The organism is Glycomyces sp. NRRL B-16210 (genome assembly GCF_000719515.1).
GTDB lineage: Bacteria > Actinomycetota > Actinomycetes > Mycobacteriales > Micromonosporaceae > Glycomyces.
In genome coordinates, this window is sequence record NZ_JOGR01000002.1 from 230,687 (window position 1) to 343,430 (window position 112,744).

The 112,744-nt window shown below is 70.3% G+C and carries 106 protein-coding genes and 3 pseudogenes (1 of these 109 only partly in view); 58 read left to right on the forward strand and 51 right to left on the reverse strand.

Going from position 1 to position 112,744, the window contains the following annotated elements; translation table 11 throughout:
- On the forward strand, positions 1-151 hold the end of the coding sequence (locus IF12_RS0103715) for an FAD-dependent monooxygenase (RefSeq protein WP_030154688.1). The gene continues 971 nt to the left of window position 1, outside the view; 151 of the gene's 1,122 nt are visible here — the last part of the coding sequence; the start codon falls outside the window, past its left edge; its stop codon occupies positions 149-151.
- Positions 152-334: 183 nt separating this feature from the next.
- Here the strand turns inward: IF12_RS0103715 and IF12_RS0103720 are convergent, their stop codons facing one another.
- Positions 335-1,174 (reverse strand): SDR family NAD(P)-dependent oxidoreductase, encoded by an 840-nt coding sequence (locus IF12_RS0103720; RefSeq protein WP_030154693.1) that lies wholly within the window; start codon positions 1,172-1,174, stop codon positions 335-337.
- Positions 1,175-1,269: 95 nt separating this feature from the next.
- Between IF12_RS0103720 and IF12_RS0103725 the strand changes: the two genes are divergently transcribed.
- Positions 1,270-1,830, forward strand: a complete 561-nt coding sequence (locus IF12_RS0103725) for a TetR/AcrR family transcriptional regulator (protein ID WP_030154696.1) — start codon at positions 1,270-1,272, stop codon at positions 1,828-1,830.
- A 6-nt stretch (positions 1,831-1,836) separates the two neighbouring features.
- Here the strand turns inward: IF12_RS0103725 and IF12_RS0103730 are convergent, their stop codons facing one another.
- From IF12_RS0103730 to IF12_RS0103740, 3 genes are all read right to left on the reverse strand, one after another.
- Positions 1,837-2,685, reverse strand: coding sequence for an aminoglycoside phosphotransferase family protein (locus IF12_RS0103730; protein ID WP_030154698.1), 849 nt, complete (start codon positions 2,683-2,685; stop codon positions 1,837-1,839).
- Positions 2,686-2,780: 95 nt separating this feature from the next.
- Positions 2,781-3,914 carry a DivIVA domain-containing protein gene (locus IF12_RS26975; RefSeq protein WP_081913118.1) on the reverse strand — a complete coding sequence of 378 codons (1,134 nt, stop codon included), beginning with the start codon at positions 3,912-3,914 and terminating at the stop codon, positions 2,781-2,783.
- Positions 3,915-3,917: 3 nt separating this feature from the next.
- The gene (locus IF12_RS0103740) at positions 3,918-4,256 is read right to left on the reverse strand and encodes a hypothetical protein (RefSeq protein ID WP_030154700.1); all 339 of its coding nucleotides are present in this window, start codon (positions 4,254-4,256) and stop codon (positions 3,918-3,920) included.
- 222 nt (positions 4,257-4,478) lie between these two features.
- Between IF12_RS0103740 and IF12_RS0103745 the strand changes: the two genes are divergently transcribed.
- From IF12_RS0103745 to IF12_RS0103755, 3 genes are all read left to right on the forward strand, one after another.
- Positions 4,479-4,913, forward strand: coding sequence for an SRPBCC domain-containing protein (locus IF12_RS0103745; protein ID WP_030154707.1), 435 nt, complete (start codon positions 4,479-4,481; stop codon positions 4,911-4,913).
- 775 nt (positions 4,914-5,688) lie between these two features.
- Entirely contained in the window at positions 5,689-6,825 is a 1,137-nt protein-coding gene (locus tag IF12_RS0103750; RefSeq protein WP_030154709.1) for a winged helix DNA-binding domain-containing protein, read from the forward strand.
- Between the two features lie 45 nt (positions 6,826-6,870).
- Entirely contained in the window at positions 6,871-7,344 is a 474-nt protein-coding gene (locus IF12_RS0103755; protein WP_030154711.1) for an OsmC family protein, read from the forward strand.
- Between the two features lie 121 nt (positions 7,345-7,465).
- On the opposite strand, the gene IF12_RS0103760 is transcribed toward IF12_RS0103755, so the two are convergent.
- Complete coding sequence (locus IF12_RS0103760; RefSeq protein WP_030154714.1) at positions 7,466-8,221, reverse strand: AraC family transcriptional regulator; 756 nt, start codon at positions 8,219-8,221, stop codon at positions 7,466-7,468.
- A 146-nt stretch (positions 8,222-8,367) separates the two neighbouring features.
- On the opposite strand from IF12_RS0103760, the gene IF12_RS0103765 reads away from it, so the two are divergent.
- From IF12_RS0103765 to IF12_RS0103780, 4 genes are all read left to right on the forward strand, one after another.
- Positions 8,368-9,354, forward strand: a complete 987-nt coding sequence (locus IF12_RS0103765) for an ABC transporter substrate-binding protein (protein ID WP_030154716.1) — start codon at positions 8,368-8,370, stop codon at positions 9,352-9,354.
- Between the two features lie 11 nt (positions 9,355-9,365).
- On the forward strand, positions 9,366-11,111 hold the full coding sequence (locus IF12_RS0103770; protein WP_051703932.1) for a siderophore-interacting protein: 1,746 nt from the start codon (positions 9,366-9,368) through the stop codon (positions 11,109-11,111).
- 1,451 nt (positions 11,112-12,562) lie between these two features.
- On the forward strand, positions 12,563-13,642 hold the full coding sequence (locus IF12_RS26470; RefSeq protein ID WP_030154721.1) for an iron chelate uptake ABC transporter family permease subunit: 1,080 nt from the start codon (positions 12,563-12,565) through the stop codon (positions 13,640-13,642).
- Entirely contained in the window at positions 13,639-14,670 is a 1,032-nt protein-coding gene (locus IF12_RS0103780) for an iron chelate uptake ABC transporter family permease subunit (RefSeq protein WP_030154724.1), read from the forward strand. Before IF12_RS26470 ends, IF12_RS0103780 begins: the two co-directional genes overlap by 4 nt.
- On the opposite strand, the gene IF12_RS0103785 is transcribed toward IF12_RS0103780, so the two are convergent.
- Together IF12_RS0103785 and IF12_RS0103790 are read right to left on the reverse strand one after the other, a co-directional pair.
- The gene (locus IF12_RS0103785; protein WP_081913122.1) at positions 14,671-15,336 is read right to left on the reverse strand and encodes a cellulose binding domain-containing protein; all 666 of its coding nucleotides are present in this window, start codon (positions 15,334-15,336) and stop codon (positions 14,671-14,673) included.
- Positions 15,337-15,534: 198 nt separating this feature from the next.
- Entirely contained in the window at positions 15,535-16,551 is a 1,017-nt protein-coding gene (locus IF12_RS0103790) for a hypothetical protein (RefSeq protein ID WP_030154729.1), read from the reverse strand.
- A 230-nt stretch (positions 16,552-16,781) separates the two neighbouring features.
- On the opposite strand from IF12_RS0103790, the gene IF12_RS0103795 reads away from it, so the two are divergent.
- A complete protein-coding gene (locus IF12_RS0103795; RefSeq protein ID WP_030154731.1) occupies positions 16,782-17,732 on the forward strand; it encodes an NADP-dependent oxidoreductase in 951 nt (316 codons plus the stop codon).
- Positions 17,733-17,738: 6 nt separating this feature from the next.
- Here IF12_RS0103795 and IF12_RS0103800 read toward each other — a convergent pair whose 3' ends face one another.
- Positions 17,739-18,146, reverse strand: a complete 408-nt coding sequence (locus IF12_RS0103800; RefSeq protein WP_051703933.1) for a MerR family DNA-binding transcriptional regulator — start codon at positions 18,144-18,146, stop codon at positions 17,739-17,741.
- A gap of 90 nt (positions 18,147-18,236) precedes the next feature.
- Here IF12_RS0103800 and IF12_RS0103805 point away from each other — a divergent pair, with 90 nt between their 5' ends.
- Entirely contained in the window at positions 18,237-18,662 is a 426-nt protein-coding gene (locus tag IF12_RS0103805) for a hypothetical protein (RefSeq protein ID WP_030154736.1), read from the forward strand.
- A 19-nt stretch (positions 18,663-18,681) separates the two neighbouring features.
- Here IF12_RS0103805 and IF12_RS22620 read toward each other — a convergent pair whose 3' ends face one another.
- From IF12_RS22620 to IF12_RS0103820, 3 genes are read right to left on the reverse strand one after another with little or no spacing between them, the layout of a single operon-like run.
- Positions 18,682-19,575 carry a hypothetical protein gene (locus IF12_RS22620; RefSeq protein WP_035748262.1) on the reverse strand — a complete coding sequence of 298 codons (894 nt, stop codon included), beginning with the start codon at positions 19,573-19,575 and terminating at the stop codon, positions 18,682-18,684.
- 5 nt (positions 19,576-19,580) lie between these two features.
- Positions 19,581-20,123 (reverse strand): hypothetical protein, encoded by a 543-nt coding sequence (locus IF12_RS0103815; protein ID WP_133884254.1) that lies wholly within the window; start codon positions 20,121-20,123, stop codon positions 19,581-19,583.
- A 53-nt stretch (positions 20,124-20,176) separates the two neighbouring features.
- Entirely contained in the window at positions 20,177-20,560 is a 384-nt protein-coding gene (locus tag IF12_RS0103820; protein WP_231492318.1) for a VOC family protein, read from the reverse strand.
- Between the two features lie 250 nt (positions 20,561-20,810).
- Between IF12_RS0103820 and IF12_RS26015 the strand changes: the two genes are divergently transcribed.
- Positions 20,811-21,422 (forward strand): DUF4333 domain-containing protein, encoded by a 612-nt coding sequence (locus tag IF12_RS26015; protein ID WP_051703934.1) that lies wholly within the window; start codon positions 20,811-20,813, stop codon positions 21,420-21,422.
- 167 nt (positions 21,423-21,589) lie between these two features.
- Complete coding sequence (locus IF12_RS0103835) at positions 21,590-22,177, forward strand: hypothetical protein (RefSeq protein ID WP_030154744.1); 588 nt, start codon at positions 21,590-21,592, stop codon at positions 22,175-22,177.
- On the opposite strand, the gene IF12_RS26020 is transcribed toward IF12_RS0103835, so the two are convergent.
- From IF12_RS26020 to IF12_RS0103850, 3 genes are all read right to left on the reverse strand, one after another.
- Positions 22,146-22,310, reverse strand: a complete 165-nt coding sequence (locus tag IF12_RS26020; protein ID WP_035748267.1) for a hypothetical protein — start codon at positions 22,308-22,310, stop codon at positions 22,146-22,148. The genes IF12_RS0103835 and IF12_RS26020 overlap by 32 nt on opposite strands.
- Before the next feature lie 216 nt (positions 22,311-22,526).
- Positions 22,527-22,688: a hypothetical protein gene (locus tag IF12_RS26025; protein ID WP_030154747.1), complete on the reverse strand. Its 162-nt coding sequence runs from the start codon at positions 22,686-22,688 to the stop codon at positions 22,527-22,529.
- A gap of 213 nt (positions 22,689-22,901) precedes the next feature.
- Positions 22,902-23,570 (reverse strand): class I SAM-dependent methyltransferase, encoded by a 669-nt coding sequence (locus IF12_RS0103850; protein WP_030154750.1) that lies wholly within the window; start codon positions 23,568-23,570, stop codon positions 22,902-22,904.
- Positions 23,571-23,695: 125 nt separating this feature from the next.
- On the opposite strand from IF12_RS0103850, the gene IF12_RS23730 reads away from it, so the two are divergent.
- Complete coding sequence (locus tag IF12_RS23730) at positions 23,696-24,523, forward strand: DddA-like double-stranded DNA deaminase toxin (RefSeq protein WP_133884255.1); 828 nt, start codon at positions 23,696-23,698, stop codon at positions 24,521-24,523.
- A 16-nt stretch (positions 24,524-24,539) separates the two neighbouring features.
- Complete coding sequence (locus tag IF12_RS0103870) at positions 24,540-24,950, forward strand: Imm1 family immunity protein (RefSeq protein WP_030154757.1); 411 nt, start codon at positions 24,540-24,542, stop codon at positions 24,948-24,950.
- Between the two features lie 332 nt (positions 24,951-25,282).
- On the opposite strand, the gene IF12_RS0103875 is transcribed toward IF12_RS0103870, so the two are convergent.
- Positions 25,283-26,002 (reverse strand): NAD(P)-dependent oxidoreductase, encoded by a 720-nt coding sequence (locus tag IF12_RS0103875; RefSeq protein WP_030154759.1) that lies wholly within the window; start codon positions 26,000-26,002, stop codon positions 25,283-25,285.
- A gap of 101 nt (positions 26,003-26,103) precedes the next feature.
- Between IF12_RS0103875 and IF12_RS0103880 the strand changes: the two genes are divergently transcribed.
- Positions 26,104-26,781, forward strand: coding sequence for a TetR/AcrR family transcriptional regulator (locus IF12_RS0103880; protein ID WP_030154761.1), 678 nt, complete (start codon positions 26,104-26,106; stop codon positions 26,779-26,781).
- Positions 26,782-27,520: 739 nt separating this feature from the next.
- Here IF12_RS0103880 and IF12_RS0103885 read toward each other — a convergent pair.
- Together IF12_RS0103885 and IF12_RS0103890 are read right to left on the reverse strand one after the other, a co-directional pair.
- The gene (locus tag IF12_RS0103885) at positions 27,521-28,273 is read right to left on the reverse strand and encodes an N-acetyltransferase (RefSeq protein WP_030154763.1); all 753 of its coding nucleotides are present in this window, start codon (positions 28,271-28,273) and stop codon (positions 27,521-27,523) included.
- 214 nt (positions 28,274-28,487) lie between these two features.
- Positions 28,488-29,339 (reverse strand): helix-turn-helix transcriptional regulator, encoded by an 852-nt coding sequence (locus tag IF12_RS0103890; RefSeq protein ID WP_030154765.1) that lies wholly within the window; start codon positions 29,337-29,339, stop codon positions 28,488-28,490.
- A gap of 166 nt (positions 29,340-29,505) precedes the next feature.
- Between IF12_RS0103890 and IF12_RS0103895 the strand changes: the two genes are divergently transcribed.
- Complete coding sequence (locus IF12_RS0103895) at positions 29,506-30,279, forward strand: SDR family oxidoreductase (RefSeq protein WP_030154768.1); 774 nt, start codon at positions 29,506-29,508, stop codon at positions 30,277-30,279.
- 157 nt (positions 30,280-30,436) lie between these two features.
- Positions 30,437-31,381 carry an aldo/keto reductase gene (locus IF12_RS0103900; protein ID WP_030154770.1) on the forward strand — a complete coding sequence of 315 codons (945 nt, stop codon included), beginning with the start codon at positions 30,437-30,439 and terminating at the stop codon, positions 31,379-31,381.
- A 63-nt stretch (positions 31,382-31,444) separates the two neighbouring features.
- On the opposite strand, the gene IF12_RS0103905 is transcribed toward IF12_RS0103900, so the two are convergent.
- The 7 genes from IF12_RS0103905 to IF12_RS0103935 form a co-directional block, all read right to left on the reverse strand.
- Positions 31,445-31,864: a hypothetical protein gene (locus IF12_RS0103905; protein WP_197034590.1), complete on the reverse strand. Its 420-nt coding sequence runs from the start codon at positions 31,862-31,864 to the stop codon at positions 31,445-31,447.
- A gap of 73 nt (positions 31,865-31,937) precedes the next feature.
- Positions 31,938-32,534, reverse strand: coding sequence for a hypothetical protein (locus IF12_RS0103910; RefSeq protein WP_051703937.1), 597 nt, complete (start codon positions 32,532-32,534; stop codon positions 31,938-31,940).
- 791 nt (positions 32,535-33,325) lie between these two features.
- Positions 33,326-34,750: an NAD(P)/FAD-dependent oxidoreductase gene (locus IF12_RS0103915; RefSeq protein WP_030154783.1), complete on the reverse strand. Its 1,425-nt coding sequence runs from the start codon at positions 34,748-34,750 to the stop codon at positions 33,326-33,328.
- 426 nt (positions 34,751-35,176) lie between these two features.
- Positions 35,177-38,122: an RICIN domain-containing protein gene (locus IF12_RS0103920; protein WP_081913132.1), complete on the reverse strand. Its 2,946-nt coding sequence runs from the start codon at positions 38,120-38,122 to the stop codon at positions 35,177-35,179.
- A 203-nt stretch (positions 38,123-38,325) separates the two neighbouring features.
- Positions 38,326-39,108: a hypothetical protein gene (locus IF12_RS0103925; RefSeq protein WP_030154787.1), complete on the reverse strand. Its 783-nt coding sequence runs from the start codon at positions 39,106-39,108 to the stop codon at positions 38,326-38,328.
- Positions 39,109-39,165: 57 nt separating this feature from the next.
- On the reverse strand, positions 39,166-40,272 hold the full coding sequence (locus tag IF12_RS0103930; protein ID WP_030154789.1) for a PP2C family protein-serine/threonine phosphatase: 1,107 nt from the start codon (positions 40,270-40,272) through the stop codon (positions 39,166-39,168).
- A 49-nt stretch (positions 40,273-40,321) separates the two neighbouring features.
- Positions 40,322-40,729 (reverse strand): helix-turn-helix domain-containing protein, encoded by a 408-nt coding sequence (locus IF12_RS0103935; protein WP_030154792.1) that lies wholly within the window; start codon positions 40,727-40,729, stop codon positions 40,322-40,324.
- 148 nt (positions 40,730-40,877) lie between these two features.
- Here IF12_RS0103935 and IF12_RS0103940 point away from each other — a divergent pair, with 148 nt between their 5' ends.
- On the forward strand, positions 40,878-41,735 hold the full coding sequence (locus IF12_RS0103940) for an SDR family oxidoreductase (RefSeq protein WP_030154794.1): 858 nt from the start codon (positions 40,878-40,880) through the stop codon (positions 41,733-41,735).
- A gap of 71 nt (positions 41,736-41,806) precedes the next feature.
- Here IF12_RS0103940 and IF12_RS0103945 read toward each other — a convergent pair whose 3' ends face one another.
- Entirely contained in the window at positions 41,807-42,634 is an 828-nt protein-coding gene (locus IF12_RS0103945) for an NAD(P)H-binding protein (RefSeq protein WP_030154796.1), read from the reverse strand.
- A 172-nt stretch (positions 42,635-42,806) separates the two neighbouring features.
- Positions 42,807-43,343, reverse strand: a complete 537-nt coding sequence (locus IF12_RS0103950; protein ID WP_030154798.1) for a PadR family transcriptional regulator — start codon at positions 43,341-43,343, stop codon at positions 42,807-42,809.
- Between the two features lie 77 nt (positions 43,344-43,420).
- Between IF12_RS0103950 and IF12_RS0103955 the strand changes: the two genes are divergently transcribed.
- The 4 genes from IF12_RS0103955 to IF12_RS0103970 are packed head-to-tail and all read left to right on the forward strand — an operon-like array spanning position 43,421 to position 46,507.
- Positions 43,421-44,233: an ABC transporter ATP-binding protein gene (locus tag IF12_RS0103955; RefSeq protein WP_030154800.1), complete on the forward strand. Its 813-nt coding sequence runs from the start codon at positions 43,421-43,423 to the stop codon at positions 44,231-44,233.
- Positions 44,230-44,892 carry an ABC transporter permease gene (locus IF12_RS0103960; RefSeq protein WP_030154802.1) on the forward strand — a complete coding sequence of 221 codons (663 nt, stop codon included), beginning with the start codon at positions 44,230-44,232 and terminating at the stop codon, positions 44,890-44,892. The genes IF12_RS0103955 and IF12_RS0103960 overlap by 4 nt, the downstream gene beginning before the upstream one ends.
- Positions 44,889-45,608, forward strand: coding sequence for an ABC transporter permease (locus IF12_RS0103965; protein ID WP_051703938.1), 720 nt, complete (start codon positions 44,889-44,891; stop codon positions 45,606-45,608). Before IF12_RS0103960 ends, IF12_RS0103965 begins: the two co-directional genes overlap by 4 nt.
- On the forward strand, positions 45,605-46,507 hold the full coding sequence (locus IF12_RS0103970; RefSeq protein ID WP_030154807.1) for an ABC transporter substrate-binding protein: 903 nt from the start codon (positions 45,605-45,607) through the stop codon (positions 46,505-46,507). Before IF12_RS0103965 ends, IF12_RS0103970 begins: the two co-directional genes overlap by 4 nt.
- 53 nt (positions 46,508-46,560) lie before the next feature.
- Here the strand turns inward: IF12_RS0103970 and IF12_RS0103975 are convergent, their stop codons facing one another.
- Positions 46,561-47,421: an aldo/keto reductase family oxidoreductase gene (locus tag IF12_RS0103975; RefSeq protein ID WP_030154810.1), complete on the reverse strand. Its 861-nt coding sequence runs from the start codon at positions 47,419-47,421 to the stop codon at positions 46,561-46,563.
- A gap of 121 nt (positions 47,422-47,542) precedes the next feature.
- On the opposite strand from IF12_RS0103975, the gene IF12_RS0103980 reads away from it, so the two are divergent.
- Positions 47,543-47,977, forward strand: a complete 435-nt coding sequence (locus tag IF12_RS0103980; protein WP_030154812.1) for a helix-turn-helix domain-containing protein — start codon at positions 47,543-47,545, stop codon at positions 47,975-47,977.
- Positions 47,978-48,036: 59 nt separating this feature from the next.
- Here IF12_RS0103980 and IF12_RS0103985 read toward each other — a convergent pair whose 3' ends face one another.
- The 9 genes and pseudogenes from IF12_RS0103985 to IF12_RS0104050 all read right to left on the reverse strand — a co-directional run bounded on the left by IF12_RS0103985 (position 48,037) and on the right by IF12_RS0104050 (position 56,954).
- On the reverse strand, positions 48,037-49,515 hold the full coding sequence (locus IF12_RS0103985) for a family 43 glycosylhydrolase (protein WP_030154820.1): 1,479 nt from the start codon (positions 49,513-49,515) through the stop codon (positions 48,037-48,039).
- A gap of 277 nt (positions 49,516-49,792) precedes the next feature.
- Positions 49,793-51,343 (reverse strand): annotated as a pseudogene (locus IF12_RS27130) (RICIN domain-containing protein); the annotation flags it as partial.
- A 151-nt stretch (positions 51,344-51,494) separates the two neighbouring features.
- Positions 51,495-52,013: a hypothetical protein gene (locus tag IF12_RS0104020; protein WP_030154826.1), complete on the reverse strand. Its 519-nt coding sequence runs from the start codon at positions 52,011-52,013 to the stop codon at positions 51,495-51,497.
- A 31-nt stretch (positions 52,014-52,044) separates the two neighbouring features.
- Complete coding sequence (locus IF12_RS0104025) at positions 52,045-53,088, reverse strand: glycoside hydrolase family 43 protein (RefSeq protein ID WP_030154829.1); 1,044 nt, start codon at positions 53,086-53,088, stop codon at positions 52,045-52,047.
- Positions 53,089-53,233: 145 nt separating this feature from the next.
- The gene (locus tag IF12_RS0104030) at positions 53,234-54,019 is read right to left on the reverse strand and encodes a helix-turn-helix domain-containing protein (RefSeq protein WP_030154831.1); all 786 of its coding nucleotides are present in this window, start codon (positions 54,017-54,019) and stop codon (positions 53,234-53,236) included.
- Complete coding sequence (locus IF12_RS0104035; RefSeq protein ID WP_035748349.1) at positions 54,016-54,396, reverse strand: nuclear transport factor 2 family protein; 381 nt, start codon at positions 54,394-54,396, stop codon at positions 54,016-54,018. Before IF12_RS0104035 ends, IF12_RS0104030 begins: the two co-directional genes overlap by 4 nt.
- A gap of 124 nt (positions 54,397-54,520) precedes the next feature.
- The gene (locus IF12_RS0104040) at positions 54,521-55,351 is read right to left on the reverse strand and encodes a class I SAM-dependent methyltransferase (protein ID WP_030154835.1); all 831 of its coding nucleotides are present in this window, start codon (positions 55,349-55,351) and stop codon (positions 54,521-54,523) included.
- Between the two features lie 31 nt (positions 55,352-55,382).
- Positions 55,383-56,087 carry a hypothetical protein gene (locus tag IF12_RS0104045; protein WP_030154837.1) on the reverse strand — a complete coding sequence of 235 codons (705 nt, stop codon included), beginning with the start codon at positions 56,085-56,087 and terminating at the stop codon, positions 55,383-55,385.
- A 51-nt stretch (positions 56,088-56,138) separates the two neighbouring features.
- Positions 56,139-56,954: an SDR family oxidoreductase gene (locus IF12_RS0104050; protein WP_030154840.1), complete on the reverse strand. Its 816-nt coding sequence runs from the start codon at positions 56,952-56,954 to the stop codon at positions 56,139-56,141.
- A 105-nt stretch (positions 56,955-57,059) separates the two neighbouring features.
- Here IF12_RS0104050 and IF12_RS22635 point away from each other — a divergent pair, with 105 nt between their 5' ends.
- Positions 57,060-57,452 carry a helix-turn-helix domain-containing protein gene (locus IF12_RS22635; RefSeq protein WP_231492322.1) on the forward strand — a complete coding sequence of 131 codons (393 nt, stop codon included), beginning with the start codon at positions 57,060-57,062 and terminating at the stop codon, positions 57,450-57,452.
- Here the strand turns inward: IF12_RS22635 and IF12_RS0104060 are convergent.
- A complete protein-coding gene (locus IF12_RS0104060) occupies positions 57,449-58,183 on the reverse strand; it encodes a carbon-nitrogen hydrolase family protein (RefSeq protein WP_030154845.1) in 735 nt (244 codons plus the stop codon). The genes IF12_RS22635 and IF12_RS0104060 overlap by 4 nt on opposite strands.
- A gap of 640 nt (positions 58,184-58,823) precedes the next feature.
- Between IF12_RS0104060 and IF12_RS0104065 the strand changes: the two genes are divergently transcribed.
- The 4 genes from IF12_RS0104065 to IF12_RS0104080 are packed head-to-tail and all read left to right on the forward strand — an operon-like array spanning position 58,824 to position 62,342.
- The gene (locus IF12_RS0104065; RefSeq protein WP_030154847.1) at positions 58,824-59,561 is read left to right on the forward strand and encodes an SDR family NAD(P)-dependent oxidoreductase; all 738 of its coding nucleotides are present in this window, start codon (positions 58,824-58,826) and stop codon (positions 59,559-59,561) included.
- Positions 59,562-59,564: 3 nt separating this feature from the next.
- Positions 59,565-60,791 carry a metallophosphoesterase gene (locus tag IF12_RS0104070; RefSeq protein ID WP_030154848.1) on the forward strand — a complete coding sequence of 409 codons (1,227 nt, stop codon included), beginning with the start codon at positions 59,565-59,567 and terminating at the stop codon, positions 60,789-60,791.
- Between the two features lie 44 nt (positions 60,792-60,835).
- Positions 60,836-61,594 (forward strand): hypothetical protein, encoded by a 759-nt coding sequence (locus IF12_RS0104075; RefSeq protein ID WP_030154851.1) that lies wholly within the window; start codon positions 60,836-60,838, stop codon positions 61,592-61,594.
- A gap of 46 nt (positions 61,595-61,640) precedes the next feature.
- Complete coding sequence (locus tag IF12_RS0104080; protein WP_030154853.1) at positions 61,641-62,342, forward strand: alpha/beta fold hydrolase; 702 nt, start codon at positions 61,641-61,643, stop codon at positions 62,340-62,342.
- Between the two features lie 120 nt (positions 62,343-62,462).
- Here the strand turns inward: IF12_RS0104080 and IF12_RS25460 are convergent, their stop codons facing one another.
- Positions 62,463-62,621 (reverse strand): hypothetical protein, encoded by a 159-nt coding sequence (locus IF12_RS25460; RefSeq protein WP_156036804.1) that lies wholly within the window; start codon positions 62,619-62,621, stop codon positions 62,463-62,465.
- 195 nt (positions 62,622-62,816) lie between these two features.
- Between IF12_RS25460 and IF12_RS0104090 the strand changes: the two genes are divergently transcribed.
- The gene (locus IF12_RS0104090; protein WP_081913134.1) at positions 62,817-63,653 is read left to right on the forward strand and encodes an alpha/beta fold hydrolase; all 837 of its coding nucleotides are present in this window, start codon (positions 62,817-62,819) and stop codon (positions 63,651-63,653) included.
- A gap of 174 nt (positions 63,654-63,827) precedes the next feature.
- Here IF12_RS0104090 and IF12_RS0104095 read toward each other — a convergent pair whose 3' ends face one another.
- Entirely contained in the window at positions 63,828-64,841 is a 1,014-nt protein-coding gene (locus tag IF12_RS0104095) for a LacI family DNA-binding transcriptional regulator (RefSeq protein WP_030154857.1), read from the reverse strand.
- Between the two features lie 81 nt (positions 64,842-64,922).
- On the opposite strand from IF12_RS0104095, the gene IF12_RS0104100 reads away from it, so the two are divergent.
- From IF12_RS0104100 to IF12_RS22640, 5 genes and pseudogenes are all read left to right on the forward strand, one after another.
- Positions 64,923-66,284 carry an ABC transporter substrate-binding protein gene (locus tag IF12_RS0104100; RefSeq protein WP_030154860.1) on the forward strand — a complete coding sequence of 454 codons (1,362 nt, stop codon included), beginning with the start codon at positions 64,923-64,925 and terminating at the stop codon, positions 66,282-66,284.
- Positions 66,285-66,343: 59 nt separating this feature from the next.
- Complete coding sequence (locus IF12_RS0104105) at positions 66,344-67,198, forward strand: carbohydrate ABC transporter permease (protein WP_081913170.1); 855 nt, start codon at positions 66,344-66,346, stop codon at positions 67,196-67,198.
- Between the two features lie 2 nt (positions 67,199-67,200).
- Entirely contained in the window at positions 67,201-68,061 is an 861-nt protein-coding gene (locus IF12_RS0104110; protein ID WP_030154864.1) for a carbohydrate ABC transporter permease, read from the forward strand.
- A gap of 3 nt (positions 68,062-68,064) precedes the next feature.
- On the forward strand, positions 68,065-70,155 hold the full coding sequence (locus IF12_RS0104115; protein WP_051703940.1) for a glycoside hydrolase family 2 protein: 2,091 nt from the start codon (positions 68,065-68,067) through the stop codon (positions 70,153-70,155).
- Positions 70,156-70,291: 136 nt separating this feature from the next.
- Positions 70,292-71,104 (forward strand): annotated as a pseudogene (locus tag IF12_RS22640) (isocitrate lyase/phosphoenolpyruvate mutase family protein).
- 586 nt (positions 71,105-71,690) lie between these two features.
- Here IF12_RS22640 and IF12_RS0104125 read toward each other — a convergent pair.
- From IF12_RS0104125 to IF12_RS0104135, 3 genes are all read right to left on the reverse strand, one after another.
- A complete protein-coding gene (locus IF12_RS0104125) occupies positions 71,691-72,137 on the reverse strand; it encodes a PaaI family thioesterase (protein ID WP_030154868.1) in 447 nt (148 codons plus the stop codon).
- Between the two features lie 825 nt (positions 72,138-72,962).
- On the reverse strand, positions 72,963-74,327 hold the full coding sequence (locus IF12_RS0104130; RefSeq protein WP_030154870.1) for a PHB depolymerase family esterase: 1,365 nt from the start codon (positions 74,325-74,327) through the stop codon (positions 72,963-72,965).
- Positions 74,328-74,679: 352 nt separating this feature from the next.
- Positions 74,680-75,315, reverse strand: coding sequence for a LysE family translocator (locus tag IF12_RS0104135; RefSeq protein ID WP_030154872.1), 636 nt, complete (start codon positions 75,313-75,315; stop codon positions 74,680-74,682).
- Between the two features lie 869 nt (positions 75,316-76,184).
- Here IF12_RS0104135 and IF12_RS0104140 point away from each other — a divergent pair.
- On the forward strand, positions 76,185-77,849 hold the full coding sequence (locus IF12_RS0104140) for a hypothetical protein (RefSeq protein WP_030154874.1): 1,665 nt from the start codon (positions 76,185-76,187) through the stop codon (positions 77,847-77,849).
- A gap of 37 nt (positions 77,850-77,886) precedes the next feature.
- On the opposite strand, the gene IF12_RS0104145 is transcribed toward IF12_RS0104140, so the two are convergent.
- On the reverse strand, positions 77,887-78,423 hold the full coding sequence (locus IF12_RS0104145) for a hypothetical protein (RefSeq protein WP_030154876.1): 537 nt from the start codon (positions 78,421-78,423) through the stop codon (positions 77,887-77,889).
- Positions 78,424-78,633: 210 nt separating this feature from the next.
- Positions 78,634-79,461 (reverse strand): SAM-dependent methyltransferase, encoded by an 828-nt coding sequence (locus IF12_RS0104150; RefSeq protein WP_133884257.1) that lies wholly within the window; start codon positions 79,459-79,461, stop codon positions 78,634-78,636.
- Between the two features lie 300 nt (positions 79,462-79,761).
- Between IF12_RS0104150 and IF12_RS0104155 the strand changes: the two genes are divergently transcribed.
- The gene (locus IF12_RS0104155; RefSeq protein WP_030154881.1) at positions 79,762-80,244 is read left to right on the forward strand and encodes a MarR family winged helix-turn-helix transcriptional regulator; all 483 of its coding nucleotides are present in this window, start codon (positions 79,762-79,764) and stop codon (positions 80,242-80,244) included.
- A 51-nt stretch (positions 80,245-80,295) separates the two neighbouring features.
- On the opposite strand, the gene IF12_RS0104160 is transcribed toward IF12_RS0104155, so the two are convergent.
- The gene (locus tag IF12_RS0104160; RefSeq protein ID WP_030154883.1) at positions 80,296-81,408 is read right to left on the reverse strand and encodes an NAD(P)/FAD-dependent oxidoreductase; all 1,113 of its coding nucleotides are present in this window, start codon (positions 81,406-81,408) and stop codon (positions 80,296-80,298) included.
- A gap of 162 nt (positions 81,409-81,570) precedes the next feature.
- Between IF12_RS0104160 and IF12_RS0104165 the strand changes: the two genes are divergently transcribed.
- Genes IF12_RS0104165 through IF12_RS0104180 form a run of 4 tightly spaced genes read left to right on the forward strand, consistent with a single transcriptional unit; the run spans position 81,571 to position 84,318 of the window.
- Entirely contained in the window at positions 81,571-82,752 is a 1,182-nt protein-coding gene (locus IF12_RS0104165; protein ID WP_035748274.1) for a MalY/PatB family protein, read from the forward strand.
- 31 nt (positions 82,753-82,783) lie between these two features.
- On the forward strand, positions 82,784-83,233 hold the full coding sequence (locus IF12_RS0104170) for a MarR family winged helix-turn-helix transcriptional regulator (protein ID WP_030154888.1): 450 nt from the start codon (positions 82,784-82,786) through the stop codon (positions 83,231-83,233).
- Positions 83,230-83,955 carry a hypothetical protein gene (locus IF12_RS0104175; RefSeq protein ID WP_030154891.1) on the forward strand — a complete coding sequence of 242 codons (726 nt, stop codon included), beginning with the start codon at positions 83,230-83,232 and terminating at the stop codon, positions 83,953-83,955. The genes IF12_RS0104170 and IF12_RS0104175 overlap by 4 nt, the downstream gene beginning before the upstream one ends.
- 24 nt (positions 83,956-83,979) lie before the next feature.
- Positions 83,980-84,318, forward strand: coding sequence for a hypothetical protein (locus IF12_RS0104180; protein WP_030154895.1), 339 nt, complete (start codon positions 83,980-83,982; stop codon positions 84,316-84,318).
- A gap of 10 nt (positions 84,319-84,328) precedes the next feature.
- Here the strand turns inward: IF12_RS0104180 and IF12_RS25465 are convergent, their stop codons facing one another.
- The 3 genes from IF12_RS25465 to IF12_RS0104195 form a co-directional block, all read right to left on the reverse strand.
- The gene (locus IF12_RS25465) at positions 84,329-85,180 is read right to left on the reverse strand and encodes a phosphotransferase family protein (RefSeq protein WP_030154898.1); all 852 of its coding nucleotides are present in this window, start codon (positions 85,178-85,180) and stop codon (positions 84,329-84,331) included.
- 10 nt (positions 85,181-85,190) lie between these two features.
- Positions 85,191-85,658, reverse strand: coding sequence for a DUF4132 domain-containing protein (locus IF12_RS24695; protein WP_081913140.1), 468 nt, complete (start codon positions 85,656-85,658; stop codon positions 85,191-85,193).
- Between the two features lie 223 nt (positions 85,659-85,881).
- Complete coding sequence (locus tag IF12_RS0104195; RefSeq protein ID WP_030154900.1) at positions 85,882-86,757, reverse strand: NAD(P)H-binding protein; 876 nt, start codon at positions 86,755-86,757, stop codon at positions 85,882-85,884.
- Positions 86,758-86,844: 87 nt separating this feature from the next.
- Here IF12_RS0104195 and IF12_RS0104200 point away from each other — a divergent pair, with 87 nt between their 5' ends.
- Positions 86,845-87,444, forward strand: coding sequence for a TetR/AcrR family transcriptional regulator (locus IF12_RS0104200; protein WP_035748276.1), 600 nt, complete (start codon positions 86,845-86,847; stop codon positions 87,442-87,444).
- 156 nt (positions 87,445-87,600) lie between these two features.
- Entirely contained in the window at positions 87,601-89,496 is a 1,896-nt protein-coding gene (locus IF12_RS0104205) for a glycoside hydrolase family 3 protein (protein WP_081913143.1), read from the forward strand.
- A 41-nt stretch (positions 89,497-89,537) separates the two neighbouring features.
- On the opposite strand, the gene IF12_RS26870 is transcribed toward IF12_RS0104205, so the two are convergent.
- Both IF12_RS26870 and IF12_RS0104215 read right to left on the reverse strand, forming a co-directional pair.
- Positions 89,538-89,660, reverse strand: a complete 123-nt coding sequence (locus IF12_RS26870) for a hypothetical protein (RefSeq protein ID WP_255343530.1) — start codon at positions 89,658-89,660, stop codon at positions 89,538-89,540.
- Entirely contained in the window at positions 89,657-90,304 is a 648-nt protein-coding gene (locus tag IF12_RS0104215; protein WP_030154908.1) for a cellulose binding domain-containing protein, read from the reverse strand. The genes IF12_RS26870 and IF12_RS0104215 overlap by 4 nt, the downstream gene beginning before the upstream one ends.
- Before the next feature lie 262 nt (positions 90,305-90,566).
- On the opposite strand from IF12_RS0104215, the gene IF12_RS0104220 reads away from it, so the two are divergent.
- The 8 genes from IF12_RS0104220 to IF12_RS0104255 all read left to right on the forward strand — a co-directional run bounded on the left by IF12_RS0104220 (position 90,567) and on the right by IF12_RS0104255 (position 103,735).
- Positions 90,567-92,858 carry an FdhF/YdeP family oxidoreductase gene (locus IF12_RS0104220; RefSeq protein WP_030154910.1) on the forward strand — a complete coding sequence of 764 codons (2,292 nt, stop codon included), beginning with the start codon at positions 90,567-90,569 and terminating at the stop codon, positions 92,856-92,858.
- An 81-nt stretch (positions 92,859-92,939) separates the two neighbouring features.
- Positions 92,940-93,758, forward strand: a complete 819-nt coding sequence (gene fdhD, locus IF12_RS0104225) for a formate dehydrogenase accessory sulfurtransferase FdhD (protein ID WP_030154912.1) — start codon at positions 92,940-92,942, stop codon at positions 93,756-93,758.
- A gap of 79 nt (positions 93,759-93,837) precedes the next feature.
- Positions 93,838-94,386 (forward strand): hypothetical protein, encoded by a 549-nt coding sequence (locus IF12_RS25470; RefSeq protein ID WP_133884258.1) that lies wholly within the window; start codon positions 93,838-93,840, stop codon positions 94,384-94,386.
- Between the two features lie 387 nt (positions 94,387-94,773).
- Positions 94,774-95,397: a hypothetical protein gene (locus IF12_RS23735; RefSeq protein WP_051703941.1), complete on the forward strand. Its 624-nt coding sequence runs from the start codon at positions 94,774-94,776 to the stop codon at positions 95,395-95,397.
- Entirely contained in the window at positions 95,394-98,813 is a 3,420-nt protein-coding gene (locus tag IF12_RS23740) for an ATP-binding protein (protein WP_051703942.1), read from the forward strand. Before IF12_RS23735 ends, IF12_RS23740 begins: the two co-directional genes overlap by 4 nt.
- Positions 98,810-100,528, forward strand: coding sequence for an AIPR family protein (locus IF12_RS0104245; RefSeq protein ID WP_051703943.1), 1,719 nt, complete (start codon positions 98,810-98,812; stop codon positions 100,526-100,528). The genes IF12_RS23740 and IF12_RS0104245 overlap by 4 nt, the downstream gene beginning before the upstream one ends.
- 164 nt (positions 100,529-100,692) lie before the next feature.
- Positions 100,693-102,393 carry a DUF6055 domain-containing protein gene (locus tag IF12_RS0104250; protein WP_030154920.1) on the forward strand — a complete coding sequence of 567 codons (1,701 nt, stop codon included), beginning with the start codon at positions 100,693-100,695 and terminating at the stop codon, positions 102,391-102,393.
- Between the two features lie 127 nt (positions 102,394-102,520).
- Positions 102,521-103,735, forward strand: a complete 1,215-nt coding sequence (locus IF12_RS0104255) for an exonuclease domain-containing protein (RefSeq protein WP_051703944.1) — start codon at positions 102,521-102,523, stop codon at positions 103,733-103,735.
- Positions 103,736-103,872: 137 nt separating this feature from the next.
- On the opposite strand, the gene IF12_RS22650 is transcribed toward IF12_RS0104255, so the two are convergent.
- The gene (locus IF12_RS22650; protein ID WP_051703945.1) at positions 103,873-106,554 is read right to left on the reverse strand and encodes a S8 family serine peptidase; all 2,682 of its coding nucleotides are present in this window, start codon (positions 106,552-106,554) and stop codon (positions 103,873-103,875) included.
- Between the two features lie 645 nt (positions 106,555-107,199).
- Here IF12_RS22650 and IF12_RS0104265 point away from each other — a divergent pair.
- From IF12_RS0104265 to IF12_RS0104290, 7 genes and pseudogenes are all read left to right on the forward strand, one after another.
- A complete protein-coding gene (locus IF12_RS0104265) occupies positions 107,200-107,598 on the forward strand; it encodes a DUF5980 family protein (protein WP_156036806.1) in 399 nt (132 codons plus the stop codon).
- A gap of 467 nt (positions 107,599-108,065) precedes the next feature.
- The gene (locus IF12_RS0104270; protein ID WP_030154929.1) at positions 108,066-108,812 is read left to right on the forward strand and encodes a hypothetical protein; all 747 of its coding nucleotides are present in this window, start codon (positions 108,066-108,068) and stop codon (positions 108,810-108,812) included.
- On the forward strand, positions 108,809-109,252 hold the full coding sequence (locus IF12_RS0104275) for a hypothetical protein (protein WP_030154931.1): 444 nt from the start codon (positions 108,809-108,811) through the stop codon (positions 109,250-109,252). The genes IF12_RS0104270 and IF12_RS0104275 overlap by 4 nt, the downstream gene beginning before the upstream one ends.
- Before the next feature lie 434 nt (positions 109,253-109,686).
- Positions 109,687-109,845, forward strand: a complete 159-nt coding sequence (locus tag IF12_RS25475) for a hypothetical protein (RefSeq protein ID WP_156036808.1) — start codon at positions 109,687-109,689, stop codon at positions 109,843-109,845.
- 402 nt (positions 109,846-110,247) lie between these two features.
- Positions 110,248-111,711, forward strand: coding sequence for a hypothetical protein (locus IF12_RS0104280; protein ID WP_030154934.1), 1,464 nt, complete (start codon positions 110,248-110,250; stop codon positions 111,709-111,711).
- Positions 111,702-112,073 (forward strand): hypothetical protein, encoded by a 372-nt coding sequence (locus IF12_RS0104285; RefSeq protein WP_030154937.1) that lies wholly within the window; start codon positions 111,702-111,704, stop codon positions 112,071-112,073. Before IF12_RS0104280 ends, IF12_RS0104285 begins: the two co-directional genes overlap by 10 nt.
- Before the next feature lie 6 nt (positions 112,074-112,079).
- Positions 112,080-112,744, forward strand: a pseudogene (locus tag IF12_RS0104290) (hypothetical protein); the annotation flags it as partial.

The window sequence follows — 112,744 nt, forward strand, 5'->3', positions numbered from 1 at the left end:
CTTCGACCGGTACGAGCGGAGGATGCGCCCGTGGGTCGAGGCCAACCAGGAACTGGCCCTGATCGACCGCAGAAACGTGGACCCGGACGAGTCCACACGACGCGTGAACGCGGTCAAGAACGCCATAGACCTGGACGAGGTCCTGGCCTGAAAAAGAAAGGGCCGCACCCGAAAGGCGCGGCCGAGCGAATACAGCGAAAACGCCGTGAGTAGGGGCCGCACCCGAAGGGCGCGGCCCCTACTCTTCAGTGCGGCAAAGGAGTGCCCTCACATAGGTCCGGACCCGACTCGCCGTTCTGATCGCCTCCCGATCGACCACCGCAGCGAGCCGCGCTCAATGCGATGCGCGGCTGAGGATCTCCTCCGTCAGACCGTGAAGCCGGTCCGCCGCCTCGGGGTCGAAGTCCTTGCCTTCCAGTGGAAGCCGCTTCGTTCTTCTGAAGGCGCTCACGGGCTCTCGCGGCGGGTCGTCCATGAGCTTCACCATCGGCGGCACCGCCTTGGCGACCCGTTGCGCGAAGAGCGCCGCCATGACCTCGGTGACCGCCTTCTTCGGCTGCTTGAGCGGCCCGGCCATGCCGGTCTTGACGAACAGCGGGTTGTAGAGCACGTACTTGATCGCCGTCCTGCGATGGCGGCGAGGGAAGTCCACGCCGAGCAGGTCGATGCTGCGGGAGGCCTGCGTCGCGGCCTTCATCCCCTTGTACGGTTCGCGGTCGAAGCGCAGGTCGTCCCAGAAGATCCGGCCCGGAAAGCCGCCCGGGGCGCCGAGATTGAAGATCACCGGCGCGGGCGCCTCGCCGAGGACCCCCGCCAGATCGTGGCCGATCACGAAGCGGCTCAAGTACGACAGCGCGAACGTGTACTCCAGTCCGTCCCCGGTGAGCGTGCGCTCCTGCTGGAACCGCTGGGTCGCGAACACCAGGCCGTCGATCCGGTCGAGCGTCGCCTTCGCCTCGGCCGCGACCGCCTTCATGCCCGCGACGGTGCTCAGGTCCGCCCGCAGGAACCGGGCGCGGTCGCCCGCGCCGAGCCGCTCGGCCGCCTCCGTGAACGCCCGGCCCTTCGCCTCCCCGCTGGCCACCGCGACCACGCAATCGCCTCGTTCCAGGAAGTGCAGGCCGAGCCCGCGGCCCATGCCGTCGGTCCCTCCGGTGATCAGGTACGTGCGCACGTCAGTGCCGCCTCTCACGAGTAAGTCATCGATCGATGACAAACGCTAGCAGGGGTCGCGCCATAAGTCAACAAGTGATGACTTATGCTGACTTCATGAACGCGCCCAAGCGCCGCGACCGCGCCGCCACCCGCACCGCCCTCCTCGACGCCGCCCGCAGCCGCTTCGCCGAGCACGGCTTCGACGGCACGAGCGTGCGCGACATCGCCGCCGACGCCGGAGTCGACGCGACGCTCATCTTCCGCTACTTCGGGTCCAAAAAGGATCTATTCGCCGAGGCGATCCGGGCCGAGGTGCCCGAGGACATCGGGACCGATCCGGACGCGGGTCCCGCGGTCCTGGCCGACGCGCTGGTACGCGAAGTGGTGCTCGACGACGGGACCGGCCCCGGCGAGCACCCGCTGCTGGTGATGCTGCGCTCCGCCGGCCGCCCCGAAGTGCGCAAGCGCCTGCGCGAGGAGGTCTGCGACCGCTACCTCGCGGACCTGGCGACCCGTTTCGAAGGCGAGGACGCCGATCTGCGGTCGGAGATGGTCGGCGCACTGCTCATCGGCATGGGCGTCATGCGCTCGGTCGTGGTCTCGCCGGTGCTGTCAGAGGCCGATCCGGACCGTGTGCGCGCCTTGGCCTCCGCGATGGTCGAGGCCCTGGAGTGAGGCCCGTCAGCCGCTGACGTCCAGCCCTTCGCGTTCGAGCGCCGTCCGGACCAACTCGAGCCACTCGACGCCCATCCGGCGACCGTCCGGGAACTCGTCGTCCCGGTCCCAGCGCCACGCCGCGACCATTGCCGTCATGAGGATCCGGCACTCGCGCAGCAGTTTTCGGTCCACGCCCGGATAGTGATCGCCGACCTCGTCGGGGGCATGGGCGAGGTCGAACTCGATCGGCCCGCGGCAGCACGTCTCCAGGTCGATGAACAGCAGTCCGTCCTTTGTGCTCAGCAGGTTGCCGGGATGCGGTTCCCCGTGCAGCAACTGCTCGGTCCCGCGTGCGCCGATCCTCCGCCGCAGGGTGCGCAGCGTGTCGCCGAGCAGTTCCCTGTCCGCCTCGGCGAGGTCAGGGCTCTGCTCGCGGTCGGCCACGATCTGCTGCGCCTCCTCGACCCGATCCGTGAAGTGCGGCGACGGGACCTCGACCTCGCGCATACCGGCGTGCAGCCGTGCGAGCGCATCGGCGTACTCGGCAGCCGAGACCTCTTGCGCTGGAACGGATTCGTAGTAGCTCCACAGTGTGACCACGAAGCCGTCGCGTTCGTAGACGCGCGGTTCCACGCGAGGATCGAGCACCGCCACAGGGCTGCCGACCTCGGTGAGCCGCCGGGCGAGGTCGACTTCGAACTGCGCGACCTGGGCCGACTCGGGTGCGACTCTGGCCAGGACCTCGCAAGGCAGCAGCCGCAGCGAGAGTTTGTTCGAGTCCTGAAGCACGACCGCCTCATCGGCCGTCAGGCCGAGTGATTTGGCGATGGACTTGGCCGCCGCTACCGCGCGGGCTCCCTCTGACGCCTGCATCGTCGCCCCTTTCGCATTCCGCCGCACCGGTGTGCGGCCTCGGCACCATACCAAGCCGCCGGGCCCGGGTCCCGCTGCGCGCCAAAGGCCCCGGGTCAGGCCGACGAGTCGTCCTCGCCCGCGCCCCGCCGCAGGGCCCAACGCCGTTCGAGTTCGAGTTCCACCTGGTCGAGGAACGCGTCCACCTCGTCCATGTCGTAGCCCTCCCGCAATCGCGTGGTCGCGAACTGCGAGTTCCGCACCGCCTCGGGCACCATCCGCTGCGGTCCCGCCTCCGGCTCCATGAGCGCCAGGATCACGCGGTCGAGGAAGGCGTCCACCTCGCCCTCGTCGTAGCCCTCGCTGAGCCGCACCGTCTTGAACCGGACACTGTGGATCTCCTCGGGAGTGAGGATCGGTTCCGCAGGGGGCCAGTCCGATCGAGCCTTCGACCGGTGCCACGGCGACGGTTCGGGCTCTGAACGGCCCACATTTGTGACCGGCGGCGTCGGCTTCACCTGCTCGGGCCGGTGCCGATTCCGCGCGAGCGACAGGTGCTCGGCGGTGTGGGTGACGCACAGCTGCGGCTGCGGCAGGCTCCTGTCTCGCGAGATCCGCAGCAGCTCCCGGTAGATGTCGTGCAGCGCAAGGAACTCCCCGGCCCCCGGGCTGCCGTTCTCCAGCACCTCCAGCAGCGCCCCGGTGAAGGCGGTGTACCGCGCGCCCTCCGGTGCCAGCGACACCGAGTTGGCCGGCGACGAGGTGAGCGTGAACGAGCCGGTGATCTGGATCTTCCCGAGGATGTCCTCCTCGTCGGACATGCCGCCGATGGCGCGCCCGGAGTAGCAGCAGTCGAGGATGACCACCTTGATCGAGGCCCGCGCGCGCCGGATCGTCTCGTACAGCCTCGCGAACGGGATCGCGCTCCACGGCAGCAGCGGCGGCCGGGCGCTCTGCGGCTGCGCCAGGTGCAGCTCGCCGTCGGTGTCGACGAGGCCGTGGCCGCTGTAGTAGACCAGCAGGAGGTCTTCGGCCTGGTCAGCGGCGGACTGGACCGCCGAGCCGATCTTGGAGAGGTCGCGCTCGTCGGGCACCGGAACGCAGTGCTGCGGCAGCAGGCCGGTGTGCCGCACGAGCGCGCTCCGCACGGCCACGAGGTTGTTGCCGGTCGCCTTGACCGGTTCGAGGTGGTCGTAGTCGGAGGTGCCGATGAGCACGGCGCGGGATTTCGAACCGTCGGGGAGGCGCACGGTCTACTCGCCGGAGTCGAGCTTCTGGGCCACGGTCTTCGCAACGGCGCCTTGGGCACTGATCTGGAGGCCCGAGCCGTCCGGGGCGGTGACGGTCACTTCGATGGACGATCTGCGGGTCTGGAGCCAGCCCACGATGGTCCGCCCGAGCACGTCGAGGCCGCCCGCGGCGATCGCGGCGAGCAGGAGCGTCTCGAGCCCGCCGAGTTCGCCGGGCTTGATCTCCGCGGGCGCGAAGCGGACCCTCCCGCGGAATTCGTCCTCGTGGTCGAGCCAGTCCAGCAGTGCGGCCAGCTCACCGTGGGTGTCGTCCGTTCCGTGCACCGCGATCTCGGCGTCCATCGCTCCACCTCCGACCTCATTGTCCCAGATTCGCGCACTTCCCGGTTGCCGCGGATTCGTCGGAAGGCGCAGCGGCACAGCGGAACGCCGATGTCTCAGGCGTCCCAGGGAGCGTCGGACCGCGGCGCGCGAGAGAAATTCCTTCGCGGCGGCGATGATTTCGCGGGTGCGGCTCGGTCTTCACGGGTACAACCAGTTGACACCTGACCAAGGAGCACCATCATGACCACCGCATCGAACCAGGCCGGTTTCCCCTACGAGCTGTCGGCGGAGGTCGACGTCCCGAGGGCCACCGTCTGGAGGGCCTGGACCGAGAACGACCACTATGAGGCCTGGAGTTACTCCAAGCCCGGTTCGGTCGAGCTCGATCCGACGCCCGGCGGCCTCTACGCCGCCACCGTAGTCACTCCGGACGGCCAGGAGTTCCCGATCACCGGCCGGTACATCGAGGTCGACGAGCCCGAATCGATGGTCATGGGCATGGACACGCCCGACGGCGGCGAGGAGGTCATGCGACTCGACCTGGCCGACCTCGGCGGGGACCGTACCCGGATCACGATCTCGCAGACGTGCGCCACCCAGGAGGAGCACGACATGGCCAAGGAGGGCAGCCAGATGCTGATCGACTCCTGCGCGGCCTATGTCACGAAGATCTGATCCCCGCAGAGGCGTCGGGGCCGGGCAGGCAGGAGCCCGGCCCCGGCGCGTGTCCCGGGACGATTCGCGATCCAGCGCCGAAGCGCCACCGGGAGCAAGCTCGCGCGGGTATGGAGCATGTGTTTCCCGGTCCCGGCACCGGTTCGCGGGCGAGAGGCTCGCGAGCAGTACCGCCGGGCCTCCGGCCAGTCCGATCCCCGCAGAGGCGCCGGGCCGGGCAGGCAGGAGCCCGGCCCCGGCGCGTGTCCAAGGACGATTCGCAATCCAGCGCCGCAGCACCGGCGAGCGCACGCTCGAACGGCCGTGGGGCCATAGGGCCATGGGGCCGTGTGGTTGCCGGTCCCGGCACCGGTTCGCGGGTGAGAGGGTCGCGAGCAATACCGCCGGGCCTCCGGGCGGTCCGACGCGTACTCGGGAAGCCGCGCACACGACCTGGACCTCCCGGTCTCACGGTCCCGACGCGTCCCCGGGAAGCCGCCCGAAGGCATGGACCCACCCGGCTGCTTCCCGCTCGGTCAGCCCCCGCGGGCGCGATACTGCCTGGCCAGTGGCGAAGTTCCCGCTTCCGCAGTCTGCGCCTGTCCCGCCCGGGCGAAGACGCCCGTTCGGGTGCCGACCCGCATGGCGGTCTCCAGTACTGACGCTTCCCGCGGATCGCCCCGACCTGCAAGGCGTGCCCGGTACCAACCTTCTTCGAGCCCGGCCGCGAGACTGACGCCTACCTGCTCGGCTCGGCACCATCCGGCGCGTCGGGCCCGGGCGTTAGCCTCGCCCCATGCGACTCTCGGCCCTCCAGCTCAACCGCGCGACCCTCGCCCGCCAGTCCCTCCTCCACCGCGAGCGGACCGACGCCACCGCGGCCATCCGCTCGGCCGTCGCCCTTCAGTCCCAGACCCCCGTCTCGCCGTACCTCGGGCTTTGGAACCGGATCGCAGACTTCGCCCGCGAGGATCTCGACGCCGCCTACGCCGAAGGTCGCGTCGTGCGCGGCAACCCGGTCCGCATGACGCTCCACACCGTCGCCGCCGCCGACTACCGGACGTTCCGCGAGGCCACCGAGCCCTCCCTGTACGCCGCGAAGCTCGGCGCGCGCACCGCCGGCTCTGGCGTCGCCATCGCCGAGGCGGAGCGGCTCACCGCCGGCGTCCTCGACTTCGCCGCCGAGCCCCGCGCCGCGGGCGAATGCGAAACCTGGCTCGCCGAACGCCTCGGCCCCGAGGCCGCGAAGGCCGCCTGGGTCGGCATCCGCCAGTACGCCCCGCTGCTGCGCGCCGTCGGCGACGGCCCCTGGGGCTTCACCGATCGGGTCGCCGTCGTCGCCGCCCCCGACCGCCCGACCCTCGGCGACCGCGAGGCCGCCGACGCGGCGCTCCAGCAGCTCGCGCTCCGCTACCTCTCCGGCTTCGGACCGGCTTCGGCCGCCGACCTCGCGCAGTTCGCGATGGTCCAGCGTGGCCGTGCCAAGCAGGCGCTCCTCGCCCTCGGCGACCGGCTCGAACAGCACCAGGGCCCGGCCGGCGAGACCCTCTTCGACCTGCCCGGCGCCGTGATCCCCGAACCCGACACGCTCGCGCCGCCGCGCCTGATGGCCATGTGGGACAACGTGTTCCTCGCCTACTTCGACCGCAGCCGCACCATCCCGCCCGAGCTGCGCACCGACCTGATCCGCAACAACGGCGACGTGCTCCCGATGCTCCTGGTCGACGGCCTCGCCGCCGGGGTCTGGCGGGCGACCGAGCGCGGCATCGAGGCCACCGCCTTCCGGCCGATCCCCGACGAGGCCTGGGCCGGACTCGCGAAGGAGGCCGCCGGGCTCAAGGACCTGCTCGCCGACCGCGAGCCGGAACCGTACCGGCGCCACCACTACTGGTGGGCCAAGTTCCCTGAGGCGGAGACGGTCCTGCTCGAATGAGGACGGCGGTTACGCTGGCGACCCGAGAGCCGGAAGGAGCCCGCCATGAGCGGCCGCGAACACCACTACGAAGTCAACGTGCGCTGGACCGGCAACACCGGCAATGGCACCGCCCGCTATCTCGAATACGGGCGCGACCACGACATCACCGCCTCCGGCAAGCCGCTCATCCGCGGCAGCGCCGACCCGGCGTTCCTCGGCCAGAAGGAGCGCTGGAACCCCGAAGACCTCCTGATCGCCTCGCTCGCCGAGTGCCACATGCTCACCTATCTCGCCCTGTGCGCCCGCGACCGGATCGTGGTGACCGCCTACGAGGACGAGGCCACCGGGACCATGACGGAGACGGCGGGTAACAGCGGCCGCATGACCGAGGTCGTGCTCCGCCCGCGAGTGACCATCACCGACCCCGAGAAGGCCGATCGCGCGACCGAACTCCACCATGATGCCAATCGGGCCTGCTTCATCGCGAACTCCGTGAACTTCCCGGTCCTTCACGAACCGGCGATCCACATCGCATAATCTCGCTGCGTACTGCGTACTGCGTACTGCGTACTGCGTACTGCGTACTAAGTCTCACCTCTGCTCGCACCGCTCACCGACCGCCCGGCACCCGCTCCGCGAACGACCCCTCAACGCCGATTCATGCCGCCGGCCGCGCTTCTGCGAGCGCCGCGAGCGGATCGTCCGACAGCCGTTCTGCCGACAACCCCGTCTCGCGGCCGATCGCCTTGACTAGTCCGCCGCGCGTCGCGTAACCCGAGGCCCGCGCCGCCGCCGCGAGCGAACTGCCGCCCTTGAGCCGCCCGATCGCCACGTTCAACCGCGCCCTGGTCCGCCACCGCGTGAACGGCAGCCCCGTCTCCTCCTGGAACAGCCGCTGCACATGCCGGACGCTGGTGTGCCGCGCCGCCGCCAGCTCGCCGAGCGTCAAGGGCGACAACGCCTCCCGGGCGATCGCCCGCGCCACCGCGTGCGCGGGCAGCACGAGCGGGAAGTACCGGTCGTCGATGCCGCGCAGCACGTCGTCCAGGGCCTCTCGGAACGGTCGCACCTGCTCGGGGGTCACGGGACCGGCGACCAGGATCGTCGTCATCAGATCGGTGAGCGCGGGGACGATCCCCAAGCGCCGCACCCGCTCGGGCGGCACCGTCTCGGGGGAGAGGAAGGGCCCGAGTGCGACGCCGTCGTCCGAGAGCCGCACCGAGTGCGGCACATGCGGCGCCAACCACAGGTTCTCGCGCGCCCGCATCCGCATCGGGACGCCGTCGACCACGAGTTCGGCCGTGCCGATCACGATGTGGACGAGATGCGGCACGTCGTGCTCGTGCGTGTCGTGGCCGAGGAACCGGATGCTGTTCTCGGGCACGACGCCCACCAGTGAGGCCGCAGGGTGCATGCTCGCTCCAGGATTCGTGTCGCGTCGGGCACCCGCCGATGTCGCTTCGGCGAAGGCCCGGGCTGAGTTTGTAGGCTAGCCTAGCCTTACTTTCAGGCCGTCGTGCCTGGGAGACCGCCCGTCCCCCCATTCCCGATAGAGGTCCCATGCGATCCCCACGCACCGCGTTCGCCGTGCTCACCGCCGCCATCGCCGGCTCGTCCCTGGCCCTCGCCGGCTGCACCGCCGCCGAGGAGGACGCGTCCTCCGACGGACCGACGCGCACCGTCCAGACCGAGCAGGGCGCCGTCGAGATCCCGGCCGACCCGCAGCGGGTCGTGGTGCTCAACTACGCGCTCGCAGGATACCTCTACGACCTGGACGTGCCCGTGGTCGCGACCGTGCCCGAGGACGCCGACGCCGGCGGCGAGTACTCCGCGTTCTGGGCCGACGAGGCCGAGGCGGACGGCACCGAGTTCCTCCCCTGGAGCCCCGACGGCTTCGACCTCGAGGCGATCCTCGAACAGGACCCCGACCTCATCCTCGCCGGCGGCCTGGGCCTGCCCGGCGCGCAGGCGGTCGAGGCCTACGACCAGCTCTCGGACATCGCCGCGACCGTGATCGTCTCCGGCTCGCTCGCCACCTGGCAGGAGCAGTTCTCCTTCATCGCGGACGACGTGTTCGGCCAGGCCGAGGCCTACGACGCCTTCGTCGCCGACTACCAGGCCCGCGCCGAAGAGGTCGCCGCCGCGATCACCGTCCCGCCCGGGCCCTTCGCGGTGCTCACCGTGACCGCCGACGGCACCGCCTACGCGCTCCTCCACGACGCCGGCCTGCCCCTGGCCCTCGCCGAACTCGGCTTCGAGCCCGCCCCGCTCGCCGAGGAGCACGGCTTCGAGCCCTACCGCGAAGGCGGCGACATGTTCGAGCTGTCGACCGAGCAGGTCGCCCAGGTCCTGACCGTCCCGACCGTGTTCGTGACCGGCTTCAACGCCGACACCACCGACGTCGCCACCCTCGCCGAGTCGAGCGTGTACGCCGCGCTGCCCGCGTTCGCCGAAGGCCACGCCTACGACCTGCCGTACTGGGTCGTCCGCGGCGACTACGACGAAGCGCTGGCCCTGCTCGACCTCGTCGAGCAGCAGTTCTCGTAGCGGCCCCGCGAATGAGCCACCGCAACCTGGTGATCCACCCGCTCGTCCTGCGCCGCGCGCAGGTCGGGCGGGTGGCGGACCTCAACCCGCGCACCCGCCGCGTGACCCTCGTCGGCGAGCAGCTCGGCGCGTTCGAACGCGACGGGATCAGCCTGCCCGCCTTCGTGTCCGAGGCCTTCGACGACCACGTGAAGCTGATCTTCGCCGCAGACGGCGACCTCGCATCGGTCCTGCCGATCCAGTTGGAGGACGGCATCGAATGGCCGCGGGCGACCACCCGCCTGGCCCGCGACTACACGCCCACCCGCTTCGACCCGGTCGCCCGCGAACTCGACCTCGAATTCGTCCTCCACGGCGACGGCCCCGCCTCCACCTGGGCCGCCGGTGCGAAACCCGGCGACGACCTGTGGTTCGCCGGACCCAAATCCTCCACAGTGGTGCCGCCGGACACCGATTGGGTGCTCCTCGCCGGTGACGAGACCGCGCTGCCCGCCATCGAGCGCTACCTCAACGACCGCCCGCTGGACGCCCCGGTCCGCATCGTGGCCGCTGTGCCCGACGCGGCGGCCCGACGCGAACTCCCCACGGCCCCAGGCGACACCGTCACCTGGACCGAGGCGGCACCGGGCGACCCGGACGCCCTCGCGGCAGCGGTCCGCGCCATCGAGGTCCCGCCCGGCAGACCGTACGCATGGGCCGCCGCAGAGAGCCGATCGCTGCTGCCCCTGCGCCGGTACCTCGCCCGCGAACTCGAGGTCCCCAAGTCGCACACCAGCATCACCGGCTACTGGCACCGCCAGGACGCCGAGACCGCCGAAAGCTCGCTCGACCACCTGCCCGCGCCGACGACCTGGTTCGCCGTGCGCGCCGCGCTGCGCCTCGGCCTGGTCGAATCGCTCGCGGCGGGCCCGGTCCCACTGCCCGCGCTGGCCGCCCAACTCGGCATCGACGCACGGCGCCTGAGCGTCCTCCTCGACGCCCTCAAGACCGCCGCGGTCGTCGCCCCGGGTACCGGCCCGGTCGCACTCGGCCCGGCCGGCGAGGAACTCCTCGCCGACGAGCACGCCCGCGAGCGCTTCACCGGCGTCGACGCCGACCGGATCCTGGCCCTCGCTGAACTCGCGGAGGCGCTCGAACTCGACGAGCCCGCCTGGTCGCGCGTCAACGGCCGCACCATGCGCCAGTCGCTCGAACGCGACGGGCACCGCTACGAGGAGCTGGTCGAAGACGCCGACGGCCTCGCCCATCTCGTGACCGGCCTGCCTCGTCTGCCGGTGTGGGGCAGGGAGACCAGGGTCGCGGTCACCGGCCCCGGCTCGCTCGTCCTCGCCGACCTCCTGCGCGAACGGCTCGCAGCCGACACCTCGATCGTGGAATCGGCCGGGCCGCTCGCGGTCCTGAAGGAGTTGAGCGAGGGGTCCGAGCACCGGTTCACCGTGCGATGGGACCGAATCGAGGTAGCGGTGACCGCGCTGGCGCTCGGCCACCGCACCGACGCGGAGGCGGTCGCCCTGCTGGGGGAGATGCGCCGGGCGGCGGAGCGCGCGGTGCTCGTCGAAGCGCTGCAACCGGACGCGCTGAGCCCCGGTGCCGCTGATGAGGCACTGCTGCAACTGGCCGCGACGGGCAGCACACCGCGCTCGCCGAGCGACATGGCGCTGCTCGCGGCGGAGGCGGGCTGGTCGATCGACGACAGGCGCCCGCTCGGCTGGGGCGTGGAGTACTTCGCGCTCGTTCCCGACAGCACCCCGAGATGACAGTGCCGCAGGACAAGTGGCAATGGGCCGCCGCTGAGGAGCGGCGGCCCGCCGAGATGTCGCAGACGAGGACCGAGCCGCCCGAACCACGAGCAGGAGGTGCAACCGAGACGTCCGAGGCCGATCCGACCAAAAGGGCTACGGCCACCGAGCCGGGGTTCGACGCCAATGCGCCCGGCAGCGCGCCAGCGACCGAACCCGAACCACGCGCGGGCGATGCATCCGCAGTGTCTGGCACGGTTCCGATTGGAGAGGCCACGCGCGCGGCATCTGGGTTCGGCGCCGGCGCGAACGGCCGCGCTTCGGCGACCGGGCCCGAGGCGCGAGCGAACGTCGCCGCTGCGGAATCCGAGGCCGGTTCAACCAACGGGGTTGCGCCCAGTGCGCCCGGGTTCGACGCCGATGCGCCCGGCGGCGCGCCGATGGCCGGATCCGAAGCGCGAGTGAGCGGTGCGCCTGCGGTTTCCGAGGTCGGCCCGATCGAGAGGGCCGCGCTCGCCGCTCCTGGGTTCGACGCCGACGCAAATGGCAGTGATCCGGTGACCGGAATCGGGGCGCGCGCAAGCGATGCGGCCGCGGAGTCCGAGGCTGGCCGGACCAGGGAGGCCACCCGCAGTGCGCCCGGGTTGGACATCGAAGCGACCGATGTCGTTCCGGCAGCCGGAATCGAGGCGCGCGCGGTCGGTGAAGCTGCGGAGTCCGAAGCCGGCCGGGCCAACGGGGTCGCGCCGAGCGCGCCCGGGTTCGACGCCGATGCGCCCGACGGAGCACCGAAGGTCGGACCCGAGGCGCGCGCAGGAGAGGTTACGGTGGCGCCCTGGGCCGTTCCGATCGGAGAGGCCACGTGCGCGGCATCCGAGTTCGGCGCCGGTGCGAACGGCCGCGCTCTGGCGACTGGACCCGAGGCGCGTGTCAGAAACGCAGCTGCCGTGTCCGAGGCCGATCCGACCATAGTGGCTACGGCCACCGGGCCCGTGTTGGATGCCGAAGCAACCGATATCGCTCCGGCGACTGAATCCAGAGCGCGAGTGAGCGGTGCGTCTGCGGTTTCCGAGGTCGGTCCGATCGAGGTCACCACGCTCGCAGCTCCCGGGTTCGACGCTGATGCGACTGGTGGTGCGCCGGTGGCCGGGCCCGTGGCGCGCGCAGGCGGTGCGACTACGGTTTCCGAAGCTGGTCAGACCAAAGAGGCCCCGCCCAGTGCGCCCGGGTTCGACGCTGATGCGCCCGACAACGCGCCCGGCCCCGTTCCGGTGACCGGGCCCGAGGGGCGAGCGCGCGGTGCGGCTACGGAGTCCGAGGCCGGTCCGATCCAGGGGGCCGTGCCTCCGGCGTCCGGGTTCGACGCTGATGCGCCCGGCAACGCGCCCGGCCGCGTTCCGGTGACCGGGCCCGAGGGGCGAGCGCGCGGTGCGGCTACGGAGTCCGAGGCCGGTCCGATCCAGGGGGCCGTGCCCCCGGCGTCCGGGTTCGACTCCGGTGCGACCAGCGGATCGCGTGCCTCGTTTCCGGCCGTCCCCGGGCCCCTCGCTCTCGGCCGTCGCCGTCGCCTCTTCTGGCTCACCGTCGCCTTCGGGACCTTGCTCCTCGCCATCGCCGCCAGCCTCGCCGTCGGCTCCGCCCCGCTGCCTCTCACCACCGTCTGGGCCGCCCTCACCCGCCCCGACGGCAGCCTCGACCACCTCACCGTCCTCGACCTGCGCGTCCCCCGCACCGCCCTCGCCGTCCTCGTCGGCGCCGCCCTCGGCCTCTCCGGCGCGCTCATCCAGGCCCTCACCCGCAACCCCCTCGCCGATCCCGGCATCCTCGGCGTCAACGCCGGAGCCGGGTTCGCGATCGTCCTCGGCGTCGCCCTCTTCGGCGTCACCCGCATCCAGCAGTACCTCTGGCTCGGCTTCGCCGGCGCCGTCATCGCCGCCCTCGTCGTCTACGTCATCGCCGCCCGCGGCCCCGGCGGCGCCAACCCCATCCGCCTCACCCTCGTCGGCGTCGCCCTCAGCGCCGTCCTCTCCGGCGCTTCCTCCACCCTCGCCCTCATCGACCCCCAGACCTTCGACCGGATGCGCTACTGGGGCGCCGGGTCCATCGCCGACCGACCCGACGGCACGATCGCCGCGATCCTCCCGTTCATCGCCGCCGGGCTCCTCCTCGGCCTCGCCTGCGCCCGCCCGCTCAACGCCCTCGCCCTCGGCGACGACATGGCCCGCGCCGTCGGCGCCCGCATCACCTTCACCCGCGCCGCCGGCATGGTCGCCGTGACCCTCCTCTGCGGCGCCGCCACCGCCGCGGCCGGACCGATCGGCTTCATCGGCCTCATGGTCCCGCACGCCGTACGCTGGCTGACCGGCCCCGACCAGCGCTGGGTCCTCCCGTTCTCCCTGATCCTCGCGCCCGTGCTCCTCCTGGTCGCCGACGTCATCGGCCGCCTCGTGGTCTGGCCCGCCGAACTCCAGGTCGGCGTCGTCACCGCCCTCATCGGCGCCCCGGTCCTCATCGCACTGGTTCGCCGCGCCAAGGCGGCCGCCCCGTGACCGGCACCTTCACCGTCCGCATAGGACGACTCAGCCGACGCGTGCACACCCGCGCCCTCATCGTCGCCGTTCTGCTCCTGCTCGCCGCGACCGCCTGCGTCGCCGCCTCCCTCATGCTCGGCTCCCGGTCCCTGACGCTCACCGAAGTCCTCACCGCGCTCGGCCCGGACGCCCGCGGCCCCAACCGGCTCGTGGTCGTCGAATGGCGCGCGCCCCGCGCCCTCGCCGCCGGGCTCTTCGGCGCCTGCCTCGGCATCAGCGGCGCGATCTTCCAGTCCCTCACCAGGAACCCGCTCGGCAGCCCCGACATCATCGGTCTCAACACCGGCGCCTACACGGGCGTCGTCTTCGTCATCACTGTCGGCGGGACCGGCTTCCTCGCCTACGCCGCGGGTGCCATGATCGGCGGCCTCGGCGCCGCCGCCCTCGTGTACCTGCTCGCCTTCCGCGGCGGCGTCCGCGGCTTCCGGCTCATCATCGTCGGCATCGCCGTCAGCGCCATGCTCACCTCGGTGAACACCTGGTTCTCCGTCAAAGCCGACCTCGGCGAGGCCCTGCGCGCCGCCGTGTGGGGCGCCGGCTCGCTCAACGCGATCCAATGGCCCCCGGTGATTCTCGCGTCGATCGTCGCCGGTCTGCTCGCGCTCGCCCTGCCGGTGGCCGGGCGCCGGATGCGCCAGCTCGAACTCGGCGACGAGACGGCCGTGACGCACGGCGTCCCGGTGGAGCGCAGCAAGATCCTGCTCTCGGCGGTCGGCGTCGGGTTCACCGCCCTCGTGACCGCCGCGGCCGGACCGATCGCGTTCGTCGCGCTCGCGGCCCCGCAGATCGCGCGGCGGCTCAGCGGCCGTCCCGGCTCGGCCGACCTCGTCGGCTCGGCGCTGGTCGGCTCGGTGCTCCTGGGCGGGGCGGACCTGATCGCGCAGCACGCGGTCCCCGACACGCCGCTGCCGGTCGGCGCGGTCACGGTCCTCCTCGGCGGCGCCTACCTCGTGTGGCTCCTGCTGCACGAGCAGCGCCGTCGCTGATCAACCCTCAGGGGTGCAGGGCACCGTCTCGGGCAGGGCGTAGTCGCCCTGCACGTCGGCGGTGAAGCTCGGCCCGACGCTCTTGCCGGGGTCGAGCGACCCGTTGAACCAGACGTCGCCGTAGCGGTCGCCCTCCACATGGCTCAGGCCCCAGGTCGAGGCCACCGACAGGTGCTCGACGTCGATCACGACCTCCCAGCCCTGCACCGGCTCGGACCCGGTGTTGGCGACGGTCACCTTGACCGACACCGAACTCGACCACTCGTTGTCGAGCGTGAGCGTCGCCGTGCACTGCCTCGCGGCGGGCGCGGCCTCGGTGGTCGGGTCGGCTCCGCTGGACCCCGCGGCGCCGCTCGTCTCCGGCAGTCCGGTCTCCGGATCGACCTCGGGGGAGGGCGATTCGGACTCGGTCGCGCTCTCGGACCCCGCGTCGGAAGGGGAGTCCTCCGCGGTGCCCTCGGGGGAGCTCTCAGGATCGGCGCTGAAGTCGGGGACGGCGGGCCCGTCGACGCCGAGGTCGATGCGGTCGGAGTCGTCGCCGATGCGCAGCACGCTGAACTGGAGGATCGCGGCGACGCACGCGAGGGCGGCGACGGCGATGAGGACCTTGAGCAGGCGGCCGTGGAGTCGCCCGCGCATCGTCACGCGGTCCATCCAAAGGCGCATGACGACTTCCTCCAATATGGACGAATTGAACCGGGTGGACCCGTCTGCACGGTGAGACAGATGAGGGAGAATCGTGTCCACGGTGTAGCGTACAAGGCCCTCGGGCGCCGAAACAGCGCCGGAGGCCCCGTGCCGGACCGCGTCACCGCGCCTTCGGCGGCCCCGCAATCGCGCCGGTGGCCGTCGCGCCCAACGGGATCAGTTGTAGTTGCTCGGCTTCGCGTAGTGGGCCCAATCCGAGTCGAACTCGTACCCGGAGCGCTCGACGTCGGGTTCGACCAGGGTCGCCGACCGCTCGTCCACCATGATGCGCACGGGGAACCCCGGCAGCGGCACCCGGTCGAACGAGGTGATCATCGCGGCCCTGAAGGCGCGGCCGACCCCGTCGGCCTCGTACCGGATCATCACGTCGAACTGCGGCCGCTCGTCGGACCATTTGCGATGGAAGTCGGTGGACTCGACCTCGCCGTCGAAGCGCCTTCCCTTGGCGCGCAGCCGATGGATCAGCCGCTGCCTGCTCTTGACCCGCAGCAGCGCGAACACCAGCCAGAGCAGCCTGACCGCCAGCAGCAGCAGCGCGAGGACGGCGATCAGTACGAGGAGGTCCGGGACCCGCTCGCCCCGGAAGCGCTCGCCGTCGGCGAGCGTGGCCGCGTAGCCGGCGACGTGCAGGGCCGCACCGGCGGTGAACCCGAAGGTCCCGGCGGTGGCGACGACGCTCTTGGCGAACGACCGCTGCCCGAACCTCCGGCGCACCAACGCGTGGAGGCCCCACGACGACAGCCCGACCGCCTTGAGCGACAGCACGAACAGCACGATCCACCACCAGGTCGTGGGCCGTTCCCCAAGACCCGGCTGACTGGTGAGGACGCCGGGCAGCCACGCCAGGCCGAGGTAGGCCAGCGCGGTCCACGCCGCCGCAGCGGTCGCGAAGAGCGCGGCGAGTCCCGCCGTGAGCCGCCCGGGCCGCTCCCCGGGGGCGAGGACGGTGATCTTGCGGCCGCGGTCGGTCGTGGAGAACACCGGGCCGCGTTCCCACCAGTGGGCCCTCTTGCGCCGCTCCAGCTCCGGCTCCGGGGTGCTCGTGCCGTCGAACGGCCCGTAGCGTTCGGAATGGCGCTCCACCATGCGCGTCACGTACTCGACCACGCGGAGGGCGCGGTCGGACGGCGGCACCTTCCAGCGCGGGTCGTCTGCGAACGGTGTTTCACCCATGGGACCAGAGTAAAGACTCCTTGCACCCCGGCACGGGCGCGAACCCCGCCCCGATCCCGCGCCGGCCCTGCCGCGGAGTCCGGTGCCCGCGGGCGAGACGGTCGACTCGGCGCAGTGCCCCGCCGTGCGGCCTTCCCGCCGCATTCGATCGGCCTCGCCGGGGTACCCGCCGGTGTAGATTCAGGCCGGGAGCGCCGCGCACCCGGCGCGGAACGGCCGAAGGGAATCCCATGCGCGCAGTCGTCGTCACCGATTTCGACACCGAGCCCCGCATCGACGATCTGCCCGTCCCCGAGCCCGGTCCCGGCGAGGTCTTGGTCCGCATCGCGGCGGCGGGCGTCAATCCCTTCGACTGGAAGGTCGTCGAGGGCGCCATGCGCGACGCCGTGACCCACGCGTTTCCGCTCGTGCTCGGTTCGGACGGCGCCGGGACGGTCGAGCGCGTCGGTCCCGACGTGGAGGCCTTCGAGTCCGGCGACCGCGTCTTCGGCCAGTTCATGGACGTGCAGCTCGGCCGCGGTTCCTACGCCGAGTTCGCCGTCGCCAAGGCCTCCAAGCTCGCCCGGCTCCCCGACGCGCTGCCGTTCGACCTCGCGGCGGCCCTGCCGACGGCGAGCGTCGCGGCGCACGATTTCGTGGAGGGCACCGGCATCGGCCCCGGCCAGGTCCTGCTCGTCAACGGCGCCTCCGGCGGCGTCGGCCAGTCCGCGGTGCAGCTCGCGGCTGCCCAGGGCGTGCGCGTCATCGCCACGACCGACGCCGAGACCGCCGACTACCTGCGCGAGCTCGGCGCGGCCGAGACCGTGGACTTCACGGAGGGCTCCGCGGCCGATCAGGTGCGCGTCGCGCATCCTGCCGGCATCGACGCGGTCATCGACCTCATCTCTGGTGCCGAGGAGATCGAGGCGTTCGCCTCGATCCTCAGGGCCAACGGCGTGATCGTCTCCTCCAACGGCGCGGTCGATCCCGAACTGCTCGCCTACCGGGGTCTGCGCGGCGCGAACCTGTACGCGAACGCGAATCCGGCGACTCTCGCCTCGCTGGCCGAGGCGGTCGAACGCGGGCAGCTGCGGGTGCGCATCGACTACAAGGTCCCGCTCGAGGACGCCGCACTCGCCTTGGGGCGCTTGATGGAAGGCAAGGCGCGCGGCAAGACCGTGCTCGCCGTCGGCGCCCAGTAGACCCCGTCAGCGCAACGGCAGCAACGTCTTCGGCGGCGCCGTGCGACCCGACCGCCGCGTTTCGTCCGGGCGCAGCGGGCAGCCGGTTCCCGCTCGCTCCACCAGTTCGCCCCGCAGCGCCGCGAGTTCGGCCATGCGTGCGTCCACGATCGCGATCTTGTCGGCGAACAGCGCCGACAGCGCCGCCGCCGAGTCGGGCGCGTCGCGCAGTTCCCTTCCGTGGTCGGCGATCTCGGTCAGCGAGAACCCGAGCCGCTGCGCGGTCCGCACGTAGTCGAGCCACGGGAGCGCCTCGGCGGGGAAGTCCCGGTACCCGTTGGGGGAGCGGTGCGATTCGAGCAGCCCGATCCGCTCGTAGAACCGGATGGCGTCCCGGCTCAGACCCGACCGCTGCGACAACTCCCCGATTCTCACTGCCGTTCCCGCCTTCCGCGACTTGACCTTGGAGCGCACTCCACCGTTTACGGTAGCCCTCCCCGGTGTCCCGACGAACGGAGTCCCGCCATGTCCGCAACCGTTGCACCGCAGCCAAACCCGTACCTGAGGCTCGTGCGCGCCAGCGCGGTGTACGACCTCGTGGTCACCGCTGGCTTCGCGACCCCGTGGACCTTCGCGATCCTGCACGCCGCGCTCAACGGCCTCGGCGCGGCGACCGGCCTCGGCACGCTCCCCGAGCTCGACTACATGCAGGTCCTGTACGCCAACCTCATGGGCTCGGTGGTCGTGGTGTGGTCACTGCTGCGGCTCACCGCTCCGCTGCGGCTCCACGGCCTCCTCGACGGCGTCGCGCGCGCCCTGTTCTCGACCTGGATGGCGTACGCGCTCACGCAAGGGGCGCCGGACCTCTTGTGGGGCTTCCTGATCGTGGAGGTCGCCTGGGGCGCGGCGCAGCTCGCGCCGTGGCTCGGCCGCCGGTTCCGGAACCGGTGACCCGTCCCGGACCGCTTCCTCAGCCGCCGCCTCCGCCGCCGTCGCCGGACGGCTCCACGTACTGGTCGTAGTCCCGGTCGAACTCCCCGGGCCGCTCCGGATCGGGTTCGACCAGGGTCGTGCCCTGCTCTCCCACCGAGACCACGACCGGGTAACCCGGCAGCGGCACCCGGTGCGACTGCGTCGTCATCACCGCGTCGAACGTGTTCTCCGGGTTCGGCCCTTCGTATCTGATCGTGACCTTGAACTGCGGCCAGCGGTCGACCCAGCGGCGGTCGAACTCGGTCCCGGCGACCTCGCCGGCGTACCGGAACCCGCTTCGGCGCAGCTCGACGATGCTCCGCTGCCTGCGCCGGATCCTGAAGAGCAGGAACGGCGTCCGCACCGCCCCGCCCACGAACACGATCAGCGCGAGCCCGGTGAGCACCAGCAGGAACGTGGTGCCCGGCCGCTCCGAGGACGGCGCCTCCGGCGGCAGCGAATCGAGGTACCGCACGGTCAACCGCAGGTGGATCAGCCCGGCGACGACGAACCCGAGACTCGCCGCGGTGAAGCACACCGTCAGGCCCGCCGACTGCTGCCTGAAGCGCTTCCGCAGCGCCCCGTAGAGTCCGCCCGTCGTCGGGAACATGAGCACCACGCCCAAGACGGTGAGCGCGATCCACCACCAGTGTGAGGCGGGCTCGTCGAACGCGGGGGAGACCTCGTCCGCTCCGATCAGCCGCGGATACCCCATGAAGGCCAGGCCGGTCCAGCTCGCGGCGGTGAGCAGGGCCATGACGGCGATGCCGGGCGTGAACCGCCCGATCTCCTCGCCGGGCGCGATCGTCGTGATCTTGGAGGACCGGTCGGTGGTCGAGAAGATGGGGCCCGCTTCCCACCAGTGCTCGGGCTGCGCGGTCTCGTCGCTCATCGGGCTCAACCGGCGCCCTGGACGTTCGCGTACACCTCGAAGCCGAACGCCTCCAGCCCCGGCAGGTCCGGGTCCTCCGACTCGGCCCTGCTGGTGTCCTCCCAGAACACCGCCCACTCCGATTCGGAGACCCGCCCGATCGCGTAGTTCGCGAACGACTCCTCGTCGGTGCGGTCCCGGTACCCGTCCCAGTACTCGGTCGGGTCGGTCTTGTAGAAGTACAGCTCGGTGTACTTGTAGTCGTCGCCGTTATTCCGCTGGTCGCAGTGGAACCCGCCGGGCTCGCGGTCGTCGCCGCCCCGGCTGCTGTACTCGGTCGAGGACGCCTTCCAGGCGCCCGGGCACACGACCTCCATCCAGTCCTCACTGGTACCGGTCACGTACTCGCCGCCCTCGGCGGCGACGCCCTCCTCGGGGCCCTGGTTCTCGGAGGATCCGTCGGAGGCCTCGGGATCGGGCGCGTCGTCGGCGTCGGAGCAGGCGGTCAGCGCGACCGCGAGTACACCGGCCACGAGCAGGCTCCGGGCGGCACGTTGAAAACGAGTCATGTCCAGAGGCTAGATGCGGTCCGCAACCTGCTCGCCGTCGTCGCGAACGCGTCTCAACCCTCGTCCAGGCACAGGCAGAACGGGTGCCCGGCGGGGTCGAACAGGACCCTGACGTGCTCCTGCGGCTGGTGGTCGGCCACCACCGCGCCGAGCGCCACCGCCTCGGCGACGGCCTCCTCCAGGTCCCCGACCTGGAAGTCGAAGTGCATCATCGGGCGCTGCTCGCCCTCGACGGGCGGCCACACCGGCGCCCGGTAGCCCTCCGCCCGCTGGAACACGAAGAACGGACCCTGCGGCGAGGCGGCGACGATCGCCGTCCCCGGCTCCTCGTGGCCGATGTGCCAGCCGACCAGCGCCGCGTAGAACCGCGCCAGTGCCCCCGGGTCCGGCGCTTCGATCGAAGTGCCCCACCACATGCCATCGCGTCTCGATCTCATCTCAGTATTCTGCCGCACGTGCCTGACACCCGCCGGTTTCCCGCCTCGCGAATCGGGTCCAACGCGATCAAACTGAGAAGGCGACGGCATCGCCGCGCCGTCTTCCGTGGTCCCAAGGGGCGATGGCCCGCGCGCGGTACCGCCGAGCGTGGACGCCCGTGGGTATAGTCGCGACGGATCCACCGGTCCCCGGGAGCCCCAGAAGCCCCGGGGGATCGCAGGCATCACCGATCAAACGAAAGGCCAACTCGTGCCAATCCGTAAGCTAGCGGCCCTGCCTCTCGCAATCGCAGTCATCGGTCTCTCGGCGTGCACCTTCGAGGCCGGACAGACCGTCTCCGGTGAGAAACTCGCCGAGGCGGCCGAGGACGCACTGGAAGGCGAGATCGGCTCGCGCCCCGACGTCGACTGCGGCGACGACTCCATCATCGTCTCCCAGGACAAAGAGGTCGACTGCCTGCTGACCGACCCCGCCACCGGCCTGGAGTACGACACCACCGTCACGTTCACCGGCGTCGACGGCGACGAGTGGAGCATCCAGGTCGACGTGGCCTCCGAGGCCAACAACGGTGAGGCCGAGGAGTCCGAGGCGCCCGCGAACGAAGGCGCCGACGGGACCGAGCTCTCCATCGCCGGCAGCGACCTCGCCGCCGCGGCCGCCGACGCGCTGGAGGCCCAGGTCGGGTCGCGCCCCGACATCGACTGCGGCGACCTCCAGATCACCATCTACGAAGGCCGCCAGACCTATTGCACCCTCACCGACGCGGCGTCGGGCGAGGAGTACGAGGTGACCATCGACGTCACCAGCATCGAAGGCGAGCAGTTCAACTTCGACGTCCAGGTCGCGAGCACCCCCAAGTAGCCTCGCCGGCCGACCGGGGGCGTCGCCCGAAGCCTTGGGGCCGTGAGGCCCCGCGCCTCGGCGCTCGCCCCGGTCGGCCGAGTGGACCAGACGGCATGGCCGCATTTGCGGATAAGACGGCTGATTGGGGGATGCGGTATCAGCTCTACGTGGAGTAGAACTGGGGGATGCTCGAACTGAATCCGTCCCTTTGGGATGATATCGATCTGCCGATGTTGCAGCGCATCGTGGACCTGTACGACCGTACGGGCCCGTTCAAAGCCGAGTCCCTGGCGCAGCATTTCCAGATCGACCTGGAGCCTCGCGACCTCGCCTTCTCGATGAAGCGCTTGGCGGACCAGGGATACATCGAGTCGCAGAACCGGGCCGGCGGTTTCCCGCACTCGATCATGAACGTCACCGAAAAAGCCCGACAGACTCTTGTGGACCGTCGCGGGCCCGAATCCCGGGCGCCGCGGCTCGAAGACCTCGTCCCGCAGCTCGACGACCTGACCGCGAAGGTGGCGGCCGCGCTGCGGGCGAAGCCGACCCACCCGGACGCGCCGCGCTGGCGCAGGTTCCACGAGGTGGCGGTCGACCTCGGTTCCGAACTCTCCGCCAAGTTAGCGATCACCTGGGTCGAGCGGGACCCCGGTGGCGCTCATGCAAAAGGCCTCACCGGCCGGGGCGACCCGGTCGGAGAGGCCGTAACGCGATCGGGCGGACGGGCCGCCGCGGTCGGAGTCAGGCGTGGCTGTTGCCCACGCGCCTCCTGATCATGCCGAAGACGATGGTGCCCACGAAGAGCACGAGGCCGATGATCGCCAGCCAGAGCAGGCCCTTGATGGCGAAGCCGACGACGGCGAGCACCGCCCAGGCGACGATCAGAATCCATAGAACTGTCCACATACTGAAAGCCTACGCTTCATTACGCGCAGAGAATGCAAAACGAGGACAAAAGTCGAAAGCTTTTCATATGCTTCCGACCTGCGCATACGTTGCCCGATCCTCGCAAAAACCCTCGAAGAATTCAGGGCCGGCCTCTGTCCCCTTCGCGCGCTTGGAGTCTCGACACGCGAAAGGCCGCCGTGCGCTCGATTCGAGTGCACGGCGGCCGTGTCCGGGTCAGGCGCTGCCGCCGGACCGCTGCTTGATCATGCCGTAGAGGGCCGTGATGACGAAGAGCACGATGCCGATCACCGCGAGCCAGACCAGGCCCTTGATGATGAAGCCGAAGAACGTCAGCACCAGCCAGATGATGAGCAGGATTCCGAGAAATTTCCACATAGACCGAGCTTAGGTCGAATTCCGGGCGAGAGGTCGAGAATCGGCGGATTCGGATGCCGGAAGCCGTTCCCACCGGGGACCGGCGCGGTAGCCGCGCGGCCGCGCGACCACCGAAGGTCGTTCAGATACCCGCCGGCACTTTCGAGCCGCTTCGGTTCCCACCGGGGGACCGGCGGTGGCCGCTATGTCGCGCACCGCCGAGAGCCGTTCCCGCTACCCGCCGGCGCCTTCGAACCGCTTCGGTCCTTTGCGGACGAGCAGGTGGCAGTAGTGGAATCCTCGGATCGGGTCCTCGTCCGGCGCGACGACCTGACGGGCGACCTCGCTGAACCCCGCCTCCCGCAGCAAACCGGCCACACCGCCGACCGACAGTCGGTACGCGAGCGCGACCGCGTGGTCGAAGGGCTGGGCGAGTTCCGAAGCCTCGTCGTCGGCCTGGAAGCACAGCAGCAGATGCCCTCCCGTCGCGAGCATTCGATGGAACGCCGCGAACGTCTCCGGAAGGCGCTCAGGGGGAGTGTGGATGATCGAGGAACGGGAGAACAGGCCGCCGAGGCCGCCGTCCGGCACGTCGAGCGCGGTCATCTCGCCGACACTGAACTCGATCTCCGGGTGGTCGCGCCTGGCCAGGGCCACCATCTCGGGGGAGAGGTCGACGCCGCGAACCGGCAGCCCGAGCTCGCGCAGATGCTCGGTCACATACCCCGGCCCGCAACCGATGTCGATCACCGGCAGCCCCGACGCTTGGACCAGTTCGGCGAAAGCGCCGATCATCGCCCGGTCGAAGGGATGGTCGCGCAGCGAGTGCTTGAATCGCTCGGCGTACTCCTGCGCCGCCGCGTCGTAGCCTTCGCGGGTCGATCGCACATCGGTTTCACCCATGGCACGAGACCTTACACCTTGGCCACCAGCCACTCCTGTAGACAGAAGTGCAGGTCAAACGGCGAATGCAGACCGGTCGGTGTCGGCTGCGCGACTTTTCCGGCACCGCGCCGACCGCATACTCAATGGGTGCCGCATCCATGAGGGAGTCACCCATGACCTCTGTCGACGAGTTCAGCGCCGCCATCGGCAACGCCGCCTCCTCCGCGGAGTCGGCCATCACCGCCATCGGCGCGGCGAAGTCCAACGGCGAGGAGTTGGCGGGCGCCATCGACAGCATCGACGCCGAAGCGGCGGCCGCGCGCGTGCGCGCTGTTGGCGGGCGGCTCGAATCCGAGGCCGGCGTGCTGGCGCTGCGGCTCAAGGACCTGCTCGACGAACTCCAGCAGCAGGCCCAGAGCGCCGGCGAGGCCTTAAAGCGCAGTGCGGGCGGGAGCAGTCTCGTCGGCACCGGCACCGGCACCGGCACCGGCACCGGCACCGGCACCGGAACCGCCGGAGCCGCGGCGGCTCGCAACAGGCCTCCGCCGAGTTTCGATCCGGCCCCGGCCCTCGCCTCGCTGCCGGAGTTCGAGCGCAAGCGCGGCTCGACCCCGCGCACGCACGGCGTGGTGCGGTTCGCGGACGGCACCCGCATGACCTTCGTGAGCGGCGAGGACGAGACCACGCCGCGCATTCGCGAACACATGTGGCAACACACCGGGCCAGTCCGATCGCCGAAAGGATTCTGGTCCGAATCGCACGCCGAATTGAAAGCGGCCCTTGCAATGAGCGACCACAACGTCAATCGCGCCGAGATGGTGATCAACAATCCGAACGGCCCGTGCGAAGGTCCAATCGGGTGCAACGGGCTCATAGCGCGCTACCTTCAACCCGGCGCCGTTCTGACCGTCCACTGGCCCGGCGCCGATGGGACCATGCAATCGAAGCGATACACCGGGACGAAGCAATGAGACGGAGGGAGCGGCAGTGAGCGTCCGAGCCTATTACCGACCGGGGCACGCCGAGTCCCCGCTGATCGCCGCGACCGCCGAGGAACTCGGCCGGATCATCGACGACCTGCTGGAGCAGCCGTTCGAGTACAGCATGGCGAATTTCTACATCGCCGAGCGCGAGACGGAGGACCCGATCGTGGAGCTGTCGGTCGGCGTCGACCCCGACCGGGGCGTCGGGAGCCTCCAGTTCCTCAACGGTGAGGGGCGCTGGTTCTCCAAGGGACACACCAGCACCTATGACGAAGTCTCTTACTGTTATTACGGCAACGGCTGCACGTATCCGCGCGACTCGGAGCTCCCGGTCGAGGCGCTGCGCGCCGCAGCAGCCGAGTTCCTGTCGAGCGACGGCGAGCGCCCGGCCTCGGTGGCCTGGCAAGAGGCCTGAGGCCGGACCGCGTCGGGACTGGCCCTAAGCGGCCCGGCCGAGGAAGCGCCGTTCACGCTGTGCTGGTGGAAGGCGGTGTGTCGGGCCGCCTGCCGAAGGCGTTCACTCCGTGCCGGTCGAAGGCGGTGCGTCGGGCCGCGTTCCGGAGGCGCGCTCTGGGGAGCGGCCGGGCACCGCGATCCGCTGGTCGAGGGCGGGGCTCCCCGCCTGCCGGAGGCGTTCACTCCGTGCCGGTCGAAGGCGGTGCGTCGGCCGCGTTCCGGCGACACACTCTCGGGAACGGCCGGGCAACGTGCCGGTCGAAGGCGGGGCATCCCGCCGGCCGAAGACTTTCACGCCGTCTTCGACGCGTGGGCGACCGCAGACGGGGTCTTGCGTCCGACGATTGCCGGGGCCTCCCGGACAAGCGAGTCGTCCTCGGCGGCCGCGACCATGAACAGCGCGAAGTCGGTGCGGCGGGTCATGTTGCTCGCCAGGACCGGGTCGCCGACGTGGCGGCTCCACACCGGCAGGCCCTCGCTGGGGCCCTCCTCCAAGTCACTGCCGCGCACCACGGTCCAGCGGGTGTCGCTCGCGAAGATCCTGCGGCACGCCTCCACCTGGTCGTCGAGGTCCGCCGCGCGCAGGAGCCGTCCGATGACGCGGAAGAGCGCGACGACCGCCTTGAACTTCCGCGAGTAGACGTCCTCGCCGTCGCGGGTGATGTGCCAGCCGCATGAGAACACCAGGCGCGCGCCGGGCTTCGCGAAGTCGAGCACGGCCTGGGCGGTGCCCGAGGAGTAGTGCTTCATGCCCCAGGGCACGAGCACCGTGAACACGGCGTCGCAGCCGTCCACCGCCCGCTCGATCGCCTCGCGGTCGTCGGTCCGCGCGCCGATCACCGTCATCCGCCCCTCGAACTCGGCGAGCTTGGGGACGCTCTGCTCCCGGCACACGCCCACGACCTCGTAGCCGCGCTCCAGCGCGTGCCGCACCATGTACTGCCCGAGTTTCCCGGAGGCGCCGACGACGCACACCCGCTTGCCCGCTCCCGGCTTCTCTTCCGATGCCATGACCTTCTCCTAGGGTTGAAGAACTGCGTACCTTTACACTGTACGGTCGATCTTTACAGTGTACGGTACACAGGTCCCGAACGGAAGAACAGGAGCACCGCGTGACCGTCGAGCCAGGAGCCGCACCCCGCCGTACCCCGCTCACCAAGGAATCGGTGCTCCGCGCCGCCGTCGCGATGGCCGACGAGCCCGGCGCGGGGCTGCCGAGCATGCGCAACCTCGCGGACCGGCTCGGCGTCAAGGCCATGGCCCTCTACCACCACTTCAAGAACAAGGACGCGCTCATCGACGGCATGGTCGACCTCGTCTTCAGCGAGGTGGAACTACCGCGCGACGACGACGCCGACTGGAGACCGGCCATGCGGCGGCGCGCGGTCTCGATGAGGGACGCCCTGACCCGCCACCCTTGGGCGATCGGCCTGATGGACTCGCGCACGAACCCGGGCCTGGCCACTCTGCACCATCACAACGCGGTGATCGGCTGCCTGCGAGCGGGCGGCTTCACGATCGCCGGCGCGGCGCACTCCTTCTCACTGCTCGACGGCTACATCTACGGCTTCACGCTTCAGGAGCTGAGCCTGCCGTTCGAGAACCAGGCCGACATCGAGGGTCTCGCCGACACCATGTTCACCCAGTACCCCTTCGGCGACCTCCCGCACCTGACCGAGATGATGCTCAACCAGGCCCTGCAACCGGGCTACGACTACGCCGAGGAGTTCGCCATCGGCCTTGATCTCATCCTCGACGGTCTGAGCCGGAAGCGCGAGGCCTGGACCTGATCGCCGAGGCGTGGTTGGCGGCGAACCCGAGGACGGTCGTGCACGCGTCCCAGCGCATGAAGAGCGCGCCTTCGGCTTCGACCTTATTCTCGACGGCCTGAGCCGAGAGCGCGAGGCCTGGACCTGATCGCCGCATCGCGGCTGACGGCGAGTTCGAGGACGGTCGTGCGCGCGCCTGCGCATGATGCACCCAGCCGACCCGACCGCCGACCCGTGCCCGGGCCGCGGCGATCCGGCTTGCGAGCGCCGTCGTGCTCGCATCGAGCGCAGTGGCGCTGCCGACCATGATCGACGCAGCAGTGAAGCACGCGAGCGGCGATCGACGCCGAACCCGCAACGGTCGCCGTCCACTACGTCGAATACATCGATGCGATCGTCGACTACCGGCGCGTCGTACCCGCAGTTACCTTCGCGGTCGCCGCAGCGGCACTCGCCATCCTTGGCGCGGCCGGATTGACCGGCCGATCGCGCGGGCTGGCCGGCCCCCGTGGGGCGTCGCGATCGCGGGACTCCGCCTGTTCGCCTACGGCGAGCGGACCGGGTTCGCACTTCGTACCCCGTACGGCTACGAACCGGTGCAGCGCTACGCGTCGCAGAACTAAGCGTCTTCTGCGGGAGCCGCCCGGTTCTTTGGCTGTCTCGTCATTTACGCGGGCCTGCCCCTTTCGAACCTGTTGCAGTCACCCGACCGCGTTTCGGGTGCGGCGAACGCCGATTGACCCGTCCGGTCTCGACCGCATCACCACACTGCCTGGTAGTGGTAGCCCAGTGCCTCAACGAATCCCGCCCGCCCATAGAGCGCGATCGCGCCGGCGTTCGCTGCCTGCACCTGGAGGTACATGCCCGCTGTCCCTTGGGATTCGGCCCAAACCGCCAGGAGCCGCAGCAGTTCGCGTCCCGCGTCCCGGCCCCGCGCCTCGGGGAGGGTCGCCAGGCCGAACACGCCGGTCCATCCGGTGTCCGCCACGGCCCGACCGACCGCGATCGTCCTGCCCTCCACCGTGATCGACGCGAAAGCGGCGGGCAGCGCGAGGCGCCGCAACTCGGCCCGGTCGGCCTCCGAATCGCCGTGGCCGCTCACCCGGTGCCACACGTCGAACCACTCCCGCGTCATGCGGTCCTCCACCCGCGACTCCAGTGCCGCCGCCTTCATCGCCGCCACTTCTGCGGTCGCCGCAATCTGCAAGGAAGTGCGGCTGAACGCGGTATAGCCGCGGGCGTCGAGCAGCTCGTCCAGCCCCGCCGGGCAGACACCGGGGCTGATCTGGAAGCAGACCGAAGCGCCTTGGACCGCATAGGCCTCCTCGGCCCATTCGACCCGCGCAAGGAGATCGGCGGCCTCGCCGTGGGGGAGTACTGATGCCAACCACCACGAATCGCCGGCGGTACGCCGCAGCCACCAGCCGTCGACGATCGCGACGTGCTCGACCGGCTGCGCCCTCGCGGCGCGCTCCTGGAGTCCCCGGAGTTCGACGGCGGAAAGCATCGGCATCCGGTCATCCTCCAGTGCGGAAACGCGCGGCCCTTGTCGACCCCACGAAGCCCCCGAGTCCGCAGCCGTGCGAGCGTCAGTTCCGTTGCACCGCGGGGGCCGTCCACTACCTCACGAAGACACCGAGTGCACCGCAGCGCGAGCGTCAACTTCGTTGTACCGCAGGGGCCGCCCAATACCCCACGATGACACTGATTCCACCGCCGCGCGAACTTCAGTTCCGTTGCGCCGCAGGGGCCGTCCAACTGTCGAGCAGCCGCAGCGCCTCGGCGCTGGCCGATCCCGGCTCCACGTTGTACACGCACAGCGTTTGATCCGGGTCGTCCGGCAGCCCGAACGCCTCGTAGTGGAATTCGAGCCGGCCCACCACCGGGTGCGCATACGTCTTCACGCCATGGCTGCGCTGGAGCACCTCGTGGTCGTTCCACCAGGCGCTGAACTCCGGGCACCCGAGCGTCAGCTCGCCGACCAGGTCCGCCAGCAGCCGGTCCTCGGGGTGCTTCCCGGCGTCGTAGCGCAGCACCGCGACCGTGTCCCGGGCCGCCTCCTCCCAGCCCACGATCCGCTCGCGCGCCTCGGGTTCGAGCAGGTAGTACCGCGCCAGGTTGCGCTGCTTCGCGGGCCGGGCGTCGAAGTCGGCGATCACGGCCCTCGCCAGCCGGTTCGAGGCCAGCACATCGGTGCGGCGGCCGATGACGAACGCCGGGACCGACTCCAGGCTCTGGAGTGTCCACAGCAGTTCCTTGCGCACCCGCTGGGCCGCAGGAGGCATCCGCTTGCGCGGCGCGCGGCGTCCCGCCAGGTCGACCAGGTGGTCGCGCTCGGACCGGTCCAGCCGCAGCGCCCCGGCCAGCGCCTCCAGCACCTCCGGCGACGGGTTAGCGGCCCGGCCCTGTTCGAGCCGCGTGTAGTACTCGACGCTCATGTTCGCCAGGCGCGCCACCTCGTCGCGCCGCAGGCCCGGGACGCGGCGGGCGCGGCCGTCGTCGGGCAGGCCCGCGTCCTGCGGCCGCACGCGCGCCCGGCGGGTGCGAAGGAAGTCCGAGATCTCTGTGCGCCGGTCCATGCCCCAATTGTGCCCCCGCACGAGAGCGCCCGACCCGCCGAAGGTGGTACTGCCGGGGCCAGTCACCGCAGGGCGTTCTCGGCCCCGATTTTCGGCCGTTCGCGGTGCTTGACTCGATGCAGGGGACGGGAACACCGTTCCCGAGCAACGAGACCGAAGGAACCACATGTCCACTGTGAACACCGTTTTGCCGCTCGCCGGTCGCGTCGCCGTCGTCACGGGCGCCTCCAGCGGCATCGGCGAGGCCACCGCCGAACTCCTGGCCGAGCGCGGCGCGAAGGTCGCCGTACTCGCGCGCCGCGCCGACCGGCTCGACGCGCTCGCCGCCCGCATCGAGAAGGACGGCGGCACCGCGCTCGCCGTCGCGGTCGACGTCACCGACGCCGCGGCCCTCAACGCCGCCGCCGAGCGCATCGAATCCGAACTCGGCACCGTCGACCTCCTGTTCAACAACGCCGGGGTCATGCTGCCCTCGCCGGTCGAGGAGCTGCGCACCGACCTGTGGCAGCGCCAGATCGACCTCAACATCACCGGCCTGATGAACGCCATCGGCGCCTTCACGCCCCAGCTCCTCCGCGCCGCCGGCGAGAAGGGCGTGGCCGACCTGGTCAACACCTCCTCGATCGCCGCCGAAGGCGTCTTCGCGAACTTCGCGGTCTACACCGGCTCCAAGGCCTACGTCAGCCACATGTCGCGCAACCTCCGCGCCGAACTCGGCCCGCGGGGCGTGCGCGTCTCGGCCGTCCAGCCGGGCATCGTCGAGAGCGAACTGCGCGAGCACGTCACCGACGACGCGGCCAACGCCTGGCTCACCGACACCATCGCGGCGATCGACGTGCTCGAATCGGCCGACATCGCGGCCGCCGTCGCCTACCTGGCGCAGCAGCCCGCGCGCGTCAACATCCCCGAGATCACCATCATGCCGACCGCCCAGATCTGACGGCCCGAGTCGAACCGCCCACCGCAAAGGGATCATTTCAGGACGATCGCTCATAAATGAGGACCGTGTCTCTGGGACGCGTGGCAGGATTGCCGTCGGGCAACCGACCGCAGGACGCCGCGCGTCCCGGGAAGCATTCGACGACACGGAGGATCACATGGCCAAGCTCGGCGGTACCGACATCGAGATCTATCCGCTCGTCCTGGGCACCAACACCTTCGGCTGGACCACCCCCGAACCGGACGCGCACGCGGTCCTCGACGCCTTCGCCGCGGCCGGCGGCAACCTCATCGACACCGCCGACTCCTACTCGGCCTGGATCGAGGGGAACTCCGGCGGCGAGTCCGAGACCGTCATCGGCACCTGGCTCGCCAAGAACCGCGACAAGAACGTCCTGGTCGCCACCAAGGTCTCCCAGCACCCCGAGTTCAAGGGCCTCGCCGGCCCGAACGTGCGGGCCGCCGCCGACGCCTCCCTCAAACGGCTCGGCGTCGAGGCCATCGACCTCTACTACGCCCACTTCGACGACGCGGACACCCCGCTCGAAGAGACCGTCGCCGCCTTCGACCAGCTCGTCACCGAAGGCAAGGTCCGCCACATCGGCATCTCCAACTACAGCCCCGAGCGCCTGCGCGAATGGCTCGACATCACCGAGCGCACCGGCGCGGCGCGCCCGGTCGCGCTGCAACCGAAGTACAGCCTCGTCAGCCGCGCCGCCTTCGAGCCGGGCCTGCGCGACATCGCCGTCGCCGAGAACCTGAGCGGCCTCCCGTACCACGTGCTCGCCAGCGGCTTCCTCACCGGCAAGTACCGCACCGAGGACGACCTCGCCCAGAGCGTGCGCGGCGGCGCGGTCGCCAAGCACCTGAACCCGTCGGGCCTCGCGATCGTCGACAAGCTCGACCAGATCGCCCGGGCCCGCGGCGTCGCCATCGCCTCGGTCGCCCTGGCCTGGGCCCGCACCCGACCCGGCATCGCCGCGCCGATCGCGGGCGCCCGAGAGGTCGACCAGCTCGCGCCGCTGCTGGCCTCGGCCGAGCTCGAACTCACCGCGGACGAGGCCGACGAGCTGACCGCGCTCTCGGACTTCATCGGCGCTTAGCGTGAAGCACTGAGGCCCTTACCGTCGATCGGCGGTAAGGGCCTCAGTACTTCACACTGGAACTCAGGCGCGGCTCGCGCGGCCGATCGATTGCAGCATCCTGCGTACGGTCAGAGCGTGCCCGCCGGTGCGGATGACCAGGGTCTTGTACACGAAGCCCTGGGGACCGGGGAAATCGGCGAAGGTCCGCGCGATCAGCTCAGTGCCATCCTGCGCTTCCGAATCCCGTATCTCGAAGACCAGCCGGTACCGCGAGAACCGGTGCCGTCCGGTGAGGTCCAACCGCCTGCCCCTCACCTCCCGCGACACCGCGAAGCCCGCCCGCGGCTCGGTCCCCAGCAGCAGCGGCAGCGGGCCGCCGCGATCCTTCATGAGCGTCGTCTCGCAGTAGTCGCGCAGGGCCGTCCACACGCGGTCGCGCGGGGCACCGATGGTGATCCGGTGCTCGTCGATGAATCGCGGCGGCACCTGCTCGCCGGTCACGAGCTGCGTCCGGCGGGTGAGCATTGGGTTTCGCACATGTGAGCAGTCTTGCACCGTCCTGACCGGAATGTAATCATCGAGCGTGTGCGGTCACGATCCGCACGGGCGCGTCGGCCGAGGTGCGGCGCCGGGAGTAGTGCACCGTGAGGACCGCCAGCAGCGGGCCCCACGCCATCAGCGGCGCGTAGGCGATCCAGAACACGAGGTTCTGCCAGCCGTTCACCGCCAGCCTGCTGGGCTCCCCGTCGATGCCCAGGCCGAAGGCGTACATGCCCATGACGTACGTCCAGCCCATCAGGACCACCGCGCCGATCGAGGCGGGGACGACCGCGGCGGCGACCGGCACCCTGCGGCCCCGCAGCCACGGGACCCAGCGCGGCCAGACCTCGCCCCAGACCGTCACCAGCCCGATCGCGAGGAACGCCAGCGCCTCGCTGGCCACGCTGAGCGCGATGACGTACCACCACGGGCCCGCCTCCACGCCGCTCGCCTCGGCCAGGATCTGCGGGTCCTTCTCCAGCAGCGGCACGTCGCCGGCCATCGCCAGGATCCTCCAGACGGCGGACGGCAACGCGGTGAGCGCGGTCGCGTAGGCGGTCAGCACGGCCCAGCGCGGCACGCCCTCAGCGGTCCTGCCGTGCAGTCGTTCGGCGAATCCGGTCGCGGTCATGCGGCGCTCCTCGTCTCGACGGGATCGCGGTCCGCGCGTCCCAATGGCCGATCGATACGAGCGTCGCCCCGTCGCCGCGGCGCGGCCTCCCCCTCGCGCAGGCGACCGTTCCCCCACGAGGGGGAATCGGGTCCGGAGCCCAGTAGCCCGAGGCACCCGGCGAGGGCCGTTCCCGCGAACGGAGGACCGGGCCTGCGCAGCACGGCTCTGCCGCACTGCGGATACCGGTCGAGGCGGTTGAAGGTGCCGAGCACTCGGGAGTCGACCTACCGCGCGGAGGCACCGCTGTCGCGGGCCGGGATGCCGAGCGGGTCGGTACAGCGGGGTTCGTGTGCGGTCGGTCCTGGCGGCGCGCAGCGGTATTCGCGTGCGCCAGGGCTGGTACACCGCGATGATCTGCGTCGTCCGCGACGGTGCTGCGGGGTTCGCGCGTGGACGGCCTCGGCAGTGCCCGGCGGGATGGGGGCCACATCGCGATTCCCCGCGTCGCCTGAGGCGACACACCGGGGGGTGTTCGCGCTTGGGAGCCGTTTGCAGGTTCGGAAGCTCCGCTCGGCGGGCCACCGACCCTTCTCCCGCGCGGGGAAGCGGTGCCTGGGCTCGCGTCGAACCGGGCGAAGTCTCCCGGCCCTTCTCCCGCGCGGGAAAGCCGTACACGGCGCTCCCCGTTCGCATGACGAACGATCCCCGGACCGCCCGGCTCGCCGGTCGAAGCCGCACCCCCTACGGCAACGCCTTGGGGTCCTTACCGCCAATCGGCGGTAAGGACCCCAAGGCGTCAGAACCTCAGCTTAGGCCGCTGAGGGGCGTCCGTACTCCTCCAGGAGCCGCAGCCAGATCTCGCTGATCGCAGGGTAGGCGGGCACGGCGTGCCAGAGGCGGTCGATCGGGACCTCGCCGACGATCGCCGTGGTCGCCGCCTGCACGAGCTCGGCCACGTCGGGGCCGACGAAGGTCGCCCCGATCATCACCCCGCGGTCCTCGTCGACGATCATGCGAGCGGCGCCCTCGTACCCGTCCCGGTACAGGCTCGCCCCGGCCACCGAACCGAGGTCGTAGTCGACCACGCGCACCGACTTCCCCTGTTCACGAGCCTGTTCGGCCGTGGGACCGACGGCCGCGACCTCCGGTTCGGTGAACACCACCTGCGGCACCGCCGAGTGATCGGCGGTCGCCACGTGCGCGCCCCACGGCGCGTCGTCCACCGCGCGGCCCGCCGCGCGGGCGGCGATCACGTCGCCCGCCGCGCGCGCCTGGTACTTGCCCTGGTGGGTCAGCGGCGCCCTGCCGTTCACGTCACCCGCGGCGTAGAGCCAGTCGAAGCCCTCGACGCGCAGCGTGTCGTCCGTCTCCAGCTTCGCGCCGGGTTCGAGGCCGATCCGGTCCAGACCGAGATCGGCGGTCGCGGGCGAGCGCCCCGCCGCCACGAGCACCTCGGCCGCGGTCACCGGCCCGCCGCTCGTCTCGATCCGGACCCCGTCCCCGGTCCGTTCGACGCTGAGCGTCTCGGTGTCGGTGAGGACCTTCACGCCCTTGTCCCGCAACGATTTCGCGACGCGCTCGCCCGCGAACGACTCGACGCCGCCGAGCAGTCCGCCTCGCGAAACGACGGTCACCTCAGCACCGAAGGCCGCATAAGCGGTCGCCATCTCCGTGGCGACGACGCCGCCGCCGATGATCGCGAGGCTCTCGGGGATCGACTTCGCGCTGGTCGCCTCCCGGCTCGTCCACGGCCGAGCCTCCCGCAACCCGGGGATGTCGGGGATGTTCGCGACCGAACCGGTCGTCACCGCGACCGCGTGGCGGGCCCTCAGCACGGTCGTGCTCCCGTCCTCGGCGGTCACGGTGACCTCGCGTTCGCCGCTGAGGCGCCCGTGCCCGCGCACCAGGTCGATGCCCGCGCTCTCCAGCCAGCTCACCTGGCCCGAGTCCGACCACTCGCTGGTGAACGAGTCGCGCCTGCGCAGGACCGCCGCGACGTCGAGTTCGCCGGTCACGGCCTCGGCCGCGCCGGGCAGGGCGCGGGCGGCGTCGAGCGCCTGCGGCGAGCGCAGCAGCGCCTTCGACGGCATGCACGCCCAGTACGAGCACTCGCCGCCGACGAGTTCGCCTTCGACGATCACGGTCTCCAGACCGCCGCGGACGGTCCGGTCGGCGAGGTTCTCGCCCACCGGGCCCGCGCCGATCACGACCACGTCCACCTCGCGTCCGCTCACGACGCCACCTCCGCGTTCGCGCGAGGCGACCTGACTGCTTCCTCGGATCTCATGCGCCCTTGTCCCTTCCGGAGTCCGTGGGGTCCGTGGGCGCCGAGACGGGTTCGCGGCGGCCACGCGACGCGGTTCGCCGTGTCGGCGGACCCCTTCGCCATGATTCCAGGCCCGGACGGCACGGCGGCGCGAACGGCGCATTGCGAACGGCCGCGACCGCCGCAGGCGGGCGCGGCCACCGGTGCGCATCGCCCCGGATCTGAAGCGATGCGCACCGGGCCCGTCTCCCGCCTCACAGCGGTGAACGCCGAGAACCCTTCCGCGCTCGGATAAGCGACGCCGGATTCGTTCGTCGTTTCACGACGACGTCCGCCCAGACGCCTTCGGTACCGCCCGCCGGAGCGACCCGCGCCGGGCTCGCTCACCGCCGCCTCAGGCGGCGGGTGCCTTCGCGTAGACCTCGATCTCGCTCAGAATGATCCAGCCGACCGTGCCGCCGCCGCCGGCGGTCATCGCCACGCGCACCGCGGAGGTCGCGGCGTTCACGTCCACATCGATCACCGGGACGGTGTCGGTCGGCACGTCGACCGCCGCTCCCGCGTCCTGCCAGACGCCGTCCGCGTCCAGGTACTGCACCTGGAGCGTGTCGGCGTAGCTGGCCCGGCCCCCGTCGCTCCAGAAGTACGACACCACCCGGGTCACCTCCCGCTCCTGCGGCAGCGTCACCGTGATCGCGTCCTCGGTGTTGAACGGCTCGGACTTCCAGTTCGACCAGGCCTTGTCGGTGCGGACCCCGTTCAGCAGGTCCCGCGCGGCGTACCCCGGCTCGGTATAGGTCGCCTCCGCCTCGACACCGTCCCCTGTGGCCACGTTGACCTCGATCGGGTCGGTCACCTCGACGTTCACGACCGCGTCGAGCTCGGTCCCGTCCACGAGGGTCGCGGTGCCGCCCAAGGCCACCGTGCCGAACTCGTCGAAGGCGCCCTCGTCCGGCTCCTCCCACACGACCGGCACCGGAGCCTCGGTGCCGCGCGCTCCCAACGCGATCACCGTCTTCGGCAGCTCCGGTGTGAAGCCCGGGTACGTCACCGCCGATGCGGGAGCGGTCGCCTTGAACGTGTCGACGCGGACCTTCGCCTTGGTGCGGAAGGAGTTCCCGAGCGCGTCGGTCGCCGCGCCCCAGACGACCACCGTCCGCTTCTTGTCCCAAGTGGACTGCTTCGGCATCTTCCACTCGACCGGCAGCGCGCCGCGCTCCCCGTCCCGGAACTTCCCGGGCACGGTGCCCGGCAGCTCGGGCTCGAAGCCGGGCACGGTGTAGCCCTCGACGTACGCCGCGCCCAGCACCGTCTCGTCCTCCACCGACCAGAGCTGGTTGTTCGCCGAGGTCGGCGTGTACGTCTGGACCGGCGAGCCGTCGGCGGTGGCCTCGCCCCACACGTCCAGCACCAGGCCCGTGCCGACGTTCACCGGCACGTAGAGGCCGTTGCCGGTGGTCGACAGGTACCACTGCGCCGAAGCGGGCGCCTCGCCCCCGGCGTCTTCGAGCACCGCCAGGCCCTCCTCGACCGCCAGGCGGGTCCCGTTGGCGGCGTTGACGATCGCGTACCGCTCCCGGTTGGTGTGCCCGTCGGTGAGCCGCTCGATCGACCACAGCTGCGCGGGGTCGGACTCGTCGTCGGTCGCGAGCGCGATACCGGCGCCGTCCTCGGTCGGCGCGATCGACTTGTCGCTGTGCACCCCGTCGAAGCGGTACACGTGGCCGTCCTGCACCAGCGCCGCGTCCTCGGCGACGCCCGAGACCCCGGTGACCTGGAACGTCGTGACCGACTCGGCCGGGACCACGAGGGTCGCCGTGCCGCCATCGACCTTCACCGCATCGCCCTCGACCAGGGCCCCGTCGGCGCTGGTGACGATCGGCGTCACCGTGGCGCCCTTGGGGACCGAGCCGAACTTCGACAGGTCGAGCGTCACCGCCACCGTGCCGTCCGTCTCGTTGGTGTAGACCACGCTCGCGCCCTCGCCGCTCGCCTTGACCGCGGCGGTGGTCGAGGTGTCGTCGGTGGCGATGACGAAGTCGCCCGGCTCGATGTAGTGCGTGAAGTTCCGGATCGTGTCGAACTTCGTGTTCGTCTCGATCGGGCAGGACTCCAACGTGTCCTCGGCGGTGCAGTCGAACGGCACGTGGATCGAGCCCCAGCTGTGGCCCTCGTTCTTGTCCTCGACCGGCTGCCACAGCACCCACGCCGAAGGCTCCAGCTCGCGCAGGTCGTCGGTGATGCGCGCGGCGATCCCCAGGCCGCTCGCCATGGACGTGTAGTCCTGGCCCTCGGCCCAGTCCCCTTCGACCTCGCTCATCCACAGCGGCTTGTCGGCGCCCTTGGCGGTGTCGCGCGCGCTCGTGCGCCGCTCCGTGCCGTAGGTGTGGACGTTCAACTGGTCCACATTGGCCCTCGACTGCTCGGTGTAGGCGTTCCAGTTCTCGGTGAAGGTGCCCGGATTGGTCTCGTCCATCGCCGCGATCACCGCGTTCGTCTCGGACACCGCGAGCCGCTCGGCCAGCGCGTTGATCACGAGCTGCTGCGTCTCGGGGCTCGCGTGGGCGCCCTCCTGGCGGCCCCCGGTCGGCTGCACGCCGTCCTCGCCGAGGGTCGTGGACCAGTAGTTCGTGTTCGGCTCGTTGAGCGGGTCCACAGTGGCGAACTCGATCCCGTGGGCCCGTTCGAGATGCGCCATGACCTCGGTCAGGTAGACCGCGAACGCCTCCACGGCGTCGGCGCGGATCTGCTCGTCGGTGGCGCTGAAACCGCCTGAGGCGTAACTGGACACGGTCTGGAAGTACGGCGGGGAGTTCGCGAAGGCCTCCCAGTGGGTGACCTCGCCCTTGACCCGTTCGACCCACCAGCGCTGGTTCGCGTCGGCGTCCCAGTCCCAGTGCTCGGGGTTCTCGGGGTCCCACCAGTCCTTGTCCTCGTGGGTGGTCCCCTCGGGCGCGGCCCAGAACGGCGGGAGCGCCGAGGCCCCGCCGCGCAGGTAGTCGTCGTCGATGTTCGGGGCGTTGCCGCCGCCGATGTTGTACCGGGCGAGGTTGAGGTTCAGGCCCTCGGCGCCGAACACCAGCTCCGCGAGCTGCTCGCGGATCTCGTCGGGGTAGCCGCCGGTGGCGTTGGCGAACCAGACCAGGCTCGTGCCCCAGCCCTCGAACTCGGGGTGCCGGTAGGACGGGTCGAGGGTGACGGTGACGGCGCTCGCGGCCCTCTCGCCGCCGGTGGCGCCCGCGTTGAGCAGGGGGAGGGCCGCGGCGACCACGACGGTCGTGAGGCCGGCGGCGCCCGCGGCGGCGAGCACGCGCCGGCGCCCGGGACGGGAGGTTGGCATCGTCGTCTCCTTGAGGGATCGCTATCGAGTGGCATCGATGCTTCCACAGAACCCGACTGTTGTGAAGACCCTTATTCTAATGAATCGAAAAACTGCGGACGATGCCTTTCGGCGGCATGAGCGGGCGGGGCTCCGGCGATGCGGCCGAGGCGAACGGTCGGATGCGGCAGATCGGCGGCGCCCTGGAGCGCCGCCGCCCGGGTTCACTCCTCGGCCTCGACCCGTACTTGGACCTGAAGCACATCCCAGTGCCCGTACGGCGCACGGACCTCTTTCGCGTCCGGCAGGAGGATCCTCCACGGCGTCGGCGACCCGAGCAGGGGGTCGGACCGCACGAAGCCGCCCGCCGCCTCCGGGCCGAAGATCGCCTCGGTCCGCACCGTCCGGTACGAGCCGAGCCTGACGTTGAAGGCCTCCTTGGCCTTCGAGCCCTGCTCCAGGCCCGCCAGCCAGATCGAGACCGCCCGCAGCAGCCGGCCCGCCTGGAGGTCCCCGATGCGCGGTTCGAGCACCACCGAGACCGGGCTCGTCTCCTCGCTGTGGGGGATCCGGTATCCGCTCGGGTAGGCCAGCCCCATGATCCCGACGGTCCTGGCCCGCTCGTACAGGCGCCGCACCCGCCGCGCGTGCACCTTCGGGCCGTAGGCCACCGCGAACGCCCCGCCGACCAGGAAGAGCGGCATCGCGAACGCCATCGCGTTGCGGTACCAGACGTCCCCGAGGAAGAACGCCCGCAGCAGCCCGAGCTCGTCGATGCGGGAGCGGAAATCGCCGACGAAGCAGAGCATCACGGCGCCTATGCAGCCGAGCATGATGTTCATCCACCCGTTGAACCGCGTCGTCGCCTCGACTTCGACCAGTTCGGTGAACCGTTCGAACGATGAGGTCGCGTCGGGGGCCGGGGGCCGCTCCAAGGGCGGCGCGCCGATCGCCGCGGTCCAGGCCGCTCCGGGGTCGCCCGGCCACGGGCGCGTGTCGTACTTCATCGCCCCATTGTGCGACCGGCTCGCCTGCCCGCCCGGCGCGCGCCTCTGCGAGGCCCGTCATCCCGGCTCCGGTGGCGCCGGGCCGCCGACGCGCGTCACCGCCAGAATGCTCACGTCGTCGTCCATGCGCGTGGCGAACCGGACCGCGTCCTCCCACACGAACTCGACCAGGCGGCGCGGCGACGCGGGCGCGACCAGTCCGTCGAGGTGCCGCGCGAGCGGATAGTAGTTCCCGTCCTCGTCCCGCGCCTCGACCAGGCCGTCCGAGTAGGCCAGGAGCGTGTCCTCGGCGCCGAACGCCACCGGCGTCGCCTCGCCGGGCCGCACCTGCGGCGCCAGCCGCAGGCCCAGCACCGGGACCGGCTTGAGGTCGATCTCCTCGACCTTCCCGCCGCGCAGCAGCATCGGCGGCGGGTGCCCGCACGAGAGCAGCCGCACCTCGGCGGCGTCCTCGGCGAACTCCGCCAGCAGCACGGAGGCGAACAGCTCCGGCACGTAGCCCTGCTCGGCGTCGCCGATGATGCGCCGCTCCAGCCGCCACGCCACCCCGCTCAGGTCCGGCTCGTCCAGGATCGCCTCGTGGAACACCGACAGCAGCATCGAGGCCGTGCCCACCGCGTCCAGGCCGTGCCCCTGCACGTCACCGAGGATCATCCGCGTCCCGTACGGGCTGGGGCGCAGGTCGAACAGGTCGCCGCCGATCCGCGCCCCGCGCTGCGCCGAGTGGTAGACCCCCGCGCACTCCAGGCCGTCGACCCGCTCGGGCAGTTCCGGGAGCGCGGCCTTCTGCGCGGCCAGGGACACGTTGCGCATCGTGACCAGGCCCGCCTCGACGCGCCGCCTGATGTACGCGATGGCGAGGGCCGTGACCGACACGGTGATCATGACGAGCAGGTCGGAGTTGAAGGGGCGGCCGGTGAACGGCAGCGGGGTGATGAGCAGGACGATCGCGGCCACCGAGACGACGCCGGTCCACAGGGGCCCGAGCACGAACGCCGCCAGCAGCGGGATCACCGCCATGACCATGCCGCCGCGCGTCGGGTCCTTCTCGAAGACCCGCACCACGACGGCGAGGATCAGGCCCGCGAACGGCAGCAGCCGGACCCATGGCGGAATGACGGTGCCCGGCCGCAGTTCGCCCTTGCGGAGGACCTGCTCGGCCATGGCCCGAGTCTAGGCCCAAAGGCGCATCTCACCTGGTATTTCGCTCAGGTCAGGGGTGCTGAGAGGACGTTTCGGCGCGGCCGGCGTCGTACGCGGCCTGGGCCGCGAGCACGGCGGGCATCGCCGCGTAGAGGTCGGCCACGAGCTCGCGCAGGCGCGACTCGATCCCCGCGCCGGTCTCGGTGAGGCGGTACTCGACGCGGGAGGGGTAGCCGTCCGAGGCCAGGCGCGCCACGAGGCCGTCGCGCTCGAACTGGCGCAGGTTCTGGGCGAGGGCCTTCTCGTTGATGCCCTCGACCGCGCGGCGGATTTCGCTGAAGCGCTTCGGCCCCTCGTGCAGGACCAGCAGAATGAGCGTGCCCCAGCGGCCGGTGACGTGGTCCAGGACGATGCGGGACTCGCAGCCTCGGGCGGTCACCTCGAAAGGCGGTGCGGCGCCTGCGGGACGAGTGCTCATGGCGCGATGTTACCTCCGCGACGGCGGGTTCGACCCGATTGCGCTTTCGAATCGGGTGTGCTTTCATTCAGACTGTGCTTTCATTTTGAAAGTACTCAAGCATTTCGCACATGTCGCATCGCAGCGCCTCGCTCGAAGGAGTCAGTCCATGATCGTCGTCACCGGAGCCACCGGCCAACTCGGCACACTCGTGGTGGAGGGCCTGATCAACCAGGTCCCCGTCGAACAGATCGCCGTGGTCGCGCGCGACGCGGCGAAGGCCGCGCGCTTCGGCGAGCTCGGCGTCGAGGTCCGCGTGGGCGACTACGACGACCCCGCGAGCCTGGCCGACGCCTTCGGCCCGAACGAGAAGGTCCTGCTCATCTCCGGCAGCGAGGTCGGCAGGCGCGCCCCGCAGCACAAGGCCGTCATCGACGCCGCCAAGCGGGCGGGCGTCGCGCTCCTGGCCTACACCAGCATCCTCGGCGGCCCGGCCGCCGACTTCGAGCTGGCCCGCGAGCACCAGATCACCGAGCGGTACCTCATCGACTCGGGGCTGCCGTACGTGCTGCTGCGCAACGGCTGGTACCACGAGAACTACACCGGGAACCTGGCCGAGGCCGTCGCCGCCGGCGCGCTCACCACCAGCACCGGTCCCGGCGCGCGCGTCGCCAGCGCCGCCCGGTCCGACTTCGCGGCCGCGGCGGTCGCGGTGCTCACCACCGAGGGCCACGCGAACCGCGAGTACGAGCTCAGCGGCGACGAGGCCTGGACCTTCGACGAGTTCGCGGCCGAGGCCGCGCGCCAGACCGGCGGGGACTTCAAGGTCAACCGCATCTCGGGGGAGGAGCTGCGGGGCATCCTCACCGGCCAGGGCGTGCCCGACCCGATCGCGGCGATCCTGGTGGGCGTGGACGTGGCCATCACCGAGGGCCTGCTCGCGACGCGGACCGGCGATCTGGCCGCCCTCATCGGCCGCCCGACAGTGCCGGTGGCCGAGGCGATCGCCAAGGGCCTCAAGGCCTGAGACCTGTGCACATGCGTGGCCCGCGGGGAGTGCCCCCGCGGGCCGCGCACTGGTTTCCTTGCGTGTCAAGCCTATGGGCGGGAACGGAACTCGTCGGCGTGCTCGCGGGCCCACTGCGCGAAGGTCCGCGCGGGCCTGCCGGTGACGCGTTCGACGAGCCCGGACGGCTCGGCCGTCCATGCTGGAGGGTTCGCCCGCCAGCCCAGGACGTAGTCGATCGCCTCGTCGGGCATTCCCATGGCGCGCATCCGTTCCCGGCCCTGCTCCTCGCTCAAGGCCTCGAACCGCAGTTCGCGGCCGATTGCCTCGCCGATGGCGGCGACCTGGTCGGGGACGGTGAGCGCTTCGGGCCCGGTGAGCAGGTACGACTGCCCGGCGTGCTCGCCGGTGGTCAGCGCGGCCGCGCCGACGGCGGCGATGTCGGCCGGGTGCGTCGGCGCGTGGGCGATGTGCCCGAACGGTTCGCTGACCACGCCTTCGGCGCGGATCTCCTCGGCCCACGTGACGGCGTTCGACATGAACTCCCCGGGCTGGAGGTGCGTCCACTCCAGACCGCTCGCCTCCACGGCCTCCTCGACCGGCCCCCGGTAGCCGTTCCACAGTGTCGTCACCCGCCGCACCCCGGCTTTGACGGCCGCGGCGGCGATCTCGGCGCTGTTGGGCAGCGTCTCGTTGGACGAGCCGAGGGCCGTCAGCAGGTGCAGTCCGGTGACGCCTTCGAGCGCGGCCTCGATCGCGGCGAGGTCGGTGAGGTCGGCGGCGACGGTCTCGACCCCGCCGGGGAAGCGGCCCGCGCTCGGGTCCCGCGCCAGGGCCCTGACCGGATGCCCGCCGGCGGCCAACTGCCCCACCAGGTGTCGGCCCACGTTGCCCGTCGCGCCGGTGATCAGGATCGTCATCGGTGTTCCTCCTCGGATCGGCCGGGGCGCGGACGCGACCCGGCGGCCTTTCCCAGGCTAGGAACGAAAGGGCGAGCCGGCATCGGTCGTTCGCCGCAGTCGCGGCTACGTCGCTGGTCCTAAGACCGGCGGCGAATCCCAAGCACCGCTTGCGGTTTCGACCGGACGGGCATCACGGCACGACCATCTGGTTCGCGGCGTCGAGCTGCTCGCGCAGCCAGGCCCGCTCGGCGCGCCGCGTCGCCTTCGCCGTGACCAGGATGCCCCTGCGGTACGGGTCGCCGATCTCGGCCTCGCGCAACGGACGCGAACCCTCCGAGAACAGGTTCACCGGCCGGTCGAGGAACTCCAGGCGCCGCCGCAGCACCGCCCGCCGCTGCGCCTCGTCCGGCAGGTGCGACAGGAACGCGAGCACCACGGTGAACCTGCCCCCGTCGGTGATGTCGTGACCGTCCGCCTCGCTCAGGCGCTGCCGCAGCCGCCGCTGACCGGAGTCGGTGAGCCGCAAGGTCCCCCGTCCCGCGCCCGCGCGGCCCCGGCCGAACTCACGGTCGAGCGCGCCCGCCGACACCAGCCGGTCGATGGCCGGATAGACCGTGCCGTCGCTGAAGGTCCGGGCGTATCCGTGCAGTTGAGACATCTTGCGGCGCAACTCGTACCCGTGCAGCGGCCCTTCCGCGAGGAAACCCAGGATCATCAGTTCGATCACAGGGCTATTCTATACCTCGAAACGAGGTATAGAATATTGTCCGTTCGCGCTTCCATCGAATGCATCGGGATGTCTCAGTGATCGAGTTCGCGTCGGTGTCGAAGACCTATCCGGGCCCCACCACGGCCGTCTCCGATTTCTCGCTGACCGTGCCCTCACACCGCACGGTAGTCCTCGTCGGGTCCTCCGGGTCCGGAAAGTCGACATTGATGCGCATGGTCAACCGCATGGTCGAACCCACCTCCGGAGCCGTGCTCATCGACGGCGAGGACGTGCGCGACAGCGACGCGGTAGCCCTGCGCCGCTCCATCGGCTACGTCCTCCAGAACGGCGGCCTCATGCCCCATTGGACGGTCCTCGACAACGTCGCCACCGTGCCCGTCCTCACCGGCACCCCCAAGAAGCGGGCCCGCGCCGCCGCCATGGAACTGCTCGAACGCGTCGGCCTCGACCCCGCCATGGGCCGGCGCTACCCCGCCCAGCTCTCCGGCGGCCAGCAGCAGCGCGTCGGCGTCGCCCGCGCACTCGCCATGGACCCCAACATCCTGCTCATGGACGAGCCCTTCGGCGCCGTCGACCCCATCATGCGCCGCGAACTCCAAGAAGAACTCCTGCGCCTCCAGACCGACCTGCGCAAGACCATCGTCTTCGTCACCCACGACGTCGACGAGGCCTTCCTCCTCGGCGACGAGGTCGTCGTCCTGCGCGAACAAGGCCAGATCGCCCAGCAGGGCACCCCCGCCGAGATCCTCGGCTCGCCCGCCGACGACTTCGTGCGCGGCTTCATCGGCGCCGACCGCGGCGACCGCACCCTCACCACCACCGAAATCGACGGCCGCACCATCGCCGTCGACGGCACCGGCCGCCCCGTGGGGGTCCTCGCCCCGTGAACTGGCTGAACGCGAACTGGCCGCAGGTCGTCGACCTCGCCGGCGACCACCTGGCGCTGAGCGTGCCCGCGATCCTCGCGAGCGTCCTCATCGCCGTCCCGATCGGACGACTCGCCTACCGCCGCCCCAGAATCGGCGGGCCGCTCCTCGGCGCCGCCGCCCTCATGTACGCGATCCCGGCCCTGCCGCTGCTCATCATCATCCCCGCGATCCTCGGCATCCCGCTGCGCTCGGCCGCGACCATGATCGTCGCCCTCACCGTCTACGGCGTCGCCCTCCTCGTGCGCACCGCCGCCGACGCCTTCGGCTCAGTGGACGCCCGCGTGCGCGAAGCCGCCGTCGCCGTAGGCCACTCGCCCCGCAGCGTCTTCTGGCGCGTCGACCTCCCCCTGTCGATACCCGTGCTCCTGTCCGGCGTCCGCGTCGTCACCGTCAGCACCGTCAGCCTGGTGACCATCGGCGCGCTCATCGGCGTGCCGAGCCTCGGCTCCCTCCTCACCGACGGCTTCCAGAGAGGCATCGCCGCCGAAGTCGCCACCGGCGTCATCGTCACGATCCTCCTCGCGCTCCTGCTCGACGCACTGCTGCTCGCCGCGGGCCGCGCGGTCACCCCGTGGACCCGCAACCCGCGCGTCCGGATCACGGAGGGCACGGCATGAGCCTCTTCGTCGATGCCCTCGCATGGCTGACCGACCCCGCCCACTGGACCGGCGACGGCGGCGTCCCCACCCGCGTCCTCCAGCACCTCGCCATCACCGGCGCCGTCGTCGGCATCAGCGCCGCGATCGCCCTCCCCGCCGGCATCCTCATCGGACACACCAGGAAAGGCTCCGGCGCCGTCGGCGCCCTCACCGGCGCGGCCCGCGCGATCCCCACCCTCGGCCTGCTGACGATCTTCGGCCTCGCCCTCGGCATCGGCCTCCTCGCCCCGATGCTCGCCCTCGTGGTCCTCGCGATCCCGTCCGTCCTCGCCGGCGCCTACGCCGGCGTCCAAGCGGTCGACACCGCCACCACCGGCGCCGCCAAGGCCATCGGCATGAGCGCGCGCCAAGTGATCTTCCGCGTCGAACTGCCGCTCGCCTCGCCCGTGGTCATCGGCGGCCTGCGCGCGGCGACGCTCCAGGTCGTCGCCACCGCGACCCTCGCCGCCTACACCGCCGACTACGGCCTGGGCCGCTACCTGTTCGCGGGCCTCAAATCCCGCGACTACCCCGAGATGCTCGCCGGAGCGCTCCTGGTCGCCGTGCTCGCGCTCCTGCTCGAACTCGCGCTGGCCACCGCGCAGCGCCTCGCCACCACCCGACTCGCCGCACCCGGAAGAACCAGCGAAACCGCGACACGAAACGACACCACCCGAGAGAAGGAACCCGCATGAAGCGCCGTACCAAGACCCTGACGTCCGCCGCGCTGCTCGTCGGCTCGCTCGCGCTCACCGGCTGCGGCGGCGACCCGCTCTCCAGCGGGGACGGCGACGGGGACGACATCGTGATCGGCTCGCAGGACTACTACTCCAGCGAGATCATCGCCGAGATCTACGCGCAGGCGCTCGAAGCGGAGGACTTCGGCGTGGACCGCCAGTTCCGCATCGGGCAGCGCGAAGCCTACCTCCCCGAACTCGAGGAGGGCACGATCGACCTGTTCCCCGAGTACACCGGCCCGCTGCTCCAATACTGGGTCGCCGACACCGAGGCGCGCCTGAGCGAGGACGTGTACGCCGAGCTGGAGGCGTCCGTCCCCGACGGGCTCCGCGTGCTCGACCAGTCGCCCGCCACCGACCAGGACTCCTACACCGTGACCCAGGCCTTCGCCGACGAGTGGAGCCTGACCACGATCGACGACCTCGCGAACGTGACCGTGCCGATGACCATGGGCGCCAACTCGGAGGCCGAGAACCGCCCGAACGGGCCGCAGGGGCTGCTCGACGCCTACGGCGTCGAGGTCGGATTCACCCCGATCGAGGACGGCGGCGGCCCGCTCACGGTCGCGGCGCTCACCGACGACGACATCCAGCTCGCCATCATCTACACCGCCGACCCCTCGGTCGCCGCGAACGACCTGGTCTCCCTTGAGGACACCAAGGGCCTCTTCCTCGCCTCGCACGTGGTGCCGCTCGCCAGCGACAATGTGGACGAGGCCGCCGCGCGGGTCATCAACGCCGTCAGCGCTGCGATGACCGCCGAGGACCTCCTCGAACTCAACTCCCGCAGTGTGAACGAGGAGCTTCCGGCCGCCACCATCGCGACCGACTGGCTCAGCGAGAAGGGCCTCGACTAGCAACCGACCGCCTCGGGGCCGCCGCACCTCCTGGTGCGGCGGCCCCGAGCCGTTCAGCGGCCGATCGCGTCCAGCTCCGCGAGGTCCGCATCGGACAGTTCCAGTCCGGCGCCGGCGACGTTCTCGCGCAGGTGCGCGACCGAGGACGTGCCGGGGATCAGCAGGACGTTCGGCGAGCGGTGCAGTAGCCACGCCAAGGCCACCGACATCGGGGCCGCCTCCAGCCGCGCGGCGACCGCCGACAGCGCGGAGGACTGAAGCGGGCTGAAGCCTCCGAGCGGGAAGAACGGCACGTAGGCGATCTGCTCGGCGGCGAGCGCGTCGATCAGCTCGTCGTCGCCGCGGTTGGCGAGGTTGTACAGGTTCTGCACGCACACGATCGGCGCGATGCCCTGGGCCTCGGCGACCTGCTCGGCGGTGGCGTTGCTCAGACCCAGGTGGCGGATGCGGCCTTCCTGCCGCAGTTCGGCGAGCGTCGTGAACGCTTCGGCGATCGACTCGGCCCGCGGCCCCTCGGCGTCGCCGAGGCGCAGGTTCACCAGGTCCAGGACGTCGAGCCCGAGCGATTCGAGGTTCTCCTCCACCTGTCGGCGCAGCTGGTCCGGTTGCCGCGCCGTGGGCCATCCGCCCTGCTCGTCGCGCTGCGCGCCGACCTTCGTGACGACGTGCAGCGTCTCGGGGTACGGGTGCAGCGCCTCGCGGATCAATCGGTTGGTGACGCGTGGTCCGTAGGCGTCGCTGGTGTCGATGTGGGTGATCCCGAGGTCGACGGCCTCGCGCAGGACCTTGATCGCGCCGTCGTGGTCGGCGGGCGGTCCCATGACCCAGGGGCCGGCGAGTTGCATGGCGCCGTAGCCGAAGCGGGAGACGGTCAGATCGCCGAGCGTCCAGGTGCCGCCGGGAAGCGAGTGCATGCGAGTGCCTTTCGAGTGGTGGTATCTGTCAGTGCCTTCCTTCATAATGGTCGGGTAACTACCCGATGGGAAGTGGGCACTTCGAAGTGCCCTGGTGACCCGCAGGTGACTGGAGTGCGCGATGGCGACGAGGACGGCGGCCGAGAAGCGGGCCGAGGCGAAGACCGAGTACGACGCGTTCCTGGACGTCTGCCCGAGCCGCAAGCTGCTCGATCGGATCTCCGACAAGTGGGTGGCGCTGATCCTGTGCGCGCTCGGCGGCGGGGCCGACGCCGAGCGCCCCGGCGAGCCGAGGGCGATGCGCTTCTCGGAGCTGTCGCGGCAGCTCGCGGGCGTGAGCCAGAAGATGCTCACGCAGACGCTGCGCTCCCTGGAACGCGACGGGCTCCTCACCCGCACCGTGACGCCCACAGTGCCGGTGACGGTCTCCTACGAGCTGACGGCGCTCGGTCTGTCCCTGCGCGATCTGATGCGGGGCCTCAAAGTCTGGGCCGAAGGGCACATGGACGAAGTGCTCGCCAACCGCGAAGCCCACGACGCCGCCAGCCCCAAATGAACGCGGTCCCCCTGCAATGCAAGGAGACCGCGTCCAATCGACTGTCACTTATGCGGCGGTCACTCTCCTGAGGGCGCCGGGATCGCGACGCCGCTCGCCAGCGGCGTGCCGAAGTTCGGCGTGCCGTCCGCGTTCCAGGTGATCGGCTGGACCCGCGTCTGGCGGGTCGAGCCGCAGCCCTGGCTCGGCGAGGTGTTCCCGTGGTACACGAGCCATTCCTCGGTGCCGTCCGGCGAGGTGAAGAACCCGTTGTGGGCCGTGCCGTAGACCCCGTTGCCCTGCTGGAACACCGGAGTCGGCGTCTTGGTCCACGACGAGGCCGAGAGCGGGTTCGAGCCCGTGAGTTCCAGCAGCCCCAGCTTGTAGTCCGGGGTGTTGCAGGAGGAGGCGGAGAAGGTCATGAACGTGCGCCCGCCGTGCTGGAGGATCGCCGGGGCCTCGTTGACGCGCGCGCCGACGGTCTCCCAGTCGTGGGTGGGCCGGGAGATGGTGTTGTGCGAGCCGGTCACCGTCCACGGGTTCGACATGGCCGCGATCCGGACCGTCTGGTCGGGCCCGTCCCACTCCGACCACAGCAGGTACAGCTGGCCGCCGACCTCCAGATAGGACCCGTCGATGTTCCACTGGTTCGGCAGCGGCGTGCCCATGAACTCGTACGGCCCCATCGGGGTCGAGCCGGTCGAGCGGAGCACGTGGAGCTTCTGTCCGTCGAGGTTCGTCTGCGAGTTCCCCGAGGTGTACATCAGGTACCAGGTGCCGTCGATGCGATGGAACTCCGGCGCCCAGTGGCTGCAACAGCGGTTCGGCGTGCCCGCGTCGTCCCACACCACCGTGTCAGAGGCGGTCTTCAGACCCTCCAAAGTGGCCGAGCGGCGCATGATGACCGTGGACTCCCAGGTGGTCGTGGACATGTAGTAGTAGCCGTCCCAGTACTCGATCCACGGGTCGGCCCCGTTGGAGCGCAGCGGGTTCGACACCGAGTTCTGCGAGCCCGAGGGCACCTCGGCGAGCCGCCACTTCTGCACGGCCAGGCCGTTGTAGGTGTACTGGGAGATGCGGCTGCCCGCGGAGGTGGACCAGTCCCACAGGTCGAGGGCCTTGCCCGAGAAGCGGTTGATGAAGCTGTAGGTGCCGTCCGAGTGCTCGGTGGCCGACCACTGCTGGTTCGTGCCGCCCAGGTCGGTCCACTGGGCGATGGTCGCGCCGTCGTCGGCGTTCCACTCGAAGACCTCCAAGACGAGATTCGAGTGCCGGGCCTGGATCTTGAAGTAGCCGCCGCCCGCGTCGAGGAAGCGGAACTGCTGCTGGTGCTCCTGGTTCGCGGTGTACTGGGTCAGGATCGCCCCGGGGGAGGTCGAGGCGTCCCGGACGTCGAGCACGAGGCCCGAGTGCGCGCTCGTGACGGTGACCCAGGTGTCGGTGGGGACGGCCGCGTGCGCGGGCCTGTCGGCGGAGACCGACAGGCCCAGGGCTGTCAAGGCGGCGATGAGCGTGAATGCGACGAGCAGATGCCCGCGCTTGATCGTTCTTCCGAACATGTTGCGCTCCAAAAGGAGTGATTACCGTTGTGAGGGAGGAGCGGGGCGCACCGGTGGGGGTGCGCCCCTGATCGCGGCTCCGAAGAGCCGCAGTCCGAGGCGGGGACTCGACTGCCGCTGAGCCGTACGTCCGGTCTCCAGCGGCCGCCGAGGCCGAATTTCCGGTCCTTAACTGCCGTCGAGGCTGTATCTCCGGTCCTTCACTGCCGTCAAGGAGTGGCCACCCCGCCGAGTTCCATTCGATCTGCTCGATGTCGAGCGTGAAGCCGCCGTTCCTCCCGTACGCGTGGTACGAGATGAATCCCCTGTGGATCGACTGCCCGCCGGAGGCGACGTTGTTGCCGTAGGCGCCGAGGACGACCGTGCCGCCGCCGTTGCGCATGTCGACGCCGTCGGCGTCCACGAACGGTCCGGTCGGCGAGGTCGAGCGGCCCACGGTGATCTGGTACGTCGAGTTCGCCCCCGCGCAGCAGGTGCCGATGGAGGTGAACAGGTAGTAGTAGCCGTCGTGGCGCGTCATCGACGGCCCCTCGATGCCGCCGCCCTTGGTGGCCAGGCGGATCGGGGTCGCGCCGGACGCGGGCTTGCCTGAGGGCCAGTCGAGTTCGACGATGTGGATGCCCTGCCACCAGGAGCCGAAGACCATCCAGTGCCGGCCGCTCTCGTCCACGACGATGTTCGGGTCGATCGCGTTGAAGGCGCCGCCCACATAGGACTGGATCACCGCGCCCTGGTCGACCCAGTTGTAGCCCGGGGCCGAGGGGTCCAGCGTCGTGTTCGTCGCCAGGCCGATCGCCGAGCGCTGCGAACCGAACGTGGAGGCCGAGTAGTACAGGTAGTACAGGCCCTGGCCCGCGTCGAAGTGGATGTCGGGCGCCCAGAGGTTGTCGACGCCGCTGATCTGCTGCGTGACCCACGAGGGCTTGGAGTTCCAGATCGTGCCGATGCTCTGCCAGGACTGGCCGCCGTTGGTGGAGCGGCGGATCGGGATGGTGCCGTCGCCGACCCTGCCGTCGCCTGTGGCGAATACGTACCAGGGCTCGCCCGCGCAGCCGGCCCACAGGGCCGGGTCGTGCGTGGAGAGGTTGCCGCTCAGGTTGCCGGGCGGGCTCGGCGGCGAGTCGCAGTCCCCTTGCGAGGGTTCGCCGGTGGTCGGTGTGTCGGTCGGCCCGGCGTCCGCGGGTTCGAGCGCCCACTGCTGGTTCGCGGCCCCGGTCGGCTCGTACTGCGAGATCCGCGCACCCGGTGTCGTGGCGTGCTCCCAGACTTCGAGGTTCTTGTCCGAGAAGCGGTTCGTGAAGGTGTAGTGGCCGTCGGCCTCGTTCGCCCGCCACTGCTGGTTGGTGCCGCCGAGGTCGGTGTACTGGGCGATGGTCGCGCCGTTGTCGGCGTTCCACTCCCACACGTCGAGCACGAGGTTCGAGTGCCGCGCCTGGATCTTGTAGTACCCGCTTCCGGCGTCGACGAAGCGGAACTGCTGGCTCGCGGCCCCGGTGGGGGACTGCTGGACGAGTTGCGTGCCGCCGGCGGCGGCGCCGCCCTCGACGCCGAGCACGAGGCCCGAGCCCCGGTTGGCGACGGTGTACCAGGTGCCGGTCGCGATGGCGGCCTGGGCGTTCGCGGTGACGAGCATGAACGTCGCGGCGGTCGTCACCGCCGCGGCGAGGACGGCGAGCGCCGCGCGCAGCCGGCGCCGCCGGGCGGTGCGGTCGGGAGGTCTGAGGGTGGTCTCGGTTCGCATCGGTGGTCTCCTCCGGCCCCTGCCGGGGCCTCGGCCGGACGCCGAGAGCAGTGCCGGGCTCTCTCGGCGATTGAAGTATGTGCGCATATCGATGGATAGTTGCGCGAGTAGACTAACCGAGTTTTACCGATAACACAACGGCACGGACGCAACCGCCTCACCTACGCCCGCGTGGCCCGTCATTCGGCGACCTGCTCGGCATCGTCAACGCCCCGCCTACGCCCGCGCCGCCGTCGACTCAGGCCAGCATGGTCGGCTCGGGCTCCTCGCAGCCGTACCAGTTCTCCTCGCTGTACGGATGGAAACCGTCGATGTACAGCGGCGACTCGAACGTCGTCTCCGGATAGTCCGCGGTGAAGTCCCCGAACACGCTGAACCGCGAGAAGTGATCGTCGATCACGTCGCAGAGCACGACGATCGCCTCGAACCCCTTCTCGCAGGCGTCCCAGCACCACATCCCGTTGACCCGCCCCGTGGCGACGGCCGTCTCCGGGCCCCAGGTCAGCCACTCCAGCTCGTAGGCGAAGAAGTTCTCCTGCACGATCGCCGATTCGGGCCGCTGCGTGCTGTACGGCTCGGACGGCCCTTCGAGCGAGTCGATCGTACGGATGAAGACCTCGGCGGCCTCTTCGGTCGCGGCTTCACTCTCCTCGGCTTCGGTCGGCGGTTCGGTGTCCGCGGTCTCGCCGGTCGTGCAGGCGGCCAACAACAGTGCCGCGAGTGCCGCGACGGCGAGGAAGGGGCGCAAGGTGCTCATGCGCGAACACTACCGAACCCGGGCGCCGGTTTCAGTCCCCGTCGAGGTCGGTGCGCTGGCGGACGACCCGCAGATCGTCACCGTCCCAAGCCATCTCGTAGAGCTTGCCGCGCGCTCCGGTGAAGGGGCGGTGCAGGACGAGCAGCAGCTCCCCGTCGAACGAGGTGAACAGCATCCCGTGCCCCGAGTCGCCTCGCACGAGCGGTTCCCGCTGCTCCCAAGGGCCTTCGAGCCTTCCGGAGCGCGAGACCGCCCAGGTCTGCACGTAGTCGCCGTCGATCCCGCCCTCGGTCAGCCGATTCTTCTCATACGTCGACCACAGGCAGATCAGGGCTCCACTGGGCGCGCGGTGGAGCTGGGGCCCGTCGGTGACATACGGCGGGATCTGGTGCGGCACACCGGCGGGGATCTCTCGCGTGAGCCACGGCGCGTCCGAGCCCTTGAACAGCAGGACCGCCTCGCCCGCGACCGCGTCGAGCGCGTCGGTCAGCGGGAACGCCTCGATGGTCCCGTCGATGCGCTGGAGCCACTCGTTGGCGTAGACCATCCACGGGCGGCTTTCGTCGTCGGTGAACAGGGTCCCGTCGAGGGTCATCAGCTCGGGCGGCAGGATCGGCGCTTCGGGCCTGAGCATCCGGAACGGGCCGGTCAGCGAGTCGGCGACGGCGACGACTGTGGACCGCCGGTAGTTCGCGACCGGGAACGGCGTGCCGTACGCGCCCGGTTTCGGCACGGGCAGTGGAGAGTCCGTGTCGTGCAGCGTGGTGAACAGGTACCAGCGGCCGTTCCAGCGGTGGACTTCGGGAGCCCAGGCGCCGTGGACCGCCCACGGCCCGTCCTGCTCGTCGACGAGGAAGACCGGGACCGGTTCGGCCCAGTCGCGCAGGTTCGGCGAGCGGTAGACCATGGTGCCGACCCCGGCGGCCGAGACCGGGCCGGTCGCCTCGGCGGTGAAGCCCTGGTTCGCCGTGTAGAGGTGGTACAGCCCCGACTCGGGGTCGGCGACCACGAACGGGTCGTGGAGCGGCATCTCGGGCAGGCGCAGGGGAAAGTCGGCGGGCAGCGGTTCACTCATCTCGCAAACGCTATCAAGCCGGCTCCGAGTCGCGTCCGTGCAGCACCCCGCCCCGCAGCGCCTTCGCCGTCCGCCGCGAAACCCTGGGGAATCTCGGCGGGTCGGGTGGACCGCCTCGGTGTCGCGATTGCACGTGTCGAGCCGCTCAATCCTCCGCCGTGAGAGTCGGGTCGCGGAGGACGGCTGCGGACTGTTCGTCCGCCGGGTAGTACATCTCGACCGCGATGCCCTCTAGCGTGATGTCCCGCGGCGTCCCGAACGTGGTGATGGTCGAGAACAGTCGCAGGTCGAATCCGTTGTGGCGGATGATCATCGGGGTCGTGATCTCGGATTCGACTGAGACCGTCGCGTCGTCCTCGCCGAGGCCCGGCCTCAAGAACTCCTCGTACAGCGCGGCGACATCGGGGTCACGGGTGCGTTCCAACTGCCGCGACAGTCGGCCTCTGAGCACCGCGCGGACTTGACCGAGGTTGACGATCCTGGACGCCAGGCCCTCCGGGTGCAGGCCCAGCCGCACCAGGTTGACCGGCGGTTCCAGCAGTTCCGGGGCGATCCCTGCGAGGAACGGCCGGAGCGAGCGGTTGGTCATCACGATGTTCCACCGCCCGTCGATCACCACCGCCGGGTAAGGCTCGTGCGCGCGCAGCACGGCCTCCAGGGCCCCTCGAGCCGCCCCGAGGTCGGGCCCGGTGAGCGGGCGCTCGGGGTACTCGGGCGCGTGTCCCGCGGCGAGCAGCAGCCGGTTGCGTTCGCGCAGCGGCACATCGAGCGTCTCGGCGAGCCGCAGCACCATGGCGGCGCTCGGACGCGACTTGCCGGTCTCGACCAGGCTCACGTGCCTGGCCGAGACTTCGGCCGCGAGCGCCAGCTCGAACTGGCTCATCCGCCGCCGCTGCCGCCATTCGCGCAGCAGCCCGCCCACCGTCGTCACGGCATGAGGCTATGGGGCTCGGGCGCGGGGGCCGCTTCGGGGATCGGCTGGAAGACCTCCACGTGCTCGGCGATCAGGTCGCCTTCGAAGCGCCAGACGTCGGCCACGGCGATCCAGCGGCCCTCCCACGGCAGCCAGCGGCGCGAGAGCATGGACACGTGGTCGCCGTCTTCGAGCAGGAGCCGGATCTCGATCTTCATGTCGGCCGAGGGGATCCGGCGGACCGCCTCGATCCACTCGTCCCGGCTCGACGCGACGACGCCCGGTCCGCGGTCGACGAAGTCCTCCTTGAGCAGCGGCGCGATGGCGTCGGTGTCGCCTTCGCCGAACAGTGCGTCGAGGGCGGTCCTGATGCGGTGTTTCCTGTCTGTCGTCATGAGGGCCAGTATCACGGCCGAAACGGCCGCCGTCGATGAAACGGCATTTCATGAAACTCGGGACCCATTGCACCGCAACAAGTCTCAGTAAGAATTCGCTTCGGGATCGCTCGACGTGCGCCGGTCAGCGCCTCCAGATGACCGCTTCGGTCGCGTGCCGCCGCTCGCTGAAGCGGCCGTCGGGGGAGGCCTCACGCAGCAGCCGCCGCAGGTCCGCCTCGAATGCGCCGCGCTCGTCCCCGAACAGGTGCGGCGCCGCGCTCGACAGCGAGAACACCGCCGCGACGATCGCGTTCTCGTCCCGTTCCACGACCTCGCCGCCGCCGACGCGGATTCGCACCGGACCGGTGTAGCCGGCGCGCCGCATGACCGCCTCCTCGCCGCCGCGCGTCCCGTTCGGCAACCGCCCCTGTCCGGCCCGGCGGACCGGCCCGAGGTACCGCGCAACCAGCGCCTCGATGCGGTCCCACGGCGGAGCGGGCCGCGGCAGCGCCTCGCCGCCCGCTTCGCCCCGGTGCGTGGTCGCGCCGACGTGGACCCATGCGCCTCCGGGTTCGAGCATGTCGCGGACGCGCCGAGCCACCAGGTCCTGGTCCATCCAGTGGAAGGACTGGGCGAACACGGCCGCCCGGAACAGTCCCAGTCCGGCGGGGAGTGCCTCTGCCCGCAAGTGCCGCCAGGTGATGCCGCCGATCCCGGCCGCCTCGGCGTTTCGCCTCGCCGCCGCGACCATGTCGGGATCGGCGTCGACGCCCACGGTCGCCGCGAACCTCGGCGCGAGCAGCAGCGTCAGCGATCCGGGACCGCAGCCCACGTCGAGGAGCCGCCCGGTCCCGTCGAGGCCGAGTTCGGCGCCGATCGCCTCGCCGAGGGCGGCCGGGTACGGCATCCGCCCCGCCGCGTAGTGGTCGGCGCTTCCGGCGAACAGCGTCGCGTCCCATTCCCAGGTGCCCATTCGGCGAGACTATCGCCGACCGCAGGCGAGTTCAGTAGCGCTTGCGGTCCCGCTTCTGCGGCACGATGACAGGGGACTCGCCGTGGACCCGTTCGTCCACGACCTCGACCCGCGGCGCGAACCGCGCCGCCGCCTCGGCGATCGCTCTCGCGCCGTGCGGGCCGAGGCGGACGCTGCGGGAGTTGAGCATGGCCCCCAAGCGGACCGGCGAACCGTCCGGCCTGGCCTCGGCGCTCCGCCGCTGCTTCTCGCTCGGCTCCCGCTGCGTCACTCCGTACCAGTCCGTGGTCTTCTCCACGCCCACCTGCGACTGCCCCGCCGGGATGAATCCCAGCCACTTCCGTTGCAGCCGCCACAGGACCACCCGCTCGACCTCGTCCCACGGCAGGTCCACAATGGGCTCTTCGAGCCGCATGTAGAACCCGCCCAGGCCCTCGGTGTAGAGCCGGATGCCGCCGGGCCCGACGATCGCCGCGGCGGGCGCCCGGAACAGGTGGTAGGCCTTCATGGCCGGCCACGCCAGGAACGGGACCACCAGGACGAGCAGCCCGAGCCACGCGGGCATCTCGGTGTCGGTGCCCTGGGAGTCCCGGTACGACACCGGGTCCGACCCGGCGCTCAAGAGCATCCAGGGCGTGGCGACCAGGAGCGTGATCGCGACGGCGAACAGGACCAGGTCGCGCGGGCGCACCCGCTCGGTCACGGTGACCTCGCCGTCGGCGGGTGCGGATGTCATGGCCGGATCACTCCTCGGTCGGTGGGCGGACCCCCGATTCTCGCACTCCTTTCAGCGGAACGCGGCGGCGTTGCGCTCGGCCCAGGTCGCGAAGGCGACCGGAGGCCGCCCGAGGAGGCGTTCGACCTCGCCGCCGACCTCCCGCTCCGCCTCGGTCGGGTTGCCGAGGGTCTCCAACGCCCCCTCGACGACCTCGGCGGGCCAGAACCGCGTGAACCGCGCGAACGCCTCGTCGCGGGTCAGCTCCTCGAACGCGACGGGTTCGCCGATGGCCGCGCCGATCGCCGCGGCCTGCTCGCGCGGGCTCACCGGCGCGGGGCCGGTGAGCGTGTAGCGCCGCCCGGCGTGGCCGTCTTCGGTGAGGGCCTTGGCGGCCACCGCCGCGATGTCGGCGGGGTCGATGAACGGCAGGCCCACGTCGCCGAACGGGGCCGCGATGGCCCGCGCGGTGCGAACCGGCTCGGCCCAAAGGAACGCGTTCGAATGGAAGCCGCTCGGACGCAGGATCGTCCACTCCAGACCCGATTCGGTGACGGCCGCTTCGAGCGCCTGCTGCGAGCGGTCGTCGCGGGTGACGGCGCGCTGGCTCGACAGCAGGACCACCCGGACGATCCCGGCGGCCGCGGCGACCTCCAGGACCGGGGCGAGATCCAGGCCTTGGTCACGGGTGAGCAGGAACAGCCGGTCGGCCCCTTCGAAGGCGGCCTTCAAGGTCGCGGGCTCGGCGAGGTCGGCGCGGACGTGGACGGCCCCTTCGGGCAGCTCGGCCGCGCCGCGCGAAACGGCGGTGACGGGCTCCCCCGCGGCGAGCAGGGCCTCCACGAGCGGGCGGCCGACGTTGCCGGTGGCTCCGGTTACGACGATCATGTTCGGTCTCTCCTTGACTCGGTGATGCACGGTGTCGCTGGTGAGGCCAAAGCTAGGAGCCTCGTCGCGGTTCCGGAAGAACGCACCTCGAAGTAAGCTCATGTCGTGCTCGTAGGAAATCAGGTGCCCTGGCCCGGCTCGACCGGCGGCAGTGAGACGTTTCACGCCAAGTGCCCGGCCGTGCAGGTGCTCGACCACATCACCAGCCGCTGGGGCATCTGGGTCCTGATCGGCTTGCGCGAGAAGGAACTCCGGTTCTTCGAACTGCGCGAGCGCATCGAGGGCGTCAGCGAGAAGATGCTCTCGCAGACCCTCCGCAACCTCGTCGCCGACGGCCTCGTGTGGCGCCGGGTCGAGCCGACGGTGCCGCCGCAGGTGACGTACGGCCTCACCGAACTCGGCGAGGGCACCGCCGACCACCTGTCGGGCATGTTCGACTGGATCCGCGGTAACGCCGAGACCATCATGGACGCTCAGGCGAAGGCTGCCGAGGGCTAAAACCGCAACTCGGCCTTGACGATGCGTCCGGGCCGGTCGTCGGCCCGAGCCGCGACCGAACCGTCCGGCGCCCACACGGCCGAGGCGCCCACGGTCTTGGGGTAGTCGCTTCCCGGGCCCGCGAAGCAGCTCTGGACCACCCACATGCCGTACCCGGTCGCGAGCTGCGGCATCCGCTTGTCGCGCTTGGGAAGACCTGTAGGCGTGAAGAGCGAGCCGGCCACGTACGCGTCGATGCCGCCCAGGCCCGATGCGCGCGCGTGTTCGGCGGTGTCCGCCGCGTGCTCGAACATCATGGTGTCGCGGCAGATCGCGAGGCCGAGCCGCCAGCCGTCGAGCGTCATGACGGTCGGCGAGGACGCGGCGGCGAAGCGGCGGGCTTCGTCCTCGTCGGGATGGATCTTGCGGTAGACCACCGTGGTGGTGGAGGCGTCGAACCGGATCATCGCGATGTGCTCGGTCCCGTCGGCGTCCCGGATCGGCGCGCCGGCCAGCGCGACCGAGCCGGTCTCGGCGCAGGCCAAGGTGATGACCGCCAATGCGGGGTCGTCGAGTGGGACGGGCGGGGCCGAGAGGGCGTAGGAGGTGAGCGACAGCTCGGGGAAGACGACGAGCCGCGCCCCGGCCGCGCGGATCGCCGCGGCGTGGGCGGCGGCGTTGCGGGCGAGGTCGCCGGGACGCAGTTCGGGCTGTGCGGCGGCGACGGTCAACGGGTCGGGGAGGTCGCTCATGCCCCGAGCGTATCCGGGGGAGACGCAAGCGCGGGCGATGCGATGGGCGGCGATGGGACGGAGAAGTGGAGGCGGGGGAAAGGCGCGGATGCGCGCCCCGCGGTCGGGCGTGTCGGACCGCAGGTCCCCCCGTTTCAAAAGTGACAGGAGGGTACGACAATTGGAGGCGAGCCGGAGGGGCCCCGGCCCCCGGGGTCGGGTGTGTCGGGGGACTGGTCCCCCCGATTCAAAAGTGCCTCGGGGGTGCGACAAGAGGTTACGACAATTCGCGGAGGAGGCCGGGGGTTTGCCATCCCTAACCCCCACCCTCCCGAGAGGGGAAGGAAGTCTGGCGCAAGCGTTGCTCGGGCCACCGACAGGAATCGGGTCGAAAAGCCGCTGAGCGGCGGTTGTTCACCGGAAAGCGTGAGTGAAGGCGAGTAATCGTCGGTGCGGGGTGCGGGGTGCGGGGTGCGCGTCCGGCTTGGCCGAGTGGTTCGCGTGCCATGGCCGCGCTAGCATCGGCGCGGTGCAGCCGCGCACGGCCGCCGCGACGCAGTCCCCTGCCGCGCAACGGCACCTACACACCCGGACCACCCGGCGGCCCCGCCTCGCACACGCATTCGACGGCACCCGGCCCCACCGACCTAGGGAGCGACACATGGCACGCACGGCAGTGGTCAGCGGCGGCGGCACCGGCATCGGTCTCGCCCTCGCCAAGCGCTTCGCCGCCGACGGCGACCAAGTCGTCCTCGTCGGCCGCCGAGAACACGTCCTCGCCGAAGCCGCCGCGACCATCGGCGCCGCCTTCGTGCCCGCCGACCTTGAGACCGTCGAAGGCGCCGCACATGTCGCCCGCTTCACCGCCGACCGCTTCGGCACCGTCGACGTCATCGCCGCGGCCGCCGGCGGCAACACCGCCCGGAACGCCCCCGCGGACCTCACCGACCTCGAACGCGCCTCATGGGCCTGGAACGCCAACCTGCGCCTCAACGTCATGACCACCGTGCACCTCGTCGAAGGACTCAAACCGCTCCTCAACGACCACGGTCGCATCCTCCTGTTCAGCTCCATCGCCGCCTACCGCGGCTCCGGCACCGGCAGCTACGCCGCCTCCAAGGCCGCACTGCACCCGTACGCGATCGACCTCTCCGGCGAACTCGGCGCGCGCGGCGTCACCGCCAACGTCATCGCCCCCGGCTACGTCGAGGACACCGAGTTCTTCGGCGACACCATGACCGAGCAGCGCCGTGCGACCCTCGCCGGTCAAGCCGACAACAAGCGCCCCGGCAATCCCGAGGACATCGCCTCGCTCGCCGGATGGCTCGCCTCGCGCGAAGCGGGCCACGTGACGGCCCAGATCATCCAGTCCAACGGCGGCGCCCTGGCCGGGCGGTAGGGGATGTCGACCGCCTGGTTCATAGTCCGCCTGCTGGTGGTGACCGTGGGATTCGCCGCGCTGCACGGCTACGTGTGGTGGCGGCTGTGCAAGGACACGACGAAGCCCGGCTCGCGCTGGCGCTGGATGGGTGCGATCGCACTGGGCACGTTGGCGATCCTCGGCCTGCTCGCGCGGTCCTTCGCCCCGTCCGGTGCGCCGTTGGCCTTCCAGGCGGCGGTCGGCTGGCCCGGATGGATCTGGTTCGGCGTCTTCATGTACCTGTTCGGCCTGCTGGTGGCGACCGAACCCCTGCGCTGGCTCCTCCTGCGCCGCAAGAAGAACCTGAAGTACCCGGGCCCTCCACTCGAGACGCCCGAGCCCGACACCGCCACTGAGGACGATCCACAGTCAACCGGACACACTCGACGCCTCCTCGTCTCCCGCGCGATCGGCCTCGGCGCCACGTCGGCCGCCCTCGCCACCGTCGGCCACGGCCTCTACGAGGGCCACCGCACCCCGCCGCTCAAAACCGTGACCGTGCCCCTCGCGCGCCTGGACCGGCGCTTCGACGGCTACCGCATCGCCGTCGTCGGCGACACCCACTTCTCGGCCATGCGCGGGCGCGGCTACTGCGAACGCGTGGTCGACCAGATCAACCGGACTCAGGCCGACCTCATCGCGTTCGTCGGCGACCTCGCCAGCAACGAGGCCGACCAGATCCGCGACGCCACCGACCCCCTCGCCCGGCTCCAATCGCGCGACGGCGCCTTCTTCGTGGCCGGGAACGCCGAGCACTACGTCGGCGCCGACGCCTGGTACGACCGCGTGGAGGAACTCGGCATGACCGGCCTCCCGAACACGCGCGTCGAACTGCCCGGCTTCGACCTCGCCGGCGTCAACGACCTCATCGTCGACCAGCGCGGCCTCAAGGACGAGACCGGCCCCGACTTCGAAGCGGCCCTCGGCGACCGCGACCCCGACCGGGCCGTGATCCTGATGGCCCACCAGCCCAACGCCATCGACCGGGCCATCGACTACGGCCTCGACCTCCAGCTCTCCGGCCACACCCACGGCGGCCAGATGTGGCCGGTGCACTACCTGTCGCGCCTGCGCAGCGGCCAGCTCACCGGCCTCGAACGCCACGGGGACGCGCAGGTCTACGTCACCAACGGCGCCGGCACGAACGGCCCGCCGATCCGGGTGGGCGCCGAAGCCGACATCACCGTCCTGACGCTCCGCTCCGGCTGAACGCGCACCGGCCCCGCCTTGGCGACCGGATCTAGGATGGCGCCATGGACGATCCGCCCGCCTCCCGGCTCGGCTCCCCGCAGCGCCACTGGGACGCCGCCGAAGGCGCCCCCGCGCTCGCGCCGAAGACGGCCCCCGCCGTCGCCGACCTCGACGACTTCACCGCCCGCGTCGCCCTGCGCAGCCCGCGCTGGCAGGGCCCTGTGCTGCTGTTCGCCTTCGCGGTGGTCTGCGCGGTGTGCGCCGTGATCCCCGATTCGAGTTTCACTTCCCTCTCCGCCGAGACCCGCGGCCCGCTGTTCGGGACGCTCTCGGCGGTCCTGGTCGCGGCCTCGGCCGCCGTCCTCTTCTGGGACCTCCGCACCCGCGCGAGCGCCTACCGCGAGGCCTACGATCGCTTCGCCGAGTACGGGATCACCGCCCGGTCGTTCCTGACCCCGCTCAACGTCGGCCATGAGCAGTTCGAGCCGGCGTGGGTGCTCATCGACGCCGACCTGCCCGGGCCGCAGGCCGCCCGCCTCCACGCCGCGTTCGGCTCCTGGATCGACGCCGTGGTCGCCGACCGGGAGACCGCCGAGCACGTGCGCCGCTGGTCCCGGACCACGACCGACCCCTACCCGAGCGAGAAGCTGTTCGGCCCCGAAGCCGCGGGTGGATTCCTCACCGGCAACCTGCACCGCAGCCGCTGGCACCTCCTGATCCCGTCGGGGCCTCCCGGCGAGCGGACCCGCTGGAAGATCCGGTCGATCCACGACGGCGACACCTCCGGCGAACCGGTCCCGGTCGTCGGCGCCGAACCCTAGGGCCGAACCGGCCCGGGTTGTCACACCCTCCGGTTAGGGTCGGGCGATGGACATCATCCTCATCCCCGGCTTCTGGCTCGACGCCTCCTCGTGGAGCGAGATCACGCCCGCCCTCGAGAAGGCCGGGCACCGCGCCCACGCGCTCACCCTCCCCGGCATGGAGTCCCGCGACGCCGACCGCACCGGCATCACGCTGCGCGACCACGTCGACGCCGTGGTCGCCGCCGTCGACGCGATCGACGGCCCGGTGGTGCTCGCCGGCCACTCGGGCGGCGGCGCGGTCGCCCACGCGGTGGCCGACGCCCGTCCCGACAAGATCGCACGCGTGATCTATGTGGACTCCGCGCCGCTCGGCCCCGGAGGGGTCATCAACGACGAGCTGCCGGTCGTGGACGGCGAGATCCCGCTGCCGGATTGGAACGTCTTCGAGGACGAAGACCTCGTGGACCTCACCGACGAGATCCGCGAGGCCTTCCGCGCCGCGTCGATCCCGACCCCGAAGGGCGTCGCCTTCGACAAGCAGGTCCTCGGCGACGAGCGCCGCTACGACGTGCCGATCACGATCATCTGCTGCGAGTTCCCCAGCGCGATGATCCTCGCCTGGCTCGAAGGGGGCGCGCCGTTCGTGAAGGAGATCGCGGCCATCAAGGACGTGAGCTACATCGACCTGCCGACCGGCCACTGGCCCCAGTTCACCAAACCGGCCGAACTCGCCTCGGCGATCCTCTCAGCGGTCGGCAAGTCCTGACGTGCGGCACCGCCTGACTCGCCGCAACGCCTGGTCGGCAAGTTCTGACATGCGGAACCGACTGACCTGCTGCAACGTCTGACCTGCCGCACCGCCTGACCGGCGCAGGCGGCCGGGGCCTCACTTCCGGGCCCGGCCGCCCCGCCGCTTCGCATCGGACCTGCCCCGATCGGTGTCGGCGTCCTTGGTCTCGAAGTGCCGGTCGAGCACGTACCTGACGACCTCGCGGGCGACGGCCATGCCCACCGACACCACCACGGCCCTGAACAGCAGTCCCATTCCAGCTCCCCTCGCGCGGGCGAACGGCGCTTCGATTCCAGCGCCGGCCTCGCCCACCTCGCGCGAGCGGACGGCGCCCGCGTTCCGCGATCTGCACTGAAGGTGCCCGCGAAGACCGCCACGCAAACCCGCACCGCCCCGACCTGCGGTATCGTCGTGGCACCGCAGTCCCGAACCGACGTTCCACGAGGCGCCATGACCAATTGGAATCGCAAGCGCATGCGCGAGCGGTACACGCTCGCGACCGCCTCGCCCGAACCCGACGAGCACTTCGAGAGCCGCTGGACCCGCCTCGACGGGCTGCGCCTCCACCACCGCGCGACCCGCGTCGACCCGCCCGGGCGCGTCCCGGTCCTCCTCGTCCACGGTCTCGCCGTCTCCCACCGCTATCTGATGCCCCTCGCGGCCGAACTCGCCGGCGAGCACCCGGTCCGCGTGGTCGACATGCCCGGGTTCGGCCTCAGCGACGACCCGAAACCGGCCCTCGGCGTGCCCGCGCTCGCCGACCGCCTCGCCGAGTGGCTGACCGCCACCGGGACCGCGCCGGCCGCCGTCCTCGGCAACTCCTTCGGCGCGCAGGTCGCCTCCGCCCTCGCCGTGCGCCACCCTGAACTCGTGCAGAGCCTCATCCTCGTGGGCCCCACCATGGACCCGCGGGCGCGGACGAAGACCCGCCAGGCCCTGCGGTGGCTCCGCGGGATCCCGAGCGAGGACCCGAGCCAGCTCCCGATCGTCCTGCGCGACCTGGTGGACGCCGGGGCCCGCCGCGCCTGGCGCACCTTCGGGATCGCTCTTGACGACCGCATCGAGCGCCGCCTGCCCGAGGTCGCCGCGCCCACGCTCGTCACGCGCGGCGCCGCCGAAGCGGTCGCGCCGCAGCGCTGGGTCGAGGAGATCGTGGACCTGCTGCCGCACGGCGAACTCGCCGTCGTCCCCGAAGGCCCGCACGACGGCACTTACACGACCGCAGAGGAACTCGCCGCGCTCGTCCTGCCGTTCCTAGAACGCACGACGGCCGACCGGACCGGCTGACCGGAGCATTCGCCCAGAGGCGGTACCCGAGAGATGCTGGTACCGCGTGGCCCGCTGCGAGGAACTCGCCGCGTTAGTCCTGCCGTTTCTCGAACGCACGACAGCCGACCGACCCGGCTGACCGGGGCACCCGCCCGAGGCGGCACCAGCACGCCGGTACCGCACCGCCCGCCGCTACGCCTCGGCCGTGCTCTCCCTCGCCACCAGCCGGTGCGGGGCCACGACCTCCTCTGCCGGGGCGTCCGGCTCCTCGATCCTGGCTGTGATCCGCCGGACCGCTTCCCGCGCGATGAACGGCGTGTCCAGCGAGACCGTGCTCAGCGACGGCCGCGAGAACCGCCCCTCCTCGATGTCGTCGATCCCGACCACTGCCACGTCCTCCGGCACGCTCAGCCCCGCGTCGAACACCGCCCGCATCGCGCCCACCGCCAGCAGGTCCGAGAAGCAGAAGATCGCGTCAGGCCGCGGCGACAGCGCCAGCAGCGCCCGCGCCGCCTCGTACCCGTCCGTGCGGCTGTAGTGCGCCGCCGGCGTCGCGTACTCGGCCGGCACCTCCAGTCCCGCCTCCTCCAGCGCCGTCTCGTACCCGGCGGTCCGCTGGAGCGGGGTCGCGTACTCCTCCATCGGTTGCGCGCCGATCGCCGCGATCCGCGTGCGCCCGATCGCGACCAGGTGCGCCACCGCGTCCCGCGCCGCTCGCACGTTGTCGATCGCCACGTGGTCGTAGCGCCCGTCGAACTCGTGCTCGCCCAGCAGCACCAGCGGCATGTGCTTCGAGCGGTGCATGTCGAGCAGCTCCGACTTCGTCACGAGCGGGCTGAAGAGGATCCCGTCGAACAGCATCGCCCGGTCGTCGCCCATGAGCAGGCGCCGCTCGCGCTCGTGGTCGTGGCCGGTCTGGTCGATCATCACGCGGTATCCGAACTCGGCGGCCGCGTCGATCACGTCGCGGGCCAGTTCGCTGAAGTACGGTACGTCGATCTCGGGGACGACGAGCGCGAGCATCCCCGTGCGGCCCGTGCGCAGGGTGCGGGCCACTGGATTGGGGCGGTAGTCGAGCTCCTCGATCGCGCGCTGCACGCGCTGGCGCATTCGGGCGCTGACGTGCGCGTATCCGCTGACCACGTTGGAGACCGTGCGGACGGAGACCTGCGCCAGATCGGCGACGTCGCGAAGTGTTGCCGGCATGGGTCCCATCCTACCGTTTGCAACGTCGGCAAAGGGGTGCTAGATTTTGCACACGTTGGCAAATCACACAAGGGAGTGTCCATGCAACGCCATCTCCTCCGGCGACGGGCCGTGCTCGCATCCGCCGGCCTCGCCGCCGCGGCACCCGCCCTCGCCGCATGCGGCCCCGACATCACCGCAGGTGACGACTCCGGGGAGTCGAGCGTCCTGAAGGCGCCGACCGCAGACAAGCCCGAAGGCGAGATCACGATCTGGGACCGCTCAGGGGACCTCTTCGAGGTCTTCGAAGGCGTCATCGCCGATTTCAACGCGGCCTATCCCGGCATCACGGTCAACCACGTCGCGGTCGACATCGACGCCAAGCTCCAGAACACCCTCATCACCGGCACCGAAGTCCCAGACGGGGTCTTCCTCGACGACGCCAAGATCGGCGGCTTCGCCGACTACCTGTGGGACCTCAGCGAGGTCCTCGCGCCCTACAGCGCCGACATCGCGCCGCAGAAGCTCGAGGTCAACACCATCGACGGCGGCGTCTACGGCGTGCCCTTCGACCTCGACCCGGGCCTGCTGTTCTACAACGCGACCGCGCTGGAGGCCGCGGGGATCGACGCCGAAGCGATCGCCACCTACGACGACCTGCTCCAGGCCGCCCGCGACTACCAGGCCGCCGTGCCCGGCTCGGGCCCGATCCACCTGGAGCAGTCCGCGTTCCTCGGCCAGCTCCAACTCGAGATGTACGCGAGCCAGCTTGGCACCTCCATCGCCGACGCCGACGGCGAGCTGCGCCTCGACACGCCCGAGTTCGAGCGCATCCTCACCTTCCTCGACACCGTCCGGCAAGAGGGCCTCGGCACCCGCGCCGAGTACCTCACGCCCACCGACATCGCCGAACTGGAGAACGGCAACCAGGTCTTCTACCCCTGGGCCATCTGGTTCAGCTTCGCGCCCCAGCAGCTCCTCACCGAGACCAGCGGCGACTGGCGCGCCATGGAACTGCCCGCCTGGGACGCCAGCGGCCCCCGCTCGGGCGCCATGGGCGGCTCCTCGTTCGTCCTCCCCAAGCAGGGCGCGAACGCCGACCTCGCCTGGCTGTTCTACGAGTTCCTCATGTTCAACGAGGCCGGCTACACCGCCGTGTGGGGCCCGAACGAGGTCTACCCCGAAGGGCTCACCACCTCGATCCCCAGCTACCTGCCCGCCGCCGACCCGTCCGCGCCGCTGTTCGAGCCGATCGCCGCCCTCGGCGGCCAGGACCTGTGGGCCGTCGCCACCGAGGCCGGGGCCCAGATCCCCGGCGGCGCGCCCACGCCCGCCTGGTGGGCCGGCGCCGTCGACTACCTCGGCAACGACCTCCAGCGGATGCTCGACGGCGACCTCACCCCGCAGGAGGTCCTCGCCAAGTCCGCCGACGACATCCAGACGAACCTGGTCGACCGCCAGTGACCGCGACAGCCGCCCGCACCGGTGCCGCGCGCCCCCGGCGCGGCATCGGCGGACCCCGCATGCGCAGGCGACTCGCGCCGTACCTCTTCGTGCTGCCGTTCGTCGCCGTGTTCCTCGCGTTCAGCGTCTACCCGCTGTACTTCACCGCCCGGCTCAGCTTCACCGACTGGCGCGGCACCGGGGCCGCGACGTGGGTCGGCTGGGACAACTACACCTACCTGCTCACCAACCCCTCCTTCTGGGGGTCCCTGGGCAACTCCGCGGTGCTGTGGCTGCTCATCGTCCCGGTGCAGATGGCGCTCGGCGTGCTCGTGGCCGTGCTCCTCAACTCCGCGAAACTCAAGCTCCGCGGGCTCTACCGGGTGGCGTTCATCGTGCCGTTCGTGACGCCGCTGGTCGCCGTCGCCCAGATCTGGGTGGTCCTGTTCGACCAGCGGTACGGCGCCGTGAACGCCCTCCTCGGGGCCTTCGGCGCCCCCGAGGTCGGCTGGCTCACCACCAGCGCCTGGGCCAAACCGACCCTCGCGCTGCTGTTCCTGTGGAAGACCACCGGGTTCATCGTGATCATCCTCCTCTCAGGACTCCAGTCCATCAACGGCTCGATCTACGAGGCCGCCGACCTCGACGGGGCCTCCAAGTTCCGTCAACTGTGGAGCATCACGGTGCCGCTGCTGCGCCGCACCATCGGCTTCGCCGTCGTGCTCCAGACGCTCGCGGTGTTCCAGATGTTCGCCGAGCCGTTCGTCGTCACCCAAGGCGGCCCGTACAACTCGACGACCACCGCCGGCTACTACCTCTACAACCACATCACCCGGGCCGACCTCGGCACCGGCGCGGCGAACTCGTTCCTCCTGGTCGTCCTCGTGATGGCCCTGTCGCTGCTGTTCGTGCGACTCCTGCGAGCGAAGGACTGACGATGGCCACCACCACTGAGCGCGCCCGCCCGCGCATCGCCTCGCACGCCTTCCTGATGCTCCTGCTCGTCGCGTTCCTCGCCCCCGTGGCCTGGGCGCTCGTGTCGGCGTTCAAACCCGCGAACGAGATCATCCGCAATCCGCTCTCCTTCGACCCGACCACGTTCACCCTCGACAACTACATCGCGATGTTCCAGGACGTCCCGATCGGCCAGGGCTTCACCAACACCGCGATCGTGCTCCTCTTCAAGGGCGCCATCACGATGTTCTTCGCCCCGCTCGCGGCGTTCGCGTTCGCCAAGTACCAGTGGGCCGGCAAGAACCTCGTCTTCGGCGCGGTCCTGGTGACGCTCATGCTGCCCACCATCGTCCTCATCATCCCGCTGCTGCTGGAGATGAAGGAGCTCGGCTGGGTCAACACCTACCAGGCGCTCATCCTGCCCGGCGCGGTCGACGCGTTCGCGATCTTCTGGATGCGCCAAGTGATCAGCGCCGTCCCCGACGAACTGCTCGACGCCGCCCGCGTCGACGGCTGCGGCGAGTTCGCCATCTTCTGGCGCGTCATCGTCCCCGTCATCCGGCCCGGCCTCGCCGGGCTCGCCGTCCTCACCGTCATGAACATCTACAACGACTTCGTCTGGCCCGTGGTCGCCGCGAACTCCGAGCGCATGTCGACCCTCCAGGTCGTGCTCTCCACGCTCGCGCAGAACATCACGGGCAACCGGATCGGCGCCGACTACGCGACCGTCACCGGTGAACTCCTCGCGGCGAGCTCCGTCGCACTCGTCCCGCTGCTGGTGCTCTTCATCCTGCTCCAGCGGCATTTCATCAACGGCATCCTCGCCGGCAGCGTGAAGGGCTGACCCATGACCGCATTCCCACCCGAGACCACCGCCCCGCGGCCGGAGTACCCGCGGCCCGACCGCGACCGGTCGGAGCGCTGGCTGAACCTCAACGGCCGCTGGGACTTCGCCGCCGACGGCTTCGAGGGCCCGATCACGGTCCCGTTCGCGTGGGAGAGCGGGGCCTCGGGGGTGGGCCGCACCTGGCTCGAACGGGGCGTCTACCGCCGCACCGTGACCGCGCCCGCGGAGTGGGCCGGGGCCCGCGTGGTGCTCTCGTTCGGCGCGGTCCACCACCATGCCGCGATCCGCATCGACGGCGAACCGGTCGGCGAGCACTCGGGCGGCTACGAGTCCTTCGAGTTCGACGTGACGGACCTGCTCGTGCCCGGTGCGAGCGCCGAACTCGAAGTCGAGGTGTCGGCGCCGGCCGACAAGCGCGCGATCCCGCATGGCAAGCAGCGGTCGATCCCGCGCGACGACTACGACGGCGTGTCCTTCACGCCCACTTCGGGAATCTGGCAGACGGTGTGGCTGGAGGCGCGCGGGCGCACCTACGCGCGCTCGGTGGTCCTGCGCGGCGACAGCCTCACCGGCATCGACGTCACGGTGGTCCTCGAAGGCGACGCCCCGGCCGGAGCGCCCGTGCGCGCCGCCGTCGAGTCGGGCCCCGCGATCGACCTGACGGCCGCCGCGGACGGCATCGCTAAGGGCCGCATCGAGATCCCCGACGCGGTGCTGTGGACTCCCGAACGCCCGCATCTGTACCGCGTCGAGGTCACCACCGGCTCGGGCGACGGCGCGGACCGCGTGAGGGCCACGACCGGCCTGCGCCGCTTCGAGTCCCGCGGCGAGGAGCTGTACCTCAACGAGGAACGCGTCTACCTCCGCGGCGTGCTCGACCAGGGTTACTGGCCCGACACCGGGCTCACCGCCCCCGACGCGGCCGCGCTCCTGCGCGACCTGGAACTGGCCCGCAGTCTCGGCTACAACCTGGTGCGCAAGCACCTCAAGTTCGAAGAGCCCCTGTGGCTCCACGAGGCCGACCGCACCGGGATGCTCGTGTGGGCCGAGCCGGCCTGCCCGAGCCGGTTCTCGCCGGAGGCGGCGGCCGCGTTCGAGGCGCAGCTCCCGGCGATGGTCGAGCGCGACGGCAACCACCCGAGCATCGTGATCTGGGGCCTGTACAACGAGGAGTGGGGCCTGGACTGGGACATCCCGGGGAGCCCGGCGCGCGCCGAGGCCGCCGTCCACGCCTTTGAGCGGCTGCGGGAACTCGACGCGACGCGGCCGATCGTGGAGAACTCCGGCTGGTCGCACGTGCGCACCGATCTGGTCGACTGGCATTACTACGAACCGGATCTGGGCCGGTGGAAGGACGCCGTGGCCCGCATGGCCGCGGGGGAGCAGGACGCGTTCGCGGTCCGACTCGGCCCGGACTTCACTGTGGACAAGTCCTTCTACGGCTCGGCGGACGTGCCGCGCCGGGGCCTGCCGATCGTCAACAGCGAGTATGGGGAGGGCTTCACGAGCCTCGAACGGGCCTGGCACCTGCGTTGGGAGACACAGGAACTGCGCCGCCACGACCGCTTCGCCGGGTACGTGTACACCGAGTTCGCCGACGTGGAGCACGAGGCCGCGGGCCTGCTCGACGCTTCGCGCCGCCGCAAGGACTGGGGCGGGTGCGTCCCGGCCGACGTCAACGCCGACACGGTGCTGGTGCTCGATCTGGTGCCCGCCGCGGCCGGAGCGGACATCGCGGTGCCCGAGGCGCCGTTCGCCCTCGACGCGCACGTCTCGCACCACGGCCCGAACGCGGTGTCCGGCACCGTGAACGCCGCCTGGGTCCCGGCCGGGACCCCGTTCGGGACCGCGGTTCCGGCGTCCGAGGCCGCGTCAGAGCCGGTGAAGGCCGAGCCGTTCCGGCTCTCGCCGGCGGTCACCGTGACCGTCCCGCCCGCCGCCGGGCCCGCGCGCCTGCTGGTGTGGTTCGCGGACGCCGAGGGCTGGGTCTTGGCCCGCGCCTACCTCGACGCCGCCGAGATCGAACCGCCGAACCGCAGGGGCGCAAGGCCGGGGGAGTTCGAAGGCGCACCGGTCCCCGGGCTCGCCTGACATAGCGGAGGGACCGGCCGCCCGGTCCCTCCGCAAAGCCGTTCACGTGCCGTCATCCGCGGAGTTTCAAGCGCAGTTGACGGTGATGTCGAATAACGGCGAGCCGTGTTGCGGCATCCCTGGTTCCATTGCGGGCATGACGAACAACGCGCAACGCTTCCGCGACCTGCACACCGGCCCGATCCTGCGCCTGCCGAACTGCTGGGACGCCGCCAGCGCCGCGGTCATCGCCGCCGCCGGGGCACCGGCCGTGGCGACCACCAGCGCCGGGGTCGCCTGAAGCCTCGGCCTCCCGGACGGCGACGCGCTCAACCGCGAGACGGCCGTGGCCGCCATCGCCCGGATCGTCCGGGCCGTGGACGTCCCGGTGTCGGCGGACATCGAATCCGCTTACGGCGCAACGGCGAAGGAGGTCGCCGAGACGCTCCGCGCGGTTGCCGACGCCGGCGCCGCAGGCGTCAACATCGAGGACACAGTGGCCGAGACCCCCGATTCCTTGCGGCCGATCGCCGAGCAGGCAGAACGCCTCGCGGCGGCCCGGGAAGGGGCCGGTCCTGCCCTGTTCATCAACGCCCGCATCGACCTCTACCTGGCCGGGATCGGACCCGAGGACACCAGGTTCGAAGCCGCCGTCACTCGCGCCGCGGCCTATGCAGAGGCGGGCGCGGACGGGATCTTCGTGCCGGGCCTGACCGACCCGGACACGATCGCGGCGCTGGCCGAGGCGATCGAGTTGCCGCTGAACGTGATGGCCGGTCCCGGCGCGCCGGCGCCGTCGGTCCTCGAACGGCTCGGGGTCGCCCGGGTCAGCCTGGGCCCGGGGGTCGCGGCGGTGGCGTATGCGGCGGCGCGGAAGGCTGCGCTCGCGCTTTTCGAAGCGGACTCGTACGAGGCGGTCGAGGGCGGCCTCGACTACGGCACGATGCAGGGCCTGCTGGGCACGGAGTGAACGGCGAGGGTTCCGGGAGCGAATGGTGATGGCAGGAGCGACCGGGCCCGCGAGGGACCAAGCCGATCGGCCCCGCCGCGCGGACAACCCAGCCGGAAGTGGCCGGGCCCGCGAGGAACCGAGGCCGGAGGCGGGGTCGTGTTAGGCGTGTAGGGCAAGCGACCAGGCCTGATTGGGACTGCGGCCGGGCCCTGGGGCTGCGTTCGGAGTGTAGAGAACGAGACCGGGCCCGTTCGGAACCGAGGCCGAGTTCCGGGGCCGTGTTCGGTCAGTTGAGAGAGCGACCGGACCCGCTCGGAGCTGAGACTGGGCACAAGGCCTGTGCTCGGCGTGTTGAGAGAGCGACCGGGCCCGTTCGGAACCGAGCGGCGACTGGTCCGTCGCCCGATTACGGGCGGAGGCTTTCGTGCGGGAACCGGCGCAACGCGCCGGCTCCCGCACGAAAGCCTCCGCTTCCAGGTGTTCCGTGCGTCCCGGCAAAGGAGCCGATGCGCAACAGCCTCTATGTACTCCGCGCGTGCCGGCTGAGGCGCCGATGCGCAGCACCGAATCCTGTTCCGATGTCAGGCGACCGAACCCGGGACCGTCACCGGGTCGGTTCGTCGCGGATCATGCAGGTGAGGCGGCCGGTGCAGACGCGACGGCCCTCCTCGTCGCTGACGATGACCTCGTAGGTCGCCGTTGAGCGGCCGCGGTGGATCGGTGTTGCTTCGGCCGTGACGGAGCCTTCGCGCACGGCCCGGTGGTGCGTCGCGTTGAGGTCCACGCCCACGGCGATTCTGCCCGGACCTGCGTGGAGCATGGAGCCGATCGAGCCGAGGGTCTCGACCAGGACGCCCGAGGCGCCGCCGTGGAGGAGCCCGTAGGGCTGGCGGTTCCCTTCGACCGCCATGCGCGCGGTGAGGCGCTCGGGTGCGGCCTCCAGGATCTCGATGCCCATGCGCTGGCCCAGTTCGCCGGCGGAGAACAGCTTTTCGAGGTCCATGCCCGCGTCGGCGAAGCGTTCGAGGACTTCAGGGGGAAAGACGGTCATATCTGGCGGCTCCAATCCGTGTCGCGCCAAGTGTAGGGCGCGGGGCAGGGCGTGAGCCTTGAGAAGCCGCGACCGCTGGGTGCTGATTTCGCGGCTCGACGGACTCCGGTTCGGCCGGTAACCAGGACAGGGGATGAGCGTGGAGAAGTCGCGACCGCAGTGGCGCGTTTCGTGGACACGACGAGTACCGGTCCGCCCGCGAACCGGGGCAAGGGTGGGTCTAGAGACATCGCTACCACGGGGGACGTATCCCGGGCACGACGAATACCGGCTCGGCCGAGAATCGTGGGCGGGGGCGAGTTCTGAGAAGTCGCCACCACGGTGGCGTTTCCCAGGCACAACGGACACAGGTTCGCCCGGGAGTCGTGCCCGGGGGCAAGTTTTGGGAAGCCGCGACCGTGCGGCGGGTTTCGCCGGGCCGACAAACTCCGGTCCGCCCCCGGAACCGGGGCAGGGGGCGAGCTTTGGGATCCCGCGACCATGGGTGTGTTCGGCGGGCAAGGCAGATCCCGGTTCGCCCGGGAACCGTGGGCGGGGAGCGAGTCTTGAGAAGCCGCGTGCGCAAGGCGTTTCGTGGGCACGACGAACACCGGTTTCGCCGAGAACTGTGGGCCCCCGGTTCAACAAACCTGACCTATGGGTACGACATTTCGGGTCGGATTCAGGGCGGTGTGTGTCGAGCGTCACTCCATGCGTGGCGAGTGAGTGCACGGTCGGGTGTTGCGGGGCGAGTGTCCGCGTGATCGTGTGTTGTGGAGCAAGCGCCTGCACGGTCGGGGCCGCGGGGAACTAAGTCCCCGCGGCCCCGACCGCTCCGCAATTCTCCTAAGCGGGTGTGCAGGTCACCGCTGGCGTGACCGGCGAGCCCGAGCCGATGAAGCCCCAGGCCGAGGACGCCGTCTGACCGGCGGCCACCGAGCCGTTCCAGCCCACGTCGCCCGCGGTCACGGTCGAGCCGCTCGCGCTCACGGTCGCGTTCCACGAACTGGAGATCGACTGGCCGCTGGGCCAGGTCCACGTCAGGGTCCAGCCACTGATAGCCGCGCTCCCCGCCGTGATGTCCACATTGGCCTGCCAGCCGGAGTCCCAGCTGCTGACCACCGTGATCGCCGCCGAGCACCCGCCCACCGGGTCTCCTGTCGGGTCCTCGGTGGGATCTTCGGTCGGGTCATCCGTGGGGTCTTCCGTCGGATCCTCAGTGGGGTCCTCGGTCGGATCCTCCGTCGGGTCGTCGGTCGGGTCCACCGAGCCGTCCAGCCCGAAGAACTCCAGCGCCCTGGCCGCCATGCCGTTCATCAACAGGCTGTGCCCCACGCCCTGGAGGCTCACGGCCTCGACCGCCGCCTGCGACCCGGTGCCGCCGTAGCGCGTCCGCGTCCAGTTCGGCTGCGGCGTGTCCGTGGAGTCCGGGGTCTGGCTGAGCCCGTGGACGTTCGTCCACTGGTCGATCTGCTCGCCGAAGTTCGGGTACTGGAGCACGTCGTCGTTGGTGCCGTGCCAGATCTGCATCCGCGGCCACGGCCCGCTGTAACCGGGGTTGACCGAGCGGACCTCGTCGCCCCACTGCTGCGGGGTGCGGTCGAGCTGGCCCTGCGAGCACTGGGAGTTCCAGTCCGAGCCGTCGGTGGTCCGGAAGCACGTGAACGGCACGCCCGCGAAGGAGGCGCCCGCTTCGAACACGTCCGGGTAGACCGCGAGCATCACGTTGGTCATCATCGCGCCCGAGGACATCCCGGTCGAGAAGATGTTGTCGGTGTCCACGTTGTAGGTGCTGACGGTCCAGTCGACCATGGACTTGACGCCGACCGAGTCGCTGCCGGTGCCGGTGAGCGACGCGGCGGACGAAACGTCCCAGCACTTGCTGGCGCGCGTCACCGACGGGTAGACCACGATGAACCCGTACTGGTCGGCCAGTTGGTTCCATTCGGTGCCGTTGTAGAAGTCCTGGGCCGAGCCGCCGCACCAGTGGATGCCGAGTACTAGGGCGGGGTTCGGACTCACATTGTCCGGGACGTAGATGAACATCTGAATACTGCTCGGGTTGTTCCCGAAGTTGGTGACCTCGGTCAGTTGCGCGGCGCTGGCCGGTTTCGGCATCATCACCGCGATGAGCGCGGTCGCCGTGACGAAGAGCGCCGCCGCGGCGGCGATGATGCCTCTTCGCAGGCGTGGTTGGGTGAGTGCAGGCATGGGGGTCCTCTCTGGACGCTGCCGGGGCGTCTAGGCGGCCCGTTCTTCGAGCCGCGCGAGCCGGGAGAAGGTGTGGTCGCTGAACACTGGTTCGCCGTGAGGGTGACTGAACTATATATCCATGAATATCGATATGCAAGCGCTTCCACGGGCCTCGGACCGGCGATCGGTCGGATAATGCGGTGAGCGGTGAGCGGTGAGCGGCCAGCGGCGAATGGAGGAGTGCGCGTACCTTGCGATGCGTGGCTCCCTACCGCGAGCGGCGGAGTGCGCGCCATCGAGACGCGCGGCCCGACCGTGAGCGGTGTGCGGTGGCCTGCGTGCCCGTCCCGATGTGCCCGGCGCTCGCCAGTCAGGCCTGCTTACCAGCCGCCGCCGCGACGCCCAGGCCGATCAGGGCCGTGCCACCGGCCCTGGCGAGCACGAGCTTGGGTCGCGGACGCCGCAGCGCGTCCCTCGCCGCCGAGGCCACCAGGCCCCAGCCGGTGTCGCAGGCCGCCGCCAGCGCCGCGAATGTCCCGCCGAGCAGCAGCATCTGCGCGGTCGCCGAGCCCGCGGCGCCGTTCACGAACTGCGGGAGAATCGCCAGGAAGAACAGAATCGACTTCGGGTTCAGCAGGCCCACCATGAAGCCCTCAGCCGCCGTCGCCAGCGCCCGCTTCGGGGTCGCGGACTCCAGGTCCGACTCGGCCATGAGCCCCTTGCGGTCGCGAAGCGCTTTGACGCCCAGGTAGATCAGGTACGCCGCGCCCGCGTACTTGACGATGGCGAACGCCAGCGCCGACTCCTGAATGAGCGCGCCGAGCCCGAGCGCCGCGAGCGCGGCGGCGCAGAAGGTTCCCGCGGCGTTCCCCCATGCCGTCAGGATCGCCTGCCTGCGCCCGTAGGCGAGCGCGCGGCCGATGACGAACATGACCGACGGGCCGGGGATGAGGATCACGATGAGCGAGGCGACGATGAACGCCAAGTACTGCGCGGTGCTGGACATGCCCCGATCAAAGCACCGCCGGTTCCGCCGGGCAACTTGATTCGAGCGCCCCCGGCACCGCACCGGGTCCTGGCACCACACCGTCGTCCCGGCCTGGCAGCCGGATTCGAGCGCCGCACCGCCGCCCCAGCTCGGTGACTCGATTCGAGCGCCGCGTCGCCGTCCGGGTCCGGCAACCGGGCCCGGACGCTGCGCCACCGCACTGCCTCGGCGCCGTGCCGCCACACCGGTCCGGCAACCGGATCTGCGCGCCGCAGCGCCTCCGCGCTGCTCCGGTCCGGCAGGTCGATTCGCGCACCAGCGCCTCGGCTTCCCGGCGCTGCGCGGCCGTTTCGGCCCGGCAATCTGAATTTACCGCCTCGGCGTCGTGCCGCAGCGCTCCAGGGCCCCGGCCTGGCAACCGGGCGCACCAGCGTCGCGGTGTTGCACCGCCGCTCCGGCCCGCCAACTTGATTCGAGCGCTGCGCCGCTGCCCCGGTCCGGCAATTCGATTCGTGCGCCAGCGCCCCGGCACCGCACGGCAGCCCCGGTCCGGTCCGACGACCCGACTCGAGCGACCCAGAGCCGCCTTCTGTCCCGGCAGCCGGATTCGAGCGCCCCAGCGCCCCGGCGTCGTACCGCTGTCCCCGCCCAGCAACTCGATTCGTGTGTCCCTTCGCTCGCGTCCCGCCTCTCCCCGCCGCGGTGTGCTCGTGCCCCGCTGCGCGCTCGGAACCTTCGTCCTTCAACGATCGATTCCTTTCGCACATCGGGCAGAGCGGGCACCACGGTCCATTCCGGACCGTGGGGCCCTTCCGCCGTTCCTCTCCTCGGACCGATGGCGCATGATGTGGGGAACCCTTCGATCCCTCATCCACACAGGAACGCTCATGGACTTCCGACCAGGCCCGGAGACCCCTCCGCCGCCGCACGATTCTCCCCAAGGCCCGTCCGACGACTCCACCGTCACCTTCCAGCGTCTCCCCTCCGACCCTCTCTTCTCACCCGAATCCCTTCTGCTGGAAGAGGAACGCACCGTCCCGCGCCTCGTCGGCGGGCTCGGCCTCCTCGTCGTGCCGCTCGTCGCGGCCGTCATCGCCTACCTCCTGCCGACCCTCCGCACCATCCAGCTCAGCCGGCTCGAGAATCTGAGCGCCTTCAACCCCGCGCCCGAGTCCGGACCCGCCAACTACGACCGGATCTTCGACGACGGCCTGTTCGCCCAGGGCCTCGCGCACCTCGCGGGACCGATCGGGTTCATGGTCTTCACCGGCGCGGTCCTCGCCCCGCTCGCCGCCTGGTGCCTCCACCGGGCCGGCACCACCGTCCGCACCGCCTCCCGCGTCGTCTGGAGCCTCGCCGCGGTCGGCTTCGCCCCCAGCGCGCTCACCTTCGCCTGGCTCGTCCACCGCATCGTCGGCGAGAGCGACCACGAAGTGAGCCTGTACGACTGGGCCGGGCTCGTCTCCGGCACGGTGCTCGGCCTCGGCGTCCTCGTCGGCCTCGCCGTCCAGCGCGGCACCGGCCCCAAGACCGCCGCGGCGTTCACCGCCGCGGGCCTGACCGCGCTCGCCGTGACCGCCGCCGGGCTCCAGATGTTCGTCTTCGGCGACGTCACCGGCCTGCCCAGCGACGCCGCGACGCCGCTCGCGCAGATCTACACGGGCCTGCGCGGTGGCCTCGACGTCGGCGGCGCGACCGCGAAGTCCGTGCTGCTCTTGACGATCCTCGCCGTGCTCGGCCTCGCCGCCGCGGTCCTGTTCGCCGCGACGCGCACCCGGATCGACGTCGTGCCCGGCCCGATCGAACCGAGGGGCCGCCCCGCCGCCGCCATCGCGGGGGCCGCGGTGCTCCTGGTCCTCGTCGCGGCCGTCGGCTTCTACCTGCTGCCGTGGCTGACGCGCCTGGGCGAGGACATCACCCAAGGCGAGTCCCTGTGGTTCGTCATCCGCCGCACCTGGGGCCCGCCCCTGGTCACGACCGGGATCGCCTTGACCGCGGCGGCCTTCGGCGGGTTCGCCATCGGCGCGGTCCGCCCCCTCGGCGACGCCTCGCGCTGGCTCCTGCTGCTGTTCGCGCCCTGGCTGTTCGTCGGCACCGGCCCGCTCGCGGCCGCGCACCTCGAAGCGGTCGCCGGCGAAGGCCAGTACACGATCATCGGGTCGTTCCCGACGCGCGCGTGGGTCGCGATCCCGGTCCTGTTCGTCTTCACGGCCCTGTGCTGGGCCCTGGAGGACCGCCGCCGGGCGGCGGTCGCCGACGGCGCGACCACGGGCGAGGCCCGGCGCGCCTTCGCCGCCGCGGCCTGGCCGATGGCGGCGCTCATGGCCTTGGTGCTGCTGCTCGTGCACGTCCAGGACCAGCTCTGGAAGCAGTTGACGTTCCAGGACGGGCTCACCTCGGGCGCGATGAAATGGGCCCTGCAACGCCTCCAGTTCGAGGATTCCGGTGTGGGCCTTGGATTCCCGGTGCCGATCCTGGCCGTCTACGCGCTCGCCGCGGTTGCCTTCGCGATCTGGTACCTGCCGCGCCTGACCGTCCGCGTCGGCCGCTGAACCGAGCGAGGGCCCGGCTCCGGCCGGGCCCTCGCGTTCAGCCGCGGACGAACTCGATGTCGTGGAAGCGCCCCGCGGCGCTGTCGTAGTGGAGCCGCGCGCCCTCCATGTACCCGAACAGCGCGCCCCATTCGTCGTGCTCGGCCTCGGGGAACAGCGCGGTGAGCGCGCATTCGATGTGGCCGCCGTGGCCGATGACCAGGCCCGCGTCCCCGGCGCCGAGCGGCGCCATCAGCTCCGACCACTGCCGCGCCAGTGCGTGCGAGTAGGCGTGGACGGCGCTGCCGTTGCGGCCCACCAGCCGCGCCAGGCGGGTGAACGGCGCGCCGACGTCGTAGGCCGCCGCCTGTGACTCCTTGAGGAACTCGTTGACGTTGGCCAGGGTCGGCAGTTCGACGGTGACCGCGAAGCCCATCGCGATGGCCGTCTCGCGCGCCCTGGGCGCGACGCTGGTGGCGACGACTTGGAAGGGGCCCATGAGGGTTCCGGACCAGCGGGCGAGTTCCACCCCTTCCTGGGAGAGGTGCACGGCCTCGTCCCCGGAGCGCTTGCTGTGCCGACGGATCTCGAGCATGGGCATAGGCGGTTCTCTTCTCTTCTCGAACACGCTGCAAGGCTGGGGGAGCGTGTGGTGCGCCGGCGGTCCGCATCGAGCCTACGCGTGCGGGCGGGCCAGCCCGTGTGCGGCCGAGACCTACAGTAAGGCCCCGGTCGCACTGGGACGCAAGGGCCCTCCGGGCTCGGTGCAGCCGTTTCGTCCCGCGATTTCCACTGTGTCGCCCGTTCAGGGCTTGACGGCGATCCCGGCCATGTGGGTCCGCTCGAACGGTTCGAGGTCCTCGGCGGCGGGCACGTTGCCGTCGGCCTCTCCGGGGTGCCAGCGCGGTATGAAGTCCAGGCCCGGGGCGACCATCGGCATCCCCTGGAAGTGGCCTCGGATCGCCTCGACCGGGCGGGCCCAGCCGTTGCCGAGCGTCTCCAGGCACGCGCGCGACAGGGCCCGCTGGGACGGGTCGCCGGTGTCGGGCCAGGCGGTGATGAACAGGTGTGAGCCGGAGGCCAAGGGCGCCATGAGGGTCGCGATGATCGCGTCGGGGTCCTCGGCGTCGGCGATCTGCATGAGCGTGTTGAGGAGCATGAGCGCGACCGGCCGGTCGAAGTCGAGGTGCGCGCGCAGGTCGGGGTTGGTGAGGATCGCGGCGGGGTCGCGCAGGTCGGCGGTCACGACGGTGGTCGTCCGGTCGTCGGCGAGCAGCGCCCGGCCGTGCGAGAGGACCATCGGGTCGTTGTCGACGTAGACGACGCGTGCGCGCGGGTCGAGCTCCTGGGCGACCTCGTGGGTGTTCGGGGCGGCGGGCAGTCCGCACCCGATGTCGATGATCTGGTCGATCCCGGCCCGGCCCACCATGTACCGGACGCCGCGGGCGAGGGCGTCCCGGTTGAGGCGGGCGGCGTCGGCGATCCGGGGGAGGGCCCGGGTGAAGACCTCGGCGGCCTCGCGGTCGGCCTTGAAGTTCTCCTTGCCGCCGAGGAGCGCGTCGTAGACGCGGGCAGTCGAGGGCACCTCGGGGTCGATCCCGGATGGTGGCCACTCGGGGGCTGCGTCGTACACGGCGTTCCAATCGGCGGAGTGTGGGGCGTTGCGCAGGGGGATCGTTGCGCCGCGGCCTTCCGCGTCGCGGTTCGCCCGGGGTCGGCGAACGGTCCCGTCGCCGGCGCGGGACGTCGGTCCAGCCTACGCCATCGGTCTCGGTAAAGTGCGCCGGCGCGGTGGCCCTGTGACCGGATCGCGTCCCTGCGTCGAGTCCACGTTCGACTGCCGCGCACCGTGATGCGGGCGTTCGCGTCCGGCGCCCCGGCCGGGTGGCGGACGACACGGGCCACCGGGCTGGCCTGGCAGTATGCTTGCCGGATGGAGGAGTACGCGGGCGAGCCGATGTCCATGGGCGCCGCTCTGGTGCGCACGGCGTTCCTGGTCGACGCGGTCTACGCCGACTCGGTCCGCGACTTCGACCTCACCGTCCCGCAGGCGCAGGTGCTGTGCGTCCTCATCTCGCGCCCACACGGGATGTTCGAGCTCGCCAAGACCCTCGGTCTGGCCAAGTCGAGCATCTCCGGTCTCATCGACCGCTGCGTCAAGCGCGGCCTGGTCCGGCGCGAGGCCGACCCGGGCGACGGCCGGGCCTTCCTGGTCGCGCTTACCGACAAGGGCGGGCGGCTCGCCGAGGAGTTCCACGCCGTGACGACCCGGCGCGTGGCCGAGCTGCCGCTGGCGCTCGCCGAGGAGGAGCGAGAGGTCCTCAACGGCCTGCTCACGCGGGTGGTCGAGGCCAACAAGGTGCCGGTGGTCTTCACCGACGAGGCCTGTCCGAACGCCGGGCGCGAGGCCTCCTGACGAAGCCCCCGCCGCACCGGTAAGGGCGCGACGAGGGCTCCGAGGCGCAGTTCAGGCGGGCAGGCCGAAGATCTCGGCGAACCTGCCCCGCATGAGGTCCCGGCCCTTCCAGGCGGCCACGTCCTCGACCGACAGCAGCACCGGGCCGTGCTCGGAGGGGATCTGCCCCACGCCGAGATCGGGCCCCAGCGGCAGCAGTATCACCGGAACGGGTGAGGGCCGGTACTCACTGGTCGGCTCCTCGCCGTTCGCCTGGGCGATGATGTTGGCGGCCACCACCTCCGCGTGCTGCATGGCGAACCCCGCCCGCTTCTCCTCGGGCACGTCGGTGACGTCCCCGACCGCGTACACGTGGGCGTGTCCCTCCACATTGAGCTGCGCGGTGACCGGGAGGCGCCCGTGCTCGTCCAACGGCGCGAAGGCCTCGCCGAGGTATCCGGAGTTGACGGTGACGCCGTAGGCGCGGAACCAGATGTCGGCCTCGATCGTCTCGCCGCCGACCGCGGCCGCGACGGTCCCGGCCCTTCCGGGTTCGAGGTCGGGTTCGGTCTCGAAGCCGGCGCCGAGGCGCAGCTCGACGCCGATCCGGTCGAGCTGCCGGTGCAGTTCGGCGCGCAGTTCCTCCTCGTATCCGGTGAAGAGCTCGGCGCGCGGGTCCACGACGGTCACCCGCTTCTGGGGCCACACCGCCTTGATCTCGCCCGCGAGTTCGAGGCCGACGGCGCCTGCGCCGGCGATGAGCACGCGCTCGGCCCCGGACAGGTCCGCGTGCGTCTCCTTGAGGTGCGCGAGGGCCTCGGCGGTCGAGTCGGTGCGGGTCTTGGCCGGGTAGGGGTAGCCCGAGCCGGTGGCGATGACGATGTAGTCGGCCTCGACCCGCTCGCCGGAGGCGAGCGTGACGCCCTCGGGGTCCACGGCGGAGGCGTACTCGCGGATCTGGCTGCCGCGCTTGAGCAGCGAGTCGTAGGGGAAGAAGATCGCGTCGGCCCATTCCTCGGGCCGGGTCAGGGCCCGCAGCGAGCCGGCGGCGTTGACGAAGGCGTCCTTCGGTTCGATGAGGAGCACGTCGGCGTGCTCGTCGAGCGCTTTGGCGACGGCGATCCCGCCGTAGCCGCCGCCGACGACGGCGACCCTGCGGCCCTTGGTGGTGCCTTGATCGGTCATGGCGTCCCTCTCCGGGTAAAGTAGTTCGTATAGCGAACCATAATAGTTCGTATTACGAACTACAAGGATCGGCCCGGGTCGACTCCCGTGACCCCGATCACGACGTGAAATCCACACCGGCACAAGGTGACATCATCTGAAATATTCGATACCGTAATTACTATGAGTGACGTCACAAATGTCCCGAATGACGTGCCCGGCAACCCGCTGCGGCAACTGACCCTCGACCAGCTCCGCCAGCGCACCAGCGAGAAGTGGCGCCAATACCCCGACGACGTCCTGCCCCTGTGGGTCGCCGAGATGGACGTCCTCCCCGCCGGGCCGATCGCCAAGGCCGTCACCGACGCCATGGCCATGGGCGACACCGGATACCCCTCCGGCAACGCCTACGGCGAGGCCGTCGCCGCCTTCGCCGCCGCGCGCTGGGGCTGGCACGACCTCGACCCGGAGCTCACCCGGCCGCTGCCCGACGTCACGCTCGGTTTCGTCGAGATGCTCAAGCTCGTCACCTCGCCCGGCGACGCCGTGGTCGTCAACAGCCCGGTCTACCCGCCCTTCTACACCTTCTGCGCCCTCCACGGCCGCAAGGTGATCGAAGCGCCCCTGGGCCCGGCCGGCCGGATCGACTTCGTCGCGCTCGCCGCCGCCTTCGAACTCGCGCTCGGCCGCGGCGGCCGGGCCGCCTACCTCCTTTGCAGTCCCCACAACCCCACCGGGACCGTCCACACCGGAGCCGAGCTCGCCCGCGTGGCGCGCCTGGCCGCCGACTACGGCGTCCGCGTCGTCGCCGACGAGGCCCACGCCCCGCTCGTCGCCCCCGGCACCGCCTTCACGCCCTACCTCACCGTCCCCGGCTGCGAGGCCGGCCTGGCCGTCACCTCCGCCGCCAAGGCCTGGAACCTCGCCGGGATCGGCGCCGCGCTCGCCATCGCCGGGCCCGCGGCCGCAGACGACCTCGCGCGCCTGCCGCGGGCGATGAGCAACCGCGCCAGCCACATCGGCATCATCGCCCACACCACCGCCTTCCGCGAGGGCGGACCGTGGCTCGACGCGCTCCTGCCCGCGCTCGAGGACAACCGCCGCCTCCTGGCCGCCACCCTCGCCGAACGCCTCCCCGGCATCGGCTACCGGCCCCAGCCCGGCACCTACCTCGCCTGGCTCGACTGCCGCGAACTCGGCCTCGGACCCGACCCGGCCGCGGCCTTCCTCGAACGGGGCCGCGTCGCGCTCAACTCCGGCATCCCCTTCGGCACCGGCGGCAAAGGCCACGTGCGCCTCAACTACGCCACGACCCCCGAGATCCTCGCCGAAGCCGTCGAGCGCATGGCGCACACCTTGAATTGACAGGTACCTGTCAATAACCTAGGCTCGGGGCATGGAACTCAGCCCCCGCGGCCTGGCCGTGTCCGAACTCGCCATCGAGGTCTTCCGCGCCAACGGCGCCCTCCTCGCCGCGGGCGACGCACTGACCAGGCCCGCGGGGCTCACCAGCGCCCGCTGGCAGATCCTCGGCGTCATCGACCACGCCCCGCAGACCGTCGCCGACATCGCCCGCGCGATGGGGCTGCGCCGCCAGAGCGTCCAGCAGACCGCCGACGCCCTCGCCGCCGAAGGCCTCGCCGCCTTCGAGGACAACCCGAGGCACCGCCGCGCCAGGCTCCTCGCCCCGACCGAGACCGGACGCGAGGCGCTGGCGCAGGTCGAACGCCGCCACGCCGCATGGGCCGACGACCTCGCGTCCCGCCTCGACCCCGCGCAGACCGAGGCCGCGACGGCGGCCCTGCGCGCCCTGACCGACGCACTCGAAACCGGAGGCACCCGATGACCGGCGAAGTCACCATCCCGCTCCTGCCGTGCAGATCGATCGACGAGACCGCCGAGTTCTACCGGATGCTCGGCTTCGAGCTGACCCACCACCAGACCCGCCCGAACCCGTACATCGCCATGGCCCGCGAGGACTGGCAACTCCACTTCTTCGGCATCGACGAACTCGACCCCGAAGGCAACATGGGCACCTGCCTCGTCTTCGTCCCCGACACCGGCGCGCTCTGGGAGTCCTTCGCGGCGGGGATGCGCGCGGCGCACGGCAAACTCCTCGTCTCCGGCATCCCGAGGATGACCCGGCCCCGCAAGCGGGCCAACACCGGCAACATGGCCGGCTTCTCGGTCACCGACCCGAGCGGCAACGTGATCAGGATCTTCCCCCAGCAGGAGGACACCGAGCGGCAGGAACCCCCGAAGAGCCGCCTCGGCAGGACCCTCGTCAAGGCGATCGTCCTCGGCGAATCCAAAGGCGATGCGCCCCAGGCGATCAAGATCCTCGACGCGACCCTCGCGAAAAGCGCCGAGGAGGCCCCGGCGACCGAACTGGTCGAGGCCCTGGTCTACCGGGCCGAACTCGCCCTGCGAGAAGGCGACGAGCCCGGCACCGCCGCCCTGCTCGAACGCATTGAGGCAATTGAACTGTCCGAACAGGACCGCGAAGCGGTCGAAGCCGCACTCACAACCGCCGCGGACCTCGCCCGCCAACTCGCCGACCAGTCCTGACCGCCGCCGAACCTAGGAGGAGCCGTGCGCTTCCTGAAACTCGCCTCGAACCGGCTCGACCGGAGCGACGGCGACCCGTTCGTATGGCCCTACTGGGTCGACGTGAGCGTCACAGGGCCCGAACCGAAGGTCGCCCTCGCCGAAGGCGTGGCCCACGGCTCGGCCGGCGGGGTCTTCACCGTCGCCGCCGCACTCGAGGCCGGCAGCCGCAAGCACCTCGAACGCGCCGAAGGCGAATGGCTGGTGCCGTACCTGGAACGCCTGCAAGCCGGCGAGACCGTGACCGAACAGGAACTCGTCGAGGCCTTCACCGCAAGGCACGGACGCGAACCCGAGACCTACGACTGGGAACTCCGGACCTGAGCCCCGACGTTCAATCGGCCTCGGCCAGCACATCGGCGATCATCCTGTGGCCCTGCGCCTCGAAGCCCCGATCCCCGATCTTGTGCGCCCAGCACGCCGTGCCGATCGCGGACCGGACGCGCTGGCGGAACCAGGCCCCGGGCTCGCGAGGGTCCGCGCCGTAACCGGACACGAACGCCTCCTCCGCACCCGGGTACGTGCGGAACTCCTGAACCGCCAAGCGCTCAAGGTCCTCGGCCGCCGGTCGCAGCGCCGCACGCCCCAAGTCGATGACCCGCAGCACCCCGTCGTCCATGAGCCAGTTCCGACCCTGCCAGTCCCCGTGCGTCGGAACGCAAACCGCGGCGGCCGCAGGCCAGCGCCGCACCAGGCCCCGCAGCGCCTCGGCCGCGTCCGGCGCGATCCGATGGGGTCCGTCCAACCACGCCAACGCCTTGGCGTTCATCTGCGCCTCGAAGTCCGGCTCCTCGAACGCCGCTTGCGCGTGGAAGACCCGGAGCAGCTCACCGGCCTGCACATAGGTGTCCATGTCCGCCGCCGCCGCGGTTCCCTGGACCAGCGCCCCCGGCAGGTACTCGGTCACCAGGATCTTCGCTTCGACGTCGGCGTGGAGCATCCTGGCGGCCCGGCCGCGCCGCACCCACGGCCCGGTCCACTCCCGGTGCGCACGGATCTCCCGCGCGATGTGCGTGTCCGAGGCGCCGCCCGCCTTGACGACGACGACCTGGTCGTTCACCCTCGTCTGTAGGACCGTGGTCTCGACCAGCCTCCAACTCAGATCGGCCTCGACCACGACGCCTGGCAGCCAGGCATCCACCAACTCGCGCTGGCGAAGGGAGAGCGCATCGAAAGGCCGGTTCATCGAGGCAATCCTAGTGAGCGCGGGAGCGCCCGCATCCTGATTTCGTCTGCGCCCGAGCGATCTTGGCTATCGCGCCCAGTGCCTCTGACACTGCGACCGGATCGATCGCGGTGTCCGGCTTCGGCAACGCGACCCGCCAGGCGGCGATCTCGTCCTCGGTGAGGGCGGACACCGGCCGCGTGAGCTGCTCGAACAATTGCAGGATCTCGTAGTCGGCGAGCACCTTGGCCCACGCTTCGACCTCGGCTCCGAGCGTGACGGGGTGCGCGAGGCGGACCGAGGTGTCGTCAGCCGATCCGAACGGCTCGTCATCGTGGTCGGCGAACGTCCGGTCCTCGGCGAGCCGGACACGGCGGCATGGGCGCTCGTTCCGGGCCGGCGCAGACCGAACCGGTACGCGACCTCGTCGGGTCGACCGGAGCCCGGTCCATACGCCACCTTCCGGCGGGCGTCGAACGCCTCCAGCTCCACCAGCCATGCCGAGCGGCCGGTCTCGACCGTCTCGGGTGCCACCAGGACCGCCGGTCCGTCGAGTGGGGACACCCGCGCCCCGCGTTCTCCGGTGACGAACGCCCAAATAACGTTGAAGCCGAGATGCCAATACTGCTCCACGGCCGAGCGGAGCGTCCTGAACCGGTGCCCGAGCGGGGGAGTCGACCACTGCGCCACCCTCGCACCTCCCGGCAACGCCGGCCAAGCGGTTACGCCTGCGGAAACGCTTCGGGGTTCGCCGCCATGAACGCCTCGAAGCTGCGCGGAGCGTTTCCGGTGATGCGTTCGACCACGTCGGTCACCTCGCTGTACGAGCCTCCACCGATCGACGCGTACAACGACGCCAACTCGTCGGCGAGTTCCCCCGCGAGCCCGAAGCCGCGGAGCAGTTCGCCGAGGCCGCGCTCCGACATGCCGTTGAACCCGATCCGTTCCTCCGTCCCGGCGCTGAGCTTCGCGGCGACCTCGCTGTAGGCGATCGCTTCCGGGCCCGTGATCGGGAGCGTCTCGTTTCGGGCCAGATTCCCGGTGAGCAGCGTCGCCGCGCAGGCGGCGACGTCGTAGGCGTCGATGAAGGCCACGGGCGCATCGCCCTCATGGCCCACGAGGTTCCCCTCCCCGTCTCTGAGACTCGCCGTAGGGCTCAGGAAGTTCTGCATGAAGCCCCCCGGCTGGAGGATCGTCCATTCCAGACCGGACTCCTTGAGGTGCGCTTCGATCGCGCCATGCCCGCCTTCGGACATGCGGCCGCCGATGCGCGCGTGGAGGACCGAGAGCTTGACGACGTAGCCCGCCCCGGCGCGCTTCGCCGCGTCGATCACGTTCTTCTCCCACCGGATCATCGGCTGCTCGCCGTTCTCGGTCTCGGCCTGCGCGCCGGGGGAGGCGAGGTAGACGCGGTCCACGCCCTCCATCGCCGCGGCGAGCGAGCCCGGGTCGTCGTAGTCGCCCACGGCGTAGTCGACGCCGAGCGCCTCTCCCTTCGCCTTGTCGCGAACCAGGGCCCTGAACTCGGCCCCGCACTCGACCAGTTGGCGTACAAGGTATCTGCCGGTGGAGCCGGTCGCTCCGGTCACGAGGATCATGTCGCCTCCAGGATAAGTGGAAGATAATCTTCCGGTTGTAGACGACGATAACCTAAGCGGAAGCGAATCGTCCAGTACCATCGAGGGATGACCGCACCCGCCGCGACGCCCCGGCTGCGCGCCGACGCCCGACGCAACCGCGCCCGCATCGTCGCCGGGGCCGCCGCGCTCATCGGCGAACGCGGCCCCGACGTGCCGATGGAGGACATCGCCCAGCACGCGGGCGTCGGCGTCGGCACCCTCTACCGCCGCTTCCCCGACCGGCACAGCCTCATCCGCGAGGTCGCCGCCGAGATGTTCCGCGACGCGAGCCGCGCCGCGACCGAAGCCCTCGCCGCCTCGCCGACCGGCTGGGAAGCCCTGGTCCGACTCGTGCGCCACTGCGCCGACCCCGGCCTCGGCGCGCTCTCGGGCGCCCTGCGCCCCTGGCTCGCCGAGCACCGTGACCGCGACGAGGAACTGCGGGCCCTCACCGCCGCCTGGCTCGAAGGCTTCGAAGCTGCCGTCCACAAAGCACAATCCGAAGGCGCGATGCGCACCGACATCGACGGCGCGGACCTCCTGCGCTGCATCAGCCTCCTCACCTGCCGGATGCCCGAGCTGCCCGAGGACCGCAACCGCGAAGCCGCCCAGCGCTACCTCGACATCCTCATCGACGGCCTGCGCGCGAGCCCCGCGACGCGCTGAGCGGGCGAGACCCCAAACCATCCCGAACCATCCGCGAGAATCACTCCTGAAACACCTTGAAGAGCGCTCCCACGATGGACTTCACGCGACCGGTCCGTTACTGTGTACCCAGGTTGGGGCCGTACCCGTCCGTTCATCCCTCAAGGAGCGAACCCCATGGGCGCAAGCCTGCCCGCATTCGTCCGCCGCCCGGAGATTCTGTGGTCGGCGCTGGCCGTGGCGATCGCCGCCGCCGTCGTCACCGTGTTCCTCGTCGTCCCCGGCAACTCCGCGGACGCGCAGGTCTACCGCGATCCCGAGGCGCCGATCGCCGAACGCGTCGAAGACCTCGTCGGCCGCATGACGATCGAGGAGAAGGTCGGCCAGATGACCCAGGCCGTCGTCGGCGCGGTCGACGCGTACCCCGGCGACATCACCGACCTCGGCATCGGCTCGCTCCTCAGCGGCGGCTCCGACGCCCTCCACGACACGCCCGAGGCGTGGGCCGAGATGATCGACGGCTACCAGCGGGACGCCCTCGACACGCGCCTGGGCATCCCGCTCGTCTACGGGATCGACGCCGTCCACGGCAACACCGCGCTCCCCGGCGCGGTGGTCTTCCCGCACAACATCGGCCTCGGCGCCGCCCACGATCCCGAACTCGCCGGTCGCGCCGCCGCGATCACCGCCGAGGAGACCCGCGTGGCCGGCGTCCACTGGAACTTCGCGCCGTGCGTGTGCGTCGCGCGCGACAGCCGCTGGGGCCGCACGTACGAGTCCTACGGCGAGGACCCGGGACTCGCGGTCGAGTACGCCCCCTCGGTCGTCCAGGGCTACCAGGGCGACGACCTGACCGCGAACACGAGCGTCCTCGCCACCGCCAAGCACTACGTCGGCGACGGCGGCACCGAGTACGGCACTTCGACCACTGAGGACTACCTCCTTGACCAGGGCGTCGTCACCCTCACCGAAGCCGAGCTCCGCTCGATCCACCTGGCGCCCTTCCGGACCGCCGTGGACGCCGGGGTCGGCTCGGTCATGGTCTCGTTCTCCTCGGTCGACCTCGGCTACGGCCCGTTGAAGACCCACGGCGACGAGTACCTCATCTCCGGAGTCCTCAAGGGAGAACTGGGCTTCGACGGGTTCGTGGTCTCCGACTGGCAAGGCGTGGACCAGATCAGCGAGGACTACGCCGAATCGGTCCGCACCGCGATCAACGCGGGGATCGACATGGTCATGGTGCCCTTCGAATACCGCACCTTCATCTCCACGCTCCTGGCCGAGGTCGAGGCCGGTCGGGTGAGCGAGAGCCGCATCGACGACGCCGTCTCGCGCATCCTCACCCAGAAGTTCGCCCTCGGCCTGTTCGAGCAGCCTTACGCCGACACGAGCGGGGCCGCCGACGTCGGCTCTGACGAGCACCGCGCCGTCGCCCGCGAAGCCGCCGCCGCCTCCCAAGTCCTGCTGCGCAACGAGGACGACCTCCTGCCGCTCGCCGGCGACGAGTCGATCTACGTGGCCGGCTCCGGCGCCGACTCCCTCGGACGCCAGCTCGGCGGCTGGTCGGGCTCCTGGCAGGGCTCCGTCGAGGCGGTCAACGAGGGCACGAGCATCCTCGCCGGCCTCGAACAGGTCGCCCCCGGCGCCGCGATCACCTACAGCGAGGACGCCTCCGAGCCGATCGGCGACGCCGACGTCGGGATCGTCGTCGTCGCCGAAGACCCCTACGCCGAAGGCCTCGGCGACGCCGGAGCGGGCGAGCACGACATGCTCGTGTCCGATGAGGACGCTGCGGCGATCGAGGCGGTCTGCGGCGAGATCGACTGCGTCGTCATCGTCGTCTCCGGCAGGCCCATCGAGATCGAACCGCACCTCGACGACGTGGACGCCCTCGTCGCGGCCTGGCTTCCCGGCTCCGAAGGCGCCGGCGTGGCCGACCCGCTCTTCGGCGAGACGCCTTACGACGGCAGGCTTCCGGTGAGCTGGCCCCGGCTCGTCGACGACGAGCCGCTGAACGTCGGCGACGACGGCTACGACCCGCTGTACCCGCTCGGATACGGCCTCCAGACCTGACCGCGCGCCTCGGCCGGGCACCGCCCGGCCGAGGCCGCGCCTCAGGCGTCGATCCAGCGGAACCGGGCCTGCCCGTCCTCGACGTGCAGCGGGAACTCCGCGATCGCCCGGTCCTGGTGGCGCAGGGTCCAGACCCAGCTCATGCAGCCCGCTTCGAGCCTCATCTTCCGGTCGAACAGGTCACCGAGGACGGCAGTTCGAAGCCGCGGCGCACCTCGCCTTGGAACCCGACGACGGTGTTCTCGCCCGGTTCGAGCCGGCCGTTCCAGCTCTCGTTGGCGTACCAGTCGCCGCGGCGTTCCCGCATGCCCCAGTAGTGCCCGATGTCGAGGTCGTCGATGTCGAGATCGATCTCCCACGAGTCGATCGCGACGTTCCCGGTGTTGACGATGTCCACCGTCACGCCGATCGACCGGTTCCACTCCTGATTGAGCGTCAACGTCACCGAGCACGCGACGGTGGCGGCCTCCTCGACCGCTCCGGTCGTGCTCGCCGGGGGAGAGGCGCTCGTGGTCGTCTCGGCGGGCGCCTCGGTGGTCGGCTCCGGCGAGGACTCGGGGGTCGGCACGGGCGCGGAATCGGCGGACGCGGCCGGGCCGTACGTGCTGGAGGGGCTCTCCTCCTCCGCGGACTGCCACGCGGTGTCGGGGCCCTCGATCGTGCCCACCGGTTCGCGCTCGGGGTCGTCGCCGAAGACCCCGAACTGCCACAGGGCGAGCAGGGCGACCACCGCTGAGAACATCCCGAGGCCTTGGAGCAGGCGGCCGTGGAGGCGACCGCCTTCGGTCGGACTGTGGTGCCGTCCCATCCCCACCACCTTCCATTGAGGACAAATGAGCGGAATCGCACTGGAGGGATGCAGCCGTTCCGCACCGGTCAGCCTACCTGGACCGGGCCCCCGCAGTGGTCCGCGCTGATTCGCCCCGATACCCGGTGAACTGGGATTTCAGCCCGACCTCGTGCCGTTTCGTCGCGTATCGCCGCCCCGGTCCCGCCTTGCGCTTCGAACCCATGCGCCCGGCTCGCTCCGGTCGCGGCCACCGTGGCGCTCAGCGGCCTAGACTGTGCCGATGAGCAAGGCACCGCAGCACGACCCCGCCCAGGACGCGCCGGAGGTCCGCCGGCCGAAGCACCAGGCCGCCGGCGTTCCCGCCGTGGTGAACTCGCTCCGCGTCGTCGGCGAGCAGGCCGGGTTGCGGCGCGGACTGCCCCTGCTGCGCGAGGTCAACCAGACCGGCGGCTTCGACTGCCCCGGCTGCGCCTGGCCCGAACCCGGCCACCGCCACCCCGCCGAGTTCTGCGAGAACGGCGCGAAGGCCGTCGCCGAGGAGGCCACCCGGCGCACCGTGGGCCGCGAGTTCTTCACCGCGCACCCCGTCGCCGACCTCGCCGACAAGTCCGGGTACTGGCTCGGCCAGCAGGGCCGCCTCACCGAGCCCATGTACCTCGCCGAAGGCGCGACGCACTACGTCCCCGTGCCCTGGGACGAGGCCTTCAACCTCATCGCGACCGAGCTCGCCGCCCTGGACGACCCGAACGGCGCCGCCTTCTACACCTCCGGGCGGACCGGCAACGAGGCCGCGTTCCTCTACCAGCTCTTCGCCCGCAGGCTCGGCACGAACAACCTCCCGGACTGCTCCAACATGTGCCACGAGTCCTCCGGTTCGGCCCTCGCCGAGACCATCGGGATCGGCAAGGGCAGCGTCACCCTCGACGACCTCTACCAGGCCGACCTCATCATCGTCGCCGGCCAGAACCCCGGCACGAACCATCCCCGGATGCTCACGGCCCTCGAGAAGGCCAAGCGCGCCGGGGCGCGGATCGCCACCGTCAACCCGCTTCCCGAAGCCGGGATGCAGCGGTTCAAGAACCCGCAGTCGGTCCGCGGCCTCGCCCGCGGCACCGACCTGACGGACCTCTTCCTCCAGATCAAGGTCGGCGGCGACCTCGCCCTCTTCAGCGCCCTCAACCGGATGCTGTTGCGCGCGAACGCGATCGACCGCGAGTTCATCGAGCAGTACACCCATGGTTTCGAGTCCTTCGCCGCCCACCACGCCGAAGGCGACGACGAAGCCACAATGGAGGATGTCGCCCGCCGCACCGGCCTTGTCGCCGAAGACATCGAGCGCCTCTTCGCGATGGTCCTCGAAGCGGACAAGATCGTCGTCTGCTGGGCCATGGGCCTGACCCAGCACCGGCACGCGGTGCCGACCATCCGCGAGATCGTCGCCTTCCTGCTCCTGCGCGGCAACATCGGCCGCCCCGGCGCGGGCGTGTGCCCGGTGCGGGGCCACTCGAACGTCCAGGGCGACCGCACCATGGGCATCTGGGAACGCGTGCCCGACCGCTTCCTCGACGCGCTCGGCGAGGAGTTCGACTTCGAGCCCCCGCGCGAACACGGCCTCGACACCGTCGACACGATCCGGGCGATGCGCGACGGGCTCGTGAAGGTCTTCTTCGCCATGGGCGGCAACTTCGTCGCCGCCACCCCGGACACGGAAGTCACCGAGGACGCGATGCGCCGCTGCCGCCTCACCGTGCACGTCTCTACGAAGCTCAACCGCTCCCATGTGGTCACCGGCGCTCGCGCATTGATCCTTCCTGCCTTGGGCCGCACCGACATCGACGCACCCGCTGGCATCGAGCAGTTCGTGACCGTCGAGGACTCGATGGGCATCGTCCACGCCTCCCGCGGCCGCGTCGCGCCCTTGAGCCCCCACATGCGTTCCGAAGTGGCCATCGTGGCCGGACTCGCCCGCGCCGTCCTCGGCGAAGGCGACACGGTCCCTTGGGAAGACCTCGCCGCGGACTACGACCGCATCCGCGACCGCATCGAACGCGTCGTGCCCGGTTTCACCGACTACAACGCCCGCGCCCGCCTCCCCGGCGGCTTCACGCTCCCGCACGCGCCCCGCGACGAACGCGTGTTCCCCACGGCCACAGGCAGAGCCAACTTCACCGTCAACCCGGTGACCTCGCCTGAGGCCGGTCCGGGCCGCCTGCTGCTGCAAACGATCCGCAGCCACGACCAGTTCAACACCACGATCTACGGGCTCGACGACCGCTACCGGGGCATCCACCAGGGCCGCCGCGTCGTCCTCGTCAATCCCTATGACGCGGACGAGCTCGGCCTCGCAGACGGCGCGTACTGCGACCTCGTGAGCGAATGGGCCGACGGAGACCGGCGCGCGCCGCACTTCAAGATCGTCCACTACCCGACCGCCCGCGGCTGCGCCGCCGCGTACTACCCCGAGACGAACGTGCTGGTCCCGCTCGACTCGGTGGCGGAGACCAGCAACACCCCGACCTCGAAGTCCATCGTCGTCCGCTTCGAACCGGACACCGCGCCGACCGGCCCGTGACGTTCGACCCCGGGCCTTGCGGCCCGGTCCGCGCCGAGCTATGCAGGCAGGAAGACCTCCGAGAAGGGAACCCGAAGTCCCATGGGCCGCGTCACCGTCCGCCGCAAGACCACGCGCATCGCCGCCGGCAACCGCACCGAGCGCGTCGACACGCTCGCCGTCGAAGAGCCGCTCGAACTGCGGCTCGGCGGCGAATCGCTCCAGGTCACCATGCGCACCCCGGGGGACGACTTCGACCTCGCCACGGGCTTCCTCCTCGCCGAGGGCGCTATCACCAAGGCGAGCGACGTGCTGAACATGCGTTACTGCGCGGGCGTGGACGCCAGCGGCGAGCAGACGTACAACCTCCTCGACCTCACGCTGGCCCCGGGCATCGAGATCCCGAAGGCCGCCAAGCGGAACTTCACCGTCTCCTCGGCCTGCGGCGTGTGCGGCAAGGACAGCCTCGAAGAGGTCCGCACCAAATCGACCTGGGACCTCACCGAGGACGAGACGGCCTTCGACGCCGACCTCCTCGCCACCCTGCCGGATCGGCTGCGCAAGACGCAGAAGGTCTTCGACAAGACCGGCGGCCTCCACGCGGCGGGCCTGTTCACCGCCGCAGGCGAACTCATCGTCGCCAAAGAGGACGTGGGCCGCCACAACGCGGTCGACAAAGTGATCGGCCACGCCCTGCGGGAAGGCCTGGTCCCGTTGCGCGGCACTGTACTCGTGGTCTCCAGCCGGGCCTCGTTCGAACTCGTCCAGAAAGCGGTGATGGCCGGCGTTCCCGCGCTCGCCTCGGTATCGGCGGCCTCCTCCCTCGCCGCCAACCTCGCCGACGAATCGGGCCTCACCCTCGCCGGCTTCGTCCGGGGCGACACGATGAACGTCTACGCCCACCCCGACCGCATCGTCTGAGAAACCCGCGGCGTGTCGCCCGCGTTATTACCGATCGGTAACTAGTCTCTCCGTCAGGACGAACCTGAACGGGGGCATCATGAGCGACCGATCGAAGCCGCAGCGCCGAACCCGAGTGCTGCTGGACGAATCCGAAATCCAGCGCCGCCTGGCGCGACCCAGAAAACCCACGCTCGCAGAGCGCTACGCAACCGAAAGCCAACGCACCCGCCAGAACCGCTCCTTCGGAATTGAGCGAACCCGACCCGATCAGGCTTCGAACGCTCTGCGCTTCGCCGAGACGATCTGGTTGACCCGCCCGATCCTCCACGCCAGAGGCTGGACCGACACCGCCATCAGCGACTTCCTCCCGCAACCCGAACGCCACCGCAAAGTCCCACGCCGCCGAGGCCAGGCCCGAGTCCCACAGTGGAGCGCCGGCACAGTGGCCCGAGCCGAGGCGACCGCCGCATGGCGGCACTGGCTCAAGGATTCCCTGAAGCGGAGGAACCTGACCGAGGAAGACCTGGACGCGATGGCGAGAGGAGACGCCTTCCGCCATCGAATCCTAGAAGCAGAAGCGGCGATAACCGCCTACCAGAACAACCGCGCGTCAAACCCCGATCCACCACGACAACGAAGAACATGACCCCAACCTGAGCGCGAGACCCCGGCCCCGCCGGAAGACAGGGCCGAGGTCTCGCGCCCTCCATCGGTCGGCGGCTGATGCGCAAATGAAGTCAGTAGTTCCATAAGTGCACCTGAATTGCGATCTGGTTCCAAGGACCCTGAATAATCTATGCAAAATTTGCAATCCTAAAAGTACTGTCACGATCACAATGCAGACCATGTGTCATGGTTGGTGCCACCGATCCCTATGGTGTTGCTGCAACCGAAAGTTGATCTTGGTGAGCACAGTCGACGGACCCGCGGGTGCGCTTGCCGACGCAGATTTGAGGGCTGACAGACTCTGCACGAAGCGGTATCGTGCCGATAGCGCTCCTGTCTCCCTCCGCGTCTTGAAATGGAATCCCTCATGTCCGACATTGAGTTCAAGGTCCCCGAATTCAACCTGTTGCTGGCACTGGTGCACTTGCGTGGCTCAGGTACCACCGCTGTTTTCCGGGAGGCCTTCGGCTTCGAGAAGGTCGAGACTTCGGCGCAGAAGGCGCTCCTCGCCAAAGAGCTGATCGTCATCGACAAGGGCGTCCGCCCGTACGTCTACGAACTCACCGACGCCGGCTGGCTGACCGCGCGCCAACTGCTGTCGGAGACCGCCCCGGCGGGCGTCAGCTCCCGCACCGCCCGCATTCTCTGGGCTGTGATCGGCGACTTCTCGAACCACATGCAGCGGACCAACACCGAACTCGCCGACATCTACCCCGCCCGCCTGGAGCCGACCACCGCCGAGCGGATCGTCGAGGCCTACGGCGAACTCGTCGAGGACTCCGGAGACTGGCTGCCGCTGCGATCCCTCCGGGACCACCTCGCCTCCACTGACAGGGACGAGCTCGACAAGGTGCTCACCGAACTCCACGCGGAGAAGGCGGTCCTGCTCATTCCCGAGTCGAACCAGAAGACCCTCACCGAAGCGGACCGAGAGGCGGCGATCTGGCTCGGCGGAGAATACCGCCACCTCATCGGAATCGAGGTGCGATGAGCGACGCACTCGAAGCACTGCGGAGGGCTCCGAGCGACTTCGCGGTCACCCCCGATGACATCTGGGACGAGAACGCCCGCCCGCACGTGCCGGGCATCAATGAGGCCGCCATGCGTGCGGTCGAGGCCCAGATCGACCTTGCCGAACGCAGTCCGAGGTCCAGCGTCTACGGTCTGCCGCTCCTCGGCGAAGGCGGGCGCGGCAAGAGCCACCTCCTCGGCCAGGCACGCGTACATGTGCAATCGCGAGGCGGCTTCTTCGTGCGGCTCAATCTCCTCCACCTCGACCAGTTCTGGTCGAACCTCGCGGGCAGTTTCATCTACGCGCTCAACAGAGAGCACCAGCTCGCTCCGAGCGGTTTGGCACACTTGCTGGAATCGCTCGCGGTGCGCGCCAAGGTTCCGGCCGAGGTCCGCCAGCGAATCCTCGTCGATCGCCGTCCCGATGCCGACGCCACTAGCCGGTTCATCGCGGCAGTTCGTGAACTCGACCCTTCGATGGCGGGTACCCGCAAGACGCTGCGCGCGCTGATCGACCTGCACTCGCAAGAGGAGGAGATATCGGAGCGGGGAGAGGACTTCTTCGCATACAGGTCCGAGGAATCCAAGTCGACTCCCGAGGTGTCGCATGGGAACCGGAAGCCTCCGAAAGAGGTCGTGCGTGACCTCTCGCAGCTCATGGCGCTATGCGGGGCCACCGTGATCGCGGTGGACCAGGTGGATGACATCGTGCGCGCGTCGAACTCCAGCACCTCCGAAAAGCATCGCCATGGCGCCGGACAACTGCTCGAGCTGCTGGGCGTCAGCCTCGTGGACGTGCGTGACGAAACCCGCCGGAGCACGGTGATCCTCGCCTGTCTCGAGAACACCTGGATGGAGTTCTCGAACCTCGCCACCGCCACCATCGCACAGCGTTTCGAGAAGCCGGTGCGTTTGGACGACACGCTGCCGAGCAAAGAGATCGCCGCCGCGCTCCTCGCCGCAGTGCTGAAACCGGTCTACGATGCCGCGTCCTTCACTCCGCCCTACCAGAGCTATCCGTTTCGGCTCTCCTGCCTTGCCGACGCAGTCCACTTCAGCCCGCGCAAACTGCTGCTCGACGCTGGAATCCACCTGCGCAACTGTGTGGCCGCCGGAGTCATCACCGAACCGGAGAACCTGGGCTCGAATCCCACGGAACCCGAACCGGTGCAGCGGAAGCTTGAAACTGCTCCGAGTCGCACGGCTCCAGACGACCTCGACAGGAAGTTCGACCAGTACCGTGCCGAAGCGGACCTGGACGAGGACGGCCCGCACGATCCCGAGTACCACCGGCTGCGCCCCTATCTGATCGCCGGTCTGCGGGCCTATCGAGCCGAGACCGGCCGCGCTCCCGATGTGTTCGAGGTGATGCCGTCTGCGGGGGAGAAGCAGAGCTTCCACGTCGAGGCTCGGGACCGAGGCGGCGATCGGACGCAACGCTGGGTCTTCAGGGCGATCGCGAACACCCAGGGCACTGCGGTGCGCAATCGCGTTCGCGCTCTGTACGAGTGGGCGAAGCTCGGTGAGGACAACCCGGTCGAGGAGGACCATGGGGTCCTCTGGGTGGCCGCGCCTTGGTCGAAATGGCGCAAGTGGTCACCGGGAACCCAGGTGTGGAACTGGGTCGAGAAGTTCGAGGGCGAGGGGATCGTGGTGGTCGCCTCTGAAGAAGACCTTCGCGTCTTCGCCGCACTGCACCGCATGGAATCCGAGCGCGTCCCCGGATACGAGGACTGGCTCCGCAAGACTCGTCCGGCATCGCGGACCAACCTCCTCCAAGCCGTCTTCGGCGCACCGCACTCGGACCCTGCGGCGACCGTCGCTCCGGAGCCGACCGACCCGTCCGAACCCACCGACCCTCTTCCCGGCACCGTGCGCCCGACCGACGACTCCGGCGCTGAACCGAAGTTCATGGACTTCCCACTTTCCACCGCAACCGCCACCGCGTCGGCCAAAGGCGGAACCCTGAACGTCGGCGCGCTCGGAAGCGGAGCCACCAGCAGTGTCGGCTCGATCGGCGAAGCGGGCAACGGGCAGGTCGTCATCGACCAGGCCACCGACGGCCATATTCTGCATGCCAACCCCATCGAAGACCTCGTTCTCGACTACCCCGCAGTCGAGGACCATGCGTCCACCGCTCTTTCGCCGCCGGCTGAAAGTTCGGTTCCGATCGCGAGCGGCCTCGACGGCACGCCCGTCCACTCCGACCTCGCGGCGCTCGCCAACCACACCGGGGTCTTCGCCGGTTCGGGCTCGGGCAAGACCGTGCTTCTTCGTCGCATCATCGAAACGGCGGCGCTCCAAGGGGTCTCGTCCATCGTGCTCGACCCGAACAACGATCTGTCCCGTCTCGGCGAGCGCTGGCCCTACGGCTCCGACAAGTGGCTCGACGGGGACTCCGAAGCCGCGAGCGCGTACTTCGACAACGTCGAAGTCGTGGTCTGGACCCCCGGTCGCAGCAGCGGCCGCCCGCTGTCTTTCCAGCCGCTGCCCGATTTCTCGGCGGTGACGGGCGATCACGACGAGTTCGGCATCGCGGTGCGCACGGCGGTCGATTCGCTTGCGCCTCGGGCCGGCATCAAGGCCGCGCCCAAGGACGTCCACGCGCGAGCAGTGCTGGTGGAGGCCCTGTCCTTCTATGCCAGAGACGGCAGTTCCGATTTCCCCGCATTCCTCGACTTCCTGGAAGAGCTTCCCGACCTGGCCAGTTCGATTCCGAACGCGCAGGACATCGCCGCGAAAATCGCCTCGACACTCCGCGCGGTCAAGGTCATCGACCCGGTGTTCGCAGGCCAGGGCGAAACCCTCGACCCGGGCGTTCTACTGACCCCCTCCCCAGGGAGGCGAGCGCGCATCTCGGTGGTCAACTTCATCGGTCTGCCCTCCGACGAGCAGCGGCACGGCTTCATCAACCAGCTCGAACTGGCCCTGTTCTCCTGGGTCAAGCGCAATCCGGCCGTTGGGCGGCCGCTCTCGGGCCTCCTGGTGCTGGACGAGGCGCAGTCGATCGCTCCCTCGATCGGTTCGACCGTCTGCCGCGACTCGACCTTGGCGCTGGCATCCCAGGCGCGCAAGTACGGATTGGGAATGCTCTTCGCCACCCAGGCTCCCAAGGGCATCCACAACCAGATCGTGAACAACTGCGGCACGCACTGGTACGGGCGGATCAACTCGCCCACTCAGATCGCCGCCGCGAACGAGGTCGCGCAGAACAAGAGCGGGACCCCAGTCGATTTCGCCCATCTCGACAGGGGCGAGTTCTACCTCGCGGCGAACGGCCGGGCGACCCAGCGCGTGAACGTCCCGATGTGCCTCTCGCACCATCCGCCCACCGCGCCGACAGCCGAGGAGATCCTGGCGGCCGTTCGGCGGTCCGCCGAGGAGCCTGTGGCTTGAACGAGATCATCAAGGAGCGCCTGACCGCGTTCCGTGCCGACCAGGAGCTGCTCGACCTTGACGATGCCAAGCTGTTCGAGGCTTTTGCGGCCCACTGCGTGCTGCACCAGTTCCACGAGGAGAGCTTCGAGCCGGACCTGCACCGCACTGGAGGCGGCAACGACCTCGGCGTGGACGCCTGGGGCATCGTCATCAACGGCGACCTCTACCACGACCTCGACGGCGTCAAGCACGCCGTGGGGCAGTGCCGTGAGATGAACGTGGTCGTGATCGTGGTGCAGGCCAAGATGAGTCCGTCGTCCGAAGGCAAGGTCGTCGCCGATCTCGCCGACAACCTGCGGCACATCTGCGCTCGGCCGCCGATCGCGTACACGGCCTCGCCGGAGGTGGTCGAGCTTCACGACGCGCTGGGCGTGCTCTACGACAACCAGCGGCTCATGACCGAGCAGAGCCCGCGCCTGGAAGTGCGCTACGTCCACTGCGGCGCTCAGGCGAACGCCGACATGCTCGAGAAGTGCCGTTCGGCGGAGTCCGCTGTGGACGAACTCGGCCGCTTCCAGTCGATCCGCTTCGAGTCGATCGGCTGGCGGGAGCTCGACCGGCTCTACAAGCTCACCCTCCGCAAGGTCAAAGCGGTCTTCGAGTGGCCCAACCACACCGCGATCCCCGCGATGGCGGGCGTGAAGCAGTCGTTCATGGGCACGATCCCGGCATCCGTGTTCGTCGAGCAGGTGCTGGTGGACGACGGCGGCAGCATCCGCAAGTTCCTGTTCGAGGACAACCTCCGGGAGTTCCTCGGCCAGTCCAACGAGGTCAACGACGGCATCGCGCAGTCGCTCGCCGACAAGGTCAAGCGGCGGCGCTTCGCGGTGCTGAACAACGGCATCACCGTGATCGCGCGGAGCTTCGGCATGACCGGCGACGAGTGCCACATGAGCGACTTCCAGATCGTCAACGGCTGTCAGACCGGGCATGTGCTCTTCGAGAACCGGGACAAACTCACCGACGACGTCCACGTGAAGCTCACGGTGATCGAGCCGGAGGACGAGAGCATCGCCGAGGCCATCACGGTCGCGACCAACCGGCAGACCGAGATCGCCCCCGAGGCCCTGCGCGCGGACCAGCAGATCCACCGCGACATCGAGGAGTACTTCCTCACCCGCAAGAAACCGCACGACCTCTACTACGAGCGCCGCAGCGGCCAGTACGACGCGCGGACGGTCACGATGACCCGCGTGATCAAGCAGAACCACCTGGTCCAGGCCTACGCTTCGGTCTTCCGCGGGCACGTCCACGAGGCCTCCCGCACCGCGAAGCTCCAGCGCGACAAGAGCCTCCGCATCTTCCACCCCGAAAGCCACCCGGTCGCCTACTACACGGCCGCTTCCATTTGGTACCAAGTGGATTGGCTCCTGCGCAACAACCGGCTCGACCGCAAGTGGAAGCCGGCGCGGTTCATGTTCATGGCGGCCGTGGTGCGCCGCTTCGCAGGCGGCGCGCGGCTGCCGCAGAGCCCCAAGGACGCGAAGAAGCACTGCAACGACCTCTTGCTGCGCATCTGGAACCGCGACGAGGTCGAGCGGCTGGTCTCTCTCATGGTCCCGCATCTGGAGCGGCTGATCGAGGCCGAGACCTCGAAGCAGCGATTGAACGACCTGGCCAGGACCCGGGGCTTCACCGACCGCTTCCTTGAGGCCGTCACGGACGTGTCGTAGTTCGGATTCTGGGGTTGAAATGACCGATTTCGGTGGTCTGATTTGCTTGTGCTCTCGGTTTCCGGCGCGCTTTAATATTTACGTATGTGAATATTAATGGCGGTCGTGGACTCGTTGCGGGCCGCCGGCGCGCCGATGGCGGTGCGCCCGAGCGAAGGAGCAGCATGGAAGTCACGCGCAGCCGTAAGAGGCGGCTCGGGGCGGTAGGGCTGGCGGCCGGGGCGGTCGTGGCCGCCTCCGTCACCGTGGTGGCGGCGAACCCGGCATCCGCCGCCGCCTGCGACGCCGTCGAGTACGCGATCACCGCCCAGTGGGGCACCGGGCACAACGCCGCGGTGTCCATTCAGGCCGGTTCCGAGCCGCTCGACGGCTGGACCGTCGAGTTCGACCTCCCGACCGGGTCCACCGTCCAGAACGCCTGGAACGTCGACTACTCCCAGACCGGAGCGCACTTCACCGGCAGCGACGTCGGCTGGAACGCCCAGATCAGCTCCGGTGAGACCCGGGAGCTGTTCGGCCTCACCGTCACCGGAGCCGACGCGGCGCCGACCGGATTCAAGGTCAACGGCCAGACCTGCGGCGACTCGAGCGTCCCGACCGACACCCCGACCGTCGAACCCACGGACGAGCCCACCGGCGGGCCCGAGCAGCAGAAGGAGACCCGCACTCCCAGGTTCCTCACCGAAGCCGGGGCCGAGACCCGCAACTACGTCGAGTCCGAGAACTTCACCGTCCGCTGGGGCGACGCGATCGACGCCGTCGCCTGGGGCCAGCAGCGCGGCTACGACAACTATCCGCAGTGGGTCGCCGAGCACATGGAGGAGATCTACGACTTCTACGTCGACGAAGTGGGCTTCGTCGACCCCGCCGACCACGCCACCGGCTCGCAGTACCGGATCAACCTCTACCTCTGCGGCACCTGGTCGAACGACTTCCTGCCGCCCGCGAACTGGGCCGGGCCCGACGACATCGGCGTCGGCCACATCTGCATGCCCTACGACAAGATCTGGGACCAGTGGGTCGAGGCCCACGAGTTCAGCCACATCCTCCAGTCGTACGCGGTCGATATCAACATCGCCGACGGCCACGGCGGCGGTTGGGGCGCAGGAAACCCCGTCTCCGGCCCCGTGTGGGAGGCCCACGCCAACTACATGGCCCGCATGATCCGCCCCGAAGTCACCGTCGGCTCCGGCTACTACGTCGACCGCCAGCACTACCGCTGGCTCTCCCAGGAGACCTACTACGGCGACTGGATGCTGTTCAACACGATCCGCGAGAACTACGGCGCCGACGTGATCGACCGGTTCTGGTACGAGGCCGAGCAGGGCGAGCACCCGATCGACACCATCAAACGCGTCCTCGGCCTGAGCCAGACCGAATTCGCCGACCTGATCGGCGACTACGCCTCACGCCAGGTCGCCTACGACTTCGACGACGGCGAGGCCATCCGCAGCGACCTGTGGCGCTCCAGTACCTACAGCCCGCTGCACACCGACCCGCTCCAGAGCCTCGGCGACGACCGGTACCGCATCGCCGACTCGGACGCGCCGCACCAGTACGGCCACAACATCATCCAACTCGACCCGACCGGCGAGGTCAGCATCTCGCTGACGGGCCAGTCGAACCTGAGCGGCGCGGACTGGCGATTCCGCCTCGTCGCCGTGTCGAGCGACTTCACCGCCCGGTACAGCCCGCTCTACGCACCGGGTGAGACGGCCGACTTCAGCCTCCAGGGCGGCGAGACGCACCTGATGCTCGTGGTCGCCGCGACCCCGTCCCAGCACCGCAACTATCCGATGTGGGAAGTCGGCGTCGGCGACCCGTTCCCGTACGACCTCACCATCACCGGCGCCACACCCTCCTGACGCCGCTATCGGCCGGTGGGACCGCGCGAGCCGTCCCACCGGCCCGCGACTCCCGCCCGTTCAGGGGAGCCGCACCACCGCCGCAGCCGCTACATTGAGTCCTCTGTAGATGACCAATGGAGGTCCTATGTACGCGGTCCTTGACGTGGAGACGACCGGCCTGATGAACAAGGACCGGGTCGTGGAGATAGCGATCGCCCACGTCGACGGGGACGGCCGCGTCACCGACCGCTGGGAGACGCTGGTCAACCCGATGCGCGACCTCGGACCCCAAGAGCTGCACGGCATTCGCGCGGCCGACGCCCGCAAGGCACCCGTGTTCGAGGAGATCGCCGGGGACGTGGTCGCACGGCTCAGCGGCCGAATCCCGGTCGCGCACAACCTCTCGTTCGACGACCGGCTGCTCTTCCACGAGTACCTGCGACTCGGGCACGACCTGCCCCGCCTCTCGGACTTCGGGGTCTGCACCATGCAGTGGGCCGAGTTCTTCCTGCCGGGATCGGGCCGCAGCCTCCGCGACTGCTGCCTCGCGGCCGGCATCGACAACGCCCGCCCGCACGCCGCGATGTCCGACGTCCTGGTCACCGCCGAACTGCTCGCCCTGTACCTCAACAGCATGGGCCCGGACCCGATGTGGGACGACCGCTCCGCCATGGCCCGCACTCTCGACTGGCCCCGCCTGCCCGAGGCCCGCGCCGTCCCGGTCCGCCGAGGCACCGGAGCGGCCGACGACACCGACTTCCTTGCGCGCCTGGTCGACAGCGTCCCGCGCGTGCCCGACCCGCCGCAGGCCGACACCTATCTGGCCCTGCTCGACCGGGCCCTGCTGGACCGGTACGTCTCCGCCACCGAAGCCGACGCCCTTGTCGAACTGGCAGGGCAACTCGGGATCGGCCGATCGACCGCGATCGACCTGCACCGCGGCTACCTCCGCGCCCTCGCGTCAGCGGCCCTGGCCGACGGCGTGGTCACCGACGACGAACGGCACGACCTCGAACGCGTCGCCGCGCTCCTGTCGCTGCCAGAGGGGGAGGTCGACGAGGCCCTACGCGCGGCAGCCAGCGGCACCCGGATCGAACGCCGAGGCTTCCAACTGAGACGAGGCGACATCGTGGTCCTCACCGGGGCCTTCGCCGAGTCCAAGTCGTTCTGGGCGGACCGCCTCGAAGCGGCCGGACTGAAGGTCGCCCCGAACGTCACCAAGAAGACGAGACTGGTCGTCGCCGCCGACCCGGATTCGATGTCCGGCAAGGCATCGAAGGCCCGCCAGTACCGCATCCCGGTCATCGGCCCCGAATCCGTGGACTCGGTCCTGGCCAGAATGGCCCCGGCCGCGGGCTGACCGATTCCCCGAGCTTCCCGTTTCGCCGGTGGTCGCGACGACCAGTGGCCCAGGGCCTTCGCAGGCATCCTCGGAGAGGACGAGACGGGCCCGGCGATTCGCTCGCCGGGCCCGTCACTTGTCATAGGCACGAGGGCTTAACGCACCTGCGCCAATTCCGGCTCCACGACCTCCAACCCGCTCGGGGCGAAAGAGGCCGCAGACTGCTCGCCGAGTACGAAGTCCGCCTCGATCACGGCGCCGACGACGAGGTCGACCTCAGCCGTGGCGGACCCGGACTCGTGCACCACGTCGAACTGCGTCAATCCCGATCCGGGTGCGAAGGTCCAGTAGCGACCGTCCGCATTCGATATTCCGAAGTGTCCTGAAATCGTGTGCGTGACCACCGCCCCCTCGACCGGCGCGCCGGTCTGGTCGGTCACGGTGCCCCGCACCAGAGCTCCCGCGATCGGGGCGCAGTCGGCCACGCCTCCCACGAGGACGTCGTCGATCTGCCACCAGTACCCCGACCGGTAGGCGTGGTAGTAGTTGAACTTGAGCTGGGCCTCCTGCGCCCCGGCCCACTCGGTCAGATCGATCGTCACCGTGGTCTCGCGCACCGAGTCCTCTGCCGCCCAGGCCTCTTCCCAGGTCTGCCCGCCGTCGACGCTGATCGACACGGCCGCCCGCGAGAACGGCGCGAACATGAAGAAGTCGGTCGCGAAGGTCAGCATCGGTTCCGGGGCGCTCGACAGGTCGAACACCGGTGAGACGAGGTCGGTGTCCATGGTGCCGCCGCCCGGCGGCCGGGCGAGTGCGAAACCGCCCGTACCCGGGGTGAGGTTCCCGATGTGGGTGGGGTCGTCGAACTGCCACGGCTCGGGCCCGCGGTTGACCACGGTCCAGCCCACCGGCGCGGTCACGGACTCGAATCCGGTGCCCAGCGGGTCGAAGGCGTAGCCGGGAGCGGTGCAGCTGCCGGCGATCGGCACCTCGATGAGCAGGTCGGGCCCGTCCGCGACGACGTTGACGGTCTGGTACCCGCCGTATTCGGCCCTGACCACCAGCTCCACGCCTCCGGTCGGCAACGTCAGTTCGAACTCCCCGGTGAACGGGTCGGTCGACGTGGACACTTCGCCGCCCACCGAAGCGACTGTCGCCGCCAAGGGCCAGCCCTGACCGGAGCCGTCCACGACGGTCCCGGTGACCACAGTGGTCGGCAGCGGTGTCAGGACCGCGTCGAACTCCGCCGTCTCGTCGGGCTCCACGGTCACCGTCCCGGTGCCGGCCTGGTACCCGAACTTCGTGACGGTCGCCGAGTGCGGCCCGGCGAGCGCGAACGACACGGTGTAGGTGCCGTCGGCCCCCGTGGTGGCACGGCGGTCGAACGCTCCTTCGAAGACCAGCGTCGCGCCTTCCAGCGGCGCGCCGTCGGGATCGGTGACGGTGCCGGTGATGGAACCGGAGTCGCCGTCCGGGAGCGCCTGGACGGCCGCGAGCGCGTCGATGCGTCCGTACCCGTGCACGTAGTTCGCCTCCTCGGTACCACCGCACCGGTCGTCCACTGTGTCGCGGGCCGAGCCTGTCAGCATCTCGTAGACCAGGTCGAAGTCGCCGCGGAGGTCGGGTTCGGCCTCCAGCATCAGCGCGATGGTGCCCGCCACGTGCGGTGCGGCCATGGAGGTGCCGCTCTGGGTGCCGTAGGCGTTGCCGGGCATGGAGGAGCGGATGCCGGAGCCGGGTGCGGACACGTCGGGCTTCACCCGCCCGTCGAGGCCGGGACCCCGCGACGAGAAGCTCGCGATCGTGCCGCTGGAGTCATAGGCGCCCACGGCGATCACCTTCTCGTAGGACCCGGGCGAGTTGATGGACTCGCACACCGGTCCGCTGTTGCCCGCGGCGAACACGGGGATGATCCCCGCGGCGTACCAGAGGTCCACGATGTCCTGGTAGTACGGGTCGTTCGCCGATTCCCTGCCCCAGGAGTTGTTGACGATGTCGGGCGCCTTCGACGGGTCGGGGTCGCCGCCCTCCCAGTCGGTCGGCGCGACGATCCACTGCCCGGCGAGCAGCACCGAGTCCATACTGGAGCCGTAGTAGTTGACGGCGATCCACTCGGCGCCGGGTGCGACGCCGATCTGGTTGCCCGCGCCGTCGTCCCCGACCATGGTGCCCACGGTGTGGGTGCCGTGGTTGGTGCGGTCGCAGGGCGCTGTGCCGCAACCGCCCTCGACGTCGTAGAAGTTGTAGTCGTGGGTGAAGGTGCCGTCCCCGTTGTTGCCGCGGTACTGCTCCACGAGCGCGGGATGGTCGTATTGGACGCCGGAGTCGATGCTGGCGATGACGACGCCTTCGCCGGTGACGCCGAGCTCGTCCCAGACCTCGGGCGCGTTGATGTCATCGGTGCCCCAGCCGGTGACGGCGGGCGCGAACTCGGACTCGACCGGTTCGACGGGTTCGACCTCGGGAGCATCGACGACCGCGGCGACCTCCTCGAAGGCGGTGACGGTCTCGAGCAGGTCGAGCCCGCCGGTCACCTTCACTGTCGATGAGGCCCAGTAGGTCTCGTAGACGACGCCCGCTTGGTCGAGGGCGGCGGTGAGGCCGGCCTGGGAGGTCTCGGCGTACGCCTTCGCCGCCTCGACGGCGGCGGCTCCCTTGTCGGCCTTGGCCTCGGCGTTGATGGCGGCCGAGTAGTCCGGGCCGCCGTGGAACTGGACCCAGAGTTCGGCTTCGCCTTCGGCGCGGATCTCGGCCAGCAGGTCGGGGTCGGTCTTCTGTGCCGTGAGCGCTGTGATGTCGGCTTCGGTCTGCGCCCCTGCGGGTGCGGCAACGGACAAGGCCGCTGCTAGCGCTCCCACGATAGAGACGGCGAGTACCCGACGCCATCGTTGTGTAGGTGACAAGACGGCTCCTTGCTAGAAGTGGCGGCGCCGAGGGTGATCGACGCCGATCGCGGTGGTGCAAATCGTTTCGGTCCCTTTGCTCCCACCTTGACAGCACATCGCCGAAGGCCGAAATGGACATAACCGAGAAATCATTGGTAAATATGGGAAAAGCTCGATGAAGTGGGACGACTCACAGCCATTGGGGACTGGCGGTAATGCCGTGATCATCGGCGGGGCAAGCGTTTTCGATGCCTGCTCCATTTCAGAACGCGCGTGTACGTCCTTCGGGGACGGATGGCACCGGCGGCTCGCGCGCCGCCCTTCGGTGACCGAGGGTGACTCGGGGCGCGGCCTGGGCGCACGACGCAGGTGGGGTCGAAAGTTGCACGGGCGCTGGGCAAAGAATCGTCTAAATATTTGAAACTTCAAGTAATTGTGCCGGATTCGTCTGGCTTGTACCGTGATTCACGAGGTCTCAGGGTGGCCGGCACCAGCCCTGGCGGGGGAGACGACTCGGTGCCGAGACCTGGAGGTCTCTCGATGAAGTCGGTCTCTCGATCCGTCAGATTGATGCTCGCCGTCGTGTTCGGATTGGCGATGAGCATGTCGTTCACCGCCTCGGCGTCCGCCACCTCGGACGCGCCGCCCGCTCCGGAGGCGACCTGGGAGCTGTCCGCTTACGAACAGCGGCTCTGCATCCCCGCAAACGCGCCCTACTTCTCCTACTTCGTCGGCTTCGTCTCGGGTCACTGGACCTCACCGCTCCTGTCCGAGGTGGACGGCCTGCCCGAGGGCACCACCTACCAACTGGACGAGTCGGTCCCGCCGGGCGACAACGGCGACCGGTCCGTCGGGATCATCTGGCTCTTCGTCGACCTGCCCCCGCTGGACTACGGGGACTACTCGGCCACCCTCACCGTCACGGACGGGACGTCGACGCAGACGATGCCGATCCTGATCAGGGCGCAAGAGAAGTGGGGCTGCGGAATCGCCTAAGTCTTCATTGGTCATTGAGGTCGATCGACGGGTTCCGATCCTGAGCCAGGTCCATTGACCGGTCTCGTAGTCGGTCGTATGCCGAGTCGTTTGCGGTACTGCTCGGAATCGGTGGCCGTTGAGACATCTCTTGATCATGCTTCGGCGATGGGTGTCGCCCTCGACCGCTCACGAGCGGTCGAGGGCAACACCCATCGCCGTGTCCGCACCGGTGTTCACTGCGGTACGGGAAGAGTGGCGGGATCGGCAGGGCGCTGGCCGCCCATGGCACATGTCTTGGTGCTCGGGGACACCGGTGTCTGCTTGCTTCCGATAAGGTCGCGGTTGCCGTGGGTGCGCCCCTCGCACTCTGGCTCTTTGAGACGACCGGTTCGATTGGAAAGGCCCCCATGACATCGACGGACGAAGATCCTGCTCCGCACCGGCTCCCGTCCGGGGCCGTGACAGGAGAACGGAGCTGATCGGCGGTGGCGAATCTTCGTGAACTGGCCGCCCAGATCGAGTCCGATCGAGCCGCGGTCGAGGCGATGTCCGGACTCATCAACTCCTCGAAGGAGCAAGCCGAGCAGACGGCCGGGGCGATCGGCGATCTTGGCTTCGAGCGTTCCGCTGCGCGGGCGCGGCAGGTGGTCGAGAAGATCGAGGAAGCCGAGTCGATCCGGGCCACGTTGCAGGGATCGCTGGTCAAGGCGCATTTTCAGGTGATGTCGGCCGTACATGGCAGAATCGGTCCCGGTGCTCCCGGCTCGGGAGCGATCGTGCCGCTCACGCGAATGGATGCGGACACCGGTGCGCCGAAAGCCGGTCTCGATGCCGTCCCGCCGCATGTGCGGCAGGAGCCGACCCCGACCGGCGAGGAGCTGACCGGCGTCGATCCAAGCCTCACTCCATTCCAGAAGGAGCACGAGGGCGCCAACGACGACCAGGGAATGAGCAAGTTCCGTCGCGGGGCGCGCAATATGGCTCGGAATGTCGGCGACCTCAAGGATGCGGCGGACCAGCTCGCTAAGCCGACCATGACCGAGATGGGGACCCGATGGGAACCGCCGGAAACCTACCCGGTCGTGGGGACCCCCGAGCCCGCACCGGTGTTCACTGCGCCGGTTTCGGCGCCCGCCGACCACCAGAACGCTGTCGGTAACCTCGTAGTCGTGGCCGTGCTCGTGGCCGAGGTGGCCGCGCGGAGAATCAAAGGCCGGAAAGGCAAACGATGACCCTTAACCCGCTGTTTCGAGAGACCTTGAAGGCTGCTGCGCTCGGTGACTCCGAGGAGGCCAACCGGCTCTACGACCAGATTCCCGAAGCCGAGGTCGAGCAGTACAACATGTTCATCGTGGCGTTCTTCGCGATCTGCCTTGAAGTTCGATTCAAGAATGATCAGAGCCTCGCCGCGATCAAGGCGTTCGCCGATGAGATGCGATACGACTACCGAAACGCGGAACCGCCGGTCAAGCAACTCGTGGTCGAGGGCCTCATTCGCGGCATGATGGGCGAAGAGGAAGTGCTCCAGGAGATTTCGCCCGCCGATCAGTATCGAACTCAGTTGCTGGCGATTAGGAAGATCGTAGGCCAGTCTCCCGAGATGCAGACTGGTCTGACTCCCTTCCTGTCCGATGCCGAAGGTCTTGCATCCCAGTGGATCAGCGAAAGTTAGTCGACTTCGTCGGGTAGGGGGTGGTGGCGGGGCCGAAGGGCCCCGCCGCCACCCCCTACACGTCTGGGCTCTGGGCGGCGTCGAAACCCATAGCGGCGCTCGCGGCATAGGCCCTCGACAAGGTGCTTCAGGTCTTGAACGATCGCTCGCGCGGAGCTGGTCTGGGCAAGGATCCGCGAAAGCTAGGCGGACAGGTCTTCTGATGATGCTGCGCCGGTCAATGGGTTGGTGACCCTCGGGGCCGGGGGCCCGAGAAGAGCACGGCCCGGGCCGGGGTTGCAATGACATGTGCGTTCACAGCGTCTGGCGGTTGCGCTCGGTCCCGGCTCGGCGGCTTGACCTGCCGGGTTCATTGTGTCGGCGCGGCTTGTCGGCCGGATTCCGTTGCCGCCGACCTGTTGAAGCCGACTTCGGTGCTGCGATGGTCAGAGCTGATGAGTTGGATCGTGCCTCGTCGGCTTGAAGCCGGTTTCATCCACCGGATTCTTCACCCGCCTTCTTTCGCACTCATCGGCGAGCGTGATTTTTCGGTCGCGGATGAGGCAGCGTTCGTCGATGAGTCAATTGGACCAACTGACAGCGACGACGAATGAAGGTGGATCAGATGGCTCGGCATTGGGCATATCCAATGTTCGCACAATGCCGCATCTTCACCGGAAATACTTGTGTCGCAATAGAGGGCGGGCAAACCTCGCCGTCTCCGATGCCGCAAGGGGTAAGGGGTCCAGGCCAGGGGCCTGGACCCCTTACCCCTTGGACGCGTTGTGAACCACTCTGTGTCGTTAGTTGACAGCGGGCCGATGTTGAGTCATCATCGGACACAGCTTCACGATCTTGGAAGTGGGGCAGTCTGTTACGTCTCGAACGGAGATTATTACGTCGCATCCAGATCGTATCGGCCTTTATCAATAGGCCAGAATAGAAACGCCGCCCGGCGGACCGAGTCCGCTAAAACCAGTCCCGCCGGGCGGCCCAACAACAGAAGGAGACCTTCCGTGTCGTCACCGACGATACGCTATTCGGGCGTACCTGAAAACAGCCATTCCCGCGACTTCGAATCCGATGTCGCCTCCTACACCCGCACCTCCCGTCACGAGGCCCCGGACCAGGCTCGCGACTCGGACCTGACCCACCGGTTCCGGGCCGCCGCAGCCGCCGACAAGTCCGCCGGCATCGTCACCACGACCGATTCCGTACCCGCTGGTCCCGTGGACCTCGTTCCGGGGTTCGCTCCCGGCAAGTCCGGTCCCGTCAGCGACGATCCCCGGCACAACCGCGAGTACCCGCACCCGAAGAACCCCGGCCTGTTCGCCGAGGTCGACGGCTTCTACGACTGGGCGAACCGCCGCCTGTTCCTCGCCGACGGTTCACCCGATCCGATGACACCGGGCGCCTACCGGTACCAGACCCGGCCCGACCTGTGCGACCTCGACGCCTCCGACGCCGACCCGTCCAGCCCGCGCTACGAGCCCGATCACCTGCGGCACAAGCCCGGTGACACGTGGCTGATCGACAAGCGCCGTCCGTACGACGTGCTCGACCCCGGCCCCTTCGGTTCCCCCGGTTGGTTCCCCGACCGCAGGACCGGGCGCCACCGGCGCGACGAACTCCCCGATCCGATCCCGTGGTGGGAAATCGAGGAGGAACCCGAGAAGGCCGCATGGGCCGAGCAGGCCGAGGCGCTCTGGGAGCGCCGCACCCGCAAGACCCGCGAACTCGACGCACGCGAAGCCCGCGAGCGCGAGTCCGAGTCCGCCCAGGCGTCCCGCACGGAGGAACCGATGCCGTCCGATCGCACCGATCCGCCCGGCGGCTCGGGTTCGTCACGCGCCCAAGGCGGTTCGCAGGACCGATCGCGGGCCCGCGCTCACGAGTCCTCGCAGAGTCGTACTCAAGACGACTCGGAAGGCGGTTCCCGAAGCGGTGGCCCGAGCCGCGCCCTGGACCGTACCCAGGGCCGGAACGCGGTCCGTCCACAAAGCAGCGAGACCGAGCGGGCCGAGCCGGTCCGCAGGCCAGCTCCGGGCCCGTCCCTCGATGAGCCGTACCGGTTCTCGAAGCTCCGCGAGGACGCCTGGGACCAGTTCATGATCAAGTCCGCGCCGCTCGCCGCCGCGCACGAGACCACCAAGCGCGTCGCCGGTCAGACCGCTGACCAAGCCGCCGGGCAGCGTGACTCCGACGGGTCGGGACGGGCGCGGTGGATCGTGCGGCGGCTCGCGGACGCCGTGCGGCGCACTCGCAAGTGCTACCGCCCGCCGTCCCGCGTCGAGGCCCGGCCCGCCGGTCCCCAGGCGCCGCGGCGCCCGGGCGGTCCGCGCCCGGCCGACTACACCGCGATCGCCCTGCGCACCTCCCAGATGGCCTCCGCGTTCCGCGGAGCCGAGCGCGCCCGGACCGAACTCGCCGCGGCCCGCGTCGTCCCGGACGTGAAGCTCGGAGGTGCGGCATGGGCATGACGCACCTCGGCCCGCACCGGGCCCGCGCCCGCTATGAGAAGGCGCTCAAGGCGATCCCGCTGCCGGTCCGATCCCTTGAGGGCATCGATCCGGGCGTCCTGGTCAACGTCGGCGAGACCGAGATCGCCGGGCGCCGCATCGAGTTCGGGATCCTCCCGGGCTCGCCGCGGCTGTGGATCACCGTCCCGGACCATCTCCCGCCGGTCATCGGCTACGCGGCCGGATTCGACTCCCGGCGGCTCGACATGCACCTCACCGAGCTCGACCACTTCGACTGGACCACCAGTCCCGGCAGGGTCGCGGCGCTCAAGCGCGCCGCGTTCGCGGCCTGGACGAGCGCCCAACGCGACTGCGAAGGATAGGAACCCATGCCCGACATCGAGATTCAGCCGCTGCGCGAATCCAACCGCGCCCTGTTCCGAGCCCACGCGACCGCCCGGTTGCGCGGGGACGCCACTGGGGCCCTGGAGTTGGCGCTCCAGATCGGCGAAGGGAGGCGGATGGCGCACCTGCTGTACGTGCTGTACCTGTTCACCCGGACCGTGTACGACGAGTTCGGCGACGCCCCCGACCCGAGCGACCTCGCCGAACTCACGAAACGCCTGCACGAGCGGCACTTCTGGCCCGGGAGCGAGTTCCGGGCGATCCGCGCCGAGGCGATGGTCCGGGGCGTGTGCGGGGAGTCGGTGCTCCTGACCGAGGTGCCGGTGGCCGAGCAGCCCACGTACATGTGGGCGGTCATCGCCGACCTGGCCGATCCCCAAGCGACGGACGCCGAAATCGCCGCGTGCCTGGACCGGGCCGAGGCGCTCGGGACCGAGATCGTGGGGAGCGGCTGGGACGCGTTGTTCAGCGCCGCACCGGGGGAGCGGGTTGAGGGCGCACCGTGCGTGCCGCCGGTTTCGCCCGAGCAGCCTGTGCCTCCAGTTTCGCCTGCTCCGTCCGCCACGTCCGAGGCGTTCGCACCGTTCGCGTCATGCGGGCCGCGTGCCGAGGGCCCGCCGACCGGCCCGCCCGCTCAGCCCACCCATCC

Excerpts from the sequence above, each read along its gene's own strand:
- IF12_RS0103725 (WP_030154696.1), top strand. The coding sequence starts at position 1,270 with ATGAACGCGCCCAAGCGCCGCGACCGCGCCGCCACCCGCACCGCCCTC.
- IF12_RS0103730 (WP_030154698.1), bottom strand. The coding sequence starts at position 2,685 with ATGCAGGCGTCAGAGGGAGCCCGCGCGGTAGCGGCGGCCAAGTCCATC.
- IF12_RS0103740 (WP_030154700.1), bottom strand. The coding sequence starts at position 4,256 with ATGGACGCCGAGATCGCGGTGCACGGAACGGACGACACCCACGGTGAG.
- IF12_RS0103745 (WP_030154707.1), top strand. The coding sequence starts at position 4,479 with ATGACCACCGCATCGAACCAGGCCGGTTTCCCCTACGAGCTGTCGGCG.
- IF12_RS0103750 (WP_030154709.1), top strand. The coding sequence starts at position 5,689 with ATGCGACTCTCGGCCCTCCAGCTCAACCGCGCGACCCTCGCCCGCCAG.
- IF12_RS0103755 (WP_030154711.1), top strand. The coding sequence starts at position 6,871 with ATGAGCGGCCGCGAACACCACTACGAAGTCAACGTGCGCTGGACCGGC.
- IF12_RS0103760 (WP_030154714.1), bottom strand. The coding sequence starts at position 8,221 with ATGCACCCTGCGGCCTCACTGGTGGGCGTCGTGCCCGAGAACAGCATC.
- IF12_RS0103765 (WP_030154716.1), top strand. The coding sequence starts at position 8,368 with ATGCGATCCCCACGCACCGCGTTCGCCGTGCTCACCGCCGCCATCGCC.
- IF12_RS0103770 (WP_051703932.1), top strand. The coding sequence starts at position 9,366 with ATGAGCCACCGCAACCTGGTGATCCACCCGCTCGTCCTGCGCCGCGCG.
- IF12_RS0103785 (WP_081913122.1), bottom strand. The coding sequence starts at position 15,336 with ATGCGCCTTTGGATGGACCGCGTGACGATGCGCGGGCGACTCCACGGC.
- IF12_RS0103790 (WP_030154729.1), bottom strand. The coding sequence starts at position 16,551 with ATGGGTGAAACACCGTTCGCAGACGACCCGCGCTGGAAGGTGCCGCCG.
- IF12_RS0103795 (WP_030154731.1), top strand. The coding sequence starts at position 16,782 with ATGCGCGCAGTCGTCGTCACCGATTTCGACACCGAGCCCCGCATCGAC.
- IF12_RS0103805 (WP_030154736.1), top strand. The coding sequence starts at position 18,237 with ATGTCCGCAACCGTTGCACCGCAGCCAAACCCGTACCTGAGGCTCGTG.
- IF12_RS22620 (WP_035748262.1), bottom strand. The coding sequence starts at position 19,575 with ATGAGCGACGAGACCGCGCAGCCCGAGCACTGGTGGGAAGCGGGCCCC.
- IF12_RS0103815 (WP_133884254.1), bottom strand. The coding sequence starts at position 20,123 with ATGACTCGTTTTCAACGTGCCGCCCGGAGCCTGCTCGTGGCCGGTGTA.
- IF12_RS0103820 (WP_231492318.1), bottom strand. The coding sequence starts at position 20,560 with ATGAGATCGAGACGCGATGGCATGTGGTGGGGCACTTCGATCGAAGCG.
- IF12_RS0103835 (WP_030154744.1), top strand. The coding sequence starts at position 21,590 with ATGCTCGAACTGAATCCGTCCCTTTGGGATGATATCGATCTGCCGATG.
- IF12_RS26020 (WP_035748267.1), bottom strand. The coding sequence starts at position 22,310 with ATGTGGACAGTTCTATGGATTCTGATCGTCGCCTGGGCGGTGCTCGCC.
- IF12_RS26025 (WP_030154747.1), bottom strand. The coding sequence starts at position 22,688 with ATGTGGAAATTTCTCGGAATCCTGCTCATCATCTGGCTGGTGCTGACG.
- IF12_RS0103850 (WP_030154750.1), bottom strand. The coding sequence starts at position 23,570 with ATGGGTGAAACCGATGTGCGATCGACCCGCGAAGGCTACGACGCGGCG.
- IF12_RS23730 (WP_133884255.1), top strand. The coding sequence starts at position 23,696 with ATGGGTGCCGCATCCATGAGGGAGTCACCCATGACCTCTGTCGACGAG.
- IF12_RS0103875 (WP_030154759.1), bottom strand. The coding sequence starts at position 26,002 with ATGGCATCGGAAGAGAAGCCGGGAGCGGGCAAGCGGGTGTGCGTCGTC.
- IF12_RS0103885 (WP_030154763.1), bottom strand. The coding sequence starts at position 28,273 with ATGCCGATGCTTTCCGCCGTCGAACTCCGGGGACTCCAGGAGCGCGCC.
- IF12_RS0103890 (WP_030154765.1), bottom strand. The coding sequence starts at position 29,339 with ATGGACCGGCGCACAGAGATCTCGGACTTCCTTCGCACCCGCCGGGCG.
- IF12_RS0103895 (WP_030154768.1), top strand. The coding sequence starts at position 29,506 with ATGTCCACTGTGAACACCGTTTTGCCGCTCGCCGGTCGCGTCGCCGTC.
- IF12_RS0103900 (WP_030154770.1), top strand. The coding sequence starts at position 30,437 with ATGGCCAAGCTCGGCGGTACCGACATCGAGATCTATCCGCTCGTCCTG.
- IF12_RS0103910 (WP_051703937.1), bottom strand. The coding sequence starts at position 32,534 with ATGACCGCGACCGGATTCGCCGAACGACTGCACGGCAGGACCGCTGAG.
- IF12_RS0103920 (WP_081913132.1), bottom strand. The coding sequence starts at position 38,122 with ATGCCAACCTCCCGTCCCGGGCGCCGGCGCGTGCTCGCCGCCGCGGGC.
- IF12_RS0103925 (WP_030154787.1), bottom strand. The coding sequence starts at position 39,108 with ATGAAGTACGACACGCGCCCGTGGCCGGGCGACCCCGGAGCGGCCTGG.
- IF12_RS0103930 (WP_030154789.1), bottom strand. The coding sequence starts at position 40,272 with ATGGCCGAGCAGGTCCTCCGCAAGGGCGAACTGCGGCCGGGCACCGTC.
- IF12_RS0103935 (WP_030154792.1), bottom strand. The coding sequence starts at position 40,729 with ATGAGCACTCGTCCCGCAGGCGCCGCACCGCCTTTCGAGGTGACCGCC.
- IF12_RS0103940 (WP_030154794.1), top strand. The coding sequence starts at position 40,878 with ATGATCGTCGTCACCGGAGCCACCGGCCAACTCGGCACACTCGTGGTG.
- IF12_RS0103945 (WP_030154796.1), bottom strand. The coding sequence starts at position 42,634 with ATGACGATCCTGATCACCGGCGCGACGGGCAACGTGGGCCGACACCTG.
- IF12_RS0103965 (WP_051703938.1), top strand. The coding sequence starts at position 44,889 with ATGAGCCTCTTCGTCGATGCCCTCGCATGGCTGACCGACCCCGCCCAC.
- IF12_RS0103970 (WP_030154807.1), top strand. The coding sequence starts at position 45,605 with ATGAAGCGCCGTACCAAGACCCTGACGTCCGCCGCGCTGCTCGTCGGC.
- IF12_RS0103975 (WP_030154810.1), bottom strand. The coding sequence starts at position 47,421 with ATGCACTCGCTTCCCGGCGGCACCTGGACGCTCGGCGATCTGACCGTC.
- IF12_RS0103980 (WP_030154812.1), top strand. The coding sequence starts at position 47,543 with ATGGCGACGAGGACGGCGGCCGAGAAGCGGGCCGAGGCGAAGACCGAG.
- IF12_RS0103985 (WP_030154820.1), bottom strand. The coding sequence starts at position 49,515 with ATGTTCGGAAGAACGATCAAGCGCGGGCATCTGCTCGTCGCATTCACG.
- IF12_RS0104020 (WP_030154826.1), bottom strand. The coding sequence starts at position 52,013 with ATGAGCACCTTGCGCCCCTTCCTCGCCGTCGCGGCACTCGCGGCACTG.
- IF12_RS0104025 (WP_030154829.1), bottom strand. The coding sequence starts at position 53,088 with ATGAGTGAACCGCTGCCCGCCGACTTTCCCCTGCGCCTGCCCGAGATG.
- IF12_RS0104035 (WP_035748349.1), bottom strand. The coding sequence starts at position 54,396 with ATGACGACAGACAGGAAACACCGCATCAGGACCGCCCTCGACGCACTG.
- IF12_RS0104040 (WP_030154835.1), bottom strand. The coding sequence starts at position 55,351 with ATGGGCACCTGGGAATGGGACGCGACGCTGTTCGCCGGAAGCGCCGAC.
- IF12_RS0104045 (WP_030154837.1), bottom strand. The coding sequence starts at position 56,087 with ATGACATCCGCACCCGCCGACGGCGAGGTCACCGTGACCGAGCGGGTG.
- IF12_RS0104050 (WP_030154840.1), bottom strand. The coding sequence starts at position 56,954 with ATGATCGTCGTAACCGGAGCCACCGGCAACGTCGGCCGCCCGCTCGTG.
- IF12_RS0104060 (WP_030154845.1), bottom strand. The coding sequence starts at position 58,183 with ATGAGCGACCTCCCCGACCCGTTGACCGTCGCCGCCGCACAGCCCGAA.
- IF12_RS0104065 (WP_030154847.1), top strand. The coding sequence starts at position 58,824 with ATGGCACGCACGGCAGTGGTCAGCGGCGGCGGCACCGGCATCGGTCTC.
- IF12_RS0104070 (WP_030154848.1), top strand. The coding sequence starts at position 59,565 with ATGTCGACCGCCTGGTTCATAGTCCGCCTGCTGGTGGTGACCGTGGGA.
- IF12_RS0104075 (WP_030154851.1), top strand. The coding sequence starts at position 60,836 with ATGGACGATCCGCCCGCCTCCCGGCTCGGCTCCCCGCAGCGCCACTGG.
- IF12_RS0104080 (WP_030154853.1), top strand. The coding sequence starts at position 61,641 with ATGGACATCATCCTCATCCCCGGCTTCTGGCTCGACGCCTCCTCGTGG.
- IF12_RS25460 (WP_156036804.1), bottom strand. The coding sequence starts at position 62,621 with ATGGGACTGCTGTTCAGGGCCGTGGTGGTGTCGGTGGGCATGGCCGTC.
- IF12_RS0104090 (WP_081913134.1), top strand. The coding sequence starts at position 62,817 with ATGACCAATTGGAATCGCAAGCGCATGCGCGAGCGGTACACGCTCGCG.
- IF12_RS0104095 (WP_030154857.1), bottom strand. The coding sequence starts at position 64,841 with ATGCCGGCAACACTTCGCGACGTCGCCGATCTGGCGCAGGTCTCCGTC.
- IF12_RS0104100 (WP_030154860.1), top strand. The coding sequence starts at position 64,923 with ATGCAACGCCATCTCCTCCGGCGACGGGCCGTGCTCGCATCCGCCGGC.
- IF12_RS0104105 (WP_081913170.1), top strand. The coding sequence starts at position 66,344 with ATGCGCAGGCGACTCGCGCCGTACCTCTTCGTGCTGCCGTTCGTCGCC.
- IF12_RS0104110 (WP_030154864.1), top strand. The coding sequence starts at position 67,201 with ATGGCCACCACCACTGAGCGCGCCCGCCCGCGCATCGCCTCGCACGCC.
- IF12_RS0104115 (WP_051703940.1), top strand. The coding sequence starts at position 68,065 with ATGACCGCATTCCCACCCGAGACCACCGCCCCGCGGCCGGAGTACCCG.
- IF12_RS0104125 (WP_030154868.1), bottom strand. The coding sequence starts at position 72,137 with ATGACCGTCTTTCCCCCTGAAGTCCTCGAACGCTTCGCCGACGCGGGC.
- IF12_RS0104130 (WP_030154870.1), bottom strand. The coding sequence starts at position 74,327 with ATGCCTGCACTCACCCAACCACGCCTGCGAAGAGGCATCATCGCCGCC.
- IF12_RS0104135 (WP_030154872.1), bottom strand. The coding sequence starts at position 75,315 with ATGTCCAGCACCGCGCAGTACTTGGCGTTCATCGTCGCCTCGCTCATC.
- IF12_RS0104140 (WP_030154874.1), top strand. The coding sequence starts at position 76,185 with ATGGACTTCCGACCAGGCCCGGAGACCCCTCCGCCGCCGCACGATTCT.
- IF12_RS0104145 (WP_030154876.1), bottom strand. The coding sequence starts at position 78,423 with ATGCTCGAGATCCGTCGGCACAGCAAGCGCTCCGGGGACGAGGCCGTG.
- IF12_RS0104155 (WP_030154881.1), top strand. The coding sequence starts at position 79,762 with ATGGAGGAGTACGCGGGCGAGCCGATGTCCATGGGCGCCGCTCTGGTG.
- IF12_RS0104160 (WP_030154883.1), bottom strand. The coding sequence starts at position 81,408 with ATGACCGATCAAGGCACCACCAAGGGCCGCAGGGTCGCCGTCGTCGGC.
- IF12_RS0104165 (WP_035748274.1), top strand. The coding sequence starts at position 81,571 with ATGAGTGACGTCACAAATGTCCCGAATGACGTGCCCGGCAACCCGCTG.
- IF12_RS0104170 (WP_030154888.1), top strand. The coding sequence starts at position 82,784 with ATGGAACTCAGCCCCCGCGGCCTGGCCGTGTCCGAACTCGCCATCGAG.
- IF12_RS0104175 (WP_030154891.1), top strand. The coding sequence starts at position 83,230 with ATGACCGGCGAAGTCACCATCCCGCTCCTGCCGTGCAGATCGATCGAC.
- IF12_RS25465 (WP_030154898.1), bottom strand. The coding sequence starts at position 85,180 with ATGAACCGGCCTTTCGATGCGCTCTCCCTTCGCCAGCGCGAGTTGGTG.
- IF12_RS24695 (WP_081913140.1), bottom strand. The coding sequence starts at position 85,658 with ATGGCTGGTGGAGCTGGAGGCGTTCGACGCCCGCCGGAAGGTGGCGTA.
- IF12_RS0104195 (WP_030154900.1), bottom strand. The coding sequence starts at position 86,757 with ATGATCCTCGTGACCGGAGCGACCGGCTCCACCGGCAGATACCTTGTA.
- IF12_RS0104200 (WP_035748276.1), top strand. The coding sequence starts at position 86,845 with ATGACCGCACCCGCCGCGACGCCCCGGCTGCGCGCCGACGCCCGACGC.
- IF12_RS0104205 (WP_081913143.1), top strand. The coding sequence starts at position 87,601 with ATGGGCGCAAGCCTGCCCGCATTCGTCCGCCGCCCGGAGATTCTGTGG.
- IF12_RS26870 (WP_255343530.1), bottom strand. The coding sequence starts at position 89,660 with ATGAGGCTCGAAGCGGGCTGCATGAGCTGGGTCTGGACCCTGCGCCAC.
- IF12_RS0104215 (WP_030154908.1), bottom strand. The coding sequence starts at position 90,304 with ATGGGACGGCACCACAGTCCGACCGAAGGCGGTCGCCTCCACGGCCGC.
- IF12_RS0104220 (WP_030154910.1), top strand. The coding sequence starts at position 90,567 with ATGAGCAAGGCACCGCAGCACGACCCCGCCCAGGACGCGCCGGAGGTC.
- fdhD (WP_030154912.1), top strand. The coding sequence starts at position 92,940 with ATGGGCCGCGTCACCGTCCGCCGCAAGACCACGCGCATCGCCGCCGGC.
- IF12_RS25470 (WP_133884258.1), top strand. The coding sequence starts at position 93,838 with ATGAGCGACCGATCGAAGCCGCAGCGCCGAACCCGAGTGCTGCTGGAC.
- IF12_RS23735 (WP_051703941.1), top strand. The coding sequence starts at position 94,774 with ATGTCCGACATTGAGTTCAAGGTCCCCGAATTCAACCTGTTGCTGGCA.
- IF12_RS23740 (WP_051703942.1), top strand. The coding sequence starts at position 95,394 with ATGAGCGACGCACTCGAAGCACTGCGGAGGGCTCCGAGCGACTTCGCG.
- IF12_RS0104250 (WP_030154920.1), top strand. The coding sequence starts at position 100,693 with ATGGAAGTCACGCGCAGCCGTAAGAGGCGGCTCGGGGCGGTAGGGCTG.
- IF12_RS0104255 (WP_051703944.1), top strand. The coding sequence starts at position 102,521 with ATGTACGCGGTCCTTGACGTGGAGACGACCGGCCTGATGAACAAGGAC.
- IF12_RS0104265 (WP_156036806.1), top strand. The coding sequence starts at position 107,200 with ATGAGCATGTCGTTCACCGCCTCGGCGTCCGCCACCTCGGACGCGCCG.
- IF12_RS0104275 (WP_030154931.1), top strand. The coding sequence starts at position 108,809 with ATGACCCTTAACCCGCTGTTTCGAGAGACCTTGAAGGCTGCTGCGCTC.
- IF12_RS25475 (WP_156036808.1), top strand. The coding sequence starts at position 109,687 with ATGAGTTGGATCGTGCCTCGTCGGCTTGAAGCCGGTTTCATCCACCGG.
- IF12_RS0104285 (WP_030154937.1), top strand. The coding sequence starts at position 111,702 with ATGGGCATGACGCACCTCGGCCCGCACCGGGCCCGCGCCCGCTATGAG.